This is a genomic window from Nostoc sp. UHCC 0302, from assembly GCF_038096175.1.
Taxonomy (GTDB): Bacteria; Cyanobacteriota; Cyanobacteriia; order Cyanobacteriales; family Nostocaceae; genus UHCC-0302.
This window is the reverse complement of the sequence record NZ_CP151099.1, coordinates 5,828,806-5,944,148: the sequence shown is the minus strand read 5'-3', so window position 1 is coordinate 5,944,148 and position 115,343 is coordinate 5,828,806. Positions and strand designations below refer to the sequence as shown.

Sequence of the window (115,343 nt, the reverse complement as noted above, 5' to 3'; positions counted from 1 at the left end):
CTGGTCTTTCTTGTGCGAGCCACGTTAACCAGAAATTATCATCGTCGCGTAGTTCTTGCGGATGCCAAGTTCCTCGTGCGTGACCACCTAAACCATGAACAAAAATCACATCCCCGCACCGCTTTGGGTTGTTACATCCCGATATTTTGATTAAACCAGCCATCTCTGCCGGTTCAGGTTTTGGGGGTTTAGAAAAAATGTTAAAGGGCATAGATATTATAGGGAGAATTAGAGGATGACAAATTCTTCTTATGCCACGACCACAGCGCGACTTAAAACTAGGATACAGCTATCACGTCACTACTCGGTGCAATAACCGCGAGTTTAAATTAACGCGTCACGAATGCCGTCAGGTGTTTCTCTATGCTCTCAAAAAGGCATTGGCTAAGTTCCAATTTAAGCTTTATGCCTTATGTATTATGTCTAACCATGTCCACTACCTTCTTGAGCCAGCACAGCCGAACGATTTACCCAAAATCATGCACTGGATAAATGGGTACACGGCAATGTGTTTTAACCGGATGTTGAACCATACAGGACATTTTTGGGAAAAACGTTAAGCCTTATTATTGCGTGGAAAACCTCCCAGAAATAAATCTTTACAATTCTCTGAAAGCCTTATCTGCTACACTTGACGAGTCTCAGCAAGAACACTTGACGAGTCTCAGCAAGAAGAAAGGAGACCCCCCGCACCAGGTTCCATCATAATGACCACGACCGTCCACAACGTCTCCATCTGGAAGATAACAACCACCCACTGGGTTGGAAGGACGATTCAGGTATTCTCCACTCTTGCTCCAAAGTTGGGAGATCAGCTTTTCTTCGTCGTCTCCTGGGAGTTCTCCATATCTCCACTCTGAATCTTTTCTCCATGCACTCCCCCACCCATCCAGCGGTCTCCATCCCACACTTTTTCTAAAATATTTATACCCTTCCAAGTTCCAATTTTTCCATTTTTTCTTCTTCCAATCAAAATCGAGAGAATTACCACTATCCAAATATATTTTTTTCTGGACACTGTAACCAAAATGCCCCTTAGAGTTATTTACCCAAAGTGTATCAAGTTGTTTTAAATCTTTACAATTAAAGTTTTTCACATCAGTTAAATTTAAATAGCCTTGTTTTTCCCTTCCTGCTGAATAGAGAAGAAACTGCCAATTTTTTAAATCTGCTTCTCTCCATCTTTGTTGCTGCATTAAATAGTCTAATTCATTCAAGAAATGTTGCTTTAAAGATTGATAATATACTGTATTTGAACCATCTAATTCTTGAAGTTGACGATAAAGCAAAGCGACAATATCAGCATTGCCATTGTAGAGAATATTTAAGTCTAAAGTAAATAATTCAACATTAGATTTCAACTTAGATTTTAGACTGTTGAGATGCTCAAGTGCTTTCTTGTAATTTTTTACAGCCTTAGCTTTATCGGAGTGACCTTTAACATAGTATATATAAACTAATGCAGCCAAATTAGTTTGATTATGATCAATTCGGGTTTCTATTTTTGATAATTCTTTTAGACCTCTAGACAAAATGTCATCATTTTTTAAAAACTCTGTTTGATTTCGCTCTTTTTTTTCATCAGCTAGGTATTGATACCCTAAAATCAGCGCACTATCTAATAAAACCTCTTTTAGCTTGGAATTTTCAATTTTATCTTGCAAAACCAACCCTGCAATATTCAAAAACTGATTCGCTTCGTTTATTTTTCCTTTTTGTTGCAGTTGAGAAGCCACTGCTGATAATTCCTTAATTTTAGCAATAGATTGATTGATTTCATTTATAGTTATTTTAAGGATTTCCAAATCCCTAGATGCACTCTCTAGTTGCTTTTCTGCTTTCTGTTTCGCTTCAGTCTCAATTTCTCTAGCTCTTTCTGCTGCTTCCTTTTCTTTCCTTTCTTTTTCTAATTCTGCTTGTCTTTCTTTTTCTGCTATTTCCTCTTCTCGCTGTAGTGTACGACTAGCTGCTAAAAACTCTAAATCTTGAAAACCTAAAGTTTTATCCTTTGCCCAAGCTTCCGCTTCTACTAAAGCATTCTCTCTCAATAACCGAGACTCATCCTGTTTTCCTGATAATATCCACTGACGATAATTCTCTGCATAAGTACGCAAACTGGCTAAACTTTTCTCAATCCATAAGTTGTCAAAAATAGTTTGATAAATCAGGTTATAAACCTTTAATGTACTCTCTTTTTTAACAACTATTCCCGCTAACTGTAAATCACTCTGTTCAATACTACTATCAATATCAATTCCGCTTGAGTGCCATACTTGTTGATATAAATCTAATAAGTATGCTGCTTTCTGTTCATCTCTTTTTAAGATTCTATCCCGAATCGTTCTAAAGTGTTCTGGTTCATCTTGAGATTCCCAATTCTGAATCACTCTATTTCTGACTAAATTCTCTACAAAAAGAGCTTCTTCACTTGGGGAAATTACAGTTGCAGATTGACGGACAAATTCACAGACTTTCTGAGTCAAAAATGGCTGTCCTCCAGTCCAGTCTAAAATTGCTTTTAGTACTGCTTCCGGGTTGCTAGTTTGTCCAGAGAATCCCTTGATTAAAGGTAAAGCTTCTGCAAATTCAAATCCGGTTAATTCAATTCCTTTGCCAATATTAAAAGGAGTGCGCTTTTTATCTTGAATTAACTCAGAAGGGGTAGCTACTCCCAAAAGCACAAAAGTAATGCGTTGATATTCAGGATTATCAACTCTTTGATTAAAAAAAGCTCGAATTAAAGCAAAAAAATCATCAACCGGAAATTTTAAACTGAGAACACTATCAATTTCATCTATAAAAATAACAATCTGTGTGGAAACTAATTTGAGTAATTTGTCAATAAACTTACCAAAAATCTGCACATCAGAAAAGCGGGAATTTTCTTCCCATAATTTATCTATATCAAACTGCTCACCTAAGTTTAAACTTTCAGAACCAGCAATAGTATCAATAATCCCAGAATACCATTGTTCAGACTTTAGCCCTGATGTCCCAATTGCGGTTAAATCAATAGATACACAAGCAATTCCTTCACGCTGTAACCTTTGCATTGTGCGGACACGCAAACTGGATTTACCCATTTGTCGAGAGTTGAGGACAAAGCAAAACTCTCCAGCTTTCACAGCCTGATACAAATCTGCATCAGCTTTGCGTATAACGTAGGTAGGTGCATTAGCAGGAAGACTACCACCAAATTGATATTGATAATCTTGGGGAACAGGCAAATTCATAGTCATACATTACATCTGTAGTTGAGCAGAACAGATGGACAACCCTCGTTCTGTTGAGTATTCTATCAATGGAAATTAGACATGAGGAGATGAATTCACTCCACTAATTTCACAAAAATATAATCACTCGTTATAAAGTCCGTACTTGACGATTCCGCACACGTTCGGGACTACCAGTAGGAATCGCAGCAATTAATTTTTGTGTGTATTCTTCTTTAGGTTCTCGATAGATACTTTCTGCTGTACCTTGTTCGACAATTTGACCATTATTCATGACTAAAATGCGATCGCTCATAAATTTAACCACACTCAAGTCATGAGAAATAAAAATATAAGTCAACTTAAAATCGTGTTGCAATTCTTTCAACAAATTTAATACTTGCGCCTGTACTGAAACATCCAGTGCTGAAACAGATTCATCACAAATGATAAATTTAGGATTTAACGCCAAAGAACGGGCAATACAAATCCGTTGACGTTGACCGCCAGAAAATTGATGCGGATAGCGGTTCATTGCATCTGCACTCAACCCTACCCTTTCTAATAGTTCAGCAGCGCGTTCACGCCGTTGTCGTTTTGTCTTGCCAACGGCATGAATGAATAATGGTTCGATAATTGCTTCCCCAACCTTCATGCGTGGGTCAAGGGAACTAAAAGGATTTTGAAAGACTATTTGCATTTCCCGCCGCAGTTTCTGCAACCTTTCTCCTTTGAGGGTGGTAATATCTTGCTTCTCAAAGATAATCTGACCACTCATCGGCTCAATTAATCGCAGCAAGGTTCTGCCAAGGGTAGTTTTGCCACAACCAGATTCTCCCACTAATCCAAGAGTTTCACCAGGTTTGACATCAAAAGAAACGCCATTAACAGCCATTGTGTAGCGTTTTGTACCACCAAATACCCCCCGCACTGGAAAACCAACCTTCAGGTTGTGAATTTGTAACAGAGGTTCTTGTTCATTGAGGTTTGCCAATCTAGCAGCAATCTCATCGGTAGTAATTTCTTGTGGTTGTGGGGGTTCTTTCTCCTGAATTACTAACTGTCCTGTTGCTGTTTCATCCGCACTCATGTAGTCGGAAACAGTTAATAATTTCTGGGGACGGCGGTTTAGTGTGGGGCGACAAGCTACCAAACCTTTAGTATATGGATGCTTAGGGTTACTAAAAATTTGCTCGGCCTTATCGTATTCTACAATTTTGCCTCTGTACATCACCGCTACTTCGTCAGCAATTTCCGATATTAGTCCCAAGTCGTGAGTGATAAAAATCATTGCCATGTCGCGGCTTTGCTGCAATTCTCGCAATAACTCTAGAATTGTTGCTTGCACCGTTACATCTAAGGCTGTGGTTGGTTCATCGGCGATTAATACTAGTGGGTTGCAGGAAATCGCCATTGCAATCATTACCCGCTGCAACTGACCCCCAGAAAGTTCATGAGGGTAGCGTTCCAGCATCGCTTCTTTGTGTTCCTTCACCAAATTTGCCAACTTTTGCCCATCTGGTTTAGATGAATTTGGGTTGGTTTGAGTCCAGGTTTCGATATACTGCTGCTGTATTTCTTCATCGCCCGGTAAAAGTTTTACCTCTTGCAAACCTGCGATCGCAATTTGTCTAGCTTCGGCGGCTGATACATTCTGATGCCGCACAATCGCTTCTGTGAGCTGAAACCCAATGTTGTAAACTGGATTGAGTGAACTCATCGGTTCTTGAAAAATCATGGCGATGTCGCCGCCCCGGTGTAACTGCATTTGCTCAGGGGGCAATTTCACCAAATCGATTGGGTTAGAATTCTCCTGTGAATGAAACCAAATTTCACCGCCAGTCACTCTACCAGGACTCTGCAACAAACCCATTACAGCGAGTGCTGTCACTGATTTACCGCTTCCTGACTCTCCTACTATTCCTAGAGTCTCACCTCGATGTAGCGCAAAACTAATACCATCCACAGCTTTGGCTACGTTGCCATCACCGGAAAAGTCAACTTGTAGATCGCGAACCTCTAGGACAGTTTCTCTCATAGGAGTTAGGTAAAAATCTTAACTTAAAATTATTTGGATTTTAACAAGAGTTTTGATGTATATGTCGATGAATTTAGCTTTTGCACTCCTTGGCAGTTTTACACTGCTTACACCTTAACCACGACTGACACACATACTCCACAATATACTCGCATTTGTGATATGGGACTGCTTCTGATTTTCGCAAATCGCCACCGTGCTGTGGTATCCTGCTTTATCAGAGTTTCAATGTTGACATAACACAATTAACCCAGAAATTTGTCACCACGAACAAAAGGGCCAGGAGAACAAATTCGTAAATTGGGTAAGCAGCGTTATCAGTCTGGAAGGCTGAGCTATGCTTTTGCAGTGGTTGTCCTCGTGGGAACAATAGTATTATTCAGTGTCTTCGGTACTTCTTTTGTAGGAATGTTGCTCTTGCTGGGGGGATTGGTAGGCTCATTTTACCTATTTTGTAACGGGCAATATCTGATCAAAAGAGCGGGTGATGCTCAACGTGGTGCGATCGCAGAAACTGAAGTGGCTAAATTATTGCGTCCTTTAGAACATCGAAGATGGCAAATAGAATACAACCTTCGAATTAAAAGATGGGGAGATGCAGATATAATACTGTATTCTCCTCAAGGCAAATGGTATGTAGTTGATGTCAAGTCTCATAATGGTACTAAAGTTTATGAAAGTGGTCGTCTACGTAAACGCTACGGCAGAAATACTTTTGATTTTAACGAAGGCGATTTGATTGCCAAAGTCAAAGGTCAAGCAATAGAAGTCAAACACTTAAAAAGTGCGCGATGGGTGACTGCACTGCTTTGCTTTACAAAGGGTAATGTTGATATTCCTAGTAATCAGGTTGATGGCGTTTATGTTGTAAATGCCACTGACTTAGTTAATATCTTGTCACATCTAGATAAATAACAGAATCTTATCTGTAAAATCGCTTAAATATCACCTATTACAAATGGAGCGAAATGAAAGTGAGCAATGAATTTACTCATGGCTATGCATTATTAATTGGTGTAGGAGAGTCTAAATATAGTAAGCTTTCACTGCCAGTAACAGTAAAAGATACTCAAGCAATTTATGCTGCTTTAATTGACCCGGAACTGTGTGCCTATAAAGATGATAAAGATCATATTCGGGTGCTGAATAATCAAGAAGCGAATAAAGCAGCTATTCTAGATGGGTTGAATTGGTTAAAAGAAAAATCAACCGCAGATGCTAATGCAACCGTATTTGTTTATTATTCAGGACATGGCTGGATAGATAAAAGTACGCAACATTATTATTTAATACAACATGATATTAAGCCAACTAAGCTTACTAGTTCTGCACTGTCAGCAGAAACTTTCACAGAAGCATTACGGGAAATCAAAGCAGAACGTTTATTAGTTGTGATTGATAGCTGTCATGCAGCAGGGATGGCAACTTCTAAAGAGGCTGATTTGGAACTAGAAGAAGAATTTGAAGATTTTCTACGAGTTGCTCCATCTAAAAGTTTAATTGAGAATTTGAAGCAAGGTAAAGGCAGAGTAGTTTTTACTTCTTCTGAAGGTGAGCAAAAATCTTGGATAAAAGATGAATCAAGCAGCATCTACACTTATCATTTTCTTGAAGCTTTGCAAGGCGCTGGTAATCAGCCAGGAGATACAGAAGTTCGGGTTTCTAATTTAATGAATTATTTAGGTAAAACTGTGCATGAAACTGCAAGTCATCTGTATAATTCAGAGCAATTTCCCCATTTTGACATTGATGCAGGAGATTTTGTAATTGCCAAGCTTCGGGGTGGTAAAGGTTTACCTGATAAGGGATGGGATGAGGTGAAACCCCAAGCAATACAAAAGATTAATCAAATTGCCGAAACGATAAACCAATATGGAAAATTTATCACTAATATTAATGAAGCTCAGGGGATTCACATTGGTGATGTTTATAACAGATAGCTGTAGGATATGATAAGAGTCTTTTCTCGTGAGATATAACAAATGTTCTGATTTGTCAGAAGTAACAGTGAAGCGATCGCTTACTATAAGAACAAAGATATTGGAGTGATCGCACTATTCACTACTTTTTTTCATCAATTTTTGTTTGAATTGGATCTTTCATTGGCGGATGCCGACCGATTTCTTTATCAGCTGCACGAATATTGATAACCCGTTCCCGATTTAAAATCAATGCAGTAACAGTTGCTTGTCCTATAGGTGTCAAACCAACAATTAATAGTCCATCCGCAGACCAAATAAAATGTTCCCTCCAACTGTGTTGTCGCGGATTAAATAATAAGACTTCTTCTCCAGATTCAGGATCAGTTGCCGTTAGTCGATTTGTCTTCCTATGATTGCAGTGAAAGCAAGCCAACGCCAGATTTTCTAAATTATCTGTTCCACCCAATGACAATGGTATAATATGATCTACTGTGAACTGCACATATTGCCATTGTTCAGATGCATGACAGTACTCACACAATTGATTAGCGCGTTGACGTACCTGCTTTTGTACCGATTCAGAAATCTTACTACGAGAAGACACAATTTATGATAGTTTCTGAGTTGGAGCAACAGATAAATTACGAATTGTGCGATTTACAAAGCTGAGATAATCATCAATTTCTTCGTAGCAATCAAGTTCTTTTTCTTCTTCTGCACTAAGTGGAGTGTTTTGCTGTTTCGTCAATAATCCTTCAATCCGAGTTTGAACGCTGCTGGATGCTCGAAAAACTGGAATACCTTCCTCCAAATCAATCCGAACTGCGCCCTCAATGGGTAGTGTTGATGGAAGGCTATTGAGTTTCGGTGGTAGAGAAATGGTCATAGCAGTGCAGGAAATTAATCGATGAGTAATTTTGATTGTAGCTGAAATGAGAAGATGGAGAATTGAGAAGAGGATGTACCGAAATCAAAGCGCAAAAGTCATACGAATTGGTGTGATTTCTGTTTAAGCTATATTCGGGTATGTTAAAACTCAAAGCAGTATTACCTTGCCACTCTTCATCAGAGGACAAAGTATAATTTCTCTAAAAAAAATATATATTGAGCGTAATTTACCTTAGTATCACATTAAATTAGTAATAATACATAAAAAAGTAAGGCTAGCACCATACTCTGGAGGTACTTTTGAATCCAGCCAGCAAGGTAGATGCAATTCTGAATGCGTGGTTCGATTACATTGCTTTGGATGATTATAGTAACGCCAGGATTGAAGCATCAGTGAGAGGTTAGAGTGATTGCACTTTTGTCAAGAGGGTGCGGGAAAAGGCGATAAATCCAGCTTGGAGACTGGTTTTCGCAGGGCTTTAACTACTCCTAAATCTTGATTTTCTTTGGCAGCGAAGTACTTAATTGGGTCATCCGCCTTACCTTTATCATAGGCGACACTAAAATGATATAAACCACGAAAAATCATCTCTAAAGAAATGCGGTCAAATGGCAAAGATAATTCGTCTGCAACCGCATCTCCCAAGTCAACCAATACTGCATAAAAGAGCCAAGTTGCCCACACTTGTAACTTCACACCATTAATAGAACCAGTCCATAAATATGACAGTCCCAATAAACGCTTGACCACGTAAAAAGCTTCTTCAACTCTCCATCTTCGGCGATATAAATCTGCGACAACGTAAGGAGGTAAGATTTGTGGGTCGAGGACAGAAGTAATATAAGAATAGCTAGTTTTACCAACCTTAATTTCTATTAAACGTAAAGTAAGCACTGGTGCACCACGACGAACAGTTCCAAGTTGAATCAATCGGTCTTTAACTGAATGGTCATAGCTGAAAATTTTTAAGTACTTAATAGATGCTTTGGCTTTTAAACGAGTAATAAAATGAACTTCTTGGTTAATGAGTTGTTGTAAAAAGTGGAAATGATAAAAACCTCTATCAAGTAAGATCAGAGTTTTAGCAGGTAGTAGTTTCAGCAATGGAGCTTCAAAGTTAGTTTCTGATGCAGCAGGATTAGTGTGAAACCAAACTTCAATAGGTAAGCGATTGACTAAATCAATAACTGTACAAATCTTTCCTGCTAATTGACCTGTTTTCAAGTCTTCTAGGCTTTTTAGCTTTCGGAATAAGGCTTCTAATGTAGACCCGTCAGCTATCCAAATTCGTTCAAAATTAAGAAGTGCAAATTTAACACTATCAGGAAGTGGTCGCTTCAGCCGTCGTTGCCAATTAAGTTGTAACTGAGGTAGTAAATCTTTAAATACTCGCTCAAATAATTCAGATGGGAATACTAAAAATCTTTCAGAAAGAGATTGTTGAGCAATTATTCTAGAACGACACCACAATAAATCTTCTCTTGCTAAAAGCCTTGTTAATTCTTGAACTCCAGGAACTTGTCGCCACAATAAAGTTAATACTGCTGCTACCATGAAGGATAGGTTGATAATTCTATCTCGTAAACCTAACTGCTTATAGTATTTTTGTTGAGCAAAGATAGCTGGAGTTAGTAACTCTTCTAAATGCGACGCAATCGCTTCATTATCTATGGTAGGAGTATTATGCTTTTGCGCGTGGTCGGAGTTTCGTTTTGCAGCTTTGGGCATAGTAGTCAACAAGCACTTTTCATTACCGCATTTGATTACTGAATTTACAATAATAATGAAACTCACTTTTGAAAAATTTATTCTCTCGTTACAATACTTTTTTGCCTCACATTTTAGCCGTTAAAAACTTATAGATAATGATAATCAAATAGAGAGGAAGGAGGCGAGTGTCGCTCGCCTCCTTCCCCTCCCCCACGCACGATTATCATTTTCATTAAAGTTTTTTTGAGTATTTTAACTGATTGACAAAATTTACTTTATTCTAACCTCTCACCGATGGGATTGAAGCAGCTAATCAAGATACGGTAAAACAGCGTGGTATAAAGCTATTAAGTGACCATATATTAATTGAGCCAAACATTTTTTCAGAGCTACAACAGAAAATTACTAAAGGGCAACAAGGTCAGCAGGAAACTGCATGGGCATTATCCTTTCCACAAATTATTGATGTAGACAAGGGAAAATCTTATTTTTGTCCTCTATTTAGTTTGGATGTGACATCTATCTTCAAAGGAGAGTACCAAGAACAAGGGTGGAATCTTGAGGAGTTAAAGCTCACAGAAGCAGGAGATCACATAGCTACATTCTTAGGATTGGATGATGAACAACGTGAGCGGTTGATTACTCAAGATGGGCTAAGAAGATTTCTTGAAATCACCTTTGGGCATGAATTTCAGACTTATGAAGAGTGGATGCGGCACGTTACGATACCTCGCTCTGGCCACCAAATTCAACGACAGCCATACTTATTTGCGTTTACAGGAGCAATATATTCTAGGAATCTCAAGCAAGACCTCAAAGAAATCAAGTCAAACTCAAAAAATTGGATAAAGCCCAGACATCCAGCTTATGAATATCTGTTCGGTTTACCTCAGCCTCCAAAACATGAAGTTACTTACATGGGTGCTTTCCCAACCCATGCACCAACTAATTCGCAATCAACAGTACTGAAACACGCTCAAACCGAATCGATGACGGCTGTCCAAGGGCCGCCAGGTTCTGGGAAAACCACCCTTATCCTTCACCTCATAGCTCAACAGGTAGTTCAACGCGCACTGCACCTAGTTGAAACTGAGCAAGACATTAATAACTTAACTGTTGTTAGTAGTACCAATAATAAAGCAGTTGAAAATGTTATTGATAAGTTGGATGATTGGCTAGAGGATGAATCTTTAGAACATGATTTTCTCTATCTGAAAGGTGGAAGTAAAATTAATATTCAATCTGCTGGCGGTGCTTTAGAACATTTACAGCAAGCGCTTGACTATTTGCAAAATAAGAGTTTTGATCAAGAATATTTTAATACTCTAAAGCAGCAAATCAAACAGATTAAACAGGAATTAGAAACTGAGGAGTCTACTTATTTAGAACAACGTCGCAAAAGAAATTTAGATGAAAAACGTCTATCGCAAAATTTGGGAAAAATACAAGTACTTCAACAGCATTTAAAGGAAATAGTAAGTGCTAGAAGCAACTTTCAAGGGCGAGCAGCACAGTTATCAGACTATGACAAACTTCCAATAGAAGCTTATAGACAACTTGAAGTTATATTTAATACCGCCGAGATGCGGCTACCAGAAGGAAGGATATTTTGGTGGAAGAAGATACTGCTTTTTTTGACAGGTAGAACGGAAAAACAGATTCTCAGAAGAACGGCTGAAGCTTGCCAACCAGCAATCTTAAACACTGTAAATACTATCTTTCGTGTAGAAGTTCCTAAAACTCGCAATGATTTAATTCAACAAGCATGGTTAGTTAAAGAACGGTTAGCAAAAGCAGATGAACTAAAAAATGTACAAGTAAGAGTACAAAAAATTTCTGGAGAAATACTAAGTATAGAGCAACAAACAGATGAAACAAGTAGAGAAGTAACTTTTTTACAAAGTAGATTGGCTACTCCACTGGAGGATTTTTATGCTTCCTTTCATCAAAATTTTCATAATCAGCAGCAGGAGCTATTTCAGTTATCACGGAAATTTCTCACTCAGCAAGCACTTTCTTATAGAGGTCGTGTTAAAGCTTCTTTAGAACTATACTCAAATGTGCTTGCTGGTAATTGGAAAGATAAATATAAGATGGCAGAAAAACTAAACGAGCATATAAAAAATGTGAGCTTATTTTTTCCTGTTATTACTAGTACATTGCTTTCAATCAGAAATATACTTCCTTGGATTGAGGAGTGTGTTGACCGCACAATTGTAGATGAAGCGGGAATGATTGATTTGCATAAGGCTTTTCCGTTGTTAGTGCGATCACGCAAAGCTATTATTGTAGGTGACCCCTTACAAATTGAGCCTGTAATCACTCTCAGTAACCAGAGACGCGATAATTATCGCCAAACAGCGTTTCTTGACAGAGGATTAAGTGAAATTGATTACCACCGTTACAGTCCAGAGGAAGAATATAACGCTACTACTTATCATCGCGCCGCTGGAGCAAGTGGAGAAGATAATAATCAAGGTGAAGGAATTTGTTTAATTGAGCATTACCGCTGTCAACCCAGCATAGTCGAGTATTGCAAAACTATTGCTAACTATCAGTTAGAGGTAAAAACAACACCAGTTACTTCTTTATTAAACTCACACTTAGTTGCTTACCATGTTGAAGGAAATATTAGCCGTAATGTTAATGAGGAAGAAATCCTTGCTGTAAGTGATGTAATCCAACACTTGCAAAAGCAAGGTTACTTATTACAAGACATTGGTATTATTTCACCCTTTAACCTTCATGCTAGTGCATTGAGAGAGCGACTCACTCAAAAATTTTTAGGATTAGATTCAAAATCTGTTGGGACAATTCACACTTTTCAAGGTTCTGAGAAAAAGGTAATTATCTTATCTACAAAGGTGTGCGGCATACAAGACAATGTTAACTGGATTAACAAACGCCCAAACCTTCTGAATGTTGCTGTCTCCAGAGCAAAAGAACTCTTTATTTTAGTTGGGAATCTTCACAGATTAGAAAAAGGTAAGCTTACTCGTCAGCTTGTAGAACACATTCGCGAGTATGGAGATATTTTAGAATACAAATCTGAAGCTGAGATTCCTAAACCCCAGGCTGGAGCTAATCTAATTTACGATTGTGACCATCTAAAAGTTTTTAGAGAGGCTATTGAGCAAGCTGAAGAGGAATTAACAATTGTCACACCTTGGATTCGGGATCGTGAATCAAAGCGGTTTGTGAATGATATTGTTTTAGCTTTAGAAAAAGGAGTTAAAGTTACAGTAATTTACGGTAACAAAGGTAGCGAAGAAAATGATAATAATGATGCTCACATTGAGCAAGATTTGGAGAAACTATTTTCTCAGTATCCAGGTTCAAGTTTAAATTGTTTAGGTAAGAAAATATATATAGAAAGTAGAGGAACAAATGAAAAAATCTTGGTCTGTGACACTAAATTTGCTGTTTTAGGAAGTTGGAACTGGCTGTCTCATCCTTACAGAAAACAGTGCAGTAGATCATCGATAAATTCCAAGGTGCAAATCCGTCGAGAGACAAGTATACAACTTTCTGATTCCTTGTTTATTGAAGATATAAAAGCGAGGATTTTTCAATTAATTATACAATAATTAACTAACTTTCTATCAAGTACAGACAACACGAAAACCAAATATTTTATCAGTGACAGTCGCATCTTCAGAAAAGCGAGATGCAGAACGGCACAAACGACGAGGAGAATCCCAGGAACCTCCCCGCAAAACTCTATATTTTGAATTCCCATCACTCAGCCAAGAACTACCATCTAATGGCGCGCCTTGATAGTCTTCATGTTCAGAATCAGCACACCACTCCCAGACTAACCCGTGCATATCATGTATCCCAAACGCATTAGCTGGAAAACTTCCTACCTCTCTTGTCTGCTGGTGATAAATACTATTAGTATTTTCATCTTGTCCAGAGTAATTTACTAAATTCGTAGTAATTATTTTGCCAAAATGAAATGGAGTTGATGTTCGGGCGCGACAAGCATATTCCCATTCAGCTTCGCTAGGTAAACGATATTTTCTCCCCGTTTCTTGTGAAAGTCGTTCACAAAACTCATCTGCATCATACCAAGAAACTCTTTCTACTGGTAAGTTATCTCCCTTAAAACAGGATGGCTCTATCTCAAGGCGACGTTTGATTTTTGGAAGCTTTGCAATAACCCTCCACTGTGCTTGAGTAATAGGATATTTACCCATAAAAAATGGTTTTACAGTGACTATGTGCTGGGGACGTTCATCTTCAAGCGATTCATATTCATCTAAAGGTGCGCCCATTTGAAATTTTCCACCAGCAATGGAAACCATTTTCAGTACAACGCCATCTGCTAGATTTTCTATAAAATACTCAGCCTGTTTCAAACAACGCTTTACTTCTATCCCTTGAGCATCTATATTTACGACTTCAAACTCGAACTTTGTAATAGTTGGTATGGATAGAGCGGAAAGTTTTGGCGTTTGTGAATTACTTGTTTTTAATACATTTTCATTGGTGATTTGAGCTAACAAATTAGCTGGAATAAAACTTTGAGAATTTTGCTGATTCGACTTTTCTAGACTAATACTCTGAATGAATGTTAATACTTCTCGAATAATAGCCTTGATACTCTCAGCATCTGTACTATAGTAAGTGCGATCGCCAATATGAATATCCTTACCGTCAGCAATATTGATAATATTGTTACCTACTTGTAAAACATTTTGACTGTTGTTATTTTGCAACCATTGTCTTAGTAGTAAAATATCCCTCTCATCTTGAATACCATCGCGGATACGGTCAAATATGGCAATTAATTTGTCAGGTGTATTCATTTACTATGAGGTGTGTAAATGCTTATCAAAAAAAGTGGGAGCGTACAGCCGATTGATATGTTACAAATATTTTTGAAAACGGTATAAGCGCTTACAGACAAAAAAATAGCACATCCTGAAGGATGGCTACTTGGGAAAATGTCTAATCGTAATGCTTGTAGCTAAGTATGGTGAGCAAATTGAATACACACGAGACTACCAACTTTAAAAGGGAATATCATCTGGATCTGGCTCTTCCTGTTTTACTGGGGCATAAGTAGTTCGCTCGTATGTTGGTTGGGGTATGGGTTCAGGGTTTGTAACCTGGGGAATGACGCCAACATTAGTTGTAACTGGAGTAGCTGCTGGACGCGGTGAATCGTAACTAGGAGCGTCTTTCCCGGGGGAAGATACAGGTGGTGAGGATGGCTGTCGTGGGGTAGTTTCTGTGAATGATGGAGTTATGCTTGCCGAGGATAATGGATCAGTATCGAAACTACCACCTACAGGCTGAATTTGTTGTACTGTCAATTCAGCACGTTTTTCTTTAAAGCCTTCTGGACGATCAACAGTATTCATGCTTAAGCGTCCTACTAAGATGACGCGATCGCCTTGGTGATAGTTTTGCTGTATTTCTGTGGCTAAATTCCCCCAACCTACGACTTTCAACGTGGCTGGCGGATCTTCTAGGCGTTGGCTATTGGGAAACTGCACCAGCATTTCCGTGACTCCCAGGTTATCGGCTGTATAGCGTAGTTGCGGCTCTTGTATAATTTCCGCCAACAAAACGCAGCTGTTCATGAAAATTCCTCCTGACTGGAAAAAGTGCTGTTAGCGAAAGGGTAGAAAAGAGGCGGTTTTTATATGTAGCGCCAATCAATACCTAAATATGTTGAATTGTTTGCATTTTTTAATATTTCCGCAACCAATTCCTTAGATAAACTTTTAATTTTGACTCAGTTTTAGCATAAAAGCCAAGCGATCGCTTTGAACAGCATCCGAGATACTGTTCATCACCTCCGCCTGACTGGAATGAGCATTGAATTCTGCATGAGAGTAGTATAATTGTACCATTAATCATAGATAAAGACTAATCCTAAAGGAAAAATTTCCATCACACAGAAGATAATTAGCATCGCCAACAACCTGTGTAGAGACGTTGCATTGCAACGTCTCTACGTTTACGTTTGCACATGAACTGGAAACACACCCAAAGCAATTAACCGTGCTGGAAAGTCCCGCAAGATGGGCAAGCGCAAGAAAAAAGGTGGTTGAAAGGTGCGGTTTGAGGTGAGAATCGGGGTGAATATTTGCTTTTGGATCAAAGTCTGAAATGCCTGAATGATACGTGTAGGCAACTCCCGCTGACGCTGTACTTTTGCTAAATCACTGAGTTCTACTTGTCGGTTCTTCAGCGGTTGGCTAAGTACATTTGCCGCCACGACAGCATCTTGAATTGCGTAGTTAATGCCCACGCCACCCACAGGGGACATTATATGAGCAGCGTCACCGATGAGTAACAATCCCGGACGATACCAGTGTTTGACGCGGCTGGATTCCACTGAGAGAAAGGCTACCTGTGACCAATCATGTAGTTTGTGGATGCGACTGCTTAATTCTGGGACTACATCAACAATAGATTCTCTTAATTTCTCTAAACCAGCCGATCGCAGTTGCTGATAACCTCCTTTGGGGATAACATAGCCCATTTGCCATTCTTCACCACGGTCAAGCATAACCACAATATGACCTTGACCGATTCGCCCCATACCACCCTCAGCGTCTTCTGGTTGCCGCGGTAGGCGAAACCACAGGATATCCATCGGCGGCGAAGTTTCAATTGACTCGAAACCACCCAAGTGTCGTAATCGTGAATGGCGTCCGTCTGCGCCAACTGTCAGTACTGCCCGGATTTCGTGCCAGCCTCCTCCTCCTCGATAGCGGACACCTTGAATTACCCCATTTTCCTCAATTAGTTCCTGCACATTTGCACCCATCACCAGCTGAAAAGTTGGATATTTTTGCGCTTCTTGGGTAATGAACTCCAGGAATTTCACCTGGGGAAGCATTGCGATGTAGGGGTAGCGCGTTTTCAGGTGACTAAAATCTGCTAATGTAACAGTATTTTGAGGAGTTTTAACCCGAATTTGACGCATCTTGGCATGGGGAAGCTGTAGCAAGCGTTCAGCCAAGCCCAATTCCTCCATAATTTGCATCACCGATGGGTGAATTGTGTCACCCCGAAAATCGCGGTCAAAGTCCTTATGTGCTTCTAATAGGATTACTGGAATACCTTGACGCGCTAGTAGCAAAGCTAGAACAGCCCCAGCTGGGCCACCACCCACAATGCAACAATCTGTAGTTTGTGCGTCTACAATATCATGGGCAGGATTAGCAATCGCATCTTCGGAAGGATTTGCGGGTACATAGGTAGTCATAACAACACCTTCTAACAGCCCTAGAATCAAAGGTAGTGTGTTTTTGATAGCAAAAGCTGTTTTTTTAACTTTTCGTATTCACAGGGAACGTGTATTATGGGCGCTAAACCTTCCGCTTTGCGGAGTCCAGAGTCCAAAGTCCAGAGTCCAAAGCCCAGAGTAACTTATTTTGACTCTTGACCCTTGACTCTTGACCCTTGATCCTTGACTCTTAATTAAAATCGTGGCGCAAGTTCTTTTAGAAAACGTTTATAAAAGTTTTCCCCCGCGTAAAGGGGAAAATATTGCTTTACAAACCCAACCCTCACTCAATTATGGTGAGAAAACTGATGCAGCGCGAGAGCAAGCAGGAACTGTTAATGTCTTGCGGCGGATTAATCTCACGATCCCAGATGGGGAATTTATGGTGCTAGTGGGGCCTTCTGGCTGTGGTAAAAGCACGCTACTGCGCTTAATTGCTGGCTTGGAAACGATGACTGGTGGCAATATCTGGGTGGGCGATCGCTTGGTAAATGACTTACCCCCTAAAGAGAGAGACATCGCAATGGTGTTTCAAAATTACGCTCTCTATCCGCACATGACGGTGTACGACAACATCGCCTTTGGGTTACGCCGCCGTGGGGGAGGCGGGGGAGAGGGAGCAGGGAGCAGGGGGCAAGGGGAGCTGTTTAATAATCTCCTGGTGGGGCTGACAAGAAAGTTACCTAAAGGACTCCGTTATATCTCTGATACAGAGCGGACGGTGAATGAGCAGGTGCGTAGTGTTGCTCAATTGTTACAAATTGAAACGCTGCTGAATCGCTTACCTAAACAATTATCTGGCGGGCAAAGACAAAGAGTTGCATTAGGAAGAGCGATCGCACGCAATCCGCAGGTATTTTTAATGGATGAGCCGCTTTCTAATTTAGATGCCAAACTGAGGGCGGAAACCCGCGCTCAAATTGTCAAATTGCAACGGCATTTAGGGACAACGACAATTTACGTCACCCACGACCAAACAGAGGCAATGACAATGGGCGATCGCATCGCAATTATGTCTGAGGGTAAGATTCAGCAAGTTGCTGCGCCTTTAGAACTGTACAACCGTCCGGCTAATCGTTTTGTTGCAGAATTTATTGGCTCACCACCGATGAATTTTATTCCCGTGGAGTTTCATGCGCCACTGTTAATTACTCATTCCCAGTTCCGTTTCACACTACCAGAAGCCTGGGGAAGTGCATTGCAAAAATATGATCGGCAAACCCTAATTTTAGGTATTCGTCCAGAACACTTAAGCTTGAGTGCGCCAGCCACCAAAAATTTACCAGTGCAAGTGGACACGGTAGAGAACCTTGGTAACGATAGTTTTATTGCCGCCAGACTTGGCGAAGTTGGCTCGGAATTTGCCCGTACAGGTAATTACTTGCAAGTGCGAGTCCCACCAGACCGATTAGTAAGTGTTGGTGAGCAACTATGGTTATCGTTAACTCCAGATAGAATTCACTTTTTTGACCCTGAAACTGAGTTAGCGATCTTTCCTCAGAATTTGAGACTTACGCACGCACCTTAGATTTTAAAAGCAAGGAGCATCCGAAGGAGACGATATCTAATGCCCCCACTCCTTGATTATGTTAGATTCAGGCTACAACTCCTTCATACCTCGAATTTTGGGTAATGACAGCAAAGGTAGAACACGGCTTTAACAAAAGCGAACGCATCCCTCCATTAGAAAGTGGCGATCGCCTGACGCGCTACGAATTCGAGCGTCGTTATACAGCCATGCCATATCTTAAGAAAGCAGAACTTATAGAAGGAGTTGTTTACGTGGCGTCCCCCGTCCGTTCTAGAAGTCATGCTCAGCCTCATGCTGCGATTATGGGTTGGCTGTCTGCCTATTGGGTGGCTAAACCTGGCGTTGACTTGAATGATAATGCCACTGTCCGCCTAGATTTGGATAACGAGCCACAACCTGATGCTCTACTAAGATTAGAAGAATCAGTAGGAGGACAGTCTCACCTCAGTGAAGATGATTATATTCAAGGTGCGCCCGAATTAGTCGTCGAGATTGCCGCAAGTAGTGCAACTAAAGATTTGTACGATAAGAAACGAGTTTACCGTCGGAATGGGGTACAAGAATATATTGTTTGGCAGGTTATAAACCAGAAATTAGACTGGTTTTGCTGGCAAGATGGCGACTACATTTCATTGACAGCAGACAATAACGGTGTCATTCAAAGTCAAGTATTTCCGGGTTTGTGGCTAGACGTGACCGCATTGCTAACGCTAAAGATGACGCAGGTGTTGGCAGTGTTGCAAGCTGGGTTGAATTCAGCCGAACACACAGCTTTTATACAGCTTTTGGCAGAGAAGATAAACAATAGTGGTCAGTAGACAGTCGTTATTATCTTAGAACAACTGTCTACTTACCACTAAAAACTGATATTTACACTTCAGCAGGGTGCTGTTCTTGTTGTCTTTCGACAAAAGACTGAACGCGGGTGCGGTAGTTTCTTAAGGTATCATCTACCCAATCGCGGTCATTACTATTTGCATATAAATGTACAAGTGGCTCGCTGGCATCTGGTAAAACTAACAGCCAACTGTCATCGTAGGGCTGACAAATTTTTACTCCATCGATTAACTCAAGGTTTTGGGCTGGGTGAGTTTCCACCAAATAACGCATCAACGCTCCTTTGGCTGTCCAAGGACAGCGGACTGTATGCGCTTTGTGAATTACACGGGGCAATTCTGAGCGGGCATTAGCAAGCGATCGCTCTTGTATGGTCAACATCTCAATTATTTTGGCAATGCAGAACATGGAATCAAATCCCGGATGCAGTTGCGGGAAAATAAAACCAAAGTCCCCACTACCTCCTAACACCACATTCACATTTTTCTGGCAAGCCTCCATCAATGCTGTCGGGTTGGCTTTGGTGCGAATCACCTTACCATCGTGGCGGCGGGCAATTTGTTCCACGCCGCTAGAAGTATGAACTGGTACAACTACCGTTCCTCTGGGGTTAGATGTTAGTATCATGTCCACCATTAGAGACGTTAACATTTCCCCACGAATCGCGAAGCCAGATTCATCAACTAAAATCAACTGTTCCCCATTAGCTGATACCTGAACGCCAAAGTTAGCTTGCAACGCCTCAACTACATGACCTAATTGAGTCAGTAGCCCTTCTCGGTCAGTCGTTGTCACAGCGTTTTTATTCAGGCTGGCGTTCAAAACTACCGCATCAGCACCAAATTTATCTAACATTTGCGGCAATACTGCCCCAGATACAGCATAAACATAGTCAATCACTATTTTTGCCCGACTGTTACTGAGAGTAGCAACGTGTAACAGCTTCTCAAAAGCGGTGCAGTAGCGGTCAATGACTTGGCTTGGGTATGCCACATCACCAATTTCATGAATTAGCGCCCGTCGCATATCTTCTTTAAAGTATGCCCCCTCAATTTTCTTTTCCAGTGCTTTGGAAATATTAATGCCCTTGGCATCCATAAATTCAACGAGGATGTAATCAGGGCGATCGGGGTGTACCCGTACATGGATACCGCCAGCAACTGACATTGTAGGTATAACTGTACGAGCGATGGGAATAGCTGTGGCATCCAGATTTTGAATATCAACACCAACTGACATCAAGCCAGCAATTAACGACCTAGTGACCATGCGAGAGATATTACGCTGGTCACGAGAAACCGTTACCTTAGAGCCGGGTTTCAAGGTAGAACCGTAAGCGGCTCCTAACTTCACAGCAAACTCTGGGGTGATGTCGATATTTGCTAATCCTTGTACACCACGTTGCCCAAATAAATTGCGTTGAGCTGTGTTACCCCAAATCAAGTTAATGTTTAAAACTGCACCTGATTCAATCTTTTTACTAGGCCAAACACGTACGCCAGGGCTAATTTGGGCTTCTTCACCCACCGTAGAAAGCGAACCCACTACAGCAGCTTCTAACACATGAGCGCGACGGTCTACACGAGTACCACGAGAAATTACACAAGCGCTTAGATGTGCTTCATCTCCGATAATTGCCCCATTCCAGACAATTGGACGTTTAAGATTAGCATCAGCCCCAATGGTGACATTATCCCCAATTACAGTTCCATCCTCAATCTGTACTCTTGCCCCGATACGGCAATTATCGCCAATTACAGCTGGGGTTTCAATATGTGCTGTTGGATCAATATAAGTATTTTGACCCACCCACAAACCTGTTGAAACTTCTCTGTAGGCAAAATCAAGTTTTACCTTACCAGCTAACGCATCATACTGAGCTTCGCGATAAGCATCTAAATGGCCAACATCGCACCAGTAACCTTCGGCAATGTAACCGTACATTGGCTCATCTTTTGCTAGGAGTAAGGGGAACAAGTCTTTGGAAAAGTCGGATTCGATATTAGCTGGCAGATATTCCAAAACTTCTGGTTCGAGAATGTATGTGCCGGTGTTAACAGTATCAGAAAAAATTTCGCTAGTAGAAGGTTTTTCTAAAAATCGTCGAATCCGTGTTTGCTCATCGGTAATCACTACCCCAAACTCAATTGGGTTAGGTACTCTGGTCAAAATTAAAGTGGCTTTTGATTGTTTTTCTTTGTGAAATTCAATTGCTGCTGTCAGGTCAAAATCTGTTATGCTATCGCCGCTTATAACTAAAAAAGTTTCATCAAGGAGTTCGGCTATGTTTTTTACACAGCCTGCTGTGCCAAGGGGTTGGTCTTCTTCAACCGCGTAAGTCATCTGTACGCCAAAATCGCTGCCATCCTGGAAGTAATCTCGCAAAACATCAGGTAAATAATGTAACGTCGCAATAACTTCTGTAATTTGATGCCGTTTAAGGAGATTGATAATGTGTTCCGCGATCGGTCGATTTAAAATAGGAACCATAGGTTTGGGCAGATCGCAAGTTAACGGGCGAAGCCGTGTTCCTGAACCACCTGCCATCAGCACTGCACGCATAAATCCTCCTTAGCAATTGCAGCATTCGCTGCGTCAAGAACTGTGAAATAGGTTTTGTTATTTTTAGGACTTACGCACTCAAGCCTGAAACTTTGATTTCCCCAAGCCCACGCCAGTTGCTTCTCCTGTCAGAGACCAAGGTGTAGCTTGCTTCCTTGGAGGGGTACAAGTCAGCAGAGCCGGACGCCAGTCGTTTATGGGGAAACTTCTAGCGCACTGGCTCCCCTTAAAAAGGAGTTTGGGGAATCTGAGTGCATAAGTCCTGGTTCTTTCTTTTAGTCTCCTATGGATGTCAATATTTGAGGAACTTCCACAAGATGCATCTAGAAGAAATTAAGTATAGCTACTCATCGAGCTAGTACAGCATGGCGTAACATAAATGGATCAACCATTCAAAATGACTGAAAAGCTCACTATATAAGTTTTTTGAATTGGAACGCAGGAGTTCTAGCTACGATGTATAAGGCTGTTCTACACTGGAATAAGAGAATGTATTGTCAATTAACTCAAATGTCGAAGATTTAAGGGTTTATTCAACCCCCTTTAGGAAAATTCAAAATTTTTGGATTTTGAACAGAGTTGGAGACAATTCGCTTCCGGAGAAGTTTTTTACCCGACTTACGGCGTTCGCCTGGGTCTTAAAAGAAGCGTTAGCTCCTCGCGGTGGGTGGGCTGCTGAACTTAGTTGACAAAGCGACGGTCATACCTTCTCAGTCTAGGCTATAAAGTATTTACTTAGCGTGAGAAAACTTAACTTAAATTCTCTCAGTTATTAAGGGAGTTAATGGGAATGATTAAATTACTTGTTTTTGGCTTGATTGTCGTCTACATAGGTGGCGTTTGGAAGTTTTGGAAAGGATTTGAGCGGACTAATTTTAATCCAAGTTTACCCAATCGTATTGGTTTATCTTTATTATGGCCTGCCTTGTTTATTACTAATCAATCCTATCGCCGAAACTTTAGAAAGGCTTTGAAGGGGTAGAAATTACTATTAAGTTTACAGTCATCAAATTCTGATGAGTTGATATATCTTTGTAGGGAGCGCTTAATATTTGATTCCCCCCTAACCTTGCTGTTTGAGGAAGGTTAGGGGGGAATTTTGACAGGTAAATTTAGCAATCCTAACTGGATTAGGGCGAGTAAATAAGCTAGAGGAGAAAAGGAGCAACTCTTCTCTCTAAGCCCTCTAGCTTTTTATTGAGCCGGAAATTTTCCTAGTTGTTGCTCTTGTGACAAATTATTTGCCGTTTCTGATGAGGTGAATAGCTCCACCAACAGCTGCACCAGTTATCGCATCGTTAGCTGTAACTCTGCCACCGCGGGTTGCTGCGCCAGTTATTGTACTAGCTGCTGCACCAACTCCGACATCTTGTGCTGCGTTACGGTGTTTTTGATGGTATCTACTTCTAGTACCATTGACTCCATTGACGGCTGCGCCCGCAGCACCACCTTTAACAGCGTTTCTTAATACATTAGTATTGCCTGTAACAACTCCTGTTACTACACCTGTAGCAGCCCCAATACCTATATCTTCTAAGATTCGGTCATCGGCAGCAGCCGGTTTAGCAGGAACTAAGGTGGCACTGGCTAAACTTGCAGCCATTAGTCCGGGTAGAAGTGCGCGTTTCAGGATTCGATTCATAATTGTACCTTCTCAAAAAATCAAACACTTGGAGAAAAACCAAAGTTGTTGCAGTCGTAAATGATTTGATTTTTAGTTTAGACAACAGCAACAGTTTTTGTTTGATAACTTTATCTATGATGTCACTAATCAAACTGCGATCGCCTCACCTAATGGCATGAATTTTGGAATCTCTAGACTGATAAGTTTTACTGATTTAGTGGAATTTAGGGACTGTGTACAGAATTCTTTTTGATAGCAAATACCCCAATTCCCAATTTTTTTAAATAGCCTGAATCCACTCTTTGACAAAATATTCAGTCCAGATGCCATTTTTCCAATAGGGGTCATTTTCAATCAAATTGCGCACAGTGGCTTCGTCTTCGGCTTCGTAAATGCCAAAAACTTTTGTGACATCTTTGGTAGGGCCGATAGTAATCAGCACACCAGATTCTTTTTGTTTTGCTAATCCATCTAAATGAGCTTGACGGTAAGGAGTGCGTTTTTCCAGAACATCTTCGCAGTAAGTTCCCCAGACAACATATTTAGGCATGATTCACCAATTCAAAATTCAAAAAATTTATATGAGAGTAAGGAATTTTTAATTAAAAACTCCTGAATAGGGAGTGGGGAATGAGGAAGATAAGGAAGCAATTTCTCCTCTGCTCCCTTGCCTCCTAACTTCTCAAATTCACCCCAAATTTTTCCACTAAAGCTTCACGGACTTTATTGTGGACTGGTTCGACTTCAGCTTCGGTGAGGGTACGATCGCTTGCTCGATAAATTAAGCGAAATGCGAGACTCCGCTGTCCTTGCGGCACATTTTCACCCCTGTATTCATCAAACAATTCGACTGACTCTAGTAAGCCTTTGCCAGCTTTGCTAATTGCTTTTTCTAGTTCAGCAACTGATACTTTCACCGGGGCGAAAAAGGCGATGTCGCGATCGCTTGCTGGATAGGTGGAATAAGCATGGAATGCTGGAGTGAGAGTTTCATCTTGCTCTAGAGAATCTAACAGCACGTCTATATCTAGCTGGAAAACGAAGACTGAATCTGGTAAACCTCTTTCTCGCCGTAGTTGGGGATGGAGTTGCCCAAAAATGCCCAGTCTGTTACCGCGTACCCAAAGGGAAGCAGTGCGTCCAGGATGCAAGCGTTCATCGCGGCGATCAGGTTGATATTCTATTTGTAAACTGAGTTGGCGAAAAACACTTTCTAAAACGCCTTTAGCTTCAAACCAAGTAATCGGTTGCTCACGTCCACCTTTTGACCATTTGCCAATGGTGCGATCGCCTCCTATTATGCCAGCGATCGCTTCTGCTTCTTGCAATCCGTCTTCTTGCCAGAAAATTCGCCCAATATCAAACCCGTTAAGACAACCGTTGCCTTGCTCTAAATTGTATTGAAAGGCATCAATCAATCCAGATATCAAATCAGTTCGCAGTGCTGAATATTCTGCAAATAAAGGATTTGTCAGTACTATCTGTCTGTCTTCTCCTGGTTTTACTAAGGAGTAGTGGATTAACTCTGTCAATCCTTCTGCTCGTAAAAAAGCTCGTAACTTGCGAATTAATTCTTGATCTAAAGGCAAATAACCAGCTTCTGCTTTTTCTGGTAATGTATCGCAAAAATTGTCGTAACCGTAGAGACGAGCTATTTCTTCAATCAGGTCAATTTCTCGTTCTAAGTCACGGTAACGATAAGGCGGTACAGAAACAGTCCAACTGCGTTCTCCTGAAGGCGTCAACTCGCATCCCAATGCAGTTAAGATACGCTCAACGTCTCGTTCTTCGAGTTCTCCTGTTTCTTCTTGCAACTCGATTGGCCCTAGCACCTGATTAACTCGTTCTAAACGCAGTGCAATGGAACGACTCCAAGTAGAAGGATCGGGACGGGTGTCAGCTATTTCTTGCTGGACAATAACTGCTTGAGCTAATTCACTCATTAGCGATAAAGCACGACGATTAGCTACTTCCAACTCAGCGCGGTTAACACCGCGTTCGTATCTTCCAGAAGCCTCACTTCTTAACCCTACACTCCGAGAAGAACGCCGAATTGCTACAGAATCAAACAACGCCGCTTCTAAAACTAGGCTTTGAGTGCCTTCATGGACTTCTGTTTCTTCTCCACCCATGACTCCTGCTAATGCAACAGGTTTGTCATTGGCGGTGATTAATAAATTTTGAATTGTCAAGTTGCGAGTTTGTCCATCCAGGGTTTTGAGGGTTTCCCCAGAAGTGGCGAAGCGAACGCCGACGGTTAAACTTTCACTACTAGCAACAGATTGTAAACGGTTTCTGTCAAAAGCGTGTAGTGGCTGTCCCCATTCCAACAAAACATAGTTAGTAATGTCTACCACATTATTTATCGGGCGTACCCCAGCCGCGCGTAAGCGTTGTTGTAACCAATCGGGAGATGGGGCGATTTTAACTTGTTCAATTACCGTACCAATGTAAGCAGGACAAGCTTGTGTATCGGCGATTTTTAAAGCTAAATTTTCTGTATTCTTGGTAATTGAGACTTCACCTGCTTCAGGAATACTGAGCTTTCCACCAGTTAAGGCTGCTACTTCTCTGGCTACACCTACCATACTTAAGGCATCAGCGCGATTGGCAGTAGCAGTTAAGTCTAAAATTACATCATCTAAACCCAATAACGGACGCACATCGCTACCGATCTGCAAGTTTTCTTGAGGAAAAATATGAATTCCGTCGACATCAGTAGGCAAACCAAGTTCCTTTAAGGAACAGATCATCCCTTGAGATGGAACACCACGCAGTTTCGCTGATTTAATTTTTAAGCCGATATTAGGTAAATAAGTGCCTGTAGTTGCTACTGGCACATAAATATCTGCACGGACATTAGCAGCGCCACAGACAATATTTAAAGTTTCATCTGCACCGATATCCACTTGGCAAACACTCAATTTGTCAGCGTTGGGGTGGGGTTGACGCTCAAGCACTCTCCCCACAACAACGCCATTTGCCCAAGTGCGGCGGTCTTCAATATCTTCTACTTCAAACCCTGCCATTGTCAGGGTTTGGGCTAATTCTTCTGGGTTAAGTTTTATCTCTACTAGTTCCCGCAGCCAATTGAGAGAAATACGCATGGAGTGTGCTTGTTTTAAGAATCGTCTTTTGCTTTCATTTTAGGGTGTTTGCCAGAGAGTGATGGCTACTCATCCTGCAAGGGATACCCTCTCACTTGAACAATCCTACTACGTTCAATATTCTTTCCACTATCCAACTTAAAATTGGCAAAAGCGCGAAGATAATTTTTTAGCTGATTATATTGATTGAGATAACGAATCCCTGAAACTATCTACTGCACCTACGGCAACAACCCGTTTATCTCTAATTAGTTCTCAAAATACTGCAACACAGCAACACAGATTGAGTAGTCAATTTTGCTACCACATCTGATGGCTAAAGAGCGGACTTAGGTATGAACAATTACTTATATTCTGTTTGACGCTATGGCTTGTAGTTAGAAAAATCGTATTCTATTGTGCTAAATAGCTACTAAAACTTTCAGTTGCTCTCCATGCTGCACAGACTCACTTAATACCTCTTCAACAACTGCACTCTTAGTGCGATTTTCACCAAGTTATAGGACTAACTAAATTGAGTTTCCGTCAATTTCTATAGCCATCTAAATTTATTCTCTCTATTTAAAAATATTAAGGATTGGTTAATAAATTAAGTCAAATGCCTGAAAACTATCTTTAATAATTCTGTACGAGTAAAAGGTTTAGTAAGATATCCAGATGCCCCTACCAATCTGGCTTTTACTTTATCTACAATCCCTTTATTACCAGTTACAAAAATAATCGGTGTCTCTTTAAACACTGAGTTATTTCGGATAACTCGGCACAACTCATAACCATCAATTCCAACCATGTTCAAATCGAGCAGAATTAAATCTGGTTTGTGCCTTATAATCGACATAACAGCTTTTAGCGGTTCATTGATCGTAACAACAGAGAAATTTTCGTTCTCTAAGAAACGGCTAATTTCTTTGAGAATTGTGGGACTATCATCTACAGAAACAATTTTGTATACTTTTTTGGCGATTGTCCAAGGTGCAGTGGCAGAGCTAATCGCAGTAGCAGGGGTCACTATTTCAGAAACAATATTGATGTTATTTAGTGTCGTTTGTTCCTGAACATTTTGTCTTGGATTAATAGATATCTGTGGTAATTCCTGAGCAGGAGTTCTATTTTCTTCAAGAACATCCGGCAAAGTTCTGGGATTAGGGCTAGTTGGTGTTTCTACAGTATTAAATAATTCTCTATTAGCTAACTCTGTGATGAGATTAGAAGACTGTGAAGGTTTTGTAAATATCTTTGGTAGCTTATCAAATGGTGGGTCTGGCTCATGCAAAATAATTCCGCCCTGAGTAACGTAAGGATATAAATTTTGAGCCAGTGTGATTTCATCTTGATTCGTAATTACAGCAAGATGACGTAAGCTGAAACCTTTCATCCAATCAATTAAATTTGGCGGCAGGTCTGCTAAATTGATTTTCTTAAGTTGGCTAGAAATTAATAGATAAGGACGTTGATAGGGAGAAGAAAATTGTGGTGCTACAGATTGCCACTTCTGTAATCTAGATTGACAAATTTCTAATATTTTGTCTACATCCAATTTTCCACTTATTGGTATTCCCTTCAACGGTTCTGATAACTCATAATTACCTTCTTCAATTAACAAAAATGATTCAATAACTTCTTGAACTAATTCTTGAATTAATATTATTGCTTCCTGAGAATTTAAATACTGTTGGCTCACAAGCCAAGATATAGCTTGGTATTCAAGAGCCTGGCTTCTAGAATTGCTGTCATCTTCTATTAACTGACTATATGAGTCAGGTTCAAACATTAGACGTAATTGAACACGAACTTCAGGAGTAAGTGATGGAATTTGATAGCTGAGGCAGCGTAAATGGCGTTCTAGTCGATCAAAGGGTTCAACTGAATGGGTGGCATAGGATATTTTGCCCTTATCTAGGTAAATAGACCAAGAAACTGAGTTGCTAAATGCTTGCAAAAAAGTACTCTCAGAGGAATTAGATAACTGCCTTAGCAAACTTAAAGGACGTAATCTGGTAAATGCTCCTGAATTAATCATATTTTCGGCGTTTTTTTGCGGATAAGCGACCAAACATTTGTAAATTGTAAATATTAGTTATCAAGTATTTTCTTTTTTTTAATATTTCTCTAGGCAGAAACTATTCTTGAAAAGAAATATATGGACATATATTACAACTTATAAAAAAAATATTTCATTGCATTTAGTTACGTTTTACTATATCTAGTCCAGTAAATAAGTAGCCATCATCAACTGCGTACACAAAGAACGGGCAAAAGTTTGCTGGTTTGAGTCATCGACTTTTACTCAGCACTTTCAAGTCAATCACGAGCAAATTTGCTAACCAAGCATGAAAAAGATTTCTTTCCCTACTCCCGACTTCTCAGTTCCTACCCTCATTTTCAAGCTAGTGGGTATGAATAAACGCAAATACTTGTCATGGCTATGAGTGAACACTAGTTATTTAGTTGTCGGTTCTAGGCACTACTGGCAGTTCTCGACTGGAGACCTGATTATTCAAGTTTATTGACGCCCAGCTACTTACTAGGCAATTGGAAATTCGTACACTTACGCGGCTATACTTTTATGTTGATGAGCTTAATTAGCGTTAATTGCTTTTATATAAAAGAAACATTTTCCTACATGAAATCTTTAAAAAGGTATTCAGGAATATTTTACGTATTTATTGTATTCTAGTTTCATAGATATAAATTTTGGTAGATACACTACAATAGATAACGCAAACTTTTGATAAATTATTTTTTAATAAAACTATTGTCAGATGAAGAGTTATTTAATATGTAAAAACTTAAGTAAAAAATTTTGTCTAATAAAAATTCAAGCATCTACGACAAAACAGCATATTAGTGGTCGTGTGAGCTTCAAAAACTATATACTTTGATAGAAGGGAAATAAAACTTTGGACTATAACATAACACAAAACGTTATGCATGATACATTAAGACTTGATGAAGTTGTGGAGTTTGCTGAGAATCCAGAACCGCGTTGTCCTTGCGTGTTACTACTAGATACCTCTGGGTCGATGCAAGGAGAGCCAATCGAAGCTTTAAATCAGGGTTTGCTGAGTTTAAAGGATGAGTTAATCAAAAATTCTTTGGCAGCAAGACGAGTGGAAGTTGCGATTGTGACTTTTGATAGTAATGTTAATGTCGTGCAAGACTTTGTGACTGCCGATCAATTTAATCCACCCATTTTGACAGCACAGGGACTGACGACAATGGGTTCGGGAATTCATAAAGCCTTAGACATAATTCAAGAGCGCAAATCTCAGTATCGTTCTAATGGGATTGCTTACTATCGCCCTTGGGTATTTATGATTACCGATGGAGAGCCGCAAGGTGAGTTAGACCAAGTAGTAGAGCAAGCAGCACAACGGTTACAAGGAGATGAAGCAAATAAGCGAGTAGCATTTTTTACAGTAGGTGTAGAAAACGCGAATATGACGCGCTTAAATCAAATAGCTGTGCGTACTCCCCTAAAACTCAAAGGGCTAAACTTTATCGAAATGTTTGTTTGGCTCTCAGCAAGTATGTCAACTGTTTCGCATTCACAGGTAGACGAACAAGTAGCATTACCACCGATTGGATGGGGGGCTGTTTAGTAAAGATGGCAGCTTGAAGCTTACACAGCTAGCTGTTGGAACAAAATTTATGAACATATCAAAACAGATTGCTCAATGGCAGGTAGTAGCCGCATCTGTATGTGGTACAAGCCACATAAAAACTAAACAGTTGTGTCAAGATGCTCACCATTGGCAGATATTGGCAGATAATCTTTTAGTGGCGGCGGTAGCAGACGGTGCGGGTTCTGCTAGCCTTGGGAAAGTAGGAGCGATGGTTGCTGTGGAAACAGCGATAGAAAATATTGCCGTTAAACAAATCACCAGAGATAGCCTCAGTGATGATTATAATGTGCGATCGCTCTTAACCGACGCTTTGCTAGCCGCTAAAAAAGCTGTAGAAGACGAAGCGGCTGCTTCTGGCAAACAGCCTCAAGATTTAGCAACTACTTTAATTATTATGGTTGCCACACCAGAAGTCGTGGCTGTGGCACAGATAGGTGATGGTTTGGCAGTAGCAAAAGATAGAATGGGAAACCTTCTCGCCCTTACCACACCTGACCACGGCGAGTACATCAACGAAACCACATTTTTAACTTCGCTGAATGCCTTAGAAACAGCGCAAATGAGATTATGGCGTGAAGACATAGTTAATGTTAGTGTCCTTACCGACGGACTACAAATGCTGGCTTTGAATATGGTTGTTGGTGAGCCTCACAAACCCTTCTTTTTTCCTTTGTTTGATTTTGTCGTCAAAACCGAAGATAGAACACAAGCCAAAGAACAATTAGTGAGGTTTTTAAGCTCAGACCGGATTACACAACGCACTGATGATGATTTGACGCTCATCATAGCTGCCTTCAATAACTCCTGAGCCATAACTCTCGTGTTTAGCATTGTATATAACCCCCGTAAACGGTAAATTCACCATGCAGGTACTTCGTTGTCTCCCTAAGCAAGAAATTCTCAACCTCAGCATTAGTTTGGGGCGTGGTGGTGAAGCTTGTGTTTATGCACTGCCATCAGATGCAAATTTGGTGGCGAAAATTTATCACAAGCCCACTGCTGGTCATGCTGACAAACTGCGAGCGATGCTTGCCAACCCGCCGGAAAATCCTACGGCTAGTTTGGGGCATATTTCCATCGCTTGGCCAGAAGATTTATTGCAGGCAACAGATGGCAGTAGCGGCATTATCGGCTTTTTAATGCCACGCATTCGGGGGATGCGTCCAATTATTGACTTTTACAATCCGAGAACCCGCCGCGAACACTGCCCTTTATTTAATTATCAGTACCTGCTCCGTACTGCTCGCAACCTAGCGGCGGCTTTTGCGGCTTTGCACACTAGTGGATATTGTGTTGGCGATGTGAATGAGTCAAATATCCTCGTCAGCGACACAGCCCTCGTTACCTTAGTAGATACCGACTCTTTCCAAGTACGCGACCCAAACAATAATCTAGTTTACCGCTGCTCGGTAGGTAAACCAGAGTTTACCCCACCAGAACTACAAAATAAAACTTTTGCACAGCACGATCGCGAAATTGCTCACGACTTATTCGGGTTAGCTGTGTTGGTATTTCAGCTGTTAATGGAAGGTACACACCCATTTTCTGGCATATTTCAAGGTGCTGTTGAGCCACCACCTTATGAAGCACGCATTGCTGCTGGACATTTCACCTACAGTCAACAGCGACGTGTACCCTATCTCCCAACACCAATTGCACCCCCTTGGGAAATCCTCCATCCCAGCTTACGGGAACTATTTGTACGTTGTTTTGAAGAAGGTCATAATAGCCCACAGCGGCGTCCTAGCGCTCAAAGCTGGCTTGCAGCACTAACTGAAGCCGAAGATAGCCTTATTAGCTGTACTATTAATCCTCAGCATCGCTACAACAACCACCTACAAACCTGTCCTTGGTGTGAACGCTCCCTGCGATTAGGCGGACGCGATCCTTTTCCATCACCTCGTGCTATCGAAACAAAAGAACATTTACGACCACGAATCAAAGCGAAAAAGCGCCAGACTCAGACTCCACGTTTGCCCCAGTTAGGAGTGCCATCGTACCAACTTAATTATTGGCAACCAGTAATTAATAATAAAGTTTCTCATTATCAACCTGCCAGAAAGTCAAGATTGTACCCAGTAATTTTTGGCTTGCTGGGTGTTGGTGCATTGGTGTATTTGGACGTAATGACTAAGTTTACTAGTCCCTTTGTTTCTCAAAATGCCTACACTCAACAAACTCTCAAGGCTCGCCAAAACAAGGATAATAATCTCAGCTTTGCGGATTATTATAAGCAGGGTCATGCTGCTTATAAAATCCGAGATTATGAGCAAGCAATTGAATATTTTGGCAAAGCAATCGAAAAAAACCCCACATACGCCAAAGCCCATGTAAATCTTGGCAATGCTCGCTACAACCTCAAAGACTATGAAGGGGCGCTGAACGACTATAGCGAAGCTCTTAGGCTCAATCCTAGTGAAGTCAAAGCTTATGTCAACCGCGGCAATGCCCGCAATATGCTCGCCGAATATAGCAGCGATCCTGATAAAGAATACAATCTAGCGCTCGCTGACTATAATAAAGCCCTAAGCCTTGACAGTAATGAAGTTGAAGCTCACATCAGACGGGGTATTGTCCTTTCCCAAATTGCTAAGTATAGCGGCGACTCACAACAAGGTTATAAAAAAGCGATCGCAGATTTTACCCAAGCAATAACTCTTAATGCTTCCAAAACAGAAGCTTATTTTCAGCGTGGTGTTGTGCTTTATCAAATTGCTCAATACAGCACTGATTACGCTCAACAATATAAAGCAGCGATCGCTGACTTTGACCAAGCATTAACCATCAACCCCAAACTAGCAAAAGCATTTCTCAAACGAGGCATAGTTCGTTATGAACTTGCACAATATGGTGGTAGTCAATCTGACCAAAACCATACCAAAGCAATCGAGGATTTGCAAACAGCTGCAAAAATCTCTCTTGAGCAAGACGATATGGATAATTATCAACAAGCACTAAGCCACATCTGCGTAGTTGTAGAAAACAAATGTGACACGTTATTCCAAAGCTCAAGTATGCCAGGAGAAACTAACTGAAAATAGGTAAATTTTGTCACTAAGATATTATTAGTTTTGATTTTAAAAAATCAAGCTAGAACAGGGTTAGCATCAGCTAGCCCTAGTTATTTTGTGGGTTATTTGTGTATTTAAATTAGTTATATATTTTCGAGTATATTTATTATTCACAAAGCTTTCACAGACAAAACATTTTAATTTACCTTTGCTTTATAATTTTGCCGGAAATTACAGTTAGATTATTTACGGAGAAAAATAAATAAAAATGATTTTTCTCCCTACCAAGTGCATCCCTTCATCTCCAGAAGTCAAATAATAACTAAGCTGCAAATCTCCGAGGTAATTGCATGAAAGCGGTGATTTTGGCTGGTGGTCTAGGTACACGCCTCAGTGAAGAAACTAGTATTAGACCCAAGCCGATGGTTGAAATTGGTGGGAAGCCTATTCTATGGCATATAATGAAGACTTATTCTGCCCACGGTATTAATGATTTCATAATTTGTTGCGGTTACAAAGGTTACATAATTAAAGAGTATTTTGCTAACTACTTCTTACATATGTCAGATGTTACCTTTGATATGCGATTTAACCAGATGAGTGTGCATTCTGGTTATGCTGAACCCTGGCGGATCACCTTAGTAAATACAGGCGATCATACAATGACAGGTGGACGCTTAAAGCGCATCAGCGACCATGTTGGCAATGACACTTTTTGCTTCACTTATGGTGATGGCGTCAGTGATATAAACATCACAGAGCTAATTAATTTTCATAAAGAACAAAATACTCTAGCAACACTGACTGCCGTTCAACCAGCAGGGCGTTTTGGTGCTATTTCTTTAGGACACGAGCAAACTAAAATCACCAATTTTCGCGAAAAACCTGAAGGTGATGGCGCTTGGATTAATGGCGGTTATTTTGTGCTAGAACCAGAAGTAATCAACTTAATTGCTAACGACTCCACTGTTTGGGAGCAAGAGCCATTAGAAAAGCTAGCTGATATGGAACAGCTATCTGCTTTCAAACATAATGGTTTTTGGCAACCAATGGATACTTTACGCGATAAAAACTACTTAGAGGAGCTGTGGAAGAACAATCAGGCTCCTTGGAAAGTATGGTAACGGCTAGCGCAAAATTGAAAAATACTTGTGTTCTGGCTTGTGTTTTGATATTTTGACAAATAGGATGCTAATTTCTACCGTTACGTACTAAATTAGAACAGCAAAAAACACTTCGATACTCTTGCTCCAGGTGTAATAACACGAATGTATGATTTTGCGATTATAGGTGGGGGAATAGTTGGACTTTCTACGGGGCTGGCTTTAGGCAAACGCTATCCCAACGCACGTATTTTAATACTAGAAAAAGAGAGCCAGCTAGCATTTCACCAAACTGGCAATAATAGCGGCGTGATTCATTCTGGTATTTACTACAAACCAGGGAGTTTCAAAGCTAAGTTTTGTCGTGATGGTTCTCGCTCAATGGTAGAGTTTTGCCAAGAGCATGGAATTGAACATGAAATTTGCGGTAAAGTAATTGTTGCAACAGAGGAACAAGAGTTACCTCGCCTAGAAAGCCTCTTGAAACGCGGCTTAGAAAATGGACTAGAAGTCCAGAGAATCAGCCCAGAAGCAGTCAGAGAAATTGAACCTCATGTTAGCTGTGTAGGTGGAATTCGCGTATCTTCAACTGGTATTGTTAATTACAAGCAAGTTTGTTTGAAATATGCTGAGTTAATCCAAAAGCAGGGGGGAGATTTACGCCTCAATACAAAAGTTCTAAAAATCTCCCGAAGTGGTAAAAATCAGGTAGTAGAAACTAATAAAGGCAACTTTGAAACGCAGGTTATAGTCAACTGTGCTGGATTGCATAGCGATCGCATTGCTAAACTAGGTCAAGTTGAACCACAAGCCAAAATCGTCCCATTTCGGGGGGAATATTACGAACTCACCCCAGAAAAACGCTACCTGGTCAAAACTTTAATCTACCCAGTTCCCAATCCCGATTTTCCTTTCTTGGGTGTCCACTTTACCCGGATGATTGATAACAGCGTTCATGCAGGGCCAAATGCAGTTCTCAGCCTGAAGCGCGAAGGTTATAAAAAAACCGACTTTGACTTCAAAGATTTTGCTGAAGTCATCACCTATCCCGGTTTCTGGAAACTAGCAGCAAAACACGCGCCTGAAGGCATTCAAGAAATCATTCGTTCTTTTAGCAAAGCAGCTTTTGTAAGAAGTTTGCAAAAACTGATTCCAGAAGTCCAAGCCGAGGATTTAGTTCCCACCCATGCGGGAGTCCGCGCTCAAGCTTTAATGAACAATGGCTCGCTGGTAGACGACTTTTTGATTGTTCAAGGTGAAAATTCTATTCATGTTTGCAATGCGCCTTCGCCTGCTGCCACTTCTTCTTTAGAAATCGGCAAAGCGATTGTCGCCCAAATTGCCCAACTGTCGCATCTAGAAACGGTAGCAACTAAATAGTAGGGTACAAATAAAAGCGATCGCGCCATGAAAATCACTAAGATAAAGAGTGATTTTAAGAACATATATATTAAGGAACAAGTTGGCGATCGCAGTCAATTTTTATCTACAAAAGTAGCTGTATTCTCGTTTTGATAACGAGTTTAGCAGAGCCGTAGACATCTACGTACATCTGAAATTTTTCGCTACTGCTGGTATTTAAATGCGAGCAGTTCAATACAAATACGGTTCAGTTAACGCTTGATCCCTCTTTAGAAGTAAGCCCCCCTTTTTAAGGCTACGGTGTACACACCAGTCAAATTACCCCCCTTAATCCCCCCTTATAAAGGGGGGAAATAAGAAATCTAGTTCCCTCCCCTTAATAAGGGGAGCCAGCGCGGTCTTCTCCCAAGGGGAGAGGCTAGCGCCAAGGGGTTTCCCCCATGAGCGACTGGCGTGAGGGTTAGGGTGGGGTAAAACGAAAGTTCAACACAAGCTCATTAGCTATTTCATACTTGTGTATACACCGTAGCTTTGTAAGCGGAGCCAATTCCGTGCAGAGGTTCCCTCCGTTGACGGGAATGGCGTGGGTTAGTAGGGTCTCTGAGGAATAAACATCATTAACTGAACTCTATAAAGTATTAGCACCTTACAAAAGCAACACGTTGTAGGGGCGCACAGTTGTGCGTCCCAACGAAAGACCTATCAATATAGAACAGAGGATTTGACAGAGAATGAAAATATTAGTAACCGGAACAGAAGGCTATCTTGGTTCGTTATTACCTCCTCTGTTAATCGAACGGGGACATGAAATTCTTGGCGTAGATACTGGTTTTTATAAAGTTGGTTGGCTATACAACGGCACAGAAGTGACAGCCAAAACCCTCAATAAAGATATCCGCGACATCACCCCAGAAGATTTGCAAGGTATTGAGGCGATCGTTCACATGGCGGAACTCTCCAACGACCCCGCCGGCCAATTAGCACCCAATATCACCTATGAAATAAATCATCTAGGTTCAGTTCGCCTTGCCAACCTAGCTAAAGCATTGGGTGTGCGCCGCTTTATATATATGTCTTCGTGCAGTGTCTACGGTGTTGCTACCGCAGATGATGTTACAGAAGAATCTCCTGTTAACCCACAAACAGCCTACGCAGAATGCAAAACCCTAGTAGAACGAGATGTCACACTACTAGCTGACGATGACTTCTCTCCTACATTCATGCGGAATGCTACTGCCTTTGGTGCTTCCCCAAGAATGCGCTTTGATATTGTTTTAAACAACTTGGCAGGCTTGGCATGGACTAGCAAACAAATCAAAATGACCAGCGATGGTACACCTTGGCGACCATTAGCCCACGCACTAGATATTTGCAAAGCCATAATTTGCGCCTTGGAAGCGCCACGAGACATCGTACATAACCAAATTTTCAACGTTGGAGATACAGCGAATAACTATCGCGTTAAAGAAATCGCTGAAATTATTGCCAATATTTTCCCAGATTGTAAATTGTCCTTTGGTGACAACGGTGCAGATAACCGTAGCTATCGGGTATCTTTCGATAAAATCAACACCACACTACCCGGATTTAAATGTGATTGGAATGCTGAACGTGGTGCTAAACAACTATTTGATTTGTTTAATCAAATAGATATGGCTGAAGATACTTTCCTGTTTAGAGGATTTACACGCTTAAAGCAGCTAGAGTATCTGATTCGTACAGAGCAAATTGACCAAAGGTTCTTTTGGAATAAAAACTAGTTAAACTAGCAGCGCCAAAAAACCCAATCTCCGAATCAAGTAGTTTTGATTCGGACTTATTTAATCTACCTATATCTAGTCGTTTTGTATCTGCGGGATGTGAGTTTATGGTAATTGCAAAATGTCGTTTCAGTGGTCATCCTCTACGCCATAGCTTTGTTGATTTAGGAATGTCACCTTTAGCCAATGCTTATTTAACAGCAGAACAGCTAAACCATGCAGAGAAATTTTATCCGCTCCATGCTTATGTCTCTGAAGACACTCTCTTAGTTCAATTAGAGCAGTTTGAAACTCCTGATCAGATTTTTAGTGATTATGCTTACTTTTCTTCTTATTCAGCCAGTTGGTTAAAACACGCCAAAGCTTATACCGATAAGATGGTGGAAAAATGTGGCTTGAATCAGCATACACAAGTTATTGAAATCGCTAGCAACGATGGTTATTTACTACAATACTTTGTGGAGAAAGGAATCCCCGTTTTAGGAATAGAACCAGCAGTAAATATAGCTAAGGTAGCTCTAAAAAAAGGGATTCCTACTATTAACAAGTTTTTTGGAGTGGATACTGCTAAAGAACTAATTAAACAAGGGCAAAAAGCTGACCTACTAGTAGGTAATAATGTTTTAGCTCATGTACCAGATTTGAATGATTTTATAGCAGGAATGAAACTTCTTCTTCAGCCAGATGGCATCTTGACAATGGAGTTTCCTCACATTTTACAACTCATTCAACATAATCAGTTTGACACAATTTACCACGAGCATTTTTCTTACTTCTCCTTCCTGACTGTAGAAAAAATATTTGCAGCACACAACTTAAAACTTTTTGATGTAGAAGAATTACCAACTCACGGAGGTTCTCTCAGAATTTATGCCAAACATGACTATGCTGATCATCCCCGCATCAACGAACGAGTTAACCAGTTAAAAGCAAAAGAAATTGCGGCTGGATTACATCGAATAGAAACTTACGTCACATTTGGAGAAAAAGTCAAAGCAACAAAACGTAAGTTATTAAGTTTTCTGGTAACGGCTAAAGCAGAGGGTAAATCAATTGTGGGTTATGGCGCACCTGCTAAAGGCAATACATTACTTAATTACTGCGGCATTGGTAAAGATTTTATCGATTACACAGTAGATCGCAATCCTTACAAGCAAGAATTATTTTTACCAGGTACTCACATTCCAATTTGTTATCCCGATAAAATTCGTGAAACTCAACCAGATTATGTACTGATTTTACCTTGGAATCTCAAAGAAGAAATTATGGAACAAATGGCATTTATTGGCGAATGGGGTGGACAGTTTGTAGTCCCAATTCCTGAAGTACAAGTTTATCCATCTCCTGAACGAAATCTGCTTTTAACAGCATCGTAGTGAGAAATTTTAAGTAGTGGAAATAAGTATTTATTTCCACTACTTAAAAAAGGCTCAGTTAAATAAATATGTACATTTAGTTTGCAAGCCAGACGTTGACAGCTTAAGTAATGATGATTTCTCGACCTAGTTAAATGATTTATATTCCTGAAAATGAATAAATTACTAACAATTGCTATTCCTACTTATAACCGCGCAGAATTACTTGATAAACAATTAGCATGGCTTGCTCAAGCTATCAAAGGCTTTGAATCTGACTGTGAAATTTTAGTTTCTGATAATTGTTCAACTGATCATACGCAAGATATTATCAAAAAGTGGCAAAATATACTCAGCAATATTACATTTAAATCAAATAAAAACGCTAAAAATTTAGGTGTAGTAAAAAATATTATCTATTGCCTAAATTCAACTAAAACCAAGTATATTTGGACAATTGGTGATGATGATCCAATTCAAGATAGAGCCATAAACTATATTATTAATAAAATTAAGCAACATGAAAATTTATCTTTATTATTTCTTAATTTTTCGGGTCGAAACAAAATTACTGGTGAACCAGTTCACCCACCAACAATAGTTGGAAATCGCTGGTTTGACGCTGATAGTGAAGACGCTAGCAGCGACGGCAAAACCATATTTGAACATTGTTTTTCAAAAAGTGTCGGTGCAGTTATTTTTCTAACTGCTACAGTCTATCGCACTGACTTAGTAAAACGCGCTCTGCAACATTGGCAAGATGCTGAAAATAATTGGATATCTTTGGCATATTTAGCGGGGTATTGTGCTGCTAATGGTAGTGTAATCGTCACGAAAGAAACTTATTTGGAATGTATTGTTGGTGTGAGTTATTGGCAGAAAGAGCCAAAATCTGCATTGTTAATGCAATATAAACACATACCCGAAGTTATTTTGAAACTAGAGGAAATTGGATATTCTAAGCGATTTTGCAGGCAAATGCTTTTGCAGAATGGCAGACAAGTAGACTTAAAAGTTTTTTTAGGTGCTTTAAGAAGATGGCCGATGTCTGCCATCAAAATAGTAATTCCATTTTTGGCTTTAGTCAGCTTATCTGCTTTTGACGTGATGATTTCTAGAGAGCTTAAATTAGCAGAATTAAGTGAAGTCTCTAGTCGAGAAGTACGGATTGAGAAGCCATAAGTTATTGGACTACCAAGAAAAATAAATCAAATTAAGGAAGAGTTTACGACATGTTTACCACTATTAAACACAAAATCTTGGGACTGTATTCTGAATTTGAGTGCAAATTAGCGCGTTGGAAGCATAGGAAAAATTTACCACCATTGGAAGGATGCGATCGCCAAATTATTAAAGCACTCAAACGAGACGGCGTTTATGTGACAACACTAGCAAATTTAGGGTTAAGCTCAACCCCAGAACTGCTAAAAGCAGCTTACGAGCAACTATCCCAGATGGAAAAGACTGACAATGACCATCTAGCTGAAAGATTACCACAAATTTGCACAGTTACAGGTTTATCAGAATTCTCTACCTGGGGAAGAGAGAAAAGGCTACTCAACATCATCGAAAATTATATTGGTCTTCCAATTAGTTTTCATGGTGTACATTTACGCAAAGATTTCCCTAGCAAACATCAGTTTGGGACGTTGCTATGGCATAGCGATGCCGAAGACCGCCGCATTATCAAAATCTTTATTTATTTGAATGATGTAGAAGAAAAAACTGGCCCTTTTGAATATATTCCCCGCTCTTTAACTTCCTTATTTAGCTTAAATTATTTGCGGCTTTACTACAAATTGTGGCAGTCAGGCTATATGGGAATTGATGACGAGGACGTAAAAAAATTATCCCAAAATCTGCTTGGAAATCCTGCCCAGGCCCAGCAGGTACAGTAATTATTGTTGATACCAAAAACGCTTTGCATCACGGCACAGTACGCATAGAAGAACGGGCAGCCCTTTTCTTGTGTTACACCGCTAACCCCCCTGAAAGACCAGACCTTTGTACTCAATACTGGGATGATACTTATCCTAGAGCAGAGTTACGTTCCTCATCAGATACAGCTAAAGTTTCTATTTAGTGCTGTAGCAATTAGCAAGTATTTTCTATACTCAAACTTCATCTCAAGTAATTTATGATTTTCACCGAAACCGAACTCAAAAACGCATTCATCATTGACTTGGAAGAAAGACCAGACAACCGTGGTTTTTTTGCTCGGACTTTCTGCGCCCAAGAATTTGAAGCACATGGTTTAAAGCCAACAGTTGCTCAATGTAACTTGTCTTTTAACTACAAAAAAGGCACTCTCCGGGGAATGCACTATCAAATTACTCCAGCAGCAGAAACGAAATTAATTCGCTGCACAAAAGGCGCTATCTATGACGTAATTATTGATATGCGTCCTGAATCTCCCAGCTTTTTATCACACATTGGCGTAGAACTAAGCGCAGAAAACCACCGTGCTTTATATGTTCCAGAAATGTTTGCTCACGGTTATCTAACACTCACAGATGAGACAGAAATTGTCTATCAAGTAGGTGAATTTTATACGCCAGGATATGAGCGTGGTTTACGCTATGATGATCCATTTTTTAACATTGATTGGCCAATAGATGTAACTGTAATTTCTGAAAAAGATTTAAATTGGCCTTTGTTGAGAATGATGACCGTTGGCGGTACAACTTCCAGAGAACTACAGCAGCTTTAAAACTTTTAACTTCTTACAAAACTCTTGCGCTCTTTACTCTGCGCCCAACGTTAGCACTTAGCGTCTCCCTTTATGAAAAGTCTGAGCGGCGGCTTCCACCGCTGAGACTTCTCTGTGCATGAGCCAAAAAAATAGTGAATTGAGGTAAAAACAAATGTTAAATAGTATTCTATCTCCTGTCACCAATACTATCTCTTTTGTCTCCAAAAAAGTCAAAGCTCGTATCGATTACGCTAAAACTTTACAGGTTGTTTCTCTTAAGCCTAACCAGCCTTCTAAAGGTAATGTACTGCTTTCTTATCGGATTGAGCCATTCTTATTAAAACCGGGTCAGCCAATGCCTAACGACCATACTTGGTACTGGGAAGTTTGGCAAATAGCGCAAACTTTTTTAGACCTGCGCTATAACGTTGATGTTATCCAATTCCATAATGATAAATTCGTTCCCCAAAAAGACTACGCATTTTTCATTGATATTCGTCATCGGATGGAAGCACTCGCACCAAAACTGAATAAAGATTGCATCAAGGTTTTCCACGTTGACATTGCTAATATGGTATTTCGCAATGCTGCTGAATGTAACAGACTTTTAGAACTCCAACAGCGCAAAGGTATCACCTTAAAACCACAGCGATTTGAGATGCCCAATTTGGGAATTGAATATGCCGATTGTGCCACCGTATTGGGTAACAATTTCACAGTTGGTACATTCAAATATGCCAACAAACCGATGTATCGCATCCCCATTTCTTCGCCAGTTGTTTATCCTTATCCGGATAAAAAAGATTTTGAAGCAGTAAGAAAAAATTTTCTGTGGTTTGGTGGTAGCGCTTTAGTTCTCAAAGGGTTAGATTTAGTTTTAGATGCCTTTGCTCAAATGCCAGAATACCATTTAACGGTTTGTGGCCCAGTCAGTAACGACAAAGAATTTGAAAAAGCTTTCTATAAAGAACTGTACGAAACACCCAACATTCATACTTATGGTTGGATTGATGTTAGTAGCCCTGAGTTTATAGAAGTTACAAATAATTGTTTAGGACTTGTTTATCCTTCCGTATCTGAGGGGCAGTCAGGAGCGGTAATTAGCTGCTTACAAGCTGGATTAATTCCGATTTTAAGCTATGAATCTGGTGTGGATGTTCACGATTTTGGTGTGATTTTTGATAACCTTTCGTTGGAAGAAATTAAGGCGGAAGTAAGAAAAATTTCAAATTTTCCTGCTGAAGACCTAAAACTTATGTCTGGTAAAGCATGGGAATACGCAAGAGCAAATCATACCAAAGAAAAGTTTGCTCAAGCATATAGAAATGCTGTGGAGCAAATGCTCGAAGACCACAACTCTAAAAAACAGAGCTGTTCCATAGAATCTAACAAACAACTAGTAAGTAGCGATCGCTAATTCTAATTCACCTAGAAAATGTACTTAATATTTAGCTGTAACAAATTATTAGGTGCAAAATTATCGATAATTGGTAACACAACAAACAGTCAAATAGAGGAGTTTAGTTAATGATTATTATTGATCGCGCCTTACAAGCCAGAGCGGCAGCAGGTAATCCCATTAAGGTGGGGATGATTGGTGCTGGCTTTATGGGAAGAGGAATTGCTAATCAAATTATTAATTCTGTCCCAGGAATGGAGTTAGTTGCTATCTCCAACCGTCAGATTGATGCCGCTAAACAAGCTTATTTAGAAGCGGGAATTGAAGATATTCAGGTTGTTGCTACTGTAAGTGAATTAGAAAACGCGATCGCCAACGGTAAATATGCAGTTACCGAAGACGCGAAATTACTGTGTCGTGCTGAGGGCATTGATGCGCTAATTGAAGTCACAGGCGCAGTGGAATTTGGCGCTCATATCGTTATGGAAGCGATCGCCCATCGCAAACATATTATTATGATGAATGCCGAACTCGACGGCACTATCGGCCCGATCTTAAAAGTGTATGCCGATAAAGCCGGCGTGATTCTCACAGCCTGCGATGGCGACCAGCCAGGGGTGCAAATGAACCTCTACCGCTTTGTGAAAAGCATTGGTTTAACTCCGCTATTGTGCGGTAACATTAAAGGACTCCAAGACCCCTATCGCAACCCTACCACCCAGGAAGGATTTGCTAAACGTTGGGGACAAAAACCCCACATGGTGGCTAGCTTTGCTGATGGCACAAAAATTTCCTTTGAGCAGGCGATCGTTGCTAATGCCACAGGCATGAAAGTCGCCAAACGGGGAATGCTGGGATATGACTTTAGCGGTTATGTCGAGGAAATGACCCATTTGTATGATGTTGAACAACTCAAACAACTGGGCGGTATCGTTGATTATGTAGTTGGGGCAAAACCTGGGCCTGGTGTATATGTATTTGCCACTCACGACGACCCCAAGCAACGCCACTATCTCAACTTGTACAAATTAGGTGAAGGCCCACTTTATAGCTTCTATACTCCTTATCACCTCTGTCATTTTGAAGTTCCACTGTCCGTAGCCCGTGCTGTTCTTTTCCAAGATGCAGTTCTGTCTCCACTAGCTGGTCCACTCGTGGATGTAATCACCACCGCTAAAATTGACCTGAAAGCTGGTGAAACCCTAGATGGCATTGGCTACTACATGACCTACGGGCAGTGTGAAAATTCTCAGATAGTCCAAGAAGAGAAACTCTTACCAATCGGTTTAGCTGAAGGATGCCGCCTGAAACGAGATATTTCTAAGGATCAAGTCCTCACCTACGACGATGTAGAGTTACCTGAAGGCAGGCTCTGCGACCAACTACGAAGTGAGCAAAACGCTTATTTCGCCACAGAAAAAATCTTGACAGCAGTTGCCTAGATTCTGATTGCATGGACTGTTAGGGGCCATATCTGTACGCCCCTACAAACACCTGCTGGATTCTTCTGGACAAGGAATTATTAAGTTAAGCGGACATACTTTGTGGCTCGTAGTTTGCGCTGTCTTTGCTTTAGTGCAAACTACAAACTTTAATTTATTTATGTCTACCTACTTAGAGGGTAGGAAGCTATATTGCTAAATACTAAAGTTGTTGATAGTTAATTGCTTTTAAGCTTTCAAAAAACTTTATTTATAACTTTAGGTAACGTAGATGAAAATTGCTCTAGTCCATGATTACTTAACCCAGCGCGGTGGGGCAGAGCGCGTATTTGAATTGCTTTGTAAACGCTACCCCGAAGCTGATATTTTTACATCTTTATACGATCGCCAAAAAACTATTGATGTTGGTGAGCGGATAGTCAACACCACTTTCTTACAAAAAATCCCAGGAGCAGCCAAGTATTTTAGGTTAATAGCTCCCCTATATTTCCCAGCTTTTCGTGCCTTAAATCTACAAGACTACGATTTAATTATTAGCAGTAGTACTAGCTTTGCCAAAGCAGTACAAAAACGCCCAGATGCACATCACATTTGCTTTTGTCATAATGTTACCCGTTTTTTGTGGGATACGGCAACTTATTTACGAGAATACGGAGACTATCGATACTTTGCTCCTTTAATAGAACAAATTTTTCAATTAATGAGAAAGGTAGACCTGAAATATTCTCAAGAACCTGACTTGTACATTGCTAATTCCAGTATTGTTGCTCGCCGTATTCAAAATATTTATGGTAAACCAGCAATTGTAGTTAACTATCCAATTGATACCAGTAACTTTGTTTTTTCTGATACCAAGGATGAATACTATCTGGCCTCGGCTCGGATGATCAGTTATAAACGGCTAGATATAATAATCGAAGCTTTTAATTGGTTAGGCTGGCGATTATTAATATCAGGTGACGGCCCAGAACAAGAGCGTTTAAAATCCAAAGCATTAGATAATATTGAGTTCTTAGGACACGTCAGTGATGCAACACGTAAAGACTTATTTTCTAAAGCTAAGTCTGTGATTGTTGCAGCCCTAGAAGACTATGGCTTAGTTCCAGTAGAAGCTAATGCTAGTGGCACACCAGTCATCGCCTATGGTGCAGGTGGAGTATTAGATACTCAAATACATGGCAAGACAGGAGTATTTTTTAAGAGGCAAACGCCAGAATCTCTACAATTGGCATTACTAGAGGGCAGAGGAATTTCTTGGGATTACGCGAATATTCGTAATCATGCTGTAACCAACTTTTCCGAAAAAGCATTCTTTGGTAAGGTTGAGCAAATTATTCGCCAAACCTCTGGTATGCATCAATCATTCATTTGATTAAAAATAATTCCGGAGCTAGGAGTTAGAATTCAGTATGAATTGGAATCCGACAATGCGAATGAATCGCAAAGTTTAAATTCCCTACGCTAAAGGTGCAAAACAATTAGTGGTGAGTTTGAATTTCCAACTAATTGATTCTGAAGCCTGGGCGGAGTGTCTCCAGCTCCGCTCCTGTTAGCGTAATTCTGACTTCTGTACAGACGCGTAGACGCTCGAAGAGCGGCTTCTCGTAAGAGTATAATTGCGTCTCTACTCCTGAATTCTTCTTTATTTGTTAACTATTCGTTTATCGGCTCGAAGACAAGGATAATAAAAGTGGTTCAAAATACTCTAAATCCTCATATAACTACAGTTACAGAAACCGAACCTGGTTACGGACAATTATTTGCAGTATTAGTACGGAGATTTCCTTGGTTTTTAGTAGCATTCCTTAGTTGTATCACTGTTTCAGGAATAGTAACCTCTATCACAAAAGTTACTTTCAAAAGTTCGATGCAACTGCTAGTAGAACCTAACTATCAAGGCAAGAAAGAAGGCTCAGGGTTAGAAAATCAATTCACTGACTCTAATATTGAGATAGATACTGCAACCCAGCTTAACTTGATGCAAAGTTCTGGACTTATTAAAAAAGCAGTTGATAAACTCAAGCCTGACTATCCAGATATCACAATCGGTGAGATTAAAAGCGCTTTAGTCTTAAATCAAATAAGGAATAAAGAAGATAACCTTGCTACTAAAATCTTTCAAGTTGAATATACTGATACTGATCCAGAGAAGACACAAAAAATTCTGACTGCAATTCGGCAAGTTTATGTGGAATACAACAAACAACAGCAGGATTCACGGTTACAGAAAGGTCTGCAAATCATCAGGGAACAGCTAAGTAAAGCCAGTGATGAAGTGAATGCGGCTGAGGCCAACCTGCAAAGGTTTCGCAAAAACCAGAATTTAATCGATCCAGAGACACAGGCTAAAGCGATCGAAACAGCTTTAAATAATATTGCACTAGAGCGCCAGACAGCTCGTTCTCAATATGAAGAAGCTTTAGCACGTCAAAAATCATTGGAAGAACAACTCAACCGTTCTCCACAAAATGCTCTAGTTTCTTCGCGCCTGAGCCAGTCTACCCGTTATCAAGGCTTACTAAACGAAATCCAAAAAACCGAACTAGCTCTAGCACAGCAACGCTTACGCTTCACAGATGAAAATCCAGGCGTGCAGAACCTCAAAGAACAACTTAAAAGCCAGAAGACATTATTACAACAAGAGGTAGGAAGGACTTTAGGTGGACTGCCTGGCGCTGCATTAGCTTCAGGACAATCTCTGCTTGAACAAGGACAACTCGGTCAAATTGACCTTAGCCTTGCTGGTCAGTTGGTAGAGACGCAGACAACTATAGTTGCTTTAAGTGCGCGTGATCAAACTCTGGCACAGAAAGAGAACGAACTGCGCGTGGAACTCAAACGCTTTCCGCCCCTGTTGGCTTATTACAATCGGATGCTGCCGCAGTTACAATTTAGCCGGGAAAGGTTAGAGCAGCTTTTAAGAGCAGAGCAGCAGTTGCGGCAGGAACTTTCCAAGGGTGGATTTAATTGGGAAGTTGTAGAAGACCCCCAAAAAGGTGCAAGATTAGGCCCCAATCTTCAGCAGAATCTCTTGTTGGGTGCAGTTGTCGGGTTAATGTTAGGAGGCATTGCTGCCTTTATTCGCGAAGCATCTGATGATGCAGTCCACACCACTGCTGAGTTAGAGAAGCAGATTGCTTTGCCATTATTAGGAACAACTCCCAAATTGCCACCTGCGAGAACCAGAGAATCAATGATTAAGTTGCCTTTTGGCAAACCAGAAGTTCTTGCCCCCTGGACAATTCAGGTATTGCAATCTCCACCGCGTTGGGAATCGCTGGATCTGATTTACAAAAATATTGAACTTTTAAATTCTGTTGCCAGCTTGAAATCTTTGATGATTACCTCGGCTTTGCCCGATGAGGGTAAGTCTGCTTTGGCATTGGGTTTAGCAATGAGTGCTGCCCGCTTACATAAACGAGTACTGCTGATTGATGCCAACTTACGTGAACCTAGTTTGCACACACAGCTCAATCTTCCCAACGAACAAGGGCTTTCTAGCTTGCTGGCGAGTGATGTTACTCTGCCTAACCAAATTAGTGTTCAGTACTCAGGTTCAGCCTACATTGATATTTTGACAGCTGGGCCAACACCTGCTGACTCGGCTAATCTCTTAAGTTCTCCTCGGATGATGCAATTGATGGCAACATTTGAGGAAAATTATGATTTGGTACTCGTAGATGCTTCTCCTGTTCTTGGTTTGGTGGATGCCATGCTGACTGCATCATCTTGCCGGAGTGTGGTACTGGTGGCAAGCATCGGTAATGTGACACGAAGCCAACTTACTCAAGCTACAGGTATGCTCAGCAGGCTAAACCTGATTGGGGTTGTAGCGGATGGAGTTTCAAATACTGCTAATGCTTACGTACCCTATACAAAACAACAACGATTGGCTCTGCGACAGGCTGTAGAAAAATAGTCTAAGTTTGGGCGATGGGCAAAGCCCTACCAAGGGCATCGCATCTAACACCATTTCACAAAATTCCTGCTACATATAGATAGGTAGGGGCGTACAGTTAGTTGTATGCCCCTACAGCCAATTGATATGTTGCAAAGATTTTTGAACTTGAGATTAATAAATACCACTGCCCCTTGGGCGATCGCATCTGTTAATCGCACACATTTTAGTTGAATAATCTATTTTTGATTAACTCGACAAAATTTAAATAAAATCTATTAAAAGGCTGAGAATTAGATTAATATATAATTAGTAATATTTGAACTTTTTTAGTGTTAGAATTTAATCTCAATTATAAATTGAGATTATACGTATATTTATCCACCCTTCATAATTAACCACAAAAAGCATAGGCTAATTAAAGAGTAAATAAAGAAATTATTTGAGCCTTATTTACTTCTATAAAGTCTTATATTCTAGAGATTAAAGCCCTTCCAGCAAACTAAAAGACAAAAGTGAACTAGTTTTGTTAGATTTATTAAACTAATAAGTAAGTACAATTAACGTAGATATCGAGCAATTGAGCGATGGGGTGACTTTGCTCTGCACTTCCCCACCGTCTGTAATTTTAGGAGTAAATCTTCAGTTTTTCAACAAGCATCTCCGTTACGTTTATTGTCACTGAACTTACTAGTCAGTATCGTTTTCGTTTGTGCATCTTGAAAGCAGTAGAATGACGAAAGATGTCTACTTGTCTAGAAGGCAAGTAAAAAAAAGCATACGTTTGCACATAATTATCTACAGCTTTTTAGAGTAAAAAAAGATTCATACAGAGTCTTTGGCATTGATAGCCTTTGATAACACTTCAGCAATTCACTACTGTATAAATCAAAGACGTATGACAACCACAATAATTCCAAATCTACAGAATTTTTATAATCAAAGCCAGCAAAAGCAAGATAATCACTTCTGTGATTGCACACTACAATGGCGGCGGGGTCAACTGTTAGTGAAGCCGTCTGGACAAGTTAAACAACCATATTTGCCTTCATTACATAACCAGCCATTGTTAGTAGAGTGCTTAAAGCATTCGCCAGTAAATCTAGTAAGTATAGATCCAAAGCTGGGTGAGTCTTCGCTGAGGTTTTGGGCAGATGCTTGCGAACAAGCTCATAAGCCAATATTCCTACGTATACCTCCTGGGAATAAACTGCCAAAACAAAGTAGCCAATCTTTAAGGTGGTTGCAGCGACTAATTGATTGGATGATTGCTTTAGTATTATTGCTAATAATCAGCCCAGTAATGCTGATATTAGTTATGCTAATACAATCTGACTCTCCAGAATCACTTTTTTCTTGTGAGTGGCACGTTGGACAACGAGGAAAACTCTTTCGAGCAATCAAGTTTTGTACAACTAAAAAGTACAAGCTTACACCGTTAGGAAGTTGGATGTGTAAATATGGTGTGGATAATTTGCCCCAATTATTTAATGTGTTGCGTGGTGAAATGGGTTTGCTCGGCTCCCGCTGTTGGACTTTAGAGGACGCGGTACAACTAAGTTTAAAAGAACAACGGCAGCTAAATAATTTACCAGGAATTACTGCTTCATGGGAAGTAGAGACACAACCCAAATTGTTACATTTAGATAGTTCCACACTGTAATTTAACTTTTAGCTATTGAGTTGATAAAGTTTGTAATTAGCGCTAGCGACAAGCTAGTTTTGTCCAAATAACTCTTGGCGAACAGTGCGGTAATTGATTAGTTCATTTGCCGCACTCCATCTGGAAAAAATTGCTTGTATAGAATCTACAGTAGTCTATATATTAAAAAATACTCATGCCTTTAAAACTTTCTCAACCGCTAAATACTCTAATTAAGACTACTAGATTTTGGCGAGATAACTATTTAATTTTACAAGAATTAAAACACTTTCGTAAGCTTGTCATTCTTGCTTTAGTTTTTTCAGTTTTAGCAGCTACGTTTGAAGGGTTCAGTATTGGTTTTTTACTATCATTTTTGCAAAATTTAACCAGTCCTAATGCTCAACCAATCAAGATAGGGATAGACTGGTTTGATAATTTGGTATTAGGAGCTAATGCACCAGCAGTCAGCCGCCTATATCGGATATCTCTATTAATCTTATTCAGTACTTGGTTACGTGTAGGGTTCAATTACTTTGCACAAGTATATACTGAGTTATGCCAATTAAATCTTAGCGATCGCCTACGCAAACAAATATTTGAACAGTTACAATCTTTATCGTTAAGCTACTTCGCCAAAACTCGTTCTGGTGAACTGATAAACACAATTACCACAGAAATTGAGAGGATAAAGCAAGGTTTTAGTGGTGGGGCATTTTTGCTTACTAAAGGACTGACAACCCTAGTTTACCTCATATCAATGCTCGTACTTTCGTGGCAATTAACAATAATTTCAGTATTGTTATTTACACTTTTAGGTGTGGGATTATCCACTCTAAATGCCAGAGTCAGAGAAGCAAGTTTTGGGATGTCGGTAGCCAACGGTAATTTTACATCAACAGCCATAGAATTTATTAATGGTATTCGTACCGTTCACGCTTCTGGGACGCAAGAATTTGAGCGTGAACGTTATTACAAAGCTAGCGATCGCGTGGTTACCAGTTCCACTAAAGTTATATTAATCTGGACAATGGTGAGGCCAATTGCTGAGGGCATCGCAACTACAGTCCTGGTTGGAATGATTATTTTGGCATTCACTAACTTTGTGATTAATGGGACACTACAAGTAGCTTCCTTGCTAACCTTTTTCTTTGTACTATTTCGCCTTGTACCGTTCGTTCAAGATATTAATGGTACTAGAGCCTTTCTCAGCACTCTCCAAGGTTCAGTCGACAATATTAAAAACCTACTGAGAACTGACGATAAAATTTACTTCCACAACGGGACAGTTCAGTTTCAAAATTTAAAAAGGTCAATCGACTTAGTATCTGTTGATTTTGGCTACGATGCTAATCAACGAGTACTACATAATGTTACGCTTACCATTGAACGAGGAAAAATGACGGCATTAGTGGGAGCATCTGGTGCTGGTAAAACAACACTTGCTGATTTAATTCCCCGATTTTATGATGCTACAGAAGGAAATATTTACATAGATGAAATTGATTTACGACGATTTGAAATAAACTCCCTGCGTTCTAGAATAGCTGTTGTTAGTCAAGATACATTTATTTTCAACACTTCTGTTTGGAATAATATTGCTTACGGTACACCGGGAGCAACTACAGATGAAATTAAAGAAGCTGCCGAAAGAGCGAATGCATTAGAATTTATTTTAGAAATGCCCGAAGGTTTTGACACACAACTAGGAGATAGAGGTGTCAGATTATCTGGAGGACAAAGACAGCGGATTGCAATTGCACGTGCTTTACTGCGCGATCCAGAAATTCTCATTTTAGATGAAGCAACAAGCGCACTTGATTCGGTAACTGAGCGGTTGATTCAAGACTCATTAGAAAAGTTATCTGTTGGTAGAACAGTAATTGCGATCGCTCACCGTTTATCTACTATTGCCAAAGCAGATAAAGTTGTAGTTTTAGAACAAGGACGAATCGTAGAACAAGGTAATTATCAAGAACTACTTGAGCTTCAAGGCAAGTTTTGGAAATATCACCAAATGCAACATCGCTAAGCTTAAAAAATAGACAAAGCTGAGATCAAGCCTTTTTTGAGTATGTATTAATTACAAGTTATTATGGGTTGCAACTACCGCATACACAATTAGCAACCTACACGTTTTTCTAGGCATGACTGTCAATATTTCACCTTCAAAGTTAGCTAAAGTTTCGCTTACTTGTAACACAAATTTAGGTATAGGAGGGCAAGGAGTTTGTTTAGCAAATGCCGCAGCAGGACTCAGCAAAATAGCAGATTTAACTGTATTTTGTGCAGAAATGGAAACGTTTGAAACTAATTTTCCAGTTTATCCTGTTGGCTATTCTCGCTGGAGCAAACGATTACTAGCCACTCCTTTGTTACGTCGTCGCAATGACTTGGCTGTACTACTTAGCGATTTATATTTTGATCAACAGGTAAGCAAAAAATTACAATCCCAACCGTGTGATCTAATTATGGGGGTAGCAGGACAAACTAATTTAGGCTTTAAAACAGCAAAAGCAAAAGGTGCGATCGCTTGGCTATATTGCTTGAATAATTACCTCCCTTTCATGCAAAAACAAATCCAACAAGAGATGCAGTTCCTGGCTGATTCTACTGTGGCAACTATGAATCCGATGATGCTGCAACGCTTCTCAGAAGAGTGTGAGCAAGCTGAGTTAATCGTTGTACTTTCAAATGTTGCTAAACAAACATTTATTGATGCAGGAGTTCCTGCGGAAAAAATTACTGTTATCAATCCTTTTATTAATACTGAAAGGTTCTATCCCGCTCCCAAAAATGATTCTATTTTTCGACCTCTTTATATAGGTACAATCGAACCCCGTAAAGGAGTACAATATTTAATCCCAGCTTTTATACAAGCTAAGATTCCTAATTCGGAGCTTTTATTAATAGGTGGAACATCAACCCGGATTTTGCGGCTTTTTGTTGAAAAAACATTAAATCAGAATTCTAATATCAAACAAGAATTTTGGAATTTTAGCGAGCAAGAACCTGTACAAGTATTCAGTCGTTGCTCAGTACTAGTTTTACCTTCTGTTGAAGATGGTTTCGGGCTAGTAGCACTTGAAGCTATGGCTTGTGGTTTACCTGTAATTGTAACTTCTCATTGTGGTGCAGCAGACTTAGTTCAAGATGGTGTGAATGGATTTATTGTACCGCCCAGAGATGAAATAGCAATTGCTGAGAAATTAGATTTTTTAGCTGCTAATGAATCGATTCGTCAAGAAATGGGTAAAGTCGCTAGAGCTACTGCCCTTGTTTATACTGAAGAACTTTACAAACAACAGCTACAACAAATATTTATAAATCAGGGATTATTGAATTAATTCGTAACTGGTAATTTTTAATTTCTAACATTGTGGATAGTAGAGAGTGGGAATGTCTAAACTAATAGCAGATGCAGCGCAAAAAAAAATTAGCCGAGAAAACTTTGATAAAACATTGATTTATCATTGCTCTGGTTTCAATGTCAATGGAAGTGGCGGCGCTGAAACTTATTTAACTTCTCTAATTAATTATCAACTACCTGATGTGAGCGCAAGCGTCATCAAATCGCTTGATAATATTGACCAGAGCCAGTTCAAATTGCTGCATCTTCACAGCCCAGATTTATTATTGGGACTTACAGGTAAATGCCCTACTGTCTTCACCGTTCACAATCATTCAACATACTGTCCTAGTGGTACAAAATATCTACCAAGTAGGGCTGGAATTTGTGAACGAAATTTTTCTTATCTGGGATGTAGTTGGGGCAAAATAGTAGATGGCTGTGGCAGTCGCAGACCCCAAAAAGCAATTAATGAATTCCAGCACTCTCATCGAGTAATCAATATTTTAAAAACCCTAAAAGTTACTATTATTGCTAATAGTAACTATGTTCGAGAACAATTGATTAGAAATGGTATATCATCTAATAAAATTGTCACCCTACGTTGTGGAACCTCAGTACCACAAATTGCTGCTGCACCCTTAAGTTTAGAAATTCACCAAAAGCATAGAATTTTGTTTGTTGGGCGGATTGTTCCTGATAAAGGGCTAGAATGGCTACTCAAAACTTTAGCAAATACAAATCCACAAATTCAGCTAGATATAGCAGGTGAAGGATGGGATAGACCCCGCTTAGAAAAATTAGCTAGTAAATTAGGATTAAATAACCGGATCACTTGGCATGGTTGGTGTAATAAGGAGCAATTAAATACGCTTTATCAACAGTGCTTTACTGTTATATTCCCCAGTATTTGGCCTGAGCCTGCTGGACTTGTCACTCTAGAAGCTTATGCTCGTTATCGACCTGTAATTGCCAGTGCAGTTGGAGGTATCCCCGAACATTTAGTAGATGGTGAAACTGGTATTCTTGTTCCAGCTAATAATATCAAAAAGCTCGCTGATGTGATTACTGAATTGTTCACAGATTATGAAAAAAGTCGGCGTATCGGTGAACAAGGTCATGCTTTCTTTATGAAAGAACTTACAATGGATGTTCATGTCAAACAACTGCAAGAAATTTATGAGAAAGTAATATTTGAATTTTCTGCATAAGTACATAATAATTCGTAATTGAGACCTAGAAAAATATGTTATCAGATACAGAATATCAACAACCGTTAGTCAGTGTTATTATTCCAACTTATAATCGAGCAGATTATCTAAAGCAAGCGATCGCTAGTGCTGTAAAACAGACTTATCAAAATATTGAAATTATTGTTTCTGATAATTGTAGCCTAGAAAATCCCCAAAGTATTGTCGCATCTTTTAGCGATTCACGCATTCGATTTTGGCGACAACAGCAAAATGTAGGTATGCTTGCTAATCAGTTACACGCCTTCAAAATGGCAAAAGGCAAATATATTGCTAGCCTACATGATGATGATATGTGGAATGAAGACTTTTTAGCAAAGCTTGTACCAGCTTTAGAAGAAAATCCAGAGTCAATTATCGCTTTTTGCGACCACTACATCATCGATAGATATGGCAGCATTAATCATGTTGGAACTGAAGAAAATACACGCAATTACAAACGTAACAAACTCGCAAAAGGAGTTCATCAATCTTTATGTAAAATTGGGTTAGTAGATAAAAGCATACCTACTGCCGCAGCTTGTCTAATTCGCAATGGTCTGATTGATTGGGATAGTATCCCCTCAGAAGTTGGCGGAATGTGGGATTTATATTTAACCTACCTCTGTTGTATATCTGGTTATAGTGCATACTATTATCCAGAAAGATTGACACGATATCGCGCCCATGAGCTTACTGATACAATGCTCAGTGGAAGTCGAGATGTGCAAGCTAAAATTCGCAAAGCTAAAAGCGAAATGTTTTGCTACAAAGTCTTTATGCAAGATACTCGTTTACAAGAATTTAAAGCATACTTCCAACAGCAATGGTTAGCAGCTAATACAACATTAGGAATTGGTTTACTAAGAATTCAACAATCAACAGCAGCACGCCCTTATTTCTTCCAAGCACTCAGCGAACAAAAGTTTAATTTGCGAACCATAACAGCGTTAACTCTCAGCTTTACTCCACGGATATTAGCCAATAAATTGCTAAAAACATCAAAGTAATGTAGCACTTCTATTTAATTGATGAAGGATAATTTATTTAAACGAACCGCTAAGGACACAAAGGGCGCTAAGAGTAACAAGAAAAGATTTTATCAATTACTGAGAACTGCTTTATACCATTTATTTGTGAGGCTGTGTCCCATTTTATCGGCTTCTTTCTTTGTGTCCTTTGCGCCCTTTGTGGTTCGTTCCTCATATAGTTTGGCACATCTTCAAACAGAATTATTATTATATTGATTTTCTGAAAAAAGCCCAATTTTAAACTCTTTTCTTCCTCCGCGCCTCTGCGCCTCTGCGTGAAAAAACATGAAACTTTGTATTGTTACCCACAAAATTAAAAAAGGTGATGGTCAAGGGCGGGTAAACTACGAAGTTGCCAAAGAAGCAATCCGCCGCGGTCACCATCTCACATTATTAGCAAGCGAAATCGCCCCAGAACTAGAAAATCATAGCCAAGTTAACTGGATATCAATTCCAGTTCAAAAGTATCCAACAGAATTCATTCGTAATTTTATCTTTGCTCAAAAAAGTGCGGAATGGTTGCGTAAAAATCGCTCCAGCATTGATTTAGTCAAAGTCAACGGAGCGATTACATTAGCTGCTGCTGATATCAATGCTGTACATTTTGTCCATAGTTCATGGTTGCGATCGCCTGTTCATATTTCTCGCAACCGTCGAGATTTATATGGTTTGTACCAGTGGCTATTTACTGCTTTAAATGCCCGTTGGGAAAAACAAGCTTTCCAAAAAACGCAAGCTGTCGTAGCTGTATCAGAAAAAGTAGCGCAAGAATTAGTCAATATTGGCGTCCCTCGTTCTCACATTCGGGTAATTGTCAATGGAGTTGACTTACAAGAGTTTACCCCTGGTGTGGCTGATCGGCAAAAATTAGGTTTACCAGAGAATGTCATCCTAGCCTTATTTGCTGGAGACATCCGCACACCCAGAAAGAACTTAGACACTGTATTACACGCTCTAGCAAAAGTTCCTGAGTTAAATCTAGTAGTGGTGGGGAACACCGAAGGCAGCCCATTTCCCCAGATGGCGGCGTCTTTAGGGTTAAATGAACGAGTGCATTTTGTCGAATATCGACGTGATATTGCCGAAATGATGCGGGCTGTGGATTTATTTGTATTTCCTTCCCGATATGAAGCTTGCTCACTCGTATTGTTAGAAGCACTTGCTTCTGGACTACCAGTAGTTACAGCCACGGCGACTGGTGGTGCAGAGTTAGTGACATCAGAATGTGGCATCGTCTTGCCTGATTCAGATGATATTGATGCTTTAGCGATCGCATTATCATCCTTAGTGAGCGATCGGCCTCTGATGGAGCAAATGGGGAAAGCCGCTCGCTCCGTTGCCGAACAACATAGCTGGACTACTATGGCACAAACCTATGTGGATCTATTCGAGGAGTTAAGCAAGAATGCGGAACACAGTTCTCATACCGACTTATCGCCGTCCGCAGGATCTCTCACGTTGCCTTTCGGCACTGCGGAAGCAAACTAAACCAGTTGATCAGGCGATTATCGTTGTTCGTGATATAGATACAGAAACTTGGGAATTCCTTGCCCAATTCAATCAGCATGATCTGCCATTGCAAACTGTCACAGTGACGCAACCTGGAGTAGTGGCAGCTCTCAACGCCGGACTAGCAGCTGTAGAAGGTGATATTGTTTCCATTACCGATGATGATGCTGCACCCCATCCAGATTGGTTAGAAAAGATTGCCGCTCACTTTACCTCAGATAGTTGCATTGGCGGTGTAGGTGGGCGTGATTGGATATATCACGGTAGCAAATTAGAAGCTGATTCTCGTCAAATAGTTGGTAAGTTGCAGTGGTTTGGACGAGTCATTGGTAACCATCACTTAGGAGTCGGAGAACCCCGCGAAGTCGATGTTCTCAAAGGCGTAAACATGAGTTTTCGTACCAAGGCTGTTGGACAATTGCGTTTTGATCAACGAATGCGCGGTACAGGAGCGCAAGTACATTTTGAAATGGCATTTACGCTTGCCCTGAAGCGGAGTGGTTGGAAGATAATTTATGATCCTTTAGTAGCTGTAGATCATTTTCCGGCACAACGTTTTGATGAAGATCAGCGGAATAATTTTAACGAAATTGCCTTTATTAATTTAGTTCATAATGAAACTTTAGTTTTACTAGAACATCTGCCACCTCTACGCCGGATTGTATTTTTATTCTGGTCAGTATTTGTTGGTACTTGCGATAGTTTCGGTTTAGTACAATGGCTGAGACTATTGCCCAAACAAGGCATTCTCGCAGGTAAAAAATTATTAGCGTCCTGGCGAGGACGTTGGCAAGGATATAAACAATTCAAAATTAATTCTATTTCTTACTAGCTTCAAACTTTATTTGTATAACAATCTAAAATCTAAAATAGAATGATTTCGCAACAGAGACTTTTTAATAGTTTTTTAAAACAAAACTTTTCACCCCAAGAGCGATCGCCACAAGCTTGGATCGTCATCTTTGGCTTCATATTGTTGACAGTAGCTTGCTATTTTGCTGGTGCAGCTGCGATGTTGCGCCTAATTTATCCAGTGGCTGCTTTGCTAGTAGCCATATTTTTATACTTGCGCCATCCCATCCTCTACATCGGTTTTACTTGGTGGATATGGTTTCTCACACCCTTAGCTACCCGCTTAGTAGACTATCGAGTTGGTTGGGATGCCACCCGCCAGATGCTCATAGCACCCTATTTAGTCGTTTTTGTGACTATTGGGACTTTTTTTCGCCACCTTCCTGCTGCCTATCGCCAAGGTGGTTTACCGTTTCTTTTAGCTTTTGCAGGCGTCTTTTATGGCTTTCTGGTAGGACTGGTTTACAATTCACCAATTCCTGTTGCACGTGGTCTTTTGGATTGGCTCAGTCCAGTTATTTTTGCTTTTCACTTATACACCAATTGGCGAGATTATCCTAGCTATCGCCAGAATTTTCAGCGCGTATTTCTCTGGTGCGTGTTGATTACAGGAGCTTATGGAATATTTCAATTTGTGGTGGCTCCTGAGTGGGATAAGTACTGGCTGATAGAATCAAAACAGTTTAGAAGTTCTGGTAACCCTGTACCATTTGGGATGCGTGTGTGGAGTACAATGCATTCAATTGGGCCGTTTGGTGCTGTCATGCAAGCTGGCCTATTATTATTATTTACCAGTTCAGGAAGTTTAATTTTTCCTGCCTCAGCTGTTGGTTACTTATCTTTCTTACTAACACAAGCACGTACTAACTGGGGCGGTTGGTTGCTAGGAATAATTATGATTATGGGTTCAGTTAAAGCCCGTATTCAAATGCGTTTAATTACTATAATTTTGGTGATGGCAATGTGTGTTGTGCCATTACTTACTATCGAGCCAATTTCTAAAGTTGTGGCGACTCGTTTAGAAACGTTCTCTAATCTTCAAGAAGATGGCAGCTTTAAAGATAGATCAGGAAGCTATGACAAAAACCTGAGTCTAGCTCTTGCTAATGTTCTAGGTAACGGTTTAGGAAACATCTGGAAAGTCAACGAAAAAACCGGACAAATAGAAGTAGTTGTAATTGATAGTGGCATTTTAGATATGTTTTTCACCCTCGGCTGGTTTGGAGCTATTCCTTATATGGGTGGATTAATCTTAATGATTCTGAGCGTCAGCAAGTATGGTGAAGCTCGTTTCGATAGCTTTGTGAGTGCAGCTCGTGCCATTGGCATCAGTTCTTGTACACAGTTACTTATTGGTAGTGGAATGTTGAGTGTCGCTGGCATGATTCTTTGGGGATTTTTGGCTATGGCAATGGCAGCACATAAATACTATCAACATGAAAAAATTACAGGAAAAAGAGTATAAAAGTCATAAACTTAATTTCTCAAACTCTTATTCTCTGTGCCTCTGCGCGACGGACACTTTGCTCAAGTCGGCAGAGCCGCCCACGCAAGTGTCCACCTCTGCGTGAGCCAAATTCATCTTTCTTATATTCTTTCCCTACACCCTTAATAAACTATGAAACTTATAGTAGTAATGCCGCTAGCTGAACAAAAAGGTGGCGGTGAAATGATGCTTTGGGATTTGATGCAGCAAGGACGTAACGCAGGCGTCGAGTGGCTGGTGATATTTTTAGAAGATGGGCCGATGGTAGAACAAGTAAAGTCTCTCGGCATTGATACGCGAATTGTCAAAAGTGGTCGTTTACGCCAAATTCACCGTTTTATTGCCGCTGTTTTTCAGATAGCTGCGATCGCCCGCCGCGAACGTGTAGATGCGATCGTCAATTGGATGTGGATTACTCACATTTCTGGAGGTTTAGCGGCAATGTTGGCGGGGTTACCTGCTGTCTGGTATCAGCTAGAAGTGCCTAGTGACAAAACTTGGTTAGTACGACTCGCAACTTTACTGCCCGCCCGTGCAGTTATCACCCTCTCGAAAGATGGCAAACAGGCACAAGCGCAGATATGGCCCCATAGACCAACACCCTTGGTATATCCTGGTGTAGCACTAGACAGATTTGAGCCTACTAGTCTACCTTCTCCTGAAGAAGCACGCCGGAAGTTGGGCTTACCTCTGCACGGGCCAATAATTGGAATTGTCGGACGATTGCAACGATGGAAAGGAATGCACGTATTGGTGCAAGCGATGCCCAAGGTTTTGCAGAAGTATCCTGATGCCCATTGTGTAGTAGTTGGCGGTAAGCACGATTTAGAACCGGATTACGAGGACTTTTTAAAAGCAGAAATTGCCACCTTGGGACTAAAAGAGAAAGTGATTATGGCTGGACTCCAGCGTAATATCCCGGAGTGGGTGCAGGCAATGGATGTATTTATTCATGCATCAGATAAAGAGCCATTTGGTATTGTGATTATTGAGGCGATGGCGCTGGGTAAACCAGTCATAGCTGGCGATGCAGGCGGGCCAACTGAGATTATTACCAACGGAATTAATGGATTACTAACACCATACGGCGATGCAGATAAATTAGCGATCGCAATTCTCCGCTATCTTGATGAGCAAGAATTTGCCCAAAGTGCAGGAGTAGCTGCACGACAACGCGCCCTCGATTTCTCTACACAAAGTTATGCCGAAAACTTTATTAATACAATTCGTTCTGTAATACCAAGCGTTTCATGAAGAGTGCTGCTCAGTACAAGTTCGCTCAATTTCCGCGCACTTGTGCTGAGCCTGTCCTGAGCGTAGCTGACGCAGCCGAAGTAGTCGAAACTCAGGGCATCGCTTCTGACTCCTGGGTGCTAAATTCTTACGGTAAAACTATCTCGTAAATGAAAATCAGCCTCCGCACCTTTATGAGTTAATGCCCAGTAGCTCACCTCACCATCTCTATATTTAATAACAGTAGTAATGGCAACTTCAAGGGGTTGGTCTGCTGAAACAATTTTATTTAAATCGACATTTAAAGCAAGTGTTAAACAATCAGATTGATTATTGACGCTAAACGGGAGTTTGATAAAAGCTGTTTCCTCTTGCATCCCTTGACGATAGCTATCAAAGCGATAGATATTCCAATGTCCAGCAGGCGAAAGGTTAAATTCCCAATACTGTTGAGAATTCTTTATCCCAAGGAAAAACTCAAAACAGGTATCTTTCCACAATTCATGCTTTCGCGTTGATGTATCTGCTGGTGGGGCTATAATAACTTCTTGGATATCGCCTGCAAGGGTGTAGCTGATAGTAAGTTGATTAGCATTTCGGAAAATATTGCTTGCAATTTTCAAATTTGGTAAGGACTTAGTAGACGGAAAAACTTCCAGAGAAAAGGTTTGCTCATTCATTTCATATCCTGAATAATTGCGCGAATTATTGTTTCTTGAGATTCAATACTTTCAGTGAGCTTAAACTGAACCAGCGCCCTAGCCAAATTGTGTTCTGAATGCTTGACTTTAAAATAGACATTCCCAGCTAAATAATCAGCAAAGAATCTCAATCCTAATTCAAAAGTGATGAGACGAATAGCATCGTATATATATGCATAGTCATTTTCGGTGAGAAACGCTTTTGCTACAGAGAGATAGCCTTGTAAAATTCCCTGACATAAATCTGTATCGAAATAAACACTTTCCCACTGTTCGGTTTCTTCTCCGGTAAGATTACAACCCGATCGCAAGCAATCACCAATGTCATAATGTACCAGCCCAGGCTTAACGGTGTCGAGGTCGATCACACTAACGGCTTGCTGGGTAGTAGTGTCGAACATCACATTGTTAATTTTTGGATCACCGTGCATTAAACGCAGTGGTAAGATACCTGATGCTTTTGCGTTTTCGAGAATATGTGCAAAAGATTTGCGATCGCTCACAAACTGTAAGCAATAATTAACTTCAGGCGATTGGGGCGGCGTAGCTTTTGCTAGAACTTCCTCGTAATGCTCAAGGTAACGTGGCGTAATGTGGAATCCTTCGAGGGTGTCAGCGAGTTTTTCCGGGGGTAAGTCGCTGATGAGATTGTGGAACATCCCCAGAGCATAGCCGATTTCTTTAGCGTGTGAGCGATCTGCCATGATGTCGAAAGATTGGGAGTTTGAAATAAAGCTAATTGCCCGCCAAAATGACCCTTCTGTATCTTTCCAATGGTCTTGAGCATCCTTAGTTAGTAGTACACGCGGCATTTCCCAACGACGGTTGAGGGGATTACTCTGTAAACGCTTGCGAACATGGTCAGTGAAGGTACACATATTCTGCATAATCAATTGAGGCTGACGAAACACCTGCGTGTTGATGCGTTGCAGGACAAAATGCTTTTCGTCTGGGGAATCTAGAGTCACTAGGAAGGTGTCATTAATATTGCCACTACCAAATGCTTGAACAGCTGTAACCTTTCCTTGAAGCGTGAATTGGTCGGCAATAGCAACAAGATTGTCCGTAACCTGTGTTATGAGATTTTCTGTCATCTTCGTGTTTGACCTGCGCTAACTCCTCACATACATTGCACAAAGGCAATAGGGGATATAGTAGCGTAAGTCTTGCGTTAGAGTGCGATCGCTCCGTGCTAATTCAACGTGAGTGCGATGGAACCTAACCCCAACCCCTTCCCTACAAGGGAAGGGGCAAAAAAGCTACAACATAGTATGAAAAAATAGGCTTTTTAAGCCTCTCCCCGAAACGGAGAGAGGTTTGGAGAGGGGTTATTCTGAATCTGTCGAACTGATGCTAATTCAGTAGTTAGGAAATCTCGTCTTGATCAACCCACTCATCATAAGATGAGTCATAATCTATATAGTGAATAAAGTAGCGATTGAAAGGTTAAAAGAAGTCGGAGATTTCCTAATTCCCGATCCTATCTCTATCTTGGATGATGATCCTAAATCTCAAGCCGCAGAGGAATTTGAGAAATTAGCGCAAGAAGTAATGCAGCTTGCACATATTTAGTTAGTTCAAGGTAATAATCATGGAACTCTTAACCTCAATCGTTGACATTGATAGTATTCAAGTAAAAAAAACACAATTTGATCCTACACAGAAAGCAACTCAAATTGAAGCTTTGGCGAATACGATTATTTCTCTAGGGGGTTTAGTTAATGTGCCTGTAGTGCAGCAAATTAATGTAGATAATTATGAACTAATTTCAGGCTATTTAGAATATTATGCATATCATAAAGCACGTCAAATCAATCCTCGTGTACCTGACCGTATAACAGTCTTTGTATCTAATAAAAAGAACCAAGAGGCAATTCGCCAGCAACTAGAGATTTTACAAGTAATAGAAGATACTCAGCAAAACACTTCTCAATTTACAACCCCAAAACAATCTGAAATTGATTTGCAGATTAAGAATCTAGAGTCTTTCATCAATAATAATAATAAACTTGTTTTTACGGTTATCGAGCAACATAAAGCTGAATTACTTGCAGCATTTGAAGCAAGATTGCCTCAAGCGATTCCTCTTATGGATGCATTTAACCGGATTTTAGAACCCGAAATTGCGTATAAGGTACAACGCAAGCTGGAATTATTTCTTAATGCCAGCAAAGCAAAGAAAGTTTTGGCGCAGTTACAAGAAGTTAGTAAAAGTAAAAATCATCAACCCTTCCAGACTTTTTCTGAAATATTGGACATACTGAGAGAACAACAGAAAGGTAGATCAGTGAGACTAATATCTGAAGGAAAGATGATACAAATTATAGACCGCTGGAATGATTAATAGCTTACATCCCATATGCGGCAATTTGACTCATTACATCATTATTTGTGATGTAATGAGTCAAATTGCAAATAAAAAAATTAGACTGCGTGATCACCCCATGCTTTAAAGCTTATTACTGTTAGGTACTTTGGCGTTGAGCGATTTGCATTAATAACCGTAATGTTTCGTTGACAGACTCAGCAGTTGGAAATGCCTGTGCTACATCAGGATCAAGCAACACGAGATTAGTTACGGCTTTGTAGCGTTCTGCATACTTGCCGCGAACACCGCCTGTCATGTGAGAAAAGTAGTATTCAGGACGTAGTTCATCCTCTAACTCGTTTTCATTCTCCTTGTTCATAAAACCTCCGCTCTTGACGTGTTGCTTCTCTTACGCTGATTAACGTCTACCCACCCCCTGGAAAAATCCTACTCAAGTTCAACAATGTATCTTCAAACCGAGGAATTACCACTGACTGGTTAGGTAGATAAATCTGCTTGCTGAGATAGTTGAACTTACCTTGAACGTTTTGATAAGGCTGACAGTAATGCTCAAGTTGGTCACCATTTAAGTTGACAATCCAGTAATCAGAAATTCCGGCTTCCGCGTACAGTTCTAGTTTTTTTGTTTGGTCATAAGTCAATGTGGAATCTGAAATTTCCACAACAAGCAGAACATCTTCAGGATAAGGATGATGAGCTAGATAATCTTCATATTTTCCTCGTGCAATGACAACATCTGGCTCAGGTTCACTTTGATTGGATAAAGTAATGGGATCTTGTCCACGGATCACCGCCTTATCTCCTAAAAGCCGATCCAGTTGGCGGCATAAGATAGAACCGCATACTGTATGAGGCGTTCCTTTTGCTACCATCTGCATTAGTTCTCCACGAATTAATTCAATGCGATCGCCCTCCTTCAAAAATCCGAGTTCAATCAGTTGATGATATTCGTCAATTGTGAATCGCTTAGGTGTCACAACATTCATGAGACATTCACCAAATAGAACTGCTTTCACTTTAACTTTTAAGCTGACTGTGAACCCAACGCCTCAAACTGCTGCCAACAAAGGTACAACGCCCGCGGTACGTGAAAGCAACCTTTCCATTTGCCGCCTTTAAGATTCAACAGCACTTCCCCACGACGATTGAGGTAGCCGAACCATTCGCCGTATTCTGGATCGGCAAAGTGCGACCAACTGTAATCGTGCATTTTTTGATACCATTCCCGACAAGCTTCACGCCCTGTCAAGCGATCGCCCATTGCCAATGCAACTAAAGATTCTAGATGAACCCACCACAGCTTTTGATCCCATTCCAGTTGCTGTGGTGGATGTCCATGTGCATCCATAAAGTAATATAAACCGCCGTACTCACTATCCCAGGCAAAATTCAAGATGTTTAGCACTACATCAACAGCTTGGTTAATAGTTTTAGTGTCGTTTTTCCGGCGGGCGATGTCCATAATAAACCACATGGCTTCGATGCCGTGGCCTGGGTTAATTAACCGTCCTTCAAAACTATCAATGTGAGAACCATCTGGGGCAACACTTTCGTACATTAATCCGCGTTCTTGGTCGAGAAAATCGCTCATTACTTCTCGGACAGTTTCAGCTAAGACACTTTCTAGGGTTTCTTCAGGTAGCAACCATTCCATTTCTAGAGTTAGGTTGGCTAAAATCATCGGCACAGCTAATGATTTCATCGGGCGCGTGCCAGGATAGGTTTTATTATATTTGCCTTTCGGGTTATCCTTGCGGCGTAAAACGTTGTTATAAGCTTGCATTGCCACATCCTTAGCCCATTCTTCACCAGAAGCAAGGGCATATTGACTAAATGCCATCGCTGCAAAGCAATCAGAAAAGATATTGTAAGGCTGAACTAAAGGCTGTCCTTCACGCGTGAGCGCAAAATACCAGTTTCCCTCAGTATCTCTGCCATGTTGAGCGAGAAATTTAGCACCATTACTTGCAATTTTTAACCAGTTTTCGCGTTTTTCTAACTGGTTGTAAAGCATGGAAAAAGTCCATACTTGGCGGTTTTGCAGCCAAATAAATTTATCTGTATCATAAACTTTGCCTTCGCGATCAAGGCAGGTGAAATAACCGCCTTGTTCCCAGTCAAGCGAATGTTTTTCCCAAAATGGCAGTACATCGTTAAGAAGCGCGTTTTTGTAAAGTTCAGCAAGTTCTTGAAAGTGATGTTTCATAAATTTCTTCCGCTTTCATCCCAAAACCAACAGCGATAATTATCACCTTGCTGCGGTTCGACTACAAGTGTACTCAGTAAGCCAACCTAATTAAACATAAAATGCTTTTAGGCTCGTAGTAGCGCTTTAGCACTGAAGCGCTACTACAAACTTTTATTGAAGTTAGTTAAATTTTTGGTTTTGCGCTACTTTCTTTGTCACTTCTAAAAACTTTTGCAGAACTACAGATGAATCATCACGCCGCCAAACTACAGCTAGTTGCAGAATTAAGTTTTCTCCTTGAATTGGTCTGTAGACAACACCTTTTCGCTGTAGACTTTGGGCATTGGCAGGAAGCAATGTCACCCCAACTCCACCTGCAACTGAGCTGAGTACAGTTATCATCCATGTTGCTTCTTGTACTACTTTTGGGGAAAAACCTACTTGCTGACAAAGGCTAATAATCGGACTATATGATGGTACTAGGTCGGTTGGAGGTAAAACAAAAGGTTCGTTTGCCAATGCAATTAGGGGAATCTGAGATTGATCTGCTAGAGGATGCGTTTCTGGTAAAGCAACGACTAAAGGCTCTTGCAAAATTGGTAGAAAATTTAAAGTATCATCATTTAAATTTACATTGGGCAATCTCTCAAAAGCAACATCGATTTGGCGATCGCGCAGTTGACTTACCTGCTGGGAAGAACTTACTTCACGCAACACCAATATCACCTCTGGAAATAAAGGGTGAAACATTTGCAGAATGTCTGGTAGAACGCTATTAGCAACAGAACTATTAGTTCCCACCACCAAGCGTCCAATTTCACCCCTGCTGACTTTTTGGGCAGAAGTAATTGCTTGTTCCAATTGAGTAAACACCAAATATGCTTCTGCTAAAAAGACTTGTCCAGCAGTAGTTAACTGTAGCGGACGTTTTTTACGTTCAAATAGTTTTAGCCCTAGTTCTGCTTCTAGCGCCTGGATTTGTTGGCTCAAAGGTGGTTGAGCAATATGTAAGCGTTCTGCTGCACGGCTAAAGTTCAATTCTTCAGCTACAGCGATAAAGTACCGTAGATGTCGAAGTTCTATCATTGCCATAGCTACTATATTTTTTATATATACTATAGTCATTAACAAAATATTTGACATATAGTAGCATTTTGATTATTCTAATCTCTAAGAGAAGGAAAATAATAACTCCTTACTCCTGTACAGACGTGGTTAATCGCGTCTCTACTCATAACTCCACACAGCGCTATTTCCTGGTTTAAAGTTACCAATAATACAATTGATTAGAGGATGTAATGCCATTAGGCATTGAATTAGACTTCTTGAAAGCCTGTATATTTCTGCCTTTATAAAGGATTTTACTTTTCTTTTCAGCTTTGAATACTTGAGGTCTTTATGAGCCAAATCGAGCGTGTAGCAATCGTTGGAGGCAATCACGGTAATGAATTAACAGGAGTACATTTAGTTAAGAAGTTTCAGCAGTATCCTGATTTAGTCAACAGATCAAGTTTTACAACTCTGACATTGCTAGGAAATCTCAAAGCCATTGAAGAAGGTAAACGATACATTGATAAAGATTTAAATCGTTGCTTCACTAATCAAGGATTGCAAAATTCTCAACTCTCAAGCTACGAAGAGCAGCGAGCAAAAGAAATTCAACAGATACTGGAACCACAAAATCAACCACCAGTGGATGTAATTGTTGATTTACATAGCACAACTGCCAATATGGGGTTAACTCTGATTTTTTGTGATTTACATCCTTTTTTACTACGATTAGGAGCTTATTTAAGTTCGGTAAATACTTTGGTAAAAGTATGTATTAATCCGCAATCTAGAGAAAGTGGTTATCTGCGTTCTCTCTCGAAATTGGGTTTCGTGATAGAAGTTGGTGCTGTGGCTCAAAATGTCTTAAATGCAGAATTGTTTCAACAAACTGAACAGCTAATTTATGCGAGTTTAGATTATTTAGAAAAGTTGAATAAAGGTAATATTCCGCAAACAAACAGTACGCTGACACTCTATAAATATATTAGCACTGTTGATTATCCCAGAGATGAGCATGGTGATATTAAAGCTATGATTCATCCCCAGCTTCAGTTTAGAGATTATCAACCCCTGAATCCTGGTGAGCCAATATTTATCACTTTTGAAGGCAAAGATATTCTCTATGAGGGAACCAATACTGTTTATCCAATTTTTATTAATGAAGCAGCGTACTACGAGAAAGGAATTGCTATGTATTTAACTCAAAAACAACAAGAGGTAGTTTAGTACAGTTACTGCCATAACTAATTTATGTATTAGAACTCATAAGGAAACTATATCTGAAAAAGCTTCAGGTTGTTTTGGTTGTTTAGGTACTATAGTTTTTTTCGTTTTTATCGGTTCTATTTTATTTGGCGTTGGGGATATTACAGTAAAAATTGGAAATATAGGGTATTGTTGTAAATCTATCATACAAAGTTATACCAATTATAAAAAAGAATGCAACCAATAGTCCATTTGTAGAGACGCGATGCATCGCGTCTTCACCCAAGAATGTGTTGCAATCATTAATTGAATTGGTATTATTTATTAATTAAATAATCTTCCGTTTTCATTACTTTAAGAACATCATAGTTAATGATTAATTCACGGTAAACAGCTAGTGTTTCGGCATTCACCCGCGCTGCGCTGAACCGTTCTAAGTTTTGTTTGGCGCGGCTTTTCCACTTATGCAGTTGCTTAGGATCGCTAAGTAATTGTGCCAAAGTAGCTGCCAAAGTTTGACTATCTTTAGGTGGTATTAGAATACCAGCTTGCCGATTATCTAAAGTCTCTGGAATACCATCGACATCAGTGGCGATAATTGCACAACCTGCTTCCCGTGCCTCTGTCAGCACTAGACCAAAAGATTCACAGTGTGAAGCTAGGACGAATATATCTGTTGCTAGCATATAACGTTGCGGTTCAGGCTGGAAACCTTCAAAATGAATGCGATTCCTAAAAGATGTTTTTTCCACCATCGCCTCGAATGTTGAGCGATCAGGCCCGTCTCCTACTAGATATAGATGTGCTTGTGGAAAATCTGCGGCAATCTTGGTGAACGCTTCGATTAACTCAGCGATGCCTTTGCGGTGATACATCCCGGCAACAGTAGCGATCGCTGGACGATGTAGCGGCAAAGGTTGATAATCTTTTAGACTCTGATGTCGCGGACTACCCAATGTCCCATTAGCAACTACCCGCAACTTTTTCTCTGAGACACCACGTCGTACCATCGAATCAGCCACGGCGTTACTAACTGCAATTACTCGATCAGCCAATCCCATTAGTACAGCGCTACGCTGAAACTCATTGTGTACAGTAGAAACTAAACCATATTTATAGCCGTTTCTCAGAATCCCTGCTAGTACAACTCCTGTCATCATATGTGCATGGACAATATCTGGCTGAAACTCTTGCACTATTTCTTGATAACGCCATGCAGCTTTAATTAAATTTAATGGATTTCGTGACTGGTCTAGTTCAAAGTGTCTAACACCATAATTTCTAAGTAAAGTTTTATATTGTCCATCAGCAGACGCCACAGCAACATCATGACCGTTTTGTGTTTGTAGACAAGCTAAGTCTACTGCCACATTCACAATCCCATTACCGATTTGCTGCACATGATTAGTAATATGTAATACTCGCATTTAAATTTTCTCCACAGCGGTCACTTGTAGCGAATTGATAATGCTTATACCAATTCAATTAATGATTGCAACACATCCTTGGGTGAAGACGCGATGAATTGCGTCTCTACAAATGATCTATTTGTCACATTCTTTTTTCAAATTGGTATTACTACTGTAGATGCAACCTCTAGCTTGAAAAGACTTGGTGTCTCTGTATCTTTGTGAACCAGCGCTGTAGGCGGGTTTCCCGCAGTAGGCGACTGGTGTTAGCGTAGCGTAAAGCCTTCTCTACGAGACCGAAGGCGAACGCTTAGAGCGACGTTAGGAGCGTCACCCGAAGGGTGGTTTAAGATTTTTTACCACCAAGACACAAAGATAAAACTCGATACTAAACAGAGTTACTTGCTAACTTTCAGCTTTGAAAAAGATTTCATTCGTCCCTAAAAAGCGTTTAACAAAGCCACGAGGTAGGCTCTGAGTTTGAGAAGGATATGAGGCGATCGCTTGTTTTTTCTTCTCTTGCACTGACGTAATCGAAAAATGGTAAGCTGCTGCCATATCCTGTAACTTTAGCAAAATAAATAGTGGCGCTCTCCAGAATAACCAGATAGGATACTGTAACAATTCAACTGTGATTTCTGCTTGAGCAATGGCTTCTTTTACTAATTGATAGGTAGCCTCGTGGTCTTTGTGGCAATCTTTGCGATGAGGTACATAAACTTCTCCTGGTTGATAATACTTTAGAAGTTCAACTACCTGCTCAATTGTTTGTTCCCGTTCCTCGTTCTCTAAATCTTGCAAAGTTCCATCTGGCTTTTCTAAAAAGTGAATTTTTGAAGAATCTACTCCCAAAATTTGTAATGCTGTGACTGCTTCTTGTTTGCGAATTTGGGTAATTTTCTCTTGAAAATGCAGTTCTGAACTACCCGAACCCCGTCCATCTGTCAGAAAAGCCACTATTACTTGTATATCTTGTTCACGTTTGGTTGCAATCATCCCACCGCAGCCAAACGTTTCATCATCTTGGTGTGGAGAAAACACTATAACTGATTTATTATTTAATGCTAATGGTTTACTTATCCAACGCAAAATCCACCAAAATACTAAGCTGGAGTGGATATATTGGATTTGATACAGCCACATATTTGGTACTAGCTTTTGTAATAATTTCAGATTGTGTTTAATATTCATGATTACAATTATTCTAAGAAAATATATCAGTATTTAAGATTAATTAAGTTAATTTAAAAACAATAATTCAGGAGTCATCTACCAGAATATACTTGAGTATTGACTTTTAAAATTTGACTTATTCAAGATATATATATACTTATAATTTAACCTTGGCATTTTATTATGAATATAACCTGTATTTATCATCATAGTTTAGTTATGAAAACCAACTACATTAAGTATTTGTTTTTTTTGTAAATTTATTATGAGTATATGAATTAGCAGAATGAGTTGGCAAAAAAATAAATTTATAAAGCAATTAGGCTTTTTGAAAAAGCAATAGCTGTAATTGCTTGCGGAAAATACTTAAATGAGAACGCAATAGCTGTAATTGCTTGCGGAAAACACCAAAATGAATACGCGATATACTGAAATGAGAAAGCATTCAGGCATTTTGATAAAGCAAACAGGCTTTTTGCTTGCGGAATCTACTGAAATGAGAAAGTATTTAAGCAAAATGATAAAGCATTTAAGCTTTTTGAGAAAGTAAACAGGCTTTTTGAGTAAGTAATATTTGTAATTGCTTACTCAATATGAAAAAATGAAGAAGTTAATTTATAAAATGAAAAAGCAATCTGTCATTTCGTAAGTAATATAATATATTTATCTTTAATCATATAGAGTATTTACGCAACTCATACAGTGCGATCGCCGTGTGACACCACATCCTAGACAACTTGAAGCTTGTGTTTGAGCTTTCGTTTTACCCCACACTAACCCTCCTTTTCACAAGGGGAGGGAACTAAATTTCCTGTTTCCCCCCTTGATAAGGGGAGCCACTGCGTTGCGGAGGTTCTCTCCGTTGTAGCAAGTGGCGTGGGATTAAGGGGGGATAATCTCACTTGTGTGTACACCGCAGCTTTTAAAGCGCCGAAAATCATTGATAGTGCGTTGCTGTTACTTTTAAATCCTGATAGGTTTAATGGGCGCTGTCTTCGCTAAAGCGCCGACTAGTGTTGATATTACCCTTGCAAACGATAGATAATCACCTTTCCTTTCCAGTCTTCTTCCACAAATACCAAGTACTCGCCATTTGAACGCCGAAAAGCGCGGATACCATAAGGTATATCAATCCACCCGCTTTCGCCTCCAACTTCTGGGCCTGGTTTTAACTGTTGTACTTGTGTTCCTGTTGCTGAATTGTAAACGTAGACTTCTGCGGTTTTCACTGTGACGGCAAACACATAATCTCTTGCCACACTCATAGCAGCAGTAGAAACTTCGCGTTTCCCTGTAGTATCGTATGGAATTACAGTGCGCCAGCGGGGAGTACGATTTCCTTTACGCCAATTGTCAAACCTTGCAATCTCAGAACCAACAACTCCGTTATCATCGCCATTGGCAGGATGATCTACCGTGAAACCTGACAAATACATAGTATCTGTTTCCGGAAAATATTCAATCCGTCGCAAATCGGTAAATATATTCGGAGTAGTTTGCTTTTGCATCGAACTATAGCTATAGATGGGGTTACCCTTAGCATCTATTCCCTGTAAAGGATAGTGCCGAATACCGCTACCATCTTGAGTTCGCAAGGCTTTCCAAACATCTCCTTTGCTATCTACCCACCAGCCGCCGATGTAAGGATAATCTTTGCTGTTATCATACTCATTCTTTTCAAATTTGCCATTGCCGTTGCTATCTCGCCAAATCCATTCTCCTTGTGCTGGTTGCTGGGGTGGCCAATTTCCGGGAATTGATTTTTTATCGCCGTTGGTTCCGACAAACATTCCGGCTGGTATAGCAATTTTGCCATCTGTAGCTGGATTGAAACGATATATTTGCAGAAAGCTGCCATACATATCTGTGAGGAACAAAAACGGTTTACCTTGGATGCGACGTACAAAGGTTCCATCTGGCGATGTGTGCAAACGTGCGTCTTGAGGATATTTGAAAGCGTTTAAAGTGTAGCCTTGATAAGTCCATTGCTTACCAGCAGGCTGATTGTAGTTCATGACATAATGTTCATGCTTGGTAAATATGTCTGCACCATCAGTCTTAGGATCAGCGTCAGCATTATCAACAAATATCAATCCCAGTAATCGCCACAACTGTTTTCCCGATGGCGAAAACTTCCGTAAGTCTGTTCCTGATTTGTTGAAACCATTACTATTTACATAGATATTACCTGCGGCATCTGTACCGATTCCGGTAAGTCCGTAAAGTTTCAAATCTTTGACTTCACCGGGAATACCTGCATAAATACCGCCCTTACAGCCAAAACTACCTACTTGTACAGGCTTGTCTTTGATATCATAAGTCAACATTTGCTGACGGGGGCCATTTTCTGCTATTAAAAGTCTGCCTTGATTATCAATTGCGATCGCAGTTGGTTCTACAATATCTGCAATCTGTTGGGGTAATTGCTTTCCAGTTTGAGAATAACGCAGAATCTTGGCAGGATTATTCCCACTTTTCTTTTGAATAATCCACAGATTACCTTGTCTATCAACAGTTATAGCTCTTGGATTAGCAACGTTAAAGCTGCGTAGTTCTTTCATCGTATCAGTATTGTAGACACGAATGCGATCGCTAGCAAAATCACTCACATACAACTCGCTTTCCGCAGTTGCTAATCCAGTAACTTCACTTTTATTGCTGACAATCAACATACTTTTATCCCAGCCACGCCCACCAGAAAACGGTGCAGGTTTTCCAGACAAGTCATAGCGTCTAACGTTGTACCAAGTTGTTCCTTCAGCGGGATAATCTTCCTTGGTCTTGCCGAGCGACCCCTGAATCATGGCAATATAAATATACTTACTATTTACTGTCACGGCTTTGCCACCACTACGCCCCCAACCGTGAGTATCTTCAATAGCAGCAATCACATTGCCATCTTGATATATTTCTGCCTCTGTTCCTGCTTCATCCCAATTGCTGTTAGTATAGACTTTGCCATCAGCAGCAACATACATCCCCTCTATATTGTTTTGTACCCGCAGTTTTTCACTGCCAAAAGTATTACCTATCCATGATGTTTTATATGTAGGTGCAGGCGTTCCAGTTGTAGCCCAGTCTGTTGTAATTCCAATGGTAGTAACAGTTACTCCAACAATCAGACTGAGTAAAAAATTGAAAATCTTACCTTTTCGCCAACGCCTAATTTGAAATAGTTTATTGATACGCTGGTTGAATTTTGGATATAAGTTTGCTAACTGGGTTAGTAATTTCTTTTTCATAAAATTCTGAAACTATTATTTTTTAACCATTATTTTTCATTAATTACTCTAAGCTCTAGCTTTCATCACCATTTGTACATCTAAAAACAGTTAATTAACCAAACAAATATTACAAATAGATTGTGTAAAATTCTGTCAGAGCTTTTTAAATAGCCTTGATTGAATACTTAATAATTTAAGTATGCCGTGGCAAGCTAATATCAATGGTTCACGCTCAAAGCCCTGATACTTTAGTTGCTAAATTCTAAGATATTGACTATCTTACTCAGTTGTATCTGTTTACGCCACTTACTTAAAAGTATCTACTTCAGAGAAAAGCAATTTTGCTAAACTTAATTACTAATTGTCCAAATATTAGTACATATACATAAATAACAGATAATTAGTTTGAGAGTTTTACTTTTGCTTAAACTTTATGAAAACCACATTCTTTTTTTAAATTTATGTAAATAGCATATATTTTTAAAGATAAAATTCAGGTATTAATAATTACTTTTTATAACTTTTAAAAGTATTTTTTTTACATGATTAATCTATATATTATGATAATTTTTTCCTCGCAAGCTGATTATTAGTGGATAAAAACCTAGTAGCCAAGCCAGTGTTATGAGATTTATCATTATTAAACAAGTATGAGTCTCTGTTAAAGCTGGTGTTATATAGTTAACAATAAATTAAAATCAAACACCTTCTTGACAGTGAATATATAAATAGTTTATAACTTAATGTCCTGTCTGAAATCTACTTTTTAAATATCAATGTCTAAAATAATACATTAATAAAATTGTTAGCAATATTTTGATATTTTTAAGTCAAATATACATATAGTATGACTTAAAAAGTACGGATAATGTATAGGATGACTGAATATGAATACTAGCAACATCAATTTACTACTAACTTCAAAAAATCATTGAGCTTAGTGTGTAAGTGAATAGATGCACGCTCAGTATAGGAGTCACATCTGTGAAAGATAACAGAGAAGTTTTTGGTTCAGCACCTGCATCTATCCTTACCCTTGGATTAGGCTGGTTTCCTAAAACACCTGGGGGGCTGGAAAGGTATATTTATGAACTAACTCATAAATTAGCAGCAAATCAAGACGAAATAGAATTTTGTGGAGTTGGTTTACCAGAAGCTGAACTAAATTTGCCCATTAAGTTGACTAACTTAGCCTCTCCAGATAGTGCTATTTGGCAACGACTATATTCAATTCGCCAGAATTTTAAGAAAACAAGAATAAAGAAGCCAGATGCAATTAATTTGCATTTTGCGTTATATAGCTTTCCAATTTTGGATCTTTTACCCAAGAATGTGCCAATTACCTTTAACTTTCATGGGCCTTGGGCTTGTGAGAGTCAGCAAGAAGTAGTTAATAAAAAACTAAGTATTTTTATCAAACATTGGTTGATAGAACAAAGCACTTATAACCGTAGCGATCGCTTTATCGTTTTAAGCAAAGCATTTGGCAATATTTTACATCAACAATATCAAATACCGTGGAGCAAAATTAATATTATTCCTGGTGGAGTTGATATTAACCGATTTCAAGCTAACTTATCACGCCAAGAGGCTCGTACACAGCTAGGCTGGCCGAATAATCGCCGTATTTTATTTACATCCCGGCGTTTAGTTCATCGAACGGGAGTAGACAAATTGTTGCAGGCGCTAGCCACAATTAAGCCGATAATTCCTGATATTTGGCTAGCGATCGCTGGTCGTGGACACATCCAAGCTACACTACAACAGCAGGCTACAGAATTAGGGTTAGATGAAAACGTTAAATTTTTAGGTTTTATTCCTGATGAGCAATTACCTATAGCTTATCAAGCAGCGGACTTAACTGTCATGCCCAGCCAATCTTTTGAAGGTTTCGGATTAGCAATCATCGAATCTCTCGCTTGTGGTACTCCTGTTGTATGTACGCCTGTGGGGGGAATGCCAGAGATTTTAAAAGGATTTTCACCAGATTTAATTACCACTTCTACCGAAGCCGCAGATATAGCCGAAAAGTTAGAACAAGTGCTGCTGCAAAATTTACCTATCCCTTCACGAGCCGCCTGTAGAGAGCATAGTTGCACACATTATGACTGGGAAAAAATTGCCCAGAAAGTACGAAAGATTTTATTAGCTTAAAAAGTGCAATGTAACGAAGAATGAGGTATTAGAGATTTTATGCGAATTCTTTTTTTAGACCAAAGTGGGAAACCAGGTGGTGCAGAATTATGTTTAATGGATATTGCTAAACCTTATAGCGATCGCTCTCTTATTGGACTATTTGCAGATGGTTCTTTTAAAGATTTATTACAGCAAAATCATCTTCCTGTAGAAGTTCTCACTACTCAAAAAATTAAAGTTAGTAAAGAAAGTAATTTTAGCCAAGGATTTAAAAGTTTAAGACAACTTCTACCGTTGATTACTAAGGTTATAAAAAGAGCTAGAAAATATGATTTAATTTATGCTAATACTCAAAAAGCATTAGTTGTAGGATCAATAGCAAGTTTTTTCGCCCGTCGTCCGCTGGTCTATCATTTGCATGATATTTTATCAAAAGAACATTTTAGTCAAACTAACCTTCGTATTGCTATTAACCTCGCTAATCGTTTTGCCTCATTAGTAATTGCTAATTCCCAAGCCAGTCAAATAGCCTTTATAAAAGCAGGAGGAAACCCAGACATTATCGAAATTGTTTATAATGGCTTTGAACCAAAACTTTATCAGAAAAGCGAATCTGATATCAAACAATTAAAACAGCAGTTAGAATTAGAAGGGAAATTTGTAGTCGGACACTTTAGCCGTTTAGCACCTTGGAAAGGACAGCATATATTAATCGCGGCACTTGCTCAATGTCCGCCAGATGTGACAGCTATTTTAGTTGGTGATGCCTTATTTGGTGAACAAGATTATGTCAAAAAATTACACCAACAAGTTGCCGAACTGGGGTTAGAAAACCGGGTGAAATTTTTAGGCTTTCGTTCAAATATTCCTCAGCTAATGGCAGCTTGTGATTTAATCGCACATACTTCCACTGCTCCAGAACCATTTGGTAGAGTGATTGTTGAAGCTATGTTATGCCGAAAGCCTGTGGTAGCAGCAAAAGCCGGGGGTGCAATGGAATTAGTAGAACATGGAATGAATGGTTTTCTAGTAACACCAGGAGAACCCCAAGAACTTGCACAAGTGATTACTACCTGTCTTCAAGAGCCAGAAATAACTGCAACTATGGCGAGTAATGCTAGGAATACTGCAAGTCAGCGTTTTGATATGACAACTATTAATCAGCAAATTAACCTACTTTTGTCTGAGAAGGTTAATATTTAAAGTGTCATGCAGAGTTTCAGAGAACACAGAGAATTATATTGTTAATCTCTGCGCTCTCTGCGTCTCTGCGTGATAATCACATTTCCAATCAGTAACGCCGACTACAAACCAACTAATTCGCGAGATTCAAAATCAGTAAGTTGCTGAGCGATCGCCAATCTCGCCTCTAACTTTGCTACACTAAACTGGTTACGCAGATATTCCACATGGGCGATGGCATTTGCTTTTTCAGCAGTTAACCGGATTTGGGTATCCATTGCCTTTTGATATTCTTGATTCACAAGCAGCACTTCAAAGCGACGCGCCTTGCGTTGAGCATCATTTTTCAAATCTACATCAAAAGCAGCGGCGCGGTCTGCATTGCCTTCAAATCGGTTAATCTGGTACTGCACTGCCATCAACTGAGAGTCTATTTCATTAGTTCGTTGAGCAGCTTGAGCGATCGCAGCTGGATAATGACTCAGTTGCATCATTAAATAATTGTCCTTTAAGAAACTTGCCAAGTAAAGCAGAAAAAGCAGCTTGTTCCAAAACTTTAACTTCGCTATATATACTATTATAGTAAATATGTACTAAATATGCGAGAAAAAGTGCTGTTTGAGGGAGAAATAAGCGATAGAGGTTTTTAGTAGCTTTACTAAATCGCATCAAAAATGAAGTTAAAATAAACTCTCACTAAATTTTTAACTAAGAGTTCGCATTTCTATACAAACAGTGTAAATTAACATTTATTCCCTAAGTAAAATTTCTCTATTGCTGATACAGTGAAACCGTACGTTCCCTAGACTTTGCCTATAAGACTTTATAGTTTTGGTTGAGTAGTAGTAAAACTCAATCTAATTTTATACTGCACGGCTTAACTAGTATCGAGATTAATTGAGAAAACACTTGATGAGTGGTCTTTTCTCACAAGTTCATGGTTTCTGATATTTGACAAAACTCACTCTAGAGTACTGATACCAAATCTGTTTTTAGTTTCTTTACACTCTAGTCTGCCTCAGCAGGCTTAATGTGTGTTCTAGATGAACAGCGAGTTCCATTCGCCAGAGAAAAAAGAGTTGATGAAAACAGATTTCGTATAAGTAGTCCAGAGAAAAATACAGATAATTAAACCGCTTAAGGCAGATGCTTGTTGCAGACTACCCTACAGAAAAATCGGAGTTACATAATTCATGGCTATATTTAGCGTTACTAACACCAACGATATCGGTAAAGGTTCACTAAGGCAGGCAATAAGGGAAGCCAATGCTCTAATAGGAAAAGATACTATCAATTTTGATGGAGTATTTACTGACTCCATTGCTGATACTATCACTCTTGGTGGTAGTAGCCTGAAAATTACAGATGATCTGAGTATTGAAGGCAGAGGTGCAAATTTATTAACTGTTAGTGGTAATAATGCTTCTCGTGTCTTTGATATTGGCAGTGGTATTACTGTAGAAATTGATGGGCTGACTATTGCCAAGGGCTATGTGCCGGATGTTATTGAGTACAACGATGAAGAAGAATACAACGGTGGTGGCATCCGTAATTATGGTAGGTTGACCATAAACAATAGCACCATCAGTGAGAACCAGGCAAAGCAAGGGGGTAGCATCTGCAACTATGGTACATTGACTGTAAATAAAAGCACTATCAGCTACAACACCGCAAATTACAGAGGTGGAGGTATCCTCAACACTGATACTCTTACGGTAAACAACAGCACAATTAGCTCCAACAGGTCAGATAGTGGCGGCGGTATCTATAATACTATCTCTGGCAGCATAACATTAAGTAACAGTACCATCAGTTACAACGAAGCATATTACGGTAGTGCAAACGACAGGACTACGCTCCATAACTCTGGCACTCTAACGGTGAACAACAGCACCTTCAGTGGCAATTACAGTGCTGACGCTGGCAACTACGGTACTACGCTCCATAACTCTGGTACCCTAACGGTGAACAACAGCACCTTCAGTGGCAATTCCGGTACTGCAATCCATAACTTCGATATTGCTACAGTGAACAATAGCATCATCGCTGGCAACTTATACTTTACGTACGACAGTAATACTGACGGTTTAATTATTACTAATACTGATGTCAAAGGTAACTTTCTCAGCAATGGCCATAACCTAATTGGTAACTTCAATGGCAGTACAGGTTTTAATGCCAGTGAACAGCTAAACGTTGACATCTCAGAAGTGCTAGATACTAACTTCCAAAATAACGGCGGTTCAGTCAACACCTATGCCCTTGTCTTAGGTAGCCCAGCCATTAACGGTGGTAATAACATAGATGTGCCTATTGATACTACAGACCTTGATAGCGACGGCAATACAACCGAACAGATACCATTTGACGGGCGGGGTTCTGGTTTCAATCGCATCTCTGCTGGCAAAGTAGATATCGGTGCCATTGAAGCATCGTTCTCTATATTTACTGTAACTAACATTAATGATAGCGGCAGTGGTTCTCTGCGACAGGCAATTTTGGATGCCAACGCCCAAGCTGGACAAGATATTATCAACTTTGGCGGGACGGTGTTCGCTGATAATATTGCCGATACAATCACCCTTGATAGTGATTTGCTCATCACAGATGATCTGAGCATTGATGGCACAGGTGCAGATTTATTAACTCTCAGCGGAAACAATGCTTCTCGTGTGTTTAAGATTACCAGCGGCGTTAATGCTGTAATCGAAGGGCTAACTATTGCCAACGGTTACAATTCCGATGTCGGTGGTGGTATTTACAACTCTGGCAACTTAAAGGTAAGAAACAGCACTATCAGCAATAACAACTCAGACAGCGACGGTGGCGGTATTTTCAACGATGGCAGCTTAAAGGTAAGAAACAGCACTATCAGCAATAACAACTCAGACAGCAATGGCGGCGGCATTTATGATGGAGAGGTCATCAACAGCACCATTACTGGTAACTCTGCACAGGGAGATGGCGGCGGCGTCTACAGCGGAAGGGTCATCAACAGCACCATCACTGGTAACTCTGCACGGAGAGACGGCGGCGGCATTTATGATGGAGAGGTCATCAACAGCACCATCACTGGTAACTCTGCACAGGGAGACGGCGGCGGCATCGCCAATGTCAATTCTGTAATTAGCAGCACAATCAGCAGCAACTCAGCAGTGTACGGTGGCGGCATTGCCAATGCCAATTCTATAATCAACAGCACCATCAATGGTAACTCTGCACAGGGAGATGGCGGCGGCATCTACCAAAATACCTACGGTGTTTACCGTTTGATGTTAAACAATAGTACCCTCAGTGGTAACTCAGCACAATCCGCAGGTGGTGGTCTCTACTTTAAAGGTGGCAAGTATTTAGAGTTGGAGGTGAACAACAGCACCATCACTGGTAACTCTGCACAAGATGGTGGTGGCATCTACTATGAACCATATTTCAGCGATGCCAAAGTAAACAACAGCATAATTGCTGGCAACTTTGATATTAGCAATAACGATCCCACTAACCCTACCTACTCTGATGTCGCAGGCAACTCATTCTCTAGTAACGGCTTTAACCTCATCGGTGTTTTCACTCAAAGTAGTGGCTTTAAGGCTAGCGAACAGTTACGTGTTCCCATCACAACAGTACTAGATATTACCTTACAAAATAATGGTGGTTCAGTCAAAACCCACGCTCTTGTTTATGGCAGCCCAGCAATTAACAGCGGTAACAACGCAGATTTACCTTATGATTATCCAGGAGACCTAGATGGCGATTTCAACGATCTTGATGAACAAATACCCTTTGACGGGCGCGGTGTAGGGTTTGACCGCATCTCTGGTGGTCAAGTCGATATTGGTGCTTTTGAAGCAGTAGAAAATGTGATTAATGGTACCCCCACTCGCAACATTATTAACGGTACTGCTGCCAATGACATCATCACAGGCTACCAGGGGAGAGATGTTCTTTCTGGTGGTGCAGGTGCAGATGCCTTTGTGTATACAAATATCTGGGATTTAGGAGATACCATCAGTGATTTTGAAGTTGCTAGAGACAAAATTGCACTCAAGCAATTATTTGAGAGTTTAAATTTAGGTAACTTAAACTTTGCTTCTGCAATTTCCGGTGGTTACTTGGGCTTTAAAACTCAAGGCAGCGATACCATAGTCTTGATTGACCCAGATGGTTCATCCGGTCAAAGCCGGGAAATCAAGTTTCTTACCGTTAATGGCTTATCTGCCACAGCGTTGAACAACGCCGCTAATTTTGTCTTTGCACCACCAACACCATCAACATCGATATTTACTGTTAGCAACACTAACGACAATGGTAGCGGTTCTTTACGGCAAGCAATTCTAGATGCCAATGCTTCTTGGGGAAAAGACATCATCAAATTTGATGGAGTTTTTACTGATAATATCGCTGACACCATCACTCTTACTAGTGGTAGTCTCTTCATTTCTGAAGACCTCAGCATTGATGGCACTGGTACGAACTTGCTAACTATTAGTGGTAACAACACTGACCGCGTTTTTGAGATTAACTACGATACCACTGTGGATATTGAAGGGTTGACTATTGCCGGTGTTAATGTATCTTCTTCTGATTTTGACGAAGGAAACGTTTCTGGCGGCGGCATCATCAACTTTGGCACACTAACAGTGAGCAACAGCACCATTAGAGACAACTCAGCAAATTACGGTGGTGGGGTCTACAACAATGGTACTCTGACGCTCAACAGCAGTACCATCAATAGCAACTCAGCATATCAAGGAGGTGGCATTTACAACTCTGGTATCCTGACAGTGAATAACAGCACTATCAGCGCTAACTCCGCAGGGCAAGGAAGTGGCATCTTTAACGCAAACACCTTGACGGTGACCAACAGCAGCATTACCTTCAATACTGGTTACACCAACTTCGAGGATGAATTCGTTGCTGGTATCTACAATATTAGCTATGCTGTCACGGTAAAAAACAGCATCATTGCAGGCAACTCTTACGCTCTCTTTGAGAATCCAACTAAGACTTTTAACTTTGATGTAGCAGGTAGATTTATCAGCAACGGCTATAACCTGATTGGCAACATCAGTGGTAGTTCAGGATTTAATTCTAGTGAACAACTAGGCGTTCCCATTTCAGAGGTATTAGATACTACTTTACAAGATAACGGTGGTAAAGTGAAAACCCATGCCCTTCTCGTTGGTAGCCCAGCTATTAACGCTGGTAATAACGCAGATGTACCTCAAGATACCTCAGATTTAGATAGTGACGGTAACACAACTGAACCCATACCCTTTGACGCCCGTGGTGTTGGCTACCAGCGCATCTCTGAAGGCACTGTAGATATTGGTGCTTTTGAGCAGCAGTCAATTAATCAAATTGATTAATCCCTATATCTCAGAAACATTTTTGTTTATTGACATCTATAGAGCAGCAAAGCGATCGCCTTTCGACACGCTGCCAGATGTATTATAAGCAACATCTTCATTCAGTGATAACAAGGTAGAGGGAGGAAGTGGTGGTGGCATCTACCACTCTGGCACTTTGAGTGTGAACAAACCCATCAATTGTATCGTCTCATGCCGTGGGCAAAATTTTACACAGCACCTCAAGTAACTTATTTAAGTGACAATGATACACTCACTTGTGAAACTGAATATTCAAATCACTACAAGGACAAGCCTTGGGTGCAATACCTCTAATAAAAAATAGGAGCAACATATAATGGCTATATTTAACGTCAGTAACACCAACGATATCGGTAAAGGTTCACTAAGGCAGGCAATTCTAGATGCCAATGCTCTAACAGGCAAAGATATCATCAACTTTGATGGCGTGTTCGTTGACAAGATTGCCGATACCATCACTCTTGGTGGTAGTAGCCTCAATATCACAGATGACCTAAGCATTGAAGGCACAGGTGCAAATTTATTAACTGTGAGTGGTAATAATGCTTCTCGTGTCTTTGATATTGGCAGTGGTATTACTGTAGAAATTGATGGGCTGACTATTGCCAATGGCTACACCCCGGATGCTATTAACTACGACTATTACTCTGAAGCAGAATATAACGGTGCTGGCATCCGCAACTATGGTGCATTGACTCTCAACAACAGCACAATCAGTGGCAACAGAGCAGGGCTATACGCTGGTGGCATCTACAACGGCGGTACTATAACGCTGAGCAACAGTACCATCAGTGATAACTCCGCAACATCTGGTGGTGGGATCTTGAATGCTGGCATCTTTACAGTGAACAACACCACTATCAACAGCAACAAAGCCAAGTACGGCGGCGGCATCAGCAACGGCGGTACTATGACGGTGAGCAACAGTACCATTAGTGGCAACTCTGCATCAGGCAGCGGCGAATTATACGACGATGACAACCGCGGTAGCATCAACAACGGTGGCGACCTGACAGTGAGTAACAGTACTATTAGTGGTAACTCAGCAGACGGTATCATTAGTGGCGGTATTGGTTCTGGTAATACTACCTTATTTGTAAATAATAGCACCATCAGTGGCAACTCAGGTTACGGCATCAACAATTTTGGTATCAGAGATGGTTTTGTAGAACTGAACAACAGCACCATCATTGGTAACTCAGGAGACATCTATAACTCTGAACTTTCCAACGGTTTCACAGTCAATAACAGCATCCTTTCCAGTGCATTTGGCAACTTCACCAGCAATGGTTCTAATTTGATTGGCAATTTCGATGGTAATAGAGGATTTAGTTTTAGGGAAAAGCTAAACGGCCCACTCATGGATTTACTAGATACCACATTGCGAGATAACGGTGGCCCAGTTAAAACCCATGCCCTTGTTTATGGCAGCCTAGCTATCAACGCTGGCATAAACGCAGACGTGCCTGTTGATACCACAGACTTAGATAGTGACGGCAATACCACAGAACAAATACCCTTTGACGGGCGCGGGTCAAGTTTTCCTCGCATCTCTGATGGTCAGGTAGATATTGGTGCTTTTGAGGCAGTAGAAAATGTCATTAATGGTACTGCTACTAGTGACACCATTAACGGTACTGCTGCTAATGACATCATCACAGGCTACCGGGGAAGAGATATTCTTTCTGGTGGGTTAGGTGCAAACGCCTTTGTATATACAAGTATCTCGGATCTGGGAGATACGATCAGCGACTTTGAAGCTGGTAGAGACAAAATTGTACTACAGCAATTATTTAAGAGTTTAAATCTGGGCAACCTGAACTATGCTTCTGCAATTTCTGGTGGTTACCTGGGCTTTGAAACTCAAGGAAGCGGTACTGTAGTCTTGATTGACCCAGATGGTTCAGCAGGTCTTGGTCGTAGTGTCAAATTGCTTACCGTCCTCAATGTGTCTGCTACTGCACTCAACAACGCTGCTAATTTTGTCTTCTCACTACCAGCACCACCAACACCATCAACATCTATATTTACCGTCACCAATACCAATAATAGCGGTAGCGGCTCTCTCCGACAGGCAATTGAAGATGCCAATGCTTCTTTTGGAAAAGACATCATTAAATTTGATGGGGTGTTCGCCGATGATATCCCTGATACGATTGGGGGTGGCCTGGTGATTAGAGATGACCTTAGCATTGTTGCCCCAGGTGCGAACTTGCTCACTATTAGCGGGGGGAATATTGAGATTGAAGTTGGTGCATCTGTCGATATTGCTGGGCTGACTATTGCTGATAGCAGATCATTTTCTGATGATTTCTATGCTGGTAGGGGCATCTTTAATTATGGCAGTCTCACACTGATCAACAGTACCATCCGTGACAACTCAGGACAGAATGGTGGTGGTATCTTTAACGATCGCGGCGCTACCCTAACAATCAATAACAGTACCATTAGCGACAATACCTCTGATTTTGAAGGCGGCGGTATTTCTAATTATGGTACCCTGACGGTTAATAACAGCACTATCAGCAACAACAGGGCAGGGGTACTTTACAGCAGCAGTGGTGGTGGCATCGCAAATAGTGGGACTCTGGTAATCAACAACAGCACTATTACTGGCAACACCACTGGCAGCAACGATGAGTATGATGATTTTGGTGCAACTATTGCTGGTATTTATGGCAACAATATTATTGTGAACAACAGTATCATTGCTGGTAACTTTTACATTCCCTATAACAATCCCGCTAACACTATTAACAAAGATGTCGGAGGCAATTTCACCAGCAATGGTCATAACCTGATTGGTAGCCTTAATAATTCTAAAGGTTTCAATGCTAACGAACAACTTAATGTTCCGCTGACAGATGTGTTAGATACTACCTTGCGTGATAATGGTGGTGCAACTAAAACTCATGCACTAGTTAGCGGCAGTCCAGCCATCAACGCCGGACTGAACGCTTCTACCCCACCTGATACCGCAGATTTAGATGGCGACGGCAATACCACTGAACCAGTTCCTTACGACCAGCGTGGTGTTGGCTACCAACGCATTTCTGATGGCACTGTGGACATTGGTGCTGTTGAGGGAGTTGTAAATGTAATTTATGGCACCTCAAATGCAGACATCATCAAAGGGACTGCTGGTAATGACACCATCATAGGCTACCAAGGGCAAGATATAATCACAGGTGGAGCAGGTGCAGACGCTTTTGTCTATACAAATATCCGGGATTTAGGGGATACGATCGCCGATTTTGAAGTTGGCACAGACGAGATTGTGCTGGGGCAACTATTTGCGAGTTTCAAACGGAGTGACCTAAATTATACTTCTGCCGTTTCTGGTGGCTACCTGAGTTTTGAGACTCAGGGCAGCGATACCACAATCTTAATTGACCCAGATAGTTCATCTGGTCAAGGTCGGAAAGTCAAGTTAGTTAAGATCAACAATGTGGCTGCAACGGATTTGAACAAAATTAATACTTTTGCTTTCTAATCTCTCTCGGCAAACTTTTATACTGTACCTCAAGCAACTTCTCTGAGCGGCGACGGCGCACTCACTTCTGGAAATGAAAGCGAGAGTTGTTCGGTTTGAGGTACCGCAGCTTCTTCCAACACTGTTACTTCTATATTCACACTCACCAAATAACTGCCTGTATCTGCACCAACTGCTTCGGCAATTAATTTGGCGATTTCTGGACGTTTGGCCGTCAGCGGGTCGCGTAAAATACAGCGATCCCATTCGTGTTTAGCAGTCGGATTGAGGCTGAGAATGTAATGCTTAATCATAAGGCTAACCCTTGAATCCATCTTCCAGTAGGTTCTCACAGAGCTGTTTTGCACTTCCATATGATGTCCACTCAAATAACCATCAAAAGTGAGCAATGGAAAGCAATGCCAAAGGCGATCGCAACGTTTGACCCACTTTTGACATATTACGCCTGATTTGCTGGACATCAATATCACTGGGCTTTGTAGACGCTATTTATATTATAGTACATTTGTACTAAAAAAGTAATGTCTGATCGGAATTATGAATTACTATATGGATGCGTTATGGCAAGCTGTAACGCATCCAAGGTTTAGGAATTGCAGATTAACTTATTCAGCTTTGCCATTCCCGTGAGAGTTTTGCAACTGAGCATCATTCACCCAAATCGCTTGTTGAGGTACAGGGATGGAAATACCAGCTTGATCAAAGGCGATTTTCAGGCGACGGCGATACTCCCGCGCCACATCCCATTGCTTGAGGGGTTGTGTTTTAATCCAGACACGAATTATTAAACCGCGATCGCCAAAAAGATCAATTCCCAGAACTTGCGGTGTTTCAATAATTTGACGTTGCCAGTGTGGATCAATATCCATCTCTAAAGCTACTTTCTCAATCAACTTTAAAGCCTGATCAACATCAGCTTCATAAGCAACTGGGACAGTTAAATCGGCTCTTGACCAACGGCTAGAAAGATTGGCAACAATTTTAACTTCACTATTCGGAATTGTAATCAAACGTCCTTCTGAATCTCGTAGTTGGGTCATCCGCAGATTTAGATTTTCTACTAAACCGCCGAAATTTCCCACCGCAATCACATCGCCCAGAGCATACTGGTCTTCTAAGATGATCAAGAAACCGTTAATCGCATCTTTAATCAAGTTTTGTGAGGCTAGAGATACCGCAACACCAACTAAACTAGCCCCAGCCAGTAAGGGAACAACATCTATACCTAATGAAACTAAAGCTAGTAAAATGCCAACTCCTATCCAAACAGCGGTAGCAATACTTTTAGTCACACCGGAAAATGTAGAAACTCGTAGTTGTAGACGTTCGGAACTTTCTGGAGTTAGTAAAGCACCGCTGCTAATTAGAGTGGTGGTGAAGCGGTCAATAAGAGCATAGCTCAAACGAATAGCTACATAAGTTCCTAATGCTACAACAGCCAATCTTATAGGAAATTGCACGGCGGTGAGGATTGATACCTGAAAGGGTCGCGTGTAGGGAAATAGACCCAAGATAAAGAAACTTCCTCCTCCCCAAATTCCTGTTTGAGTGAGTTGAAACAAGCGTTTCTTGACTTCTTGTAAATGCTGCTGTTGCCGTTGATTCAGTTGTGTTGTAATAGGTCTAGTTGCTGGTGAAGTTGAGGGGATGGAGTGTACTGAATAGCTTCTGGAACGGCGCTGCCAGCCAAATACACCCAAACTTATCACAATCATTGCCACTCCACTACCTACGGCAATCTTAGCTTGGTGGACTATAAACTGAGGTTGTCGCTCTTGCTTTGCTCGTTGCAGGTCTTCTTCTAAAGCATCTTTGATTTGAGCTGCCGCTGTGAACGCATCTACCTGTCGTAGTGCAGCATCATCAGAATTGACGGTCATCAAGTATTGGTCATTGATATAAATTACTGGTAGTCCATTTAGTTTACCAACCTGCACATTTGGTATTTTTGCAGGTGACTGAAAGTAATTTTGGCTAATTGTCTGCAACTTATGTTGGACATCATCTAAACGCTCTGGAAAATTTGTTCTAGATGCCGCTATTTGAAACAACCGACGACCATCCAAATAAACCCAGCCCGAAACAGTTCTGTCATCTGCATCATTACTGACTTTACTAGGAGCTTGCAGTTCCGGTAAAAAGGGAATCTGAGCTTTAGCTGTTGGTATAGATGCAACGCTCATAACCATTGAACCTGCGATCGCAATGATTACACCTCTAGCCAAACTCTGTTTGGGTTGCACCCGCCTGAAAGGCTTGTGGGATGATAGATTATAAGTCTCTAAGCGTAAGACAGACTTAGTAATGGTTCCTATGTCACTAAAGCCTTGTGCATCTAAAAATCTCCGTTCCTTCTTTAAAAGGACAGGCGTAACTTTGTTTTTGGGAAGGTTGGGTAACAAAATCTGGTTTGCAACCGCCAAAAATTGAAAGCGCACTAAACACCTCCTTAAGTAAAATCTACTGTTAACTACTATAGCGATCCTCCATAATCCATTTGAGTAGTTGTACCTATCCAAAGTTGAGTATTTCCCTTTAGATATTAATTTTTAATGGTTTCTAGTTATTTTATATCTTTAGATTGATGGCACAGCGCTCAAAAAGCTTTTTTCATGGCTGAAGAGCTTGATAAAATACTCTTACCAAAGATAAATCAAAAAGAAAAAAGCTGCCGCTGACGTTGACATTACGCTTCGCAAACGTCAAGCTAGTGCTGAGGCCTATTGACTGGCAGCTTGATAATTACAAGCAAAAATTGCTAGTCATAGAATAATCTCGTGAAGTACGTAAAATCTTACGTAATTTACTTTTACTTTTTTGAGGAAATATTTAATGACTGCAACTTCTCCCCGATTAAAGCACGAGGTTAAAGACCTCGCCCTAGCTCCCTTGGGAAGACAGCGCATTGAATGGGCTGGACGTGAGATGCCAGTTTTACGGCAAATCCGCGATCGCTTTGCCCAAGAAAAACCCTTTGCTGGGTTACGCCTAGTGGCTTGCGCCCACATCACAACAGAAACAGCACATTTGGCGATCGCTCTTAAAGCAGGCGGTGCAGATGCGCTTTTAATTGCTAGCAATCCCCTCTCTACACAAGATGATGTAGCTGCTAGCCTCGTCGTTGATCATGAAATTCCCGTCTTTGCTCAAAAAGGCGAAGATAACGAAACTTATAACCGCCACGTCCAAATCGCCTTAGATCACCGTCCTAACATTATTATTGATGACGGTAGCGATGTGGTTGCCACCTTGATTCAACAACGCCAACACCAAATTCCCGATTTGATTGGTACAACCGAAGAAACCACAACGGGAATTGTGCGGCTACGCGCCATGTTCAAAGATGGTGTTCTCACCTTCCCCGCAGTCAATGTCAACGATGCCGATACCAAGCACTTCTTCGATAACCGCTATGGTACTGGGCAATCAACCCTAGATGGCATCATCCGCGCTACAAATATCCTGCTGGCTGGTAAAAACATCGTCGTTGTTGGTTATGGCTGGTGTGGTAAAGGTACAGCACTCCGCGCCCGTGGGCTTGGTGGTAATGTAATTGTTACCGAAATCGACCCCATTAAGGCAATTGAAGCCGTAATGGATGGTTTCCGTGTTCTACCAATGGCAGAAGCTGCGAAAGTTGGTGATTTGTTTATCACAGTCACTGGTAACAAGCACGTAATTCGCGCCGAGCATTTCGATGTAATGAAAGACGGTGCGATCGTTTGCAACTCTGGTCACTTTGATATTGAACTTGACCTGAAATACTTGGCATCTCAAGCTAAAGAAATTAAGGAAGTACGTCCTTTTACCGAAGAATATAAACTACCAAATGGCAAATCAGTCATTGTTCTTGGTCAAGGACGCTTGATTAACCTCGCTGCTGCTGAAGGACATCCCAGTGCAGTCATGGATATGAGCTTTGCCAACCAAGCTTTAGCTGTTGAATACTTAGTGAAGAATAAGGGTAAGTTAGAACCCGGCTTGCACTCAATTCCTACTGACGTAGATCAAGAAATTGCCCGTTTGAAGTTACAAGCATTAGGAATTCATATTGATACCCTAACACCAGACCAAATTGAGTACACCAATTCTTGGACTACTGGAACTTGAGTCAAACCTAGAATTAGCTTACAGCCCCAATAGTAAAGCTTAAGCGATAACTTCTTTTTATGGGATAGGCAATATGCTTATCCCTTTTTTGTTTACGGCGATCGCTCTGGGACTCCTAACTCCTAATATCAATTCAATTAATGGTTGCAACACATCTTTGGGTGAAGACGCGATGAATCGCGTCTCTACAAATGGACTATTTGTTGCATTCTTTTTTCTAATTGGTGTAACTCTTAACTCAGCACTTTTCAGATTCCTTTAAATCCCATACCTTGTTCTACTTGAGTTGCAGCTTGACGAGAAATCTGAAAGCGAATACCCATTTGGCTGAGGAATATGCCAACTAAAATCAAGCTACCACCGATATATTGAGCTAAGGTAGGAGCTTCACCCAATACCAAATAAGCTGCTAAAATTCCCACAATTGGAGTAAAAGAACCAGCTAAAGAAGCAGCTGACACGGTAGAAGCTCTCAAGCCCTTGAGCCAAAATGACTGACCTAGCACTACAATCACAGCAGCATAAACAAGCATCCACTGCCACAAAAAAGGTGAGAATACATCCATAAAGTGGTCACTGCCATAGAGAACTAAAGCAGTAAAGAAAAATATTACAGTTCCTACAGCAGTACGAAAGATACTGAAGATTCCCACTGGAATATCGGAAAGCCAGCCTTTGACAAGAATTGTTGAAACGACTGAAGCTACAGCTGCGATCGCAGCTAAAAGTTCCCCAATACCCACTTTGAAAACACCCATGTTGATCATAGCTGCCTCTGAGGGTTGAAGGAGAATAGTTAGGGCAACGCCGACAAATGCAGCGATCGCTCCCATAACTTCCCAGCGATTTACTCGTTCCCTCAGCAACCAAATCGATAAAGCCATAGCCAAAGGTGGCTCTAAGCGTCCAATCAAAATAATATTGTTGACCCCTGTTAATGCTAATGCCTGAAAAATTAAGCCAGGGATCAGCGCTCCTGATAAAATAGCTACTACTGTCAGCGCCAACCAATCTTTCTTTGACAGTTGCTTCAAAGCCTTTTTATTCCACTGTCGCCTATAGATAGGTAACATCACTATCAAAGCACACAGATTCCCTACGAATAAAACATTACACAGAGAAATCGGATTTCGCCCATCCACGAAATGTTGAGCGCCAATTTGTGTCAGCTTGCGGGTAACTGCACTAGAGGCTCCAAAAATCAGGATTGCTAGCCAGAGATAAGTTTGACCTGGAATTTTATGGATAGAAGTATGCCATATTCTTGGTCTGCTCACAATAACACCACTGCAAAGAAACACTCTTTACTATACTCAGTTGACTTGGTTAATTTAAGGTGAGGTGAATCTGAGAAAACACTTAAAGCAGACTGATATTGAAAAATATCACTATTTTCTGAGAATATGCTGAGTCTAAAATAAATTTTCCCAAGGGATAAATTCAGACAATTACTAGACTGATTTCATTTGAGCTTCAGTAGCAAATGGGATGCTTTAGTTCATTGGGAAACTTAAACACAAGGAAAAACAAATGAAAATCGCTTTTTCTCTGCTCACAAGTGTTGCTCTTGCTGGGATGCTGACAGTCTGGGATGTTCCACTTAAAACTGTGAGTCCTTCACTAGTGCAAGCATCAGCCGCAGAAATGAAAGATGCTACAGGTTTGACTACTCAACAAAAGATTGATTTGGTCATCAAACATAAGGGTCAGTTTGGTGGTGGTGATGAACTACGTCGTTTCTTTTTTGGTGATCTTGAACCGCTAGCTGTTCAACCCGGTGGTGCAGGTATGGTGGTTAATCTTTACAACAAAGCGAATAATGTCACCTTTGCTTACTGTTCTACCTTCGATGTCATAGTTGCGGTTAAAAAGGGTAAAGTAACAAAGTTTGCCGCTGATGAAGTCAAGTAATCCCTAGTTGTAAGTAAGTAGACATAAATAAAAGTTTGTGGCTGCGCTGTCTTCGCTCAAGCAAACTGCAAAGTATCTTCAGTTTAATTATGTCTACTTATTTAGATTGTGGGTAGTGGCAAGCGCTATCCCAAAAATTTTACAGCAGTTGTTAATAATCGCAGAATTAGTGCAAAATCACTGTTTGGAAAAACTAATTTATAACTTTTAGTGAGAGGTCAGATATGGAATTTAGAGATATTATCTTGTTATTACATCCAGTGATCGCTGTACTCGTAGTCTTTCCCTTAATTGGTATCCTTGTCAACCGCGCTTTACAAGTCCGTCAACGCCGACTGCAAACTTTAGCCGCAGGTAAGAGTAAAATTCCCGCCACTGTAGGACAAGAGCATACTCAGTTAGGTCGCTGGCTAACTGGAGCAGTTGTAGGTATTGTTTTAATAGCGTTTGCCAACGATATTTTTGGTAATATTTTAGACAAACAACTTTGGGCAAAAGCACCATTTCAGGTAGTCTTTATCGGGCTATTGTTTGTGGCTGCGATCGCTTCTTTGTATTTACTCTATCAGGCAAAGCAGAAAAACTGGCGTGGTATATTTGCAACTCTTACAGGAATTGCATTAGTGGTGCTTGGATGTCAAGATGGTATCTACCGCAAAACTGACCAATGGTATATTTCCCACTATTATCATGGGCTAACTGCTGCTCTGTTGATGATTTTTTCACTTTCCATTTTGCCAGATATCTATAAAGATAAGACTAATCGCTGGCGCAAGGTTCACATTCTTCTGAGTTCCATCGCCCTCTTACTATTTATCGGACAGGGAATAACAGGAACAAGGGCATTATTAGAAGTTCCACTAACTTGGCAAGAACCCTATATCAATATGCTTTATGAGCAAAAATGCGATACTAAATCTTGTACTATTCAACAGCTTGCTTTACCCCAAAACCCTAAATATAAGTAACAATATTTTTCAATCACTAGGCCAAAACTAAAATAGTGAAGCAACCCAAAAAGATTTGGATAAATATTGACCCCTTTTCGTTGCAGCTACGCTTAACAATTGCTATTGCTACATTTTCAACTTTAATATTAGGTACACTTGCTGCATGGACTAGTTGGAAAATGCAGCAAATTTTGATTGATAGCCGTAAGTATAATATACAAAAAATCGCTGAACGCTTGCCGCACGATGTGCAACTTTATAGTCAAATGATGCAACCGGAGACTGGATTGCAAAAGGCTATTAATAACTTGGCAAATACCAACACGTTACTATGGCTAAAAAGTCTTGATAATAAAATATTGATAAAATCTGCCACTTTGGATTTATTATCTAACTCTACGGTGACTGAGTTAATGTCCCTTAGTAATATGGAGATTAAACCACAAGTTTATAAAGTTAATAAAAGCTACTTTGTTATGAGTAGCAGTTCTTTGCAAGTGCAGGGTAAGTCTCTGGGGAAGCTATTTATAGTACAGGATATTACTCGTGAACAAACAATGTTTATGGCAATGCTGCTAAGTTTAAATATTAGCAGTATTTTGGCAATTATTGTAATAATAGCTCTAAGTGCATTTTATATTAGGCGTTCTCTGCAACCATTGCGCCAGCTAAGCCAGATGACTTCTGTCATTTCTGTAGAAGATTTAGGACAAGCACAACTATATGTTGATAATGCACCCAGCGAAGTCAAAGAATTAGCTCAAACTTTAACTATGCTGTTATCGCGTCTTTCGCAATCTTGGGAGCAAGAACGAGAATTTGTCAGCAATGTATCTCATGAGTTACGTACACCATTGACAATTGTACATGGTTACTTACAAAGCGTCTTGCGACGGCAGAATAATTTAACACAAATGCAACAAGAAGCTTTAGAAACTGCTGCATCAGAAGCCGAACGTACCATTCGCCTGCTACAAGATTTACTTGATTTAGCACGGGCAGATAGTGGATATTTACATTTTCAGATGAAATCTTATGTGCTGAATGACTTAGTTGAAGAAGTCGTAGTGATGGCACAAAAATATAGCGATCGCTTAATTACAATCGAGTCAACAATTTACCCCATCGAAATAAAAATAGACTACAGCCGTTTTAAACAAATATTGCTCAATTTGATTGATAATGCTATTAAGTATTCTGAAGCTAGTACACCTATAATTTTAAAGTTAAATCAGTTTCATGACAAAGCGATTATTCAAGTTTGTGACCAAGGTTATGGTATTCCTTTACAACACCAAACACGTATTTTTGAGCGATTTTACCGCGTAGATGAATCTCGTTCTCATGCCACTGGCGGTTGTGGTTTGGGTTTATCCATTGTCAAGACACTTGTAGAGGGTATGGGTGGTAGTGTATGTGTGCAATCAAAATTAGGAGAAGGCAGTGTGTTTACCATCACTCTACTTACATAGCTAGTCAAAGTCAGGTTAAAGTAGCACTTTGATTATGACCCTATCTACAAAATCGTAAATATGACAGCAAATATCCTCTTGGTTGAAGATGAAGTTAAATTAGCCCGATTTGTTGAGCTAGAATTAAGTAGCGAAGGTTACAATATCAACGTGGCACATGATGGCATCGCTGGTTTAACGTTAGCACGGGAGTTATCGCCAGATTTAGTCATTCTTGATTGGATGCTTCCAGGGCTGTCAGGCTTGGAAATTTGTCGTCGGTTGCGGGCAACTGGTATCTCCATACCAGTAATTTTACTGACAGCAAAAGATGAAGTTAATGATCGTGTGGCAGGTTTGGATGCAGGAGCTGATGATTATGTGGTCAAGCCATTTAGTATTGAAGAACTGCTAGCTAGAATCCGCGCTCATCTACGCCGCACTCAAGAAACAGATCAAGATATTTTTCAGTTTGAAGACTTGAGTTTAAATCACCGTACGCGCCAAGTTTACCGGGGTAAGCGGGCAATTGAGTTAACGGCTAAAGAGTTTGACTTGTTGGAGTATATACTCTCGCATCCGCGTCAGGTATTTACTAAAGACCAAATTCTACAAAAAGTTTGGGGTTACGACTTTATGGGTAATTCCAATATCATTGAAGTTTATATCCGCTACTTGCGCCTCAAGCTGGAGGAAAATAATGAAAAACGCTTGATTCATACGGTGCGTGGTGTGGGCTACGTACTTAGGGAATAGTCAGAATTAAAATATTCTATTTTTATCCTAGTGTTATAATTTTCGCTTGCAGGAAAGATATTAACCCAAGGATTTATTTAATTAAATTAATTTCTACACCAACTTGTTTTATAAACAATTGCATATAAAGTTAAACTAAACTTTTTCTGAAATAAAAATTAAATTAGAATAAACTCTTCAAGTATTTTCCACCTTGATTTGCGGAAAGTACACAGATGAAACTGTAGCAGAAGTATTAGCCAAAGTTATTTAAGCTAAGAGACGATGAGCGAAACTAGCCCCCGTCGAATTGTTATTGGAGATGTGCATGGTCACTATGAAGGTTTAATGACGTTGTTAGAGGCGATCACCCCTAACTTAGACGATCAAGTATATTTTTTAGGAGACTTAATAGATCGTGGCCCTCAAAGCTCAGAAGTAGTAAATTTTGTCAAACAAAATAACTACCCATGTGTATTAGGAAATCATGAACAGATGTTATTAAGCATTCTGAACAACAAAAGTATCTCCTCTTCAACAATGCAAGCATGGTTGTACAGTGGGGGTCAAGCGACTGTATCCAGCTACCACGATGCTATAATCCCCGACGAACATCTGGATTGGTTCAAAGCTTTACCTAAATATATCGACTTGGGCGATATTTGGTTGACTCATGCTGGTGTTGATCCTGCCAAAACAGTTGCAGAACAAACTGCCGAGCAACTTTGCTGGATACGAGACGAATTTCACAGTATTGAAAAACCCTACTTTCCAGATAAGCAAATCATTATCGGTCACACAATCACTTTTACCCTACCAGGAGTAAAGCCTGGTAAACTAGCGCAAGGACAGGGATGGCTAGACATAGACACTGGCGCTTATCATCCCCGGAGTGGCTGGTTAACTGGATTGGATGTCACTAATAATCTAGTCTATCAAGTTAACGTTTATAAACGTCACCTCCGGACTTTGCTATTAGAAGAAGCGGTAACCGCCATTGATCCAAGGAAAATTAACAGCGATCGCCGCCATAATAAGGGAGCATAGTTTGAGATGAGACAGTGGAGAGCAGGGGGCAAGGGAGAATAATAACTGCTCACTTCTGACTCCTGACTTTTGAACGCCAGTCGCCTCAAGTCGGGAAACCCGCCCACAGCGCTGGCTCCCCTTGACCTTTAAAATTATGCCAATGGCCGAATATTAGCTTTATAAGCGCTATTATTTAATCCATAATTACCATTGCTAGGTTGAGCATTAATGGAACGTTGCAGGGCAGTAATACGATCAGCTGTTCCGGGGTGAGTACTCAAAAATGACGGAGCAGAATTCTTTGTAAGCAGCTTTTTCATAAACGAAACCATTGCAGACTGGGAATAACCAGTGCGTGTCAAAGTTCTTAATCCTCTTTGATCGGCGTCAAATTCATTTTGACGACTGCGTGGCAAGTCTCGCGCTAACTGTACACCAATGTTCACCGCTGCATTTCTGTCTAAACCAGCTGCTGTTAATAACCCACTTTCGAGCGCTTTTTGTTGCATCTGTTTAACTACGTGTTTCCCGCCAATATGACCAATTTCATGGGCGAGTACACTTGCTAGTTCTGCTTCATTGTCTGCGGCTTTTAGCAAACCTGTATGCACATAGACATAGCCGCCCAAGGTGGCAAAGGCGTTAATAGCGTCATTTTGCACTACTTGGAAAGTATAGGGAAGGTTGGGGCGATCGCTATTAACTACCAAGCGGCGGCCAACTTGCTCAACATAGCGATTAACTTCTGCATTACGGTAAAGTTTGACATCACTACCCACCAACTGCTGATTAATCCGCTTACCAAGATCAACTTCTTGGTTAGGGGATATGCTAGAAAGCTGGAGTACCTGGACACCTTGCAATAAAAGAGGCAACAAGTCTAAAGTTCTTCCAGGCAAGGGTGTACTTAAGCACAGACTTAGGGCAACTACTACCGAAATTAGGGGATAAAACCAGCGACGCCGCCACATCCGGTAATTTGTTACAAAACCTTTCCAATTCATCATAAATGTGTGAGCTAAAGATGATTTCGAGAGAACATATTATAGGACTAATTATGAGACGTGTTTAGAGCATTTTAAGTTGCATTATTGACTCAAAACGGAGGATGCTTAGATAAAAATCTGTTACTCAATAGACATACTCCCGATAGCCCTAAAAGGTTTTGATCATGTCTAGAGTCTAACAAATACGAAACGATGAGTAATTCTGTCTATAGCTTAGCTTCTAGGTAAAAAATACCAATTGAAAATAGGTTTTTTCAAGAGTAACTTAAAACAACTATCAATTACGTAAATACCCGTATTTTTCTCAAGGGGGGGAATTTACAAAGGCTTAAACAGCAGATTTTATCTTTTTAGGGTGTAACTTCTGACAATCAAAAGTTTGAGGGACGTCTGCCTTTAATGGTAATTTCCGAACTCGTGATAAACTGTCGCATAAATGAAACGCCCAGCTGCCTTGAGTATTAGTAACTAGGCAATATTGCCCCTACCATCGAAACCTTTGCTGCTAAAATCGATTACTCCGCTCGTATCTGAGAAAACTTGTTATGGCTATATTAGATTCCAAAGGCCGCTTGTTCGGTAAAATCAATCTTCTGGATTTAGGTGCTGGATTGGTAATTCTGCTAGTTATATTTGGCATCTTTATCTTTCCTGGCACTTCCGGCTCTGTTGCCCAAGTCGGTGCTAAAACAGTACCCATTGAGGTAGATTTAGCTGTTCGTGGTTTGAATGTGCGTGACCCTGAACAACTATTCGCCAACGGATTTAAAAAAGGTGGAAAAACTAATGTGATTATCCGTAATCAACCTTATGGTCAGATTGAGATTAAATCCATTCAACAGCTACCTAGAACAGTGAATGTTTTTCAGCCCGATGGTTCGGTGAAAGAATTACCAGATCCAAAAAGCAATAATTTTAGTACAGATTTCCTGTTGACTCTAGATGGCAAAGCCCAAGTCACTGAAAATGGCCCAGTTTTAGGTAATAGTAAAGTTAAAATTGGTATGCCATTTGAGTTAGAAGGTTTTAACTACAACTTCAATGCAACTGTTATCGATGTCAGATTGAAAGATAAATAATATCCTCATTTTTGTTGATAATGTTTTTAATGTTGTCTCCTACTCTAGGAGGCAATTTTTTTGGGGAAAAATAGACAATTATACCGTTTATCTAAAATATTACGACAGATTGAATCAGGCTTGTAATTGCGATTAAGCGCTACTACGAACAATTTGTTGCTTTCATTTAGATAATTGGTATTAGTCAGTCTAGTTAAGTCATAATAGGGCTTACGAACTAGTCACGGAAGAATCAAACCGCAGAAGCGCAGAGGACACTGAGGAATAAGAGTTTGAGAGATATTTTGCGTAAGTCCTACATAATAGTTTTTCTTTTATTAGCCATCAGAAGTCAGTTGCAACTGACTTCTGACAATTTATTAATTAAGCAAAGGTAAAAATCGGCGAATTAACCCGATTGTCACTGCTGGTAATTCTAATTGTGGCGTTAACCCCACATCTTCTACCTGTTGAAAAAATCGGATTGCTTGAGGATTAATTTCTGCGAGGCGGCGACCAATCGAGGGGCCTGTAAATTCCGACTTTCGTCCCCAAATAATGGCGGTGGGAGTGGTCAACTGTTGAATATAAAGGGATAAATCGAAACACAAATCGCCGCGGACAAAAGACAGCGCTGCATATTCAGCATTAGGCTGCTGAGCAGATTGTAAATAAGCCTCTACAATTTCCTCGTATATTCGATTGGGTTGGGCAAATTGCCGTTGTTCTAAGAAACCACGAATACCTCCACTAGTAGCAACTCCAGTGCTATACAGTAAGCGGTCAACAAAGGGAACACTGACTAGTTGGGCAAAAAAGCTACGGGAGTAGTCTTCACCAAAATCAGAAAGTCCCGCAGGAGTAGTCAGAATTAAAGACTTGAATAGATCAGGATGATCGCTCGCTACTCGAATTGTAAATGCTGCGGTCAGAGAAGAAGCGATCGCTGTTACTGGGCCAGTACAAGTCTGATCAATAAACTCCCGAATTGTCGTCAAATAATCCTCAATCTTATAATTTCTTGGCGGATGCTCCGATCTACCCCAACCTATCAAGTCTGGGGCAATCACTCGGTATTCAGCGGCAAAGGCAGGATAAACTTTCGACCACTCATAAGCAGAAGACCCACCACCAAAGCCGTGCAGAAACACTAAAGTCTCACGGTCACTTTTTCCAGTCACATCGTCCTGCCAAGGTGAGCCTACGGCAGTATAGTATACAATTTTACCTAGCGAGGTATTTATTGAGCGTTGCTCAAATCCAAGTGGCTGAAACATAAGTATTTTGTCTACTGAGGTGATTATTGAGCGAAACTATACAAATATCACTTTGGAGTACTTACTATTTGAGTTTAACTCCCGACTCGTTATTATTATCGACTAACTACTCACTCTAGAACTTCTTACCACCGTCAGATTAAGTAAATGTAAAATCACTAAGTTAGTTATAAATTTTTAGTGATTTTTTTCACTCTATAAATAAGGAAATTTACGTTTAATTTCTCACCATGTAAGGATTAATGCTGTTTGCTAGTAATCGTTTGTTGCATTTTATACGTAATATTTTGTGGTATTTTGTTAGAAACCTCACGGTTAGTTTTGAGCGTCAAAAATAGTTGAGCAGGCTCATCAACAAAAGTTACTAATTCTAGTTCTGCACCTAGTGGTTGACCAACACAAAATTTCCGAGTGGAGGCAAGCTGTTCTTAAGTAGTGGAAGCAGAGAGAAGTCCGAGGGTAAGAAGCTTTGGATTTAAACTTCGTGGGTAAGCAGGGGAAAAATAGGAATTGTTCTTGCTGCTATAATAAACCCCGCGAACTTAAGTAGGGTGAACTAGAAAAAACAATAGCTCTTGATGTAATTACTAATCTGATTATTTTTTAGGTAGGGTAAAGCGGGGTGTGATGGTGAAGCAAGCTACTCTTCAATCAAATAAAGTGTCAACGGTTGAAGATGCTAAATTTGCGCTTGACAACTGTCATTGTAATGTGCAGAACAAAGTTATAGCTTCAGTTGGGCGGGGTCAGGTCGAGCCAAGTATTGAACCATCCAAAATAACTGTACCTACGTCTATTTATTTGAACTTGGAAGATTTAAAATGTTTTGAAGCAGTAGAGCGTCAGTACGAGCAATGGGGAGTTATTTTCCATAATTCTCTAGCAATACAGCCATCGAATCCAGCATTTCCAACCAATTCGGGGCAAACAGTCTTAATGGGAGCGCCTAAGAGCGGATTTTTAGAAGCTAGTTTCTTACGTCCTGTTAACTGGGTTAGTGCCTTTGTTACTAGTTCGCAACGGCTAGTACTTTCAGCTTACGATCGCGATCGGCAGCTGCTTGCCCAAACTGTATTACCAGGCTCTAATCTTGCCAACTCTGACTCAACAATACCCCCCAATACCTTATTATCTGTAACGGTGAATAATATCTCCAGCGTTACCTTCTGTACTTTCAATGGTCAGTTCACTCTTGACGACTTTCGTTTTTGTCTTTAACTTAAAACTCGAAAAATTCACTCAGCATCAAAATTAGCTTACTCGCCCTAGTGCGGGTATTCTTGTAGGGTATATTGATCATCAATTACACTCATGAGTATTAGGAAAGTATGAAATTTCAGCCTATCCAGTGGCAACAGCTACCGCCTACGCTGAACAGCCTTCAGCTTCTCCTAACCCCTGGTAAAACTTATAAATTAGGCAATTTTGTAATCAAGTAGGTAAACACTGTGGCACAGGCTTCGTCTTTTTGGTGGCAATTGATTAACCAGATATCCAACTGGTCGCTTCCAGAATTCAAGACAGGAAGAAGCCCAAAGCAGCGAACTTTCAAGCGTTTGTCTGAGCCTGGAGTCGTTCTTGGGTTCCTGACAATCATTGTTGCTATGCTTTTATGGAACTGGAAACTGCTGTTAGCGCTCTTGATTGGCATTGGAGTAATGGTACTGGTTTACTCAATGCAGAAGTGGGACTGGCAATTGCGCTGGTTGGAAATACGTAGGTTTTTAAACGGCCCTAACCGTAGGTTAACTTTAGCAGTTGGCAGTGGTGGTATTGCCACTTTCAGCACTTACATGGCAGCTGCGATTTGGGTTGACTCCCACAGTCCTTGGATTGCTGTTGGTGCTATTGTGCAAGGTGTGGGAACATTGTTAACTTTAACTTTATTGGTGTGGCAAATCGTTAGCCTTTACGGAAATCGAGAAGAAGACCACCTTGACCAATTGTTGGTCAACTTAACAGAAAAAGACCCATTGAAGCGTTTGATTGGGCTGCGGCAACTAACTAAATTCATCAACCGTAAGCGAGTTGATTCTGCGGTACAGCAAGATGTTATCAAATGCTTGCAAATTTTACTTGCTCAGGAGGAAGAAGCAGTGATTCGAGAGGCAGCTTTTGAAAGTTTGCAAGCCTTGGATCGGTTACAAGCACTACCAATTGCCACAGCCATTCCATTAGGCAAAGTCAAAAGTCCCCAGTTTTTGACTATTGATTCTTGAAACCAGTTCGCTCAACGGGGGTAATCCCCCCTAAGTTCTGCGCTTCGCAAAGGAGCTACGCTAATACCAATTCACGAAAATCTTGATACATATAAATTTCTCGTAGGGACACGGCATTGCCGTGTCCCTACCAAAGTATTTGTATCATTCTTAAAGTGAAATGGTATAACGGCAAAAACCCAAATTCTCTGTTTACTTAGACTTCTCTTTGCACACCACTGACTCTATTGGACTATTTTCGAGACAGCCGTCCATTGCAAACCTGCACCACTGGATGATTGCAACGCCTCACCAGTTGTTCATCGTGTGTAGTCACAATGACTGTTGCCCCAAAAGAATTTAACTTTTGAAGAATTTGTATTACTTGCCAAGAGTTATCGGGATCAAGATTTCCAGTAGGCTCATCTGCCAGCAGCAGCGGTGGCGTTCCAACAATTGCTCGCGCAATACTCACCCGCTGTTGCTCTCCTCCAGAAAGTTGATCTGGAAAGCAGTTAGCTTTATTTAGCAAACCCACCAACTTTAAAGTTGGTTCTAAACGCCGTTGAATTTCTTTACGGGTAAATCCTTGAGCTTGCAGCACAAAAGTGACATTTTCCGCTACAGTTCGCTGGGGAATCAGTTTGTAGTCTTGAAACACAATGCCAATGCGTCGCCGTAATAATGACAAGCGATCGCCTCGCAAAGTTGCTACATTAAATTGATCAACAATTACTTTCCCCTGTGTTGGTAACTCTTCACCATACAGCAGTTTCAAAAGCGTTGATTTCCCAGAACCACTTGGCCCCGTGATAAACAGAAATTCTCCCTTTTTTACCTCTAGGTTTGCATTCAACAGCGCATCACAACCATTCGTATAGGTTTTTGTCACAGACTGTAATTGCACCTTCGCCGCAGTATTACTACTTTGCTGCTGAGTTTTACTGTCTTGTTGAATAACTGATTTTTCGGTCTTTTCTGGAGTTGTTACTACCTGCATATTCAAAATTGCCTCACACCCACAACCAAACAGCTTGATGTTTGAGATTTGAAATTTCCCCTACATAAGCATTCCCAGGTTACCCCTGAGAATTTCAAATCCAAAAAAGAAAATTTAAAACTTTTTAAAGACTCAGTATATAAGCGAGTAAGAATACTTAGTACTTTCAAATTAGGAGTCAGGAGTAGAGACGCGATTATACTCTTACGAGAAGCCGCTCTTCGAGCGTCTACGCGTCTGTACAGGAGTCAGGAGTATTATTCTTCCCTGCTCCCTTGCCCCCTGCTCCCCTGCTCCCTACTCCCCACTCCCTACTCCCTCTAACTAATTGCACCCCTTGCAGTCAACCGATAAACAAAGGCTTTCACAGCAAAAGCTGGCAAAGCTAACATCCGCCGCCAGCGCCAGGGTTCTTGATACAGCCGATACAGCCATTCCAAATTGTTATTTCCTAGCCAGGCGGGAGCGCGTGTTTTTGTTCCTGACCAAATATCAAAACTGCCACCGACACCAATCCAAATTGCTTCGGGGCATAAATGGCGGTTTTTGGCAATCCATAACTCTTGACGCGGCACTCCCAAGCCGACAAAAATTACTTGTGGCTGCACTTGCCTAAAGGTTTCTCGTAATTTTTCTTCTTCTTCTAGGGAATGATAACCTGAGTGAGTCCCTGCTATGTTTAAGCCTGGAATTTCCTGCTGCCAATACTCTGCGGCTTTTGCAGCTACACCCGGCGCTCCTCCATAGAAAAATACCTTTATCGCTGTATTCTGTTGCCCAATTTCTTGCAATAGTTGTTCTGCTAGTTCAATCCCTGGAAAACGCTGCACTTTCTGCCATAACAGCCATCGCAAATACAATACCACTCCTGCTCCATCTGGAATTACCAGCTCAGCATCTTGAATGACTTGAGCTAGAGACTTATTTTGCTCTGCCTGCATGGTCATTTCTGCATTGAGCGTGACCACATGAGTTCCTCTGCCTTGTTGGAGGCATTCTAACAACCAGCCTGGATAGTTACTCATCACATGAACTGGTATTCCCAAGACCGAAAGCGCTTTAGGCATTTTGGACATAAGCCTATTCTTAATTAGCCTCACACCAGATTTTCTCGACCGTTAGTTTATCAAATTTTTTATATTTTCTTGTAGATTTTAATTTCACTAACGGATAATTGAGTACTATCTTAGTGTAGAATGTGTCGTTTATCTACACGAAATAATCTGACTATTAGAAATCTACTATAGATTTCCCAATATGCATATGCCAAAGGTGCAGCATACTTCACTAGCAATTCAAAAATACTGAGTATGACTTGTACTGTCTGACTATGTAAACAAGCATTAGCTGTAACAATAGAAAGCATAATTAAACTAATTGGTCTTGGGCGCTTGTAATTGGGGTAAAACAGCCCTGACTCTCTTATTGAAGTGTAATCTTTACATAGGGGCAATGAATGCCTGTGACACTGGCAATGCTCCTAAATGTTAGCTTTACTCAATAAGCACCTCTCTATTTTTTGTACAAATGTCTTGAATCTGCGTTTCTTAAGACTTTTGAGTAAACTCAATTTGACAGTTAAGGTAGTGTAACGGGCTGAAGTTGGCTATGAGTAAAATTCGTATCGCTCTGATTGAAGACCATGACCTAACCCGTGTGGGTATTCGGACAGCCCTACTGCAAAGAGAAGAAATTGAAGTTGTGGGGGAAGCTGCTAATGCCGTTGAAGGCCTAAAGATGCTAAAAAAGCTACAACCAGACATTGCAATTGTAGATATTGGTTTACCAGATAAGGACGGGATTGAGCTGACACGGGAGGTGAAATTGGCTGGTGGTGGCGAAGAGTCAGCCACGAAAGTGTTAATTTTGACGTTGCGGGACAACAAAGAAGCGGTATTGGCAGCTTTTGCTGCTGGAGCAGACTCCTACTGTATGAAGGATATCAAGTTTGAGAATTTGCTGGAAGCAGTACGAGTAACTTACAATGGCAACGCCTGGATCGATCCAGCGATCGCCCGAATTGTATTACAGCAAGCACAACAAAATCCACCTAAGTCTGAATTGGCTTCTTTGGATACTAAGAGCGTTATTCCTAACTCTGATTCTATCGAGACCCAGGAAGGAATTGAACTATATACACTGACAGAAAGGGAGTTAGAAGTGTTACAGTTGATTGTCGAAGGTTGCAGCAATGCAATTATCGCCGAAAGACTGTACATCACTGTTGGAACTGTTAAAACTCACGTCCGTAATATTTTGAATAAGCTATGTGCCGATGATCGTACCCAAGCCGCAGTTCGCGCCTTGCGTTCTGGGTTAGTGGGATAGGATCAATTTTGGTGTGTAGCAAATTGTCAAGAAACTGAAGAGAAAATTGCAACTTTGGGAAAACTGTATCTTCAAAGTGGGTAGCTTCTCTTTAAAAATTATTGTCTGATTTTTTGCTGGTTATTCAGGTGGGATTAAGTATTGCACTATCTCGCCATTCAAGTATCTGAAAAATAAAGTCAAATATGACTGAGACAGGGCCAGAAAAACTTAAGCTCATGGTCGTAGATGATGAGCTGGATAACTTAGATTTACTCTACCGCACTTTTAGGCGAGATTTTCAAGTGTATAAAGCAAATCATGCGCTTGGAGCTTTGGAAATCTTGGATGAAGTTGGCGAGATGGCTGTAATTATTTCTGACCAAAGAATGCCAGAAATGAACGGCACTGAATTTTTCAGCCTTACGGTAGAACGCTTTCCTGATACTATTCGGATTTTGTTGACTGGTTTTACTGATGTCGAAGATTTAGTTGATGCGATTAATTCTGGTCAGGTATTCAAGTACATCACTAAACCCTGGAATCCTGAGCGACTCAAAGCATTAGTCGAGCAAGCGACTGATATATATCGTGTAGTAAAGAAACGCACGCAAGAGTTACAGCGGGCGTTGCGGCGAGAATCTTTGTTTAATGCGGTGACAACGGCAATTCGGGAGTCTCTAGACTACGACAGTATGCTGCAAAAGATTGTAGCAACCATTGGACAAACATTTGAAGCTAGCAGTTGCTTACTTATACCAATAGAAGGTGATCGCTTGACGCAACAGCAGTTTTCCTACCGCGATCCCAAATCTCATCTACCAGATTCCTCCTTCGATCCTAGTATTTTAATTGAAAAAGCCCTCGCAACCCTTGATTATCAACTTGCTCAAGATATCGATAAGGGCAGGCCATATCATCATTTGGTCGTACCACTCAGCTATCAGCATCATCTACTCGCTGTGCTTGTCCTCCACCAATGGGGACGCGATCGCCCTTGGCAAAATGAAGATATCCAATTGATTGCGGGTGTTGCTGAACAAGCAGCCTTAGCACTCTCCCAGGCAAAACTCTACCAACGCCTCCAAGAAAAGCAACAGCAGATCCACACTGAGTTGGAAGTTGCTCGCCAAATTCAAAACAACCTGCTGCGCCAAACTTTACCTGATATCGAAGGTGTGAAAGTACAAGCCTGTTGCTACCCCGCGCGGGAAGTAGGAGGAGATTTTTTTGAAGTGTTTGTGCATCCCAAAGGTGACTTATGGGTTGCAGTAGGGGACGTTTCTGGCAAGGGTGTCCCAGCTGCTTTATTTATGGCTAGTGTTATTTCAGTCCTACGCCGAGAACTGTCTCAAGAAACACCAGCAGAGCCGAATGTGGTAGTCCAGAATCTCAACTATGCTTTGAGCGAAGACTTAATTAGCAACAATTATTTTATCACTCTTGTATTAGCCTGTTATACCCCTACTACTAGGGAACTCGTTTACACTAACGCCGGACACATTTATCCGCTGTTGTGGTCACATCAAGCTCCAAAATCTGACCAACCCAATTACCTCAAGGTACGCAGCATTCCTTTAGGTATATTGCCTAAGTGGCAGGCACAGTCTGGTCGCTTAATTCTCTCTCCTGGAGACACATTGTTATTAGCTAGTGATGGCATTACAGAAGCAATGGTATCAGATGATTTATATTTACCAGTAAAAGCCGAGAGTAGCATTGAGCCAGTTAACCGTTCTATGCTGCATCAAGAAGGCTTATGGAAACTCTTACAAACAGAAACTCAATCTCTTTCTCTTAACCATTTGCTAGCTCGCATCCAAGCACATAACCACATTCAAGAAGATGACCAAACTATACTCTCGCTGGAGGTTTTGTAACTCATGAAAAGTGAGCTTCATGTACCAAGTGACTTAAATTTTCTCAACATCGTCGAAAACTGGTTGCTAGGATGCTTGAAAATCCAGTTAGGAGAATCCGTAGATTGGTCACGGCAGTCAAGTCGTTTGCGGCTGGCTTTAGTAGAAGCCTACTCAAATGCAGTACGTCATGCCCACAAGGACAAACCAAATTTGCCAGTTTTACTGCGTTTAGAACTCAAAGATAGAGAGCTTGCCCTGGAAATTTGGGACTACGGCGAAGGCTTTGATATGTCCACCTACTTACCGCCAAACCCGATAGAAAAACAAGAAGGTGGTTATGGTTGGCTAATTATGAATCGTCTGATGGATAAGGTAGAGTACCAGTTGCAGATTGATGGTGCTAACTGTCTCAAGTTAGAAGCCACGCTACCAGAAGTAGCTAATTAAAGGAGACTGGGGACTGGGGAACTAGGGAGACAAGAGTAAGAGAATAATTTACTGACTAATGAGTAACTTTTAACTCTTAACAGTACAGACGCGATTAATAAGCCAGCGCGCTGCGCTAACAGCAGTCCCTCTACTTGGGGAGACCCCAAGATCGGGCTGCTTCACCGCACGTGTGGCTGCACTCACCGTCCAAGGCAGTGGCTCCCCGTTGTAGCGACTGGCGTCGCGTCTGTACTGTTAGCAATATTTTCAGCTAGTACCAATGAAAAAATTTTACTGCCATACATGAAAAGGTGGTAGCTTTCGTTCAGCCAGAAAACTGAAGAAATATCCCCTACACCTCTACATCCTTTTTCAAGGCTAGTAACTCTTGAGGAGAGGCTAAGAGTTTGATTTTGGTATAAATAATTTGCTGTTGTTGGTTGAGGATAAATAGCCATAAAACATTTACACCACACCAGGAAGTTTGCACTTTGCCTGTCACTTGGACTTGGATTTGACCATTTTCCAAGGTGTCAGCTATACCTTGAGTGGGGAAAGCTTTGAGGTTTTTGGCTTCTTTGTTTAGGTAAGCAGCGATCGCCTCTGGCCCAATAATACTAGACTCAAATGGTGGATGCATCACACCATCTTCAGCAAACAAGGCAGCAGTTCCCTCAAATTCCCCTGCGTTCAAAGTTTCAAAATAACTCACTACGCTTGAGTCTGAAATTCCTTCAATCTGCAATTCTTCTTTTAACTGTGTTGAGGATTTAAATTCAGCAGCTGTCATAGTATTACCTGTATCACGCTAGCTGAACATATTTTCAATAAAAAACTAGGCGAAACGAAAGCTTCTTAAGGATGAAGAATGAGTTCCCAGACTACTGCCAGGGAACTACATTTAGTAAAACATCGAGGTTGTGAGGATATCACTGAATAATTAAATTGCTTGGCGTTGCTTTAGCTATTCATGACTATTTTGTATTATTTCTTAACAAAAATCAAATAATATTTACATATAGGTATGGTAACCGATGTTAAACAAACGTATTGACTACATAATGTATAATTGAGAGGCCTAAAATTAGGCAAAATTGCGATAAAAACAATGAATCATTGTTCGGTAACAAACAGCAGTGTAGTTAAGGAAAAAGCCAGAGAGGTGGGTTTTCACAAAGTTGGCATTGCTGCTGTAGATGGGAGAGATGTTACAGAAGCGCAAAGGTTGCAAGCATGGCTAGGGTTGGGTTATCACGCCGATATGGAATGGATGGCTAACCCAAAGCGTCAGGATATCAGCTTAGTGATGCCCGAAGCGCGATCGCTAGTTTGTGTGGCACTCAATTACTACACACCACATCAGCGTCCCGAAGGCGAGGAATACGCCAAGATTTCTCGTTATGGCTGGGGAAGAGATTATCATAAGCTGATGCACAAGAAACTTAAGCAGCTGGCTACATGGCTAGAATCGCTTGGTGAAGGGATTCTAGCTCGGTACTATGCAGATACAGGGCCAGTGCAAGATAAAGTGTTGGCACAACGAGCGGGAATTGGGTGGATTGCCAAGAATGGTAATGTAATTACACGCGAGTATGGATCTTGGGTATTTTTGGGTGAAGTGTTGACAAATCTGGAATTAGAGAGCGATCGCCCGCATACAGAACACTGCGGTAGCTGTACTCGTTGCCTTGAAGCTTGCCCTACAGGTGCAATCACTCAGCCTTTTGTAGTTGATGCCAATCGCTGTATTGCCTATCATACAATTGAAAATCGGGACGACAAATTGCCAGAAACAATAACACCCCATTTACATGGTTGGGTAGCTGGTTGTGATATTTGTCAAGATGTTTGTCCTTGGAATCAACGTTTTGCTCGCACAACTGATGTCACAGAGTTTCAACCTTATCCTGGGAATATTGCTCCCCACCTGCTAGAATTAGCCCAAATCTCAGATCAGGAGTGGGATAAGCGATTTCCGGCATCTGCCTTGCGGCGGATTAAGCCAGAAATGTTAAGACGAAATGCCCGCGCTAATCTTGACGTATTTAGGCGAAAGAATGACCCAGAAAGTAATTATTTTTGATTTTGATGGCACGATCGCTGATACAGTAGATGCTCTTGTAAGTATTGCTAATCGTTTAGCTGTAGACTTTGGCTATATCCAAATTACTCCAGAGCAACTAGACTACCTCAAAAATTTAACATCTAGGGAGATTATTAAGTATTCAGGAGTTTCTCTGTTTAAAATACCTTTTCTGGTAAAAAAAGTTAAATCAGAATTGAAAAGCAAAATCCCTGAGTTAAAACCAATTCCGGGAATCCAAGAAGCTTTAATAGAACTTCAAAGTGAAGGATATAAGCTGGGAATCATCACTTCTAATTCTCAAGAGAATGTGACTCAATTTCTCACAATTAATAATTTGGATCACTTATTTAACTTTATATATTCAGGCATCACAATTTTTGGTAAAACTACAATCATTAATAATGTATTAAGGCAAAGGCAACTCAAGCCACAAGAAGTAATTTATGTTGGAGATGAAACTAGAGATATCGAAGCGTCGAAAAAAGCAAATATCCAAGTAATTGCAGTAACTTGGGGATTCAATTCATTACAAGCACTAGCGAAGCAAAATCCAGATTTTTTGATTAGCCATCCCAGCGAGCTGTTAGAAGTAATCAAAAGTTGTTAAATGCTCAAACCAAGAGCTATTACAAACCTTTGAAAAGTGTCTTCACCTTTGTAGAATAAAACTATCAAAACAAAGCCTACTCCGTTAATCGGAGTAGGCTCAATATTTTTAGAAAGAATTTATTTCTTGTACGATACAGACAAACTTAATTTTTTCGTTCACCTTTTTCTAATGCTTTTTCTACTAAATCATCGCTGACGTTACTTACACCTTCAGTTTGAGAACTCCCAACGTCCTTAGCTGCTTCTAAAAAATCATCAGGCTTACTAGTTGGTTGTGTTTGAGTTTTTGTCTCTTGTGCTTGAGAGACATTTTGTTGAGGTGCAGTTGCTGCTTTGGCTGCTGCTGAACCTTCACTTGTGCGGTCAATATCACTGACGCTGAACTGCTGTGCGGCTTTATAATCAGCTTCAAAATCGACCTTTGGTGCTTTTTCTTCACCACTAGCTATGTTATCAGCAGCTAATTGTGCGTCATGGGTGGCAGCTTCATTTAAATTGGGCTTTACTTCATCAGGCATAACTAACACCGTATGTAATTTTTTTATTTACTGGGGTGATCCTACCAAGTTATTCGCTAGTTTATTGCTCCCTGGAGAGAGAATTTTACCTCTATTAAAAGATAGATAAATAGTGCAACATCTAATTAATAAACGTCTTCCTCTAGTAAGTAGAATTGAGTTCTTAAACTCTGGTAGGCCTTACTTTGGTTTGTTAAATTACCTTGGAGACAAATTATTTATGACTGCAAGCTACGATAAAACTATTGCTCAAGCGCAAACCGCTGAAACTCAAAAGTTAGTAGACGGATTTAATGCCTTAGATACCGATGCTAAATTAGCTTGGTTCTATCTTGTTTATAAAAAAATGGGAGACTCAATCACTCCAGCTGCTCCCGCCGCTGCTGAACCAGAACTAGCACCAATTCTTTTAGAAGACTACTATAAATTGTCAAACGAGCAACAACTAGCGATTATGCGCGATATAGTGAATCGCAAAGATACAGAATATTCTCGTGCCTATGGCGCGATAAAAGAAAATAACCAGCTGTTAGTTTGGTATGCTTGGGCGGTAGCTATGGGAAAAGAGGTAGTTGGTTGGGACGATAGCTATCAACCAACTAAGGAAATTAACGATTTGCTTTCGCAAATTGAAGGATTAGAGTTTGAACAGCAAATGTCAGTGTTCCGAACAATTGCAGGTGAATTGGGTTACACCGATGTCAAGCCAATTGAAACACAAGCAGAAACTGGTAAAACATCAAGTCTTTAATAATTCAAATCTTTGCTTTAATGAACGGAAGTCGCGAGGCGGGCTTTAAAAAATTAAGGTGTCCATAGCAGTTTTTAATTTAGTAGGGGCGCAAGGTCTTGCGCTTCTACTTATGACACAGCTACATGGTTCAATTCTGCTGGAGTCAAGTTAGAGTGTATGACTTCACCATCACGGAACCAGACAATGCGCTGAGTTTGCCGGGCAACATCTGGTTCATGAGTTACCATCACAACCGTAATACCACTGGCATTTAATTCGCTAAAAATGTCCAATACTTCTTGGGTTGTGCGTGAATCTAGTGCGCCTGTGGGTTCATCAGCCAGGAGGACAACAGGACGGTTGACAATGGCGCGGGCGATCGCTACTCTTTGTTGTTGTCCACCTGATAGTTGAGTTGGTTTGTTGTTGAGGCGATTTGCTAAACCTACTCGTGTCAGTGCTTCTGCTGCCTTGTCCCGTCTTTCTTCAGCGTTTATATTGGCATACACCATTGGCAGCATCACATTTTCTAGTGCTGTCAGTTGCGGTAACAAGTGAAATTGTTGGAACACAAACCCTAGCTTTTTGTTGCGGATGTTTGCCAACGATTTATCATCCATTTGCGCTACATCAATGTTATCTAAGTAATAATGTCCCATAGTGGGACGATCTAAACAACCAATAATATTCATGGCTGTGGATTTACCAGAACCAGAAGGCCCCATAATTGAACAGTATTCGCCTTCTTGCACAATTAAATTGACATCATTGAGCGCTTTAACTTCAGTTTCACCACTGCCATAGATTTTAAAAATATTTTCTAAGCGAATAATTGTTGATTTAGGGATGGGATTAGGAACTAGAGAATCGGTAATTGAAAGAATATTTTTCATAAATTAGTTGTAGAGACGCGATTTATCGCGTCTTTGATTGGTTGAGATAGGATTTATCGCGTCTTTGATTGGTTGAGATAGGATTTATCGCGTCTTTGATTGGTTAAGTTGGAGACGCGATTCATCGCGTCTCTACAAGGTTGCATGATTTATCTACTTACTTCTTATCTCTAGGATAATATTGACGCTTAGTTATTAGCCAACCTATGCCAATAAAAAAGAATGTAGCCACAATACTCAAAAGCAAAGATGCATAAAACGGATGAGGTGGATTGTTAGGAGATATTGCTGTTACGGGTTGGTTGATTTTGTCGATGTGCTGGACGATTATACCAGAGGCGATCGCACCACCACCAAAGCCGATACCTAATATCTGGATTGTCTTTTCTAAAGAGCGATCGCTCTCAGCTTGTTCTGTTTCTACTATACCTCTTATTGTATCAATTAACTGTCCAAACAATTCTTGACCTGGAGTCAGATAGTTAATATCTGTTTGTATTTGTTCTTGCCATTTTTTAGAGTCTTTATTAATAAAATCTTGCCAGGATTTTGGACTATTTCCGCTACCAATAGTTTGAATATTCTCTAAACAAATTCTGTAATTAGTAATATTAGTAGTAATTGCTGTGTGATGTGTTTGTAAATCTTGCAAACATCTGGTGTAATCAAAGCTTTTTTTGGGGATTTCTCCCATTAGGCTTTTTAAGCCAGATAGTTGTGTTTGATTTTCAGATATCAGGCTGTTAAATTCTTGAATTTTATTTTCTAAATTACTATAAATTGTTCTTGCTTCTCGATAGCGTTGACGAGCTTGTTGATAAATATAAAGTATTTTGTGGTAGCTACAAAGTAAATTTAGCAACCAGTCATAAGCTTCTACTGCAAGTGTTCCTGTTGCAGCTTGACTATTATTAATGACTATTAAAATATGGCATTGTTTGGCAGGATTATCTGGGTCATCCGGGTCAAGTGCTTGGTATTCAAATAAAAGACTACCAAACAGTTTGCCTTGTTGTGTTCTTACAGGATTTAAATTTGTGCCAGCTACTAAGGCTATGGCTAATTTTTCAGCTAGTGTATCACAATCTTCAGTTGGCTCTACTTCTCCATAAATCGATAATGTTTGTCCTAAAGATGCTTGAATATTAGATGGTAGTAGGGAACTTGGTTTAAAATGTTGCAGTTGTAGTATGTCTATGGAAATGTTTGGTGATTCTGGAAACAGAGTTAAATCAACTGCGTAGGTATCGTTAAGCAAGAAAGGCTGAAGGTTAGCATTAATTTTAAAGCCTTCTGTTGTAGGGAGGCTACCCAAATCTAAATCTTGAGCATCAATTAACCGTTCTGGTATTCTTCCTATTTCCCGCTTGGGGTCGTATTTACCATTTTGATAACAAATTAATTTTGAGCGTAAATCTTTCAACCCAACAAAGGGAAGCTTATCTTTATCTTCACCCACTTTCACCAGATTTTCCCACAAGAGATTAGCATCTGTTACAACTTCACCGGGAAGTTCAGTTAGGGTGTGGCGGAGATGAAAAGCATAAAGGCTGAGGCTGAAATTCTTCACTATTTTTTGTCGGGTTTAGTGTTTTCAGACAAAGGAGAGTTGTTTTTTATGGCGTTATCTACAAGTTCCTTTGATGATTCACTAGGTTGATTGGCTGGAGTCTGTGATTTACTATTAGCTATTCCTATATTTGCACTGACATTAATAGGTAATTTATCAGTGATTGATTCCAGGTTTTGCTTGTAAGCTTCTAGAACTTGATTACGAGATTCTGATTGCAACCAATTTTCTAAGATTTCTACAATTTCCTCATTGTCTTCTGGTAACTGACTAGATAGTTGCTGCAATTCATTCCAGTCTTGAGTCGGAATCAAATTTGATTGAGAGTTAAGCACTTGAATAAAAGCTTCGATGCTATTTATAGAAATAGACATTTTTTAAACTCCTTTACCTATATTACAAAAAGCAGCCCAATAAAAAGGTGATTCAAACGGTTTGGTTAAGGCATTTTCATAATTAGCAGCAAAGTATTTATTTAAATATATCTTGTAACCCCAACTGAGTGAGGAGTTAATCAGCCAATCTTGAAAGCCTTTGACTGCCGTATCTCTTAACCAACGTTGTGCTGTATTTAAAGCTAGTACAATATTATTTTGCTGCTGTAGCTCTTCGTAAAATTTAATCATCAATAAAGCTGTAGCATGAGCATCTACAGTCCAAAGGCTACTGACTACATTGGTGCTACCAGCTAACAAAAATCCACTGGATAAACCAATGTATTCATCACTCGTGCTTGTGAAGTCGGTTAAACCAGTTTCGCAAGCAGAGAGAGTGACTAGGCGACAGTTTTCTAGTTTAAAGTGAGTAATGATATCTGCTAAAGTCAGGTTCCCATCAGCTAACTGTAAACCAGAATATTGGGGAGAAGCAAAGTTAAAGTATCCATGACAGAAGAAAAAAGCACAGTTAGCTTTGAGCAATTTTTCATGTAGTGTGACATTGTGAATATTTTCATTAATGCCGAGCAGAATTGCTGACTTTTGGGCTTGATCTTGCTTCAAAATATTAACATCAGTAAACTGTTTTTTGATGGCTGCAACTGCTCCTAAATCTTTTTCGTAGCCTTGATATAAATCTTCTGTAGGGTTTTGGATGGCAAAGAATGATTTAAAATCAGGACGTTGACGCAGTTGAACTTGTTGCAGAATTTGACAACTGGGTGCATAACCTACGCCGTTGGAGAATAAGTCAATTAGGTATGATTCTTTGACAGGTAAAGCATGGAGAGGAAACAGGTGTAAGTAGCGATGAGGAATAAGGATTAATCTGTCGCATTGTTTAGGTACTTGGTCTAAGATTTCCTCAAGATGCAGAATTTCTGCTAGCTTTTTCAGGCGTTGTTCTAGCTGATTCTGCCATTGGATTTTTTCTTTTTCTTCCGGGTTGTTGTAGTCAATTAAATATTCATTTGTCCAATCGATTAAGGCATCTAAGTCTTGTTCATTAGAATGCCAGATGGCTGGGTTATTGCC

89 protein-coding genes and 2 pseudogenes (2 of these 91 only partly in view) are annotated in these 115,343 nt (G+C 40.4%); 53 read left to right on the top strand and 38 right to left on the bottom strand.

The window, feature by feature from the left end; all coding sequences use genetic code 11:
* Nucleotides 1-211 carry the beginning of an AAA-like domain-containing protein gene (locus WKK05_RS25755; RefSeq protein ID WP_341525886.1) on the bottom strand. 1,661 nt of this gene lie to the left of the window's left edge, so the window shows 211 of its 1,872 coding nt (coding positions 1-211); its start codon is at nucleotides 209-211; its stop codon lies beyond the left edge, outside the window.
* 40 nt (nucleotides 212-251) lie between these two features.
* Between WKK05_RS25755 and WKK05_RS25750 the strand changes: the two genes are divergently transcribed.
* A complete protein-coding gene (locus WKK05_RS25750) occupies nucleotides 252-560 on the top strand; it encodes a transposase (protein WP_341525885.1) in 309 nt (102 codons plus the stop codon).
* Between the two features lie 81 nt (nucleotides 561-641).
* On the opposite strand, the gene WKK05_RS25745 is transcribed toward WKK05_RS25750, so the two are convergent.
* Together WKK05_RS25745 and WKK05_RS25740 are read right to left on the bottom strand one after the other, a co-directional pair.
* The gene (locus WKK05_RS25745; RefSeq protein ID WP_341531191.1) at nucleotides 642-3,233 is read right to left on the bottom strand and encodes an AAA-like domain-containing protein; all 2,592 of its coding nucleotides are present in this window, start codon (nucleotides 3,231-3,233) and stop codon (nucleotides 642-644) included.
* A gap of 130 nt (nucleotides 3,234-3,363) precedes the next feature.
* Nucleotides 3,364-5,250 (bottom strand): ABC transporter ATP-binding protein, encoded by a 1,887-nt coding sequence (locus WKK05_RS25740; RefSeq protein WP_341525884.1) that lies wholly within the window; start codon nucleotides 5,248-5,250, stop codon nucleotides 3,364-3,366.
* Between the two features lie 258 nt (nucleotides 5,251-5,508).
* Here WKK05_RS25740 and WKK05_RS25735 point away from each other — a divergent pair, with 258 nt between their 5' ends.
* Both WKK05_RS25735 and WKK05_RS25730 read left to right on the top strand, forming a co-directional pair.
* Nucleotides 5,509-6,165 carry a nuclease-related domain-containing protein gene (locus WKK05_RS25735; protein WP_341525883.1) on the top strand — a complete coding sequence of 219 codons (657 nt, stop codon included), beginning with the start codon at nucleotides 5,509-5,511 and terminating at the stop codon, nucleotides 6,163-6,165.
* 59 nt (nucleotides 6,166-6,224) lie between these two features.
* Nucleotides 6,225-7,190 carry a caspase family protein gene (locus WKK05_RS25730; protein WP_341525882.1) on the top strand — a complete coding sequence of 322 codons (966 nt, stop codon included), beginning with the start codon at nucleotides 6,225-6,227 and terminating at the stop codon, nucleotides 7,188-7,190.
* Nucleotides 7,191-7,311: 121 nt separating this feature from the next.
* Here the strand turns inward: WKK05_RS25730 and WKK05_RS25725 are convergent, their stop codons facing one another.
* From WKK05_RS25725 to WKK05_RS25715, 3 genes and pseudogenes are all read right to left on the bottom strand, one after another.
* Nucleotides 7,312-7,776: an HNH endonuclease signature motif containing protein gene (locus WKK05_RS25725; protein WP_341525881.1), complete on the bottom strand. Its 465-nt coding sequence runs from the start codon at nucleotides 7,774-7,776 to the stop codon at nucleotides 7,312-7,314.
* A 3-nt stretch (nucleotides 7,777-7,779) separates the two neighbouring features.
* Nucleotides 7,780-8,058 (bottom strand): hypothetical protein, encoded by a 279-nt coding sequence (locus WKK05_RS25720; RefSeq protein ID WP_341525880.1) that lies wholly within the window; start codon nucleotides 8,056-8,058, stop codon nucleotides 7,780-7,782.
* Nucleotides 8,059-8,493: 435 nt separating this feature from the next.
* Nucleotides 8,494-9,789, bottom strand: a pseudogene (locus WKK05_RS25715) (IS4 family transposase); the annotation flags it as partial.
* A 494-nt stretch (nucleotides 9,790-10,283) separates the two neighbouring features.
* Here WKK05_RS25715 and WKK05_RS25710 point away from each other — a divergent pair.
* Complete coding sequence (locus tag WKK05_RS25710) at nucleotides 10,284-13,358, top strand: AAA domain-containing protein (protein ID WP_341525879.1); 3,075 nt, start codon at nucleotides 10,284-10,286, stop codon at nucleotides 13,356-13,358.
* Nucleotides 13,359-13,373: 15 nt separating this feature from the next.
* On the opposite strand, the gene WKK05_RS25705 is transcribed toward WKK05_RS25710, so the two are convergent.
* The 4 genes from WKK05_RS25705 to WKK05_RS25690 all read right to left on the bottom strand — a co-directional run bounded on the left by WKK05_RS25705 (nucleotide 13,374) and on the right by WKK05_RS25690 (nucleotide 16,999).
* Nucleotides 13,374-14,582 carry an SUMF1/EgtB/PvdO family nonheme iron enzyme gene (locus tag WKK05_RS25705; protein ID WP_341525878.1) on the bottom strand — a complete coding sequence of 403 codons (1,209 nt, stop codon included), beginning with the start codon at nucleotides 14,580-14,582 and terminating at the stop codon, nucleotides 13,374-13,376.
* 204 nt (nucleotides 14,583-14,786) lie between these two features.
* On the bottom strand, nucleotides 14,787-15,362 hold the full coding sequence (locus WKK05_RS25700; protein ID WP_341525877.1) for a single-stranded DNA-binding protein: 576 nt from the start codon (nucleotides 15,360-15,362) through the stop codon (nucleotides 14,787-14,789).
* 144 nt (nucleotides 15,363-15,506) lie between these two features.
* Entirely contained in the window at nucleotides 15,507-15,635 is a 129-nt protein-coding gene (locus tag WKK05_RS25695) for a hypothetical protein (RefSeq protein ID WP_341525876.1), read from the bottom strand.
* 107 nt (nucleotides 15,636-15,742) lie between these two features.
* Nucleotides 15,743-16,999 carry an FAD-dependent oxidoreductase gene (locus WKK05_RS25690; protein WP_341525875.1) on the bottom strand — a complete coding sequence of 419 codons (1,257 nt, stop codon included), beginning with the start codon at nucleotides 16,997-16,999 and terminating at the stop codon, nucleotides 15,743-15,745.
* 223 nt (nucleotides 17,000-17,222) lie between these two features.
* On the opposite strand from WKK05_RS25690, the gene WKK05_RS25685 reads away from it, so the two are divergent.
* Nucleotides 17,223-18,548: an ABC transporter ATP-binding protein gene (locus WKK05_RS25685; protein WP_341525874.1), complete on the top strand. Its 1,326-nt coding sequence runs from the start codon at nucleotides 17,223-17,225 to the stop codon at nucleotides 18,546-18,548.
* Between the two features lie 104 nt (nucleotides 18,549-18,652).
* Nucleotides 18,653-19,369: a Uma2 family endonuclease gene (locus WKK05_RS25680; protein WP_341525873.1), complete on the top strand. Its 717-nt coding sequence runs from the start codon at nucleotides 18,653-18,655 to the stop codon at nucleotides 19,367-19,369.
* A 52-nt stretch (nucleotides 19,370-19,421) separates the two neighbouring features.
* Here WKK05_RS25680 and WKK05_RS25675 read toward each other — a convergent pair whose 3' ends face one another.
* On the bottom strand, nucleotides 19,422-21,950 hold the full coding sequence (locus tag WKK05_RS25675; protein ID WP_341525872.1) for a mannose-1-phosphate guanyltransferase: 2,529 nt from the start codon (nucleotides 21,948-21,950) through the stop codon (nucleotides 19,422-19,424).
* Between the two features lie 790 nt (nucleotides 21,951-22,740).
* On the opposite strand from WKK05_RS25675, the gene WKK05_RS25670 reads away from it, so the two are divergent.
* Nucleotides 22,741-22,932, top strand: coding sequence for a hypothetical protein (locus WKK05_RS25670; protein WP_341525871.1), 192 nt, complete (start codon nucleotides 22,741-22,743; stop codon nucleotides 22,930-22,932).
* Between the two features lie 255 nt (nucleotides 22,933-23,187).
* On the opposite strand, the gene WKK05_RS25665 is transcribed toward WKK05_RS25670, so the two are convergent.
* From WKK05_RS25665 to WKK05_RS25650, 4 genes are all read right to left on the bottom strand, one after another.
* A complete protein-coding gene (locus WKK05_RS25665; RefSeq protein ID WP_341525870.1) occupies nucleotides 23,188-23,592 on the bottom strand; it encodes a hypothetical protein in 405 nt (134 codons plus the stop codon).
* A gap of 262 nt (nucleotides 23,593-23,854) precedes the next feature.
* Nucleotides 23,855-24,124, bottom strand: coding sequence for a YciI family protein (locus WKK05_RS25660; protein ID WP_341525869.1), 270 nt, complete (start codon nucleotides 24,122-24,124; stop codon nucleotides 23,855-23,857).
* 124 nt (nucleotides 24,125-24,248) lie between these two features.
* Nucleotides 24,249-26,681 (bottom strand): phenylalanine--tRNA ligase subunit beta, encoded by a 2,433-nt coding sequence (gene pheT, locus WKK05_RS25655; protein WP_341525868.1) that lies wholly within the window; start codon nucleotides 26,679-26,681, stop codon nucleotides 24,249-24,251.
* Between the two features lie 589 nt (nucleotides 26,682-27,270).
* Nucleotides 27,271-28,701 carry a response regulator gene (locus WKK05_RS25650; protein WP_341525867.1) on the bottom strand — a complete coding sequence of 477 codons (1,431 nt, stop codon included), beginning with the start codon at nucleotides 28,699-28,701 and terminating at the stop codon, nucleotides 27,271-27,273.
* A 907-nt stretch (nucleotides 28,702-29,608) separates the two neighbouring features.
* Here WKK05_RS25650 and WKK05_RS25645 point away from each other — a divergent pair.
* From WKK05_RS25645 to WKK05_RS25535, 23 genes and pseudogenes are all read left to right on the top strand, one after another.
* Nucleotides 29,609-30,283: a VWA domain-containing protein gene (locus tag WKK05_RS25645; protein WP_341525866.1), complete on the top strand. Its 675-nt coding sequence runs from the start codon at nucleotides 29,609-29,611 to the stop codon at nucleotides 30,281-30,283.
* Nucleotides 30,284-30,332: 49 nt separating this feature from the next.
* Nucleotides 30,333-31,115: a PP2C family serine/threonine-protein phosphatase gene (locus WKK05_RS25640; RefSeq protein WP_341525865.1), complete on the top strand. Its 783-nt coding sequence runs from the start codon at nucleotides 30,333-30,335 to the stop codon at nucleotides 31,113-31,115.
* Nucleotides 31,116-31,170: 55 nt separating this feature from the next.
* Complete coding sequence (locus tag WKK05_RS25635) at nucleotides 31,171-33,342, top strand: tetratricopeptide repeat protein (RefSeq protein WP_341525864.1); 2,172 nt, start codon at nucleotides 31,171-31,173, stop codon at nucleotides 33,340-33,342.
* Nucleotides 33,343-33,668: 326 nt separating this feature from the next.
* A complete protein-coding gene (gene rfbF, locus WKK05_RS25630; protein WP_341525863.1) occupies nucleotides 33,669-34,442 on the top strand; it encodes a glucose-1-phosphate cytidylyltransferase in 774 nt (257 codons plus the stop codon).
* Between the two features lie 144 nt (nucleotides 34,443-34,586).
* The gene (gene lhgO, locus WKK05_RS25625; protein ID WP_341525862.1) at nucleotides 34,587-35,801 is read left to right on the top strand and encodes an L-2-hydroxyglutarate oxidase; all 1,215 of its coding nucleotides are present in this window, start codon (nucleotides 34,587-34,589) and stop codon (nucleotides 35,799-35,801) included.
* A 713-nt stretch (nucleotides 35,802-36,514) separates the two neighbouring features.
* Nucleotides 36,515-37,543, top strand: coding sequence for an SDR family oxidoreductase (locus WKK05_RS25620; protein WP_341525861.1), 1,029 nt, complete (start codon nucleotides 36,515-36,517; stop codon nucleotides 37,541-37,543).
* 107 nt (nucleotides 37,544-37,650) lie between these two features.
* Nucleotides 37,651-38,919: a class I SAM-dependent methyltransferase gene (locus tag WKK05_RS25615; protein ID WP_341525860.1), complete on the top strand. Its 1,269-nt coding sequence runs from the start codon at nucleotides 37,651-37,653 to the stop codon at nucleotides 38,917-38,919.
* Between the two features lie 153 nt (nucleotides 38,920-39,072).
* Nucleotides 39,073-40,080 (top strand): glycosyltransferase family 2 protein, encoded by a 1,008-nt coding sequence (locus tag WKK05_RS25610; protein ID WP_341525859.1) that lies wholly within the window; start codon nucleotides 39,073-39,075, stop codon nucleotides 40,078-40,080.
* 50 nt (nucleotides 40,081-40,130) lie between these two features.
* A pseudogene (locus WKK05_RS25605) lies at nucleotides 40,131-40,981 on the top strand (phytanoyl-CoA dioxygenase).
* A gap of 54 nt (nucleotides 40,982-41,035) precedes the next feature.
* Entirely contained in the window at nucleotides 41,036-41,608 is a 573-nt protein-coding gene (gene rfbC, locus WKK05_RS25600; RefSeq protein ID WP_341525858.1) for a dTDP-4-dehydrorhamnose 3,5-epimerase, read from the top strand.
* A 154-nt stretch (nucleotides 41,609-41,762) separates the two neighbouring features.
* Nucleotides 41,763-43,007: a glycosyltransferase gene (locus WKK05_RS25595; protein ID WP_341525857.1), complete on the top strand. Its 1,245-nt coding sequence runs from the start codon at nucleotides 41,763-41,765 to the stop codon at nucleotides 43,005-43,007.
* Between the two features lie 110 nt (nucleotides 43,008-43,117).
* On the top strand, nucleotides 43,118-44,431 hold the full coding sequence (locus tag WKK05_RS25590) for a Gfo/Idh/MocA family oxidoreductase (protein ID WP_341525856.1): 1,314 nt from the start codon (nucleotides 43,118-43,120) through the stop codon (nucleotides 44,429-44,431).
* A 271-nt stretch (nucleotides 44,432-44,702) separates the two neighbouring features.
* Nucleotides 44,703-45,803 (top strand): glycosyltransferase, encoded by a 1,101-nt coding sequence (locus WKK05_RS25585; protein ID WP_341525855.1) that lies wholly within the window; start codon nucleotides 44,703-44,705, stop codon nucleotides 45,801-45,803.
* A gap of 318 nt (nucleotides 45,804-46,121) precedes the next feature.
* Nucleotides 46,122-48,350, top strand: coding sequence for a polysaccharide biosynthesis tyrosine autokinase (locus WKK05_RS25580; RefSeq protein ID WP_341525854.1), 2,229 nt, complete (start codon nucleotides 46,122-46,124; stop codon nucleotides 48,348-48,350).
* An 877-nt stretch (nucleotides 48,351-49,227) separates the two neighbouring features.
* Entirely contained in the window at nucleotides 49,228-49,992 is a 765-nt protein-coding gene (hepC, locus tag WKK05_RS25575) for a heterocyst development glycosyltransferase HepC (protein ID WP_341525853.1), read from the top strand.
* A gap of 175 nt (nucleotides 49,993-50,167) precedes the next feature.
* Nucleotides 50,168-52,003 carry a heterocyst formation ABC transporter subunit HepA gene (gene hepA, locus WKK05_RS25570; protein WP_341525852.1) on the top strand — a complete coding sequence of 612 codons (1,836 nt, stop codon included), beginning with the start codon at nucleotides 50,168-50,170 and terminating at the stop codon, nucleotides 52,001-52,003.
* A 115-nt stretch (nucleotides 52,004-52,118) separates the two neighbouring features.
* Nucleotides 52,119-53,318, top strand: a complete 1,200-nt coding sequence (locus tag WKK05_RS25565; protein WP_341525851.1) for a glycosyltransferase family 4 protein — start codon at nucleotides 52,119-52,121, stop codon at nucleotides 53,316-53,318.
* A 52-nt stretch (nucleotides 53,319-53,370) separates the two neighbouring features.
* Nucleotides 53,371-54,531 carry a glycosyltransferase family 4 protein gene (locus WKK05_RS25560; RefSeq protein ID WP_341525850.1) on the top strand — a complete coding sequence of 387 codons (1,161 nt, stop codon included), beginning with the start codon at nucleotides 53,371-53,373 and terminating at the stop codon, nucleotides 54,529-54,531.
* Between the two features lie 35 nt (nucleotides 54,532-54,566).
* Nucleotides 54,567-55,559 carry a glycosyltransferase family 2 protein gene (locus WKK05_RS25555; protein ID WP_341525849.1) on the top strand — a complete coding sequence of 331 codons (993 nt, stop codon included), beginning with the start codon at nucleotides 54,567-54,569 and terminating at the stop codon, nucleotides 55,557-55,559.
* Nucleotides 55,560-55,865: 306 nt separating this feature from the next.
* Nucleotides 55,866-57,068 (top strand): glycosyltransferase family 4 protein, encoded by a 1,203-nt coding sequence (locus WKK05_RS25550; RefSeq protein WP_341525848.1) that lies wholly within the window; start codon nucleotides 55,866-55,868, stop codon nucleotides 57,066-57,068.
* On the top strand, nucleotides 56,986-57,921 hold the full coding sequence (locus WKK05_RS25545) for a glycosyltransferase (RefSeq protein WP_341525847.1): 936 nt from the start codon (nucleotides 56,986-56,988) through the stop codon (nucleotides 57,919-57,921). The genes WKK05_RS25550 and WKK05_RS25545 overlap by 83 nt, the downstream gene beginning before the upstream one ends.
* Nucleotides 57,922-57,963: 42 nt before the next feature.
* On the top strand, nucleotides 57,964-59,406 hold the full coding sequence (locus WKK05_RS25540) for an O-antigen ligase domain-containing protein (RefSeq protein ID WP_341525846.1): 1,443 nt from the start codon (nucleotides 57,964-57,966) through the stop codon (nucleotides 59,404-59,406).
* A gap of 153 nt (nucleotides 59,407-59,559) precedes the next feature.
* A complete protein-coding gene (locus tag WKK05_RS25535; protein WP_341525845.1) occupies nucleotides 59,560-60,681 on the top strand; it encodes a glycosyltransferase family 4 protein in 1,122 nt (373 codons plus the stop codon).
* Nucleotides 60,682-60,800: 119 nt separating this feature from the next.
* Here the strand turns inward: WKK05_RS25535 and WKK05_RS25530 are convergent, their stop codons facing one another.
* Nucleotides 60,801-61,340, bottom strand: a complete 540-nt coding sequence (locus tag WKK05_RS25530) for a DOMON-like domain-containing protein (RefSeq protein WP_341525844.1) — start codon at nucleotides 61,338-61,340, stop codon at nucleotides 60,801-60,803.
* Nucleotides 61,337-62,455 carry an aminoglycoside phosphotransferase family protein gene (locus WKK05_RS25525; protein ID WP_341525843.1) on the bottom strand — a complete coding sequence of 373 codons (1,119 nt, stop codon included), beginning with the start codon at nucleotides 62,453-62,455 and terminating at the stop codon, nucleotides 61,337-61,339. Before WKK05_RS25525 ends, WKK05_RS25530 begins: the two co-directional genes overlap by 4 nt.
* 328 nt (nucleotides 62,456-62,783) lie before the next feature.
* Here WKK05_RS25525 and WKK05_RS25520 point away from each other — a divergent pair, with 328 nt between their 5' ends.
* Together WKK05_RS25520 and WKK05_RS25515 are read left to right on the top strand one after the other, a co-directional pair.
* Nucleotides 62,784-62,933, top strand: coding sequence for a hypothetical protein (locus WKK05_RS25520; protein ID WP_341525842.1), 150 nt, complete (start codon nucleotides 62,784-62,786; stop codon nucleotides 62,931-62,933).
* Nucleotides 62,934-62,952: 19 nt separating this feature from the next.
* The gene (locus tag WKK05_RS25515) at nucleotides 62,953-63,705 is read left to right on the top strand and encodes a hypothetical protein (RefSeq protein ID WP_341525841.1); all 753 of its coding nucleotides are present in this window, start codon (nucleotides 62,953-62,955) and stop codon (nucleotides 63,703-63,705) included.
* A gap of 121 nt (nucleotides 63,706-63,826) precedes the next feature.
* On the opposite strand, the gene WKK05_RS25510 is transcribed toward WKK05_RS25515, so the two are convergent.
* From WKK05_RS25510 to WKK05_RS25495, 4 genes are all read right to left on the bottom strand, one after another.
* Complete coding sequence (locus tag WKK05_RS25510; RefSeq protein ID WP_341525840.1) at nucleotides 63,827-64,048, bottom strand: hypothetical protein; 222 nt, start codon at nucleotides 64,046-64,048, stop codon at nucleotides 63,827-63,829.
* Between the two features lie 46 nt (nucleotides 64,049-64,094).
* A complete protein-coding gene (locus WKK05_RS25505) occupies nucleotides 64,095-64,676 on the bottom strand; it encodes a Uma2 family endonuclease (protein WP_341525839.1) in 582 nt (193 codons plus the stop codon).
* Nucleotides 64,677-64,714: 38 nt separating this feature from the next.
* Entirely contained in the window at nucleotides 64,715-65,896 is a 1,182-nt protein-coding gene (locus tag WKK05_RS25500; protein WP_341525838.1) for an AGE family epimerase/isomerase, read from the bottom strand.
* A 162-nt stretch (nucleotides 65,897-66,058) separates the two neighbouring features.
* Nucleotides 66,059-66,970 carry a LysR substrate-binding domain-containing protein gene (locus tag WKK05_RS25495; RefSeq protein ID WP_341525837.1) on the bottom strand — a complete coding sequence of 304 codons (912 nt, stop codon included), beginning with the start codon at nucleotides 66,968-66,970 and terminating at the stop codon, nucleotides 66,059-66,061.
* A gap of 306 nt (nucleotides 66,971-67,276) precedes the next feature.
* Here WKK05_RS25495 and WKK05_RS25490 point away from each other — a divergent pair, with 306 nt between their 5' ends.
* Nucleotides 67,277-68,155 (top strand): aspartoacylase, encoded by an 879-nt coding sequence (locus WKK05_RS25490; protein ID WP_341525836.1) that lies wholly within the window; start codon nucleotides 67,277-67,279, stop codon nucleotides 68,153-68,155.
* A 296-nt stretch (nucleotides 68,156-68,451) separates the two neighbouring features.
* Here the strand turns inward: WKK05_RS25490 and WKK05_RS25485 are convergent, their stop codons facing one another.
* The 3 genes from WKK05_RS25485 to WKK05_RS25475 form a co-directional block, all read right to left on the bottom strand.
* A complete protein-coding gene (locus WKK05_RS25485; RefSeq protein ID WP_341525835.1) occupies nucleotides 68,452-69,561 on the bottom strand; it encodes a glycosyltransferase family 4 protein in 1,110 nt (369 codons plus the stop codon).
* Between the two features lie 387 nt (nucleotides 69,562-69,948).
* On the bottom strand, nucleotides 69,949-70,734 hold the full coding sequence (locus tag WKK05_RS25480) for a PIG-L deacetylase family protein (protein WP_341525834.1): 786 nt from the start codon (nucleotides 70,732-70,734) through the stop codon (nucleotides 69,949-69,951).
* Nucleotides 70,735-71,738: 1,004 nt separating this feature from the next.
* The gene (locus WKK05_RS25475; protein WP_341525833.1) at nucleotides 71,739-73,958 is read right to left on the bottom strand and encodes a hypothetical protein; all 2,220 of its coding nucleotides are present in this window, start codon (nucleotides 73,956-73,958) and stop codon (nucleotides 71,739-71,741) included.
* Nucleotides 73,959-74,924: 966 nt separating this feature from the next.
* On the opposite strand from WKK05_RS25475, the gene WKK05_RS25470 reads away from it, so the two are divergent.
* Together WKK05_RS25470 and WKK05_RS25465 are read left to right on the top strand one after the other, a co-directional pair.
* Nucleotides 74,925-76,094, top strand: coding sequence for a glycosyltransferase family 4 protein (locus tag WKK05_RS25470; protein WP_341525832.1), 1,170 nt, complete (start codon nucleotides 74,925-74,927; stop codon nucleotides 76,092-76,094).
* A 39-nt stretch (nucleotides 76,095-76,133) separates the two neighbouring features.
* Nucleotides 76,134-77,279, top strand: a complete 1,146-nt coding sequence (locus tag WKK05_RS25465; RefSeq protein ID WP_341525831.1) for a glycosyltransferase family 4 protein — start codon at nucleotides 76,134-76,136, stop codon at nucleotides 77,277-77,279.
* A 101-nt stretch (nucleotides 77,280-77,380) separates the two neighbouring features.
* On the opposite strand, the gene WKK05_RS25460 is transcribed toward WKK05_RS25465, so the two are convergent.
* Entirely contained in the window at nucleotides 77,381-77,752 is a 372-nt protein-coding gene (locus tag WKK05_RS25460) for a hypothetical protein (protein ID WP_341525830.1), read from the bottom strand.
* Between the two features lie 699 nt (nucleotides 77,753-78,451).
* Between WKK05_RS25460 and WKK05_RS25455 the strand changes: the two genes are divergently transcribed.
* Together WKK05_RS25455 and WKK05_RS25450 are read left to right on the top strand one after the other, a co-directional pair.
* A complete protein-coding gene (locus WKK05_RS25455; RefSeq protein ID WP_341525829.1) occupies nucleotides 78,452-82,624 on the top strand; it encodes a choice-of-anchor Q domain-containing protein in 4,173 nt (1,390 codons plus the stop codon).
* Nucleotides 82,625-82,961: 337 nt separating this feature from the next.
* Nucleotides 82,962-86,138: a choice-of-anchor Q domain-containing protein gene (locus WKK05_RS25450; protein WP_341525828.1), complete on the top strand. Its 3,177-nt coding sequence runs from the start codon at nucleotides 82,962-82,964 to the stop codon at nucleotides 86,136-86,138.
* A gap of 29 nt (nucleotides 86,139-86,167) precedes the next feature.
* Here WKK05_RS25450 and WKK05_RS25445 read toward each other — a convergent pair whose 3' ends face one another.
* Together WKK05_RS25445 and WKK05_RS25440 are read right to left on the bottom strand one after the other, a co-directional pair.
* Nucleotides 86,168-86,431 carry a hypothetical protein gene (locus WKK05_RS25445; protein WP_341531190.1) on the bottom strand — a complete coding sequence of 88 codons (264 nt, stop codon included), beginning with the start codon at nucleotides 86,429-86,431 and terminating at the stop codon, nucleotides 86,168-86,170.
* A 312-nt stretch (nucleotides 86,432-86,743) separates the two neighbouring features.
* Nucleotides 86,744-88,327, bottom strand: a complete 1,584-nt coding sequence (locus WKK05_RS25440; protein ID WP_341531189.1) for a mechanosensitive ion channel family protein — start codon at nucleotides 88,325-88,327, stop codon at nucleotides 86,744-86,746.
* A 643-nt stretch (nucleotides 88,328-88,970) separates the two neighbouring features.
* On the opposite strand from WKK05_RS25440, the gene ahcY reads away from it, so the two are divergent.
* Nucleotides 88,971-90,248 (top strand): adenosylhomocysteinase, encoded by a 1,278-nt coding sequence (gene ahcY / locus WKK05_RS25435; protein ID WP_341525827.1) that lies wholly within the window; start codon nucleotides 88,971-88,973, stop codon nucleotides 90,246-90,248.
* Between the two features lie 73 nt (nucleotides 90,249-90,321).
* Complete coding sequence (locus WKK05_RS25430; protein ID WP_341525826.1) at nucleotides 90,322-90,510, top strand: hypothetical protein; 189 nt, start codon at nucleotides 90,322-90,324, stop codon at nucleotides 90,508-90,510.
* On the opposite strand, the gene WKK05_RS25425 is transcribed toward WKK05_RS25430, so the two are convergent.
* Nucleotides 90,497-91,525: a DMT family transporter gene (locus tag WKK05_RS25425; RefSeq protein WP_341525825.1), complete on the bottom strand. Its 1,029-nt coding sequence runs from the start codon at nucleotides 91,523-91,525 to the stop codon at nucleotides 90,497-90,499. The genes WKK05_RS25430 and WKK05_RS25425 overlap by 14 nt on opposite strands.
* A gap of 253 nt (nucleotides 91,526-91,778) precedes the next feature.
* Between WKK05_RS25425 and WKK05_RS25420 the strand changes: the two genes are divergently transcribed.
* From WKK05_RS25420 to WKK05_RS25400, 5 genes are all read left to right on the top strand, one after another.
* Nucleotides 91,779-92,159 (top strand): hypothetical protein, encoded by a 381-nt coding sequence (locus WKK05_RS25420; protein ID WP_341525824.1) that lies wholly within the window; start codon nucleotides 91,779-91,781, stop codon nucleotides 92,157-92,159.
* A 224-nt stretch (nucleotides 92,160-92,383) separates the two neighbouring features.
* Complete coding sequence (locus WKK05_RS25415; protein WP_341525823.1) at nucleotides 92,384-93,127, top strand: DUF4079 domain-containing protein; 744 nt, start codon at nucleotides 92,384-92,386, stop codon at nucleotides 93,125-93,127.
* Between the two features lie 35 nt (nucleotides 93,128-93,162).
* On the top strand, nucleotides 93,163-94,581 hold the full coding sequence (locus WKK05_RS25410) for a HAMP domain-containing sensor histidine kinase (protein ID WP_341525822.1): 1,419 nt from the start codon (nucleotides 93,163-93,165) through the stop codon (nucleotides 94,579-94,581).
* Between the two features lie 60 nt (nucleotides 94,582-94,641).
* The gene (locus WKK05_RS25405) at nucleotides 94,642-95,316 is read left to right on the top strand and encodes a response regulator transcription factor (RefSeq protein ID WP_341525821.1); all 675 of its coding nucleotides are present in this window, start codon (nucleotides 94,642-94,644) and stop codon (nucleotides 95,314-95,316) included.
* 264 nt (nucleotides 95,317-95,580) lie between these two features.
* Entirely contained in the window at nucleotides 95,581-96,342 is a 762-nt protein-coding gene (locus tag WKK05_RS25400) for a metallophosphoesterase family protein (protein ID WP_341525820.1), read from the top strand.
* Between the two features lie 134 nt (nucleotides 96,343-96,476).
* Here WKK05_RS25400 and WKK05_RS25395 read toward each other — a convergent pair whose 3' ends face one another.
* Complete coding sequence (locus tag WKK05_RS25395) at nucleotides 96,477-97,331, bottom strand: M48 family metalloprotease (RefSeq protein ID WP_341525819.1); 855 nt, start codon at nucleotides 97,329-97,331, stop codon at nucleotides 96,477-96,479.
* Between the two features lie 545 nt (nucleotides 97,332-97,876).
* Between WKK05_RS25395 and WKK05_RS25390 the strand changes: the two genes are divergently transcribed.
* Nucleotides 97,877-98,410, top strand: a complete 534-nt coding sequence (locus WKK05_RS25390; RefSeq protein WP_341525818.1) for a DUF4330 domain-containing protein — start codon at nucleotides 97,877-97,879, stop codon at nucleotides 98,408-98,410.
* Nucleotides 98,411-98,769: 359 nt separating this feature from the next.
* On the opposite strand, the gene WKK05_RS25385 is transcribed toward WKK05_RS25390, so the two are convergent.
* Nucleotides 98,770-99,666, bottom strand: coding sequence for an alpha/beta hydrolase (locus WKK05_RS25385; RefSeq protein ID WP_341525817.1), 897 nt, complete (start codon nucleotides 99,664-99,666; stop codon nucleotides 98,770-98,772).
* Nucleotides 99,667-100,293: 627 nt separating this feature from the next.
* On the opposite strand from WKK05_RS25385, the gene WKK05_RS25380 reads away from it, so the two are divergent.
* Together WKK05_RS25380 and WKK05_RS25375 are read left to right on the top strand one after the other, a co-directional pair.
* Nucleotides 100,294-100,884, top strand: a complete 591-nt coding sequence (locus tag WKK05_RS25380) for a hypothetical protein (RefSeq protein WP_341525816.1) — start codon at nucleotides 100,294-100,296, stop codon at nucleotides 100,882-100,884.
* Nucleotides 100,885-101,114: 230 nt separating this feature from the next.
* Nucleotides 101,115-101,885, top strand: a complete 771-nt coding sequence (locus tag WKK05_RS25375) for an armadillo-type fold-containing protein (protein ID WP_341525815.1) — start codon at nucleotides 101,115-101,117, stop codon at nucleotides 101,883-101,885.
* A 232-nt stretch (nucleotides 101,886-102,117) separates the two neighbouring features.
* On the opposite strand, the gene ftsE is transcribed toward WKK05_RS25375, so the two are convergent.
* Both ftsE and WKK05_RS25365 read right to left on the bottom strand, forming a co-directional pair.
* The gene (ftsE, locus tag WKK05_RS25370; RefSeq protein ID WP_341525814.1) at nucleotides 102,118-102,864 is read right to left on the bottom strand and encodes a cell division ATP-binding protein FtsE; all 747 of its coding nucleotides are present in this window, start codon (nucleotides 102,862-102,864) and stop codon (nucleotides 102,118-102,120) included.
* Nucleotides 102,865-103,184: 320 nt separating this feature from the next.
* Complete coding sequence (locus WKK05_RS25365) at nucleotides 103,185-103,940, bottom strand: WecB/TagA/CpsF family glycosyltransferase (protein WP_341525813.1); 756 nt, start codon at nucleotides 103,938-103,940, stop codon at nucleotides 103,185-103,187.
* Between the two features lie 532 nt (nucleotides 103,941-104,472).
* Here WKK05_RS25365 and WKK05_RS25360 point away from each other — a divergent pair.
* The 3 genes from WKK05_RS25360 to WKK05_RS25350 all read left to right on the top strand — a co-directional run bounded on the left by WKK05_RS25360 (nucleotide 104,473) and on the right by WKK05_RS25350 (nucleotide 107,480).
* Nucleotides 104,473-105,192, top strand: a complete 720-nt coding sequence (locus WKK05_RS25360) for a response regulator transcription factor (protein ID WP_341525812.1) — start codon at nucleotides 104,473-104,475, stop codon at nucleotides 105,190-105,192.
* 185 nt (nucleotides 105,193-105,377) lie between these two features.
* On the top strand, nucleotides 105,378-107,051 hold the full coding sequence (locus tag WKK05_RS25355) for a SpoIIE family protein phosphatase (protein ID WP_341525811.1): 1,674 nt from the start codon (nucleotides 105,378-105,380) through the stop codon (nucleotides 107,049-107,051).
* A gap of 3 nt (nucleotides 107,052-107,054) precedes the next feature.
* Complete coding sequence (locus WKK05_RS25350) at nucleotides 107,055-107,480, top strand: anti-sigma regulatory factor (protein ID WP_341525810.1); 426 nt, start codon at nucleotides 107,055-107,057, stop codon at nucleotides 107,478-107,480.
* A 334-nt stretch (nucleotides 107,481-107,814) separates the two neighbouring features.
* Here WKK05_RS25350 and WKK05_RS25345 read toward each other — a convergent pair whose 3' ends face one another.
* Entirely contained in the window at nucleotides 107,815-108,252 is a 438-nt protein-coding gene (locus WKK05_RS25345; RefSeq protein ID WP_341525809.1) for a ketosteroid isomerase family protein, read from the bottom strand.
* A gap of 318 nt (nucleotides 108,253-108,570) precedes the next feature.
* On the opposite strand from WKK05_RS25345, the gene queG reads away from it, so the two are divergent.
* Nucleotides 108,571-109,545: a tRNA epoxyqueuosine(34) reductase QueG gene (queG, locus tag WKK05_RS25340; RefSeq protein ID WP_341525808.1), complete on the top strand. Its 975-nt coding sequence runs from the start codon at nucleotides 108,571-108,573 to the stop codon at nucleotides 109,543-109,545.
* Nucleotides 109,520-110,155 carry an HAD-IA family hydrolase gene (locus tag WKK05_RS25335; protein WP_341525807.1) on the top strand — a complete coding sequence of 212 codons (636 nt, stop codon included), beginning with the start codon at nucleotides 109,520-109,522 and terminating at the stop codon, nucleotides 110,153-110,155. The genes queG and WKK05_RS25335 overlap by 26 nt, the downstream gene beginning before the upstream one ends.
* Before the next feature lie 145 nt (nucleotides 110,156-110,300).
* Here the strand turns inward: WKK05_RS25335 and WKK05_RS25330 are convergent, their stop codons facing one another.
* Nucleotides 110,301-110,675, bottom strand: coding sequence for a hypothetical protein (locus WKK05_RS25330; protein WP_341525806.1), 375 nt, complete (start codon nucleotides 110,673-110,675; stop codon nucleotides 110,301-110,303).
* 220 nt (nucleotides 110,676-110,895) lie between these two features.
* Here WKK05_RS25330 and WKK05_RS25325 point away from each other — a divergent pair, with 220 nt between their 5' ends.
* Entirely contained in the window at nucleotides 110,896-111,426 is a 531-nt protein-coding gene (locus WKK05_RS25325) for an orange carotenoid protein N-terminal domain-containing protein (protein WP_341525805.1), read from the top strand.
* Between the two features lie 110 nt (nucleotides 111,427-111,536).
* Here WKK05_RS25325 and WKK05_RS25320 read toward each other — a convergent pair whose 3' ends face one another.
* The 4 genes from WKK05_RS25320 to WKK05_RS25305 form a co-directional block, all read right to left on the bottom strand.
* The gene (locus WKK05_RS25320; protein WP_341525804.1) at nucleotides 111,537-112,301 is read right to left on the bottom strand and encodes an ABC transporter ATP-binding protein; all 765 of its coding nucleotides are present in this window, start codon (nucleotides 112,299-112,301) and stop codon (nucleotides 111,537-111,539) included.
* A 157-nt stretch (nucleotides 112,302-112,458) separates the two neighbouring features.
* Nucleotides 112,459-113,871 (bottom strand): hypothetical protein, encoded by a 1,413-nt coding sequence (locus WKK05_RS25315; protein WP_341525803.1) that lies wholly within the window; start codon nucleotides 113,869-113,871, stop codon nucleotides 112,459-112,461.
* The gene (locus WKK05_RS25310) at nucleotides 113,871-114,245 is read right to left on the bottom strand and encodes a hypothetical protein (protein WP_341525802.1); all 375 of its coding nucleotides are present in this window, start codon (nucleotides 114,243-114,245) and stop codon (nucleotides 113,871-113,873) included. The genes WKK05_RS25315 and WKK05_RS25310 overlap by 1 nt, the downstream gene beginning before the upstream one ends.
* Nucleotides 114,246-114,248: 3 nt before the next feature.
* Nucleotides 114,249-115,343 carry the 3' end of a CHAT domain-containing tetratricopeptide repeat protein gene (locus WKK05_RS25305; protein WP_341525801.1) on the bottom strand. The gene runs 1,950 nt beyond the window's last position, so 1,095 of the gene's 3,045 nt are visible here — the last part of the coding sequence; the start codon falls outside the window, past its right edge — the gene reads right to left on this strand; the stop codon is at nucleotides 114,249-114,251.

Bases quoted from the DNA above. Each gene is read 5' to 3' on its own strand.
- WKK05_RS25330 (WP_341525806.1), bottom strand. From the start codon at position 110,675: ATGCCTGATGAAGTAAAGCCCAATTTAAATGAAGCTGCCACCCATGAC.
- WKK05_RS25460 (WP_341525830.1), bottom strand. From the start codon at position 77,752: ATGATGCAACTGAGTCATTATCCAGCTGCGATCGCTCAAGCTGCTCAA.
- WKK05_RS25440 (WP_341531189.1), bottom strand. From the start codon at position 88,327: ATGGTTATGAGCGTTGCATCTATACCAACAGCTAAAGCTCAGATTCCC.
- WKK05_RS25695 (WP_341525876.1), bottom strand. From the start codon at position 15,635: ATGGTACAATTATACTACTCTCATGCAGAATTCAATGCTCATTCCAGT.
- WKK05_RS25490 (WP_341525836.1), top strand. From the start codon at position 67,277: ATGAGCCAAATCGAGCGTGTAGCAATCGTTGGAGGCAATCACGGTAAT.
- WKK05_RS25395 (WP_341525819.1), bottom strand. From the start codon at position 97,331: ATGATGAATTGGAAAGGTTTTGTAACAAATTACCGGATGTGGCGGCGT.
- WKK05_RS25635 (WP_341525864.1), top strand. From the start codon at position 31,171: ATGCAGGTACTTCGTTGTCTCCCTAAGCAAGAAATTCTCAACCTCAGC.
- WKK05_RS25480 (WP_341525834.1), bottom strand. From the start codon at position 70,734: ATGAATATTAAACACAATCTGAAATTATTACAAAAGCTAGTACCAAAT.
- rfbC (WP_341525858.1), top strand. From the start codon at position 41,036: ATGATTTTCACCGAAACCGAACTCAAAAACGCATTCATCATTGACTTG.
- WKK05_RS25690 (WP_341525875.1), bottom strand. From the start codon at position 16,999: ATGACTACCTATGTACCCGCAAATCCTTCCGAAGATGCGATTGCTAAT.
- pheT (WP_341525868.1), bottom strand. From the start codon at position 26,681: ATGCGTATTTCTCTCAATTGGCTGCGGGAACTAGTAGAGATAAAACTT.
- WKK05_RS25540 (WP_341525846.1), top strand. From the start codon at position 57,964: ATGATTTCGCAACAGAGACTTTTTAATAGTTTTTTAAAACAAAACTTT.
- WKK05_RS25700 (WP_341525877.1), bottom strand. From the start codon at position 15,362: ATGAACAGCTGCGTTTTGTTGGCGGAAATTATACAAGAGCCGCAACTA.
- queG (WP_341525808.1), top strand. From the start codon at position 108,571: ATGAATCATTGTTCGGTAACAAACAGCAGTGTAGTTAAGGAAAAAGCC.
- WKK05_RS25430 (WP_341525826.1), top strand. From the start codon at position 90,322: ATGCTTATCCCTTTTTTGTTTACGGCGATCGCTCTGGGACTCCTAACT.
- WKK05_RS25355 (WP_341525811.1), top strand. From the start codon at position 105,378: ATGACTGAGACAGGGCCAGAAAAACTTAAGCTCATGGTCGTAGATGAT.
- WKK05_RS25310 (WP_341525802.1), bottom strand. From the start codon at position 114,245: ATGTCTATTTCTATAAATAGCATCGAAGCTTTTATTCAAGTGCTTAAC.
- WKK05_RS25485 (WP_341525835.1), bottom strand. From the start codon at position 69,561: ATGCGAGTATTACATATTACTAATCATGTGCAGCAAATCGGTAATGGG.
- WKK05_RS25585 (WP_341525855.1), top strand. From the start codon at position 44,703: ATGAAAATTGCTCTAGTCCATGATTACTTAACCCAGCGCGGTGGGGCA.
- WKK05_RS25335 (WP_341525807.1), top strand. From the start codon at position 109,520: ATGACCCAGAAAGTAATTATTTTTGATTTTGATGGCACGATCGCTGAT.
- WKK05_RS25705 (WP_341525878.1), bottom strand. From the start codon at position 14,582: ATGAATACACCTGACAAATTAATTGCCATATTTGACCGTATCCGCGAT.
- hepC (WP_341525853.1), top strand. From the start codon at position 49,228: ATGACAACCACAATAATTCCAAATCTACAGAATTTTTATAATCAAAGC.
- ahcY (WP_341525827.1), top strand. From the start codon at position 88,971: ATGACTGCAACTTCTCCCCGATTAAAGCACGAGGTTAAAGACCTCGCC.
- WKK05_RS25565 (WP_341525851.1), top strand. From the start codon at position 52,119: ATGACTGTCAATATTTCACCTTCAAAGTTAGCTAAAGTTTCGCTTACT.
- WKK05_RS25405 (WP_341525821.1), top strand. From the start codon at position 94,642: ATGACAGCAAATATCCTCTTGGTTGAAGATGAAGTTAAATTAGCCCGA.
- WKK05_RS25740 (WP_341525884.1), bottom strand. From the start codon at position 5,250: ATGAGAGAAACTGTCCTAGAGGTTCGCGATCTACAAGTTGACTTTTCC.
- WKK05_RS25660 (WP_341525869.1), bottom strand. From the start codon at position 24,124: ATGCCTAAATATGTTGTCTGGGGAACTTACTGCGAAGATGTTCTGGAA.
- WKK05_RS25495 (WP_341525837.1), bottom strand. From the start codon at position 66,970: ATGGCAATGATAGAACTTCGACATCTACGGTACTTTATCGCTGTAGCT.
- WKK05_RS25675 (WP_341525872.1), bottom strand. From the start codon at position 21,950: ATGCGTGCAGTGCTGATGGCAGGTGGTTCAGGAACACGGCTTCGCCCG.
- WKK05_RS25365 (WP_341525813.1), bottom strand. From the start codon at position 103,940: ATGTCCAAAATGCCTAAAGCGCTTTCGGTCTTGGGAATACCAGTTCAT.
- WKK05_RS25350 (WP_341525810.1), top strand. From the start codon at position 107,055: ATGAAAAGTGAGCTTCATGTACCAAGTGACTTAAATTTTCTCAACATC.
- lhgO (WP_341525862.1), top strand. From the start codon at position 34,587: ATGTATGATTTTGCGATTATAGGTGGGGGAATAGTTGGACTTTCTACG.
- WKK05_RS25500 (WP_341525838.1), bottom strand. From the start codon at position 65,896: ATGAAACATCACTTTCAAGAACTTGCTGAACTTTACAAAAACGCGCTT.
- WKK05_RS25320 (WP_341525804.1), bottom strand. From the start codon at position 112,301: ATGAAAAATATTCTTTCAATTACCGATTCTCTAGTTCCTAATCCCATC.
- WKK05_RS25590 (WP_341525856.1), top strand. From the start codon at position 43,118: ATGATTATTATTGATCGCGCCTTACAAGCCAGAGCGGCAGCAGGTAAT.
- hepA (WP_341525852.1), top strand. From the start codon at position 50,168: ATGCCTTTAAAACTTTCTCAACCGCTAAATACTCTAATTAAGACTACT.
- WKK05_RS25415 (WP_341525823.1), top strand. From the start codon at position 92,384: ATGGAATTTAGAGATATTATCTTGTTATTACATCCAGTGATCGCTGTA.
- WKK05_RS25745 (WP_341531191.1), bottom strand. From the start codon at position 3,233: ATGAATTTGCCTGTTCCCCAAGATTATCAATATCAATTTGGTGGTAGT.
- WKK05_RS25380 (WP_341525816.1), top strand. From the start codon at position 100,294: ATGGTGAAGCAAGCTACTCTTCAATCAAATAAAGTGTCAACGGTTGAA.
- WKK05_RS25510 (WP_341525840.1), bottom strand. From the start codon at position 64,048: ATGAACAAGGAGAATGAAAACGAGTTAGAGGATGAACTACGTCCTGAA.
- WKK05_RS25455 (WP_341525829.1), top strand. From the start codon at position 78,452: ATGGCTATATTTAGCGTTACTAACACCAACGATATCGGTAAAGGTTCA.
- WKK05_RS25360 (WP_341525812.1), top strand. From the start codon at position 104,473: ATGAGTAAAATTCGTATCGCTCTGATTGAAGACCATGACCTAACCCGT.
- WKK05_RS25450 (WP_341525828.1), top strand. From the start codon at position 82,962: ATGGCTATATTTAACGTCAGTAACACCAACGATATCGGTAAAGGTTCA.
- ftsE (WP_341525814.1), bottom strand. From the start codon at position 102,864: ATGCAGGTAGTAACAACTCCAGAAAAGACCGAAAAATCAGTTATTCAA.
- WKK05_RS25545 (WP_341525847.1), top strand. From the start codon at position 56,986: ATGCGGAACACAGTTCTCATACCGACTTATCGCCGTCCGCAGGATCTC.
- WKK05_RS25555 (WP_341525849.1), top strand. From the start codon at position 54,567: ATGTTATCAGATACAGAATATCAACAACCGTTAGTCAGTGTTATTATT.
- rfbF (WP_341525863.1), top strand. From the start codon at position 33,669: ATGAAAGCGGTGATTTTGGCTGGTGGTCTAGGTACACGCCTCAGTGAA.
- WKK05_RS25670 (WP_341525871.1), top strand. From the start codon at position 22,741: ATGATTAAATTACTTGTTTTTGGCTTGATTGTCGTCTACATAGGTGGC.
- WKK05_RS25345 (WP_341525809.1), bottom strand. From the start codon at position 108,252: ATGACAGCTGCTGAATTTAAATCCTCAACACAGTTAAAAGAAGAATTG.
- WKK05_RS25505 (WP_341525839.1), bottom strand. From the start codon at position 64,676: ATGAATGTTGTGACACCTAAGCGATTCACAATTGACGAATATCATCAA.
- WKK05_RS25400 (WP_341525820.1), top strand. From the start codon at position 95,581: ATGAGCGAAACTAGCCCCCGTCGAATTGTTATTGGAGATGTGCATGGT.
- WKK05_RS25535 (WP_341525845.1), top strand. From the start codon at position 59,560: ATGAAACTTATAGTAGTAATGCCGCTAGCTGAACAAAAAGGTGGCGGT.
- WKK05_RS25645 (WP_341525866.1), top strand. From the start codon at position 29,609: ATGCATGATACATTAAGACTTGATGAAGTTGTGGAGTTTGCTGAGAAT.
- WKK05_RS25550 (WP_341525848.1), top strand. From the start codon at position 55,866: ATGAAACTTTGTATTGTTACCCACAAAATTAAAAAAGGTGATGGTCAA.
- WKK05_RS25560 (WP_341525850.1), top strand. From the start codon at position 53,371: ATGTCTAAACTAATAGCAGATGCAGCGCAAAAAAAAATTAGCCGAGAA.
- WKK05_RS25595 (WP_341525857.1), top strand. From the start codon at position 41,763: ATGTTAAATAGTATTCTATCTCCTGTCACCAATACTATCTCTTTTGTC.
- WKK05_RS25390 (WP_341525818.1), top strand. From the start codon at position 97,877: ATGGCTATATTAGATTCCAAAGGCCGCTTGTTCGGTAAAATCAATCTT.
- WKK05_RS25385 (WP_341525817.1), bottom strand. From the start codon at position 99,666: ATGTTTCAGCCACTTGGATTTGAGCAACGCTCAATAAATACCTCGCTA.
- WKK05_RS25665 (WP_341525870.1), bottom strand. From the start codon at position 23,592: ATGAATCGAATCCTGAAACGCGCACTTCTACCCGGACTAATGGCTGCA.
- WKK05_RS25610 (WP_341525859.1), top strand. From the start codon at position 39,073: ATGAATAAATTACTAACAATTGCTATTCCTACTTATAACCGCGCAGAA.
- WKK05_RS25615 (WP_341525860.1), top strand. From the start codon at position 37,651: ATGGTAATTGCAAAATGTCGTTTCAGTGGTCATCCTCTACGCCATAGC.
- WKK05_RS25680 (WP_341525873.1), top strand. From the start codon at position 18,653: ATGACAGCAAAGGTAGAACACGGCTTTAACAAAAGCGAACGCATCCCT.
- WKK05_RS25640 (WP_341525865.1), top strand. From the start codon at position 30,333: ATGAACATATCAAAACAGATTGCTCAATGGCAGGTAGTAGCCGCATCT.
- WKK05_RS25530 (WP_341525844.1), bottom strand. From the start codon at position 61,340: ATGAATGAGCAAACCTTTTCTCTGGAAGTTTTTCCGTCTACTAAGTCC.
- WKK05_RS25720 (WP_341525880.1), bottom strand. From the start codon at position 8,058: ATGACCATTTCTCTACCACCGAAACTCAATAGCCTTCCATCAACACTA.
- WKK05_RS25465 (WP_341525831.1), top strand. From the start codon at position 76,134: ATGCGAATTCTTTTTTTAGACCAAAGTGGGAAACCAGGTGGTGCAGAA.
- WKK05_RS25650 (WP_341525867.1), bottom strand. From the start codon at position 28,701: ATGATTAATTCAGGAGCATTTACCAGATTACGTCCTTTAAGTTTGCTA.
- WKK05_RS25420 (WP_341525824.1), top strand. From the start codon at position 91,779: ATGAAAATCGCTTTTTCTCTGCTCACAAGTGTTGCTCTTGCTGGGATG.
- WKK05_RS25325 (WP_341525805.1), top strand. From the start codon at position 110,896: ATGACTGCAAGCTACGATAAAACTATTGCTCAAGCGCAAACCGCTGAA.
- WKK05_RS25620 (WP_341525861.1), top strand. From the start codon at position 36,515: ATGAAAATATTAGTAACCGGAACAGAAGGCTATCTTGGTTCGTTATTA.
- WKK05_RS25445 (WP_341531190.1), bottom strand. From the start codon at position 86,431: ATGATTAAGCATTACATTCTCAGCCTCAATCCGACTGCTAAACACGAA.
- WKK05_RS25750 (WP_341525885.1), top strand. From the start codon at position 252: ATGCCACGACCACAGCGCGACTTAAAACTAGGATACAGCTATCACGTC.
- WKK05_RS25515 (WP_341525841.1), top strand. From the start codon at position 62,953: ATGGAACTCTTAACCTCAATCGTTGACATTGATAGTATTCAAGTAAAA.
- WKK05_RS25475 (WP_341525833.1), bottom strand. From the start codon at position 73,958: ATGAAAAAGAAATTACTAACCCAGTTAGCAAACTTATATCCAAAATTC.
- WKK05_RS25525 (WP_341525843.1), bottom strand. From the start codon at position 62,455: ATGACAGAAAATCTCATAACACAGGTTACGGACAATCTTGTTGCTATT.